This is a genomic window from Enterobacter cloacae (assembly GCF_011078175.1).
In the GTDB taxonomy this organism is placed as follows: domain Bacteria; phylum Pseudomonadota; class Gammaproteobacteria; order Enterobacterales; family Enterobacteriaceae; genus Enterobacter; species Enterobacter cloacae_Q.
This window is the reverse complement of record NZ_JAALCJ010000001.1, coordinates 456926-572268: the sequence shown is the minus strand read 5'-3', so window position 1 is coordinate 572268 and position 115343 is coordinate 456926. Positions and strand designations below refer to the sequence as shown.

At 55.3% G+C, this 115343-nt stretch carries 105 protein-coding genes, 3 pseudogenes and 1 riboswitch (2 of these 109 running past the window's edge); of the genes and pseudogenes, 72 read left to right on the top strand and 36 right to left on the bottom strand.

Annotation, left to right across the window (positions count from 1 at the left end; genetic code table 11):
- Together pyk and G6Q29_RS02705 are read right to left on the bottom strand one after the other, a co-directional pair.
- Nucleotides 1-1313, bottom strand: partial view of a pyruvate kinase gene (gene pyk / locus G6Q29_RS02710; protein ID WP_003859767.1) — the 5' portion only. The gene continues 130 nt to the left of window position 1, outside the view; only the first 1313 of its 1443 coding nucleotides appear in the window; the start codon lies at nt 1311-1313; the stop codon falls past the left edge of the window.
- Between the two features lie 114 nt (nt 1314-1427).
- Nucleotides 1428-2297, bottom strand: coding sequence for a MurR/RpiR family transcriptional regulator (locus G6Q29_RS02705; protein ID WP_165464639.1), 870 nt, complete (start codon nt 2295-2297; stop codon nt 1428-1430).
- A gap of 356 nt (nt 2298-2653) precedes the next feature.
- Here G6Q29_RS02705 and zwf point away from each other — a divergent pair, with 356 nt between their 5' ends.
- From zwf to kdgA, 3 genes are all read left to right on the top strand, one after another.
- Entirely contained in the window at nt 2654-4129 is a 1476-nt protein-coding gene (gene zwf / locus G6Q29_RS02700; protein WP_003859771.1) for a glucose-6-phosphate dehydrogenase, read from the top strand.
- Nucleotides 4130-4363: 234 nt separating this feature from the next.
- On the top strand, nt 4364-6175 hold the full coding sequence (gene edd, locus G6Q29_RS02695; protein ID WP_165464422.1) for a phosphogluconate dehydratase: 1812 nt from the start codon (nt 4364-4366) through the stop codon (nt 6173-6175).
- A gap of 39 nt (nt 6176-6214) precedes the next feature.
- A complete protein-coding gene (gene kdgA / locus G6Q29_RS02690) occupies nt 6215-6856 on the top strand; it encodes a bifunctional 4-hydroxy-2-oxoglutarate aldolase/2-dehydro-3-deoxy-phosphogluconate aldolase (RefSeq protein ID WP_112792795.1) in 642 nt (213 codons plus the stop codon).
- A gap of 74 nt (nt 6857-6930) precedes the next feature.
- On the opposite strand, the gene purT is transcribed toward kdgA, so the two are convergent.
- A complete protein-coding gene (gene purT, locus G6Q29_RS02685; protein WP_165464421.1) occupies nt 6931-8109 on the bottom strand; it encodes a formate-dependent phosphoribosylglycinamide formyltransferase in 1179 nt (392 codons plus the stop codon).
- Between the two features lie 172 nt (nt 8110-8281).
- On the opposite strand from purT, the gene G6Q29_RS02680 reads away from it, so the two are divergent.
- Together G6Q29_RS02680 and ptrB are read left to right on the top strand one after the other, a co-directional pair.
- The gene (locus G6Q29_RS02680) at nt 8282-8932 is read left to right on the top strand and encodes a tellurite resistance TerB family protein (RefSeq protein ID WP_165464420.1); all 651 of its coding nucleotides are present in this window, start codon (nt 8282-8284) and stop codon (nt 8930-8932) included.
- Between the two features lie 75 nt (nt 8933-9007).
- Complete coding sequence (gene ptrB / locus G6Q29_RS02675; protein WP_165464419.1) at nt 9008-11083, top strand: oligopeptidase B; 2076 nt, start codon at nt 9008-9010, stop codon at nt 11081-11083.
- Here the strand turns inward: ptrB and exoX are convergent.
- The 3 genes from exoX to G6Q29_RS02660 form a co-directional block, all read right to left on the bottom strand.
- The gene (exoX, locus tag G6Q29_RS02670; RefSeq protein WP_165464418.1) at nt 11065-11727 is read right to left on the bottom strand and encodes an exodeoxyribonuclease X; all 663 of its coding nucleotides are present in this window, start codon (nt 11725-11727) and stop codon (nt 11065-11067) included. The genes ptrB and exoX overlap by 19 nt on opposite strands.
- Nucleotides 11728-11751: 24 nt before the next feature.
- Nucleotides 11752-12402, bottom strand: a complete 651-nt coding sequence (locus G6Q29_RS02665; protein ID WP_165464417.1) for a carbon-nitrogen hydrolase family protein — start codon at nt 12400-12402, stop codon at nt 11752-11754.
- A gap of 111 nt (nt 12403-12513) precedes the next feature.
- Nucleotides 12514-12744 carry a DNA polymerase III subunit theta gene (locus G6Q29_RS02660; protein ID WP_003859784.1) on the bottom strand — a complete coding sequence of 77 codons (231 nt, stop codon included), beginning with the start codon at nt 12742-12744 and terminating at the stop codon, nt 12514-12516.
- Between the two features lie 137 nt (nt 12745-12881).
- Between G6Q29_RS02660 and yobA the strand changes: the two genes are divergently transcribed.
- The 3 genes from yobA to G6Q29_RS02645 are packed head-to-tail and all read left to right on the top strand — an operon-like array spanning nt 12882 to nt 14479.
- A complete protein-coding gene (gene yobA / locus G6Q29_RS02655) occupies nt 12882-13253 on the top strand; it encodes a CopC domain-containing protein YobA (protein WP_165464638.1) in 372 nt (123 codons plus the stop codon).
- A 1-nt stretch (nt 13254) separates the two neighbouring features.
- Nucleotides 13255-14124, top strand: a complete 870-nt coding sequence (copD, locus tag G6Q29_RS02650) for a copper homeostasis membrane protein CopD (protein WP_165464416.1) — start codon at nt 13255-13257, stop codon at nt 14122-14124.
- 16 nt (nt 14125-14140) lie between these two features.
- Complete coding sequence (locus G6Q29_RS02645; protein WP_022648464.1) at nt 14141-14479, top strand: YebY family protein; 339 nt, start codon at nt 14141-14143, stop codon at nt 14477-14479.
- 125 nt (nt 14480-14604) lie between these two features.
- On the opposite strand, the gene G6Q29_RS02640 is transcribed toward G6Q29_RS02645, so the two are convergent.
- Nucleotides 14605-14802 carry a hypothetical protein gene (locus G6Q29_RS02640; protein ID WP_165464415.1) on the bottom strand — a complete coding sequence of 66 codons (198 nt, stop codon included), beginning with the start codon at nt 14800-14802 and terminating at the stop codon, nt 14605-14607.
- 45 nt (nt 14803-14847) lie between these two features.
- A complete protein-coding gene (locus G6Q29_RS02635) occupies nt 14848-15828 on the bottom strand; it encodes a VirK/YbjX family protein (RefSeq protein ID WP_165464414.1) in 981 nt (326 codons plus the stop codon).
- A gap of 167 nt (nt 15829-15995) precedes the next feature.
- On the opposite strand from G6Q29_RS02635, the gene pphA reads away from it, so the two are divergent.
- Nucleotides 15996-16640: a protein-serine/threonine phosphatase gene (gene pphA, locus G6Q29_RS02630; RefSeq protein ID WP_165464413.1), complete on the top strand. Its 645-nt coding sequence runs from the start codon at nt 15996-15998 to the stop codon at nt 16638-16640.
- A gap of 34 nt (nt 16641-16674) precedes the next feature.
- On the opposite strand, the gene G6Q29_RS02625 is transcribed toward pphA, so the two are convergent.
- The 4 genes from G6Q29_RS02625 to yebS form a co-directional block, all read right to left on the bottom strand.
- Entirely contained in the window at nt 16675-16914 is a 240-nt protein-coding gene (locus G6Q29_RS02625; RefSeq protein WP_165464412.1) for a YebV family protein, read from the bottom strand.
- Nucleotides 16915-17019: 105 nt separating this feature from the next.
- Nucleotides 17020-18483, bottom strand: a complete 1464-nt coding sequence (gene rsmF, locus G6Q29_RS02620; RefSeq protein WP_165464411.1) for a 16S rRNA (cytosine(1407)-C(5))-methyltransferase RsmF — start codon at nt 18481-18483, stop codon at nt 17020-17022.
- Nucleotides 18484-18539: 56 nt separating this feature from the next.
- The gene (locus G6Q29_RS02615; RefSeq protein WP_165464410.1) at nt 18540-21173 is read right to left on the bottom strand and encodes a PqiB family protein; all 2634 of its coding nucleotides are present in this window, start codon (nt 21171-21173) and stop codon (nt 18540-18542) included.
- On the bottom strand, nt 21142-22425 hold the full coding sequence (gene yebS, locus G6Q29_RS02610; RefSeq protein WP_165464409.1) for a membrane integrity lipid transport subunit YebS: 1284 nt from the start codon (nt 22423-22425) through the stop codon (nt 21142-21144). The genes G6Q29_RS02615 and yebS overlap by 32 nt, the downstream gene beginning before the upstream one ends.
- 132 nt (nt 22426-22557) lie before the next feature.
- Between yebS and G6Q29_RS02605 the strand changes: the two genes are divergently transcribed.
- From G6Q29_RS02605 to htpX, 4 genes are all read left to right on the top strand, one after another.
- On the top strand, nt 22558-23055 hold the full coding sequence (locus G6Q29_RS02605) for a GAF domain-containing protein (RefSeq protein ID WP_165464408.1): 498 nt from the start codon (nt 22558-22560) through the stop codon (nt 23053-23055).
- A 96-nt stretch (nt 23056-23151) separates the two neighbouring features.
- On the top strand, nt 23152-23838 hold the full coding sequence (gene proQ, locus G6Q29_RS02600) for an RNA chaperone ProQ (protein ID WP_003859895.1): 687 nt from the start codon (nt 23152-23154) through the stop codon (nt 23836-23838).
- A 19-nt stretch (nt 23839-23857) separates the two neighbouring features.
- Nucleotides 23858-25906 carry a carboxy terminal-processing peptidase gene (gene prc / locus G6Q29_RS02595; protein WP_165464407.1) on the top strand — a complete coding sequence of 683 codons (2049 nt, stop codon included), beginning with the start codon at nt 23858-23860 and terminating at the stop codon, nt 25904-25906.
- Between the two features lie 192 nt (nt 25907-26098).
- Nucleotides 26099-26980 carry a protease HtpX gene (gene htpX, locus G6Q29_RS02590; RefSeq protein WP_003859899.1) on the top strand — a complete coding sequence of 294 codons (882 nt, stop codon included), beginning with the start codon at nt 26099-26101 and terminating at the stop codon, nt 26978-26980.
- Between the two features lie 51 nt (nt 26981-27031).
- Here htpX and G6Q29_RS02585 read toward each other — a convergent pair whose 3' ends face one another.
- Nucleotides 27032-28405, bottom strand: a complete 1374-nt coding sequence (locus G6Q29_RS02585) for an MFS transporter (RefSeq protein ID WP_165464406.1) — start codon at nt 28403-28405, stop codon at nt 27032-27034.
- 178 nt (nt 28406-28583) lie between these two features.
- On the opposite strand from G6Q29_RS02585, the gene kdgR reads away from it, so the two are divergent.
- The gene (gene kdgR, locus G6Q29_RS02580) at nt 28584-29375 is read left to right on the top strand and encodes a DNA-binding transcriptional regulator KdgR (RefSeq protein WP_148385363.1); all 792 of its coding nucleotides are present in this window, start codon (nt 28584-28586) and stop codon (nt 29373-29375) included.
- Nucleotides 29376-29438: 63 nt separating this feature from the next.
- Here kdgR and G6Q29_RS02575 read toward each other — a convergent pair whose 3' ends face one another.
- Nucleotides 29439-29678, bottom strand: coding sequence for a YobH family protein (locus G6Q29_RS02575; RefSeq protein WP_148385365.1), 240 nt, complete (start codon nt 29676-29678; stop codon nt 29439-29441).
- 160 nt (nt 29679-29838) lie between these two features.
- Here G6Q29_RS02575 and mgrB point away from each other — a divergent pair, with 160 nt between their 5' ends.
- From mgrB to rlmA, 6 genes and pseudogenes are all read left to right on the top strand, one after another.
- Nucleotides 29839-29982, top strand: coding sequence for a PhoP/PhoQ regulator MgrB (gene mgrB / locus G6Q29_RS02570; protein WP_165464405.1), 144 nt, complete (start codon nt 29839-29841; stop codon nt 29980-29982).
- 74 nt (nt 29983-30056) lie between these two features.
- A complete protein-coding gene (locus G6Q29_RS02565; RefSeq protein WP_017693259.1) occupies nt 30057-30344 on the top strand; it encodes a YebO family protein in 288 nt (95 codons plus the stop codon).
- Between the two features lie 667 nt (nt 30345-31011).
- Nucleotides 31012-31156: pseudogene (locus G6Q29_RS02560) on the top strand (DUF2627 domain-containing protein).
- Nucleotides 31157-31168: 12 nt separating this feature from the next.
- Nucleotides 31169-31378, top strand: a complete 210-nt coding sequence (cspE, locus tag G6Q29_RS02555) for a transcription antiterminator/RNA stability regulator CspE (protein WP_001062678.1) — start codon at nt 31169-31171, stop codon at nt 31376-31378.
- 216 nt (nt 31379-31594) lie between these two features.
- Entirely contained in the window at nt 31595-33340 is a 1746-nt protein-coding gene (gene ftsI, locus G6Q29_RS02550) for a peptidoglycan glycosyltransferase FtsI (protein WP_165464403.1), read from the top strand.
- A gap of 39 nt (nt 33341-33379) precedes the next feature.
- Nucleotides 33380-34195, top strand: coding sequence for a 23S rRNA (guanine(745)-N(1))-methyltransferase (rlmA, locus tag G6Q29_RS02545; RefSeq protein ID WP_165464402.1), 816 nt, complete (start codon nt 33380-33382; stop codon nt 34193-34195).
- Here the strand turns inward: rlmA and mntP are convergent.
- From mntP to manX, 5 genes are all read right to left on the bottom strand, one after another.
- Nucleotides 34192-34758: a manganese efflux pump MntP gene (gene mntP, locus G6Q29_RS02540; RefSeq protein WP_032622454.1), complete on the bottom strand. Its 567-nt coding sequence runs from the start codon at nt 34756-34758 to the stop codon at nt 34192-34194. The genes rlmA and mntP overlap by 4 nt on opposite strands.
- A gap of 1 nt (nt 34759) precedes the next feature.
- A riboswitch (yybP-ykoY riboswitch) is annotated at nt 34760-34960 on the bottom strand.
- Nucleotides 34961-35158: 198 nt separating this feature from the next.
- On the bottom strand, nt 35159-35617 hold the full coding sequence (locus G6Q29_RS02535) for a DUF986 family protein (RefSeq protein WP_165464401.1): 459 nt from the start codon (nt 35615-35617) through the stop codon (nt 35159-35161).
- A 54-nt stretch (nt 35618-35671) separates the two neighbouring features.
- Nucleotides 35672-36523 (bottom strand): PTS mannose transporter subunit IID, encoded by an 852-nt coding sequence (locus G6Q29_RS02530; protein WP_006810994.1) that lies wholly within the window; start codon nt 36521-36523, stop codon nt 35672-35674.
- Between the two features lie 12 nt (nt 36524-36535).
- Complete coding sequence (gene manY / locus G6Q29_RS02525; RefSeq protein WP_003859914.1) at nt 36536-37336, bottom strand: PTS mannose transporter subunit IIC; 801 nt, start codon at nt 37334-37336, stop codon at nt 36536-36538.
- A gap of 47 nt (nt 37337-37383) precedes the next feature.
- Entirely contained in the window at nt 37384-38346 is a 963-nt protein-coding gene (gene manX, locus G6Q29_RS02520; protein ID WP_165464400.1) for a PTS mannose transporter subunit IIAB, read from the bottom strand.
- Nucleotides 38347-38611: 265 nt separating this feature from the next.
- Between manX and G6Q29_RS21855 the strand changes: the two genes are divergently transcribed.
- Both G6Q29_RS21855 and yoaE read left to right on the top strand, forming a co-directional pair.
- The gene (locus tag G6Q29_RS21855; protein ID WP_431732529.1) at nt 38612-38821 is read left to right on the top strand and encodes a protein YoaL; all 210 of its coding nucleotides are present in this window, start codon (nt 38612-38614) and stop codon (nt 38819-38821) included.
- Nucleotides 38809-40368 (top strand): CNNM family cation transport protein YoaE, encoded by a 1560-nt coding sequence (gene yoaE, locus G6Q29_RS02515; RefSeq protein WP_165464399.1) that lies wholly within the window; start codon nt 38809-38811, stop codon nt 40366-40368. The genes G6Q29_RS21855 and yoaE overlap by 13 nt, the downstream gene beginning before the upstream one ends.
- 6 nt (nt 40369-40374) lie before the next feature.
- Here yoaE and G6Q29_RS02510 read toward each other — a convergent pair whose 3' ends face one another.
- The 4 genes from G6Q29_RS02510 to pabB form a co-directional block, all read right to left on the bottom strand.
- Nucleotides 40375-41973, bottom strand: coding sequence for an EAL domain-containing protein (locus G6Q29_RS02510; RefSeq protein ID WP_165464398.1), 1599 nt, complete (start codon nt 41971-41973; stop codon nt 40375-40377).
- Between the two features lie 129 nt (nt 41974-42102).
- Nucleotides 42103-43467 carry an L-serine ammonia-lyase gene (gene sdaA / locus G6Q29_RS02505; RefSeq protein WP_165464397.1) on the bottom strand — a complete coding sequence of 455 codons (1365 nt, stop codon included), beginning with the start codon at nt 43465-43467 and terminating at the stop codon, nt 42103-42105.
- 184 nt (nt 43468-43651) lie between these two features.
- Complete coding sequence (locus tag G6Q29_RS02500) at nt 43652-44230, bottom strand: CoA pyrophosphatase (RefSeq protein WP_032671651.1); 579 nt, start codon at nt 44228-44230, stop codon at nt 43652-43654.
- Complete coding sequence (pabB, locus tag G6Q29_RS02495) at nt 44227-45561, bottom strand: aminodeoxychorismate synthase component 1 (RefSeq protein WP_165464396.1); 1335 nt, start codon at nt 45559-45561, stop codon at nt 44227-44229. Before pabB ends, G6Q29_RS02500 begins: the two co-directional genes overlap by 4 nt.
- Before the next feature lie 61 nt (nt 45562-45622).
- Here pabB and G6Q29_RS02490 point away from each other — a divergent pair, with 61 nt between their 5' ends.
- Complete coding sequence (locus G6Q29_RS02490; protein WP_003859925.1) at nt 45623-45805, top strand: YoaH family protein; 183 nt, start codon at nt 45623-45625, stop codon at nt 45803-45805.
- Between the two features lie 5 nt (nt 45806-45810).
- On the opposite strand, the gene G6Q29_RS02485 is transcribed toward G6Q29_RS02490, so the two are convergent.
- Nucleotides 45811-46155 (bottom strand): RidA family protein, encoded by a 345-nt coding sequence (locus tag G6Q29_RS02485; RefSeq protein WP_003859927.1) that lies wholly within the window; start codon nt 46153-46155, stop codon nt 45811-45813.
- Nucleotides 46156-46288: 133 nt separating this feature from the next.
- Between G6Q29_RS02485 and G6Q29_RS02480 the strand changes: the two genes are divergently transcribed.
- From G6Q29_RS02480 to rnd, 5 genes are all read left to right on the top strand, one after another.
- A complete protein-coding gene (locus G6Q29_RS02480) occupies nt 46289-48199 on the top strand; it encodes an ATP-dependent DNA helicase (RefSeq protein ID WP_023303884.1) in 1911 nt (636 codons plus the stop codon).
- 66 nt (nt 48200-48265) lie between these two features.
- Complete coding sequence (gene tsaB, locus G6Q29_RS02475; protein ID WP_165464395.1) at nt 48266-48961, top strand: tRNA (adenosine(37)-N6)-threonylcarbamoyltransferase complex dimerization subunit type 1 TsaB; 696 nt, start codon at nt 48266-48268, stop codon at nt 48959-48961.
- Nucleotides 48962-48998: 37 nt separating this feature from the next.
- Nucleotides 48999-49580: a Slp family lipoprotein gene (locus G6Q29_RS02470; RefSeq protein WP_165464394.1), complete on the top strand. Its 582-nt coding sequence runs from the start codon at nt 48999-49001 to the stop codon at nt 49578-49580.
- A gap of 203 nt (nt 49581-49783) precedes the next feature.
- The gene (gene fadD / locus G6Q29_RS02465; protein ID WP_165464393.1) at nt 49784-51469 is read left to right on the top strand and encodes a long-chain-fatty-acid--CoA ligase FadD; all 1686 of its coding nucleotides are present in this window, start codon (nt 49784-49786) and stop codon (nt 51467-51469) included.
- A gap of 83 nt (nt 51470-51552) precedes the next feature.
- On the top strand, nt 51553-52668 hold the full coding sequence (rnd, locus tag G6Q29_RS02460) for a ribonuclease D (protein WP_165464637.1): 1116 nt from the start codon (nt 51553-51555) through the stop codon (nt 52666-52668).
- Between the two features lie 75 nt (nt 52669-52743).
- Here rnd and minE read toward each other — a convergent pair whose 3' ends face one another.
- From minE to minC, 3 genes are read right to left on the bottom strand one after another with little or no spacing between them, the layout of a single operon-like run.
- On the bottom strand, nt 52744-53010 hold the full coding sequence (gene minE, locus G6Q29_RS02455) for a cell division topological specificity factor MinE (protein ID WP_003859937.1): 267 nt from the start codon (nt 53008-53010) through the stop codon (nt 52744-52746).
- A gap of 3 nt (nt 53011-53013) precedes the next feature.
- The gene (gene minD, locus G6Q29_RS02450) at nt 53014-53826 is read right to left on the bottom strand and encodes a septum site-determining protein MinD (RefSeq protein WP_003859938.1); all 813 of its coding nucleotides are present in this window, start codon (nt 53824-53826) and stop codon (nt 53014-53016) included.
- A 22-nt stretch (nt 53827-53848) separates the two neighbouring features.
- Complete coding sequence (minC, locus tag G6Q29_RS02445; RefSeq protein ID WP_165464392.1) at nt 53849-54556, bottom strand: septum site-determining protein MinC; 708 nt, start codon at nt 54554-54556, stop codon at nt 53849-53851.
- Nucleotides 54557-54679: 123 nt separating this feature from the next.
- On the opposite strand from minC, the gene G6Q29_RS02440 reads away from it, so the two are divergent.
- From G6Q29_RS02440 to G6Q29_RS02430, 3 genes are all read left to right on the top strand, one after another.
- Nucleotides 54680-54955 (top strand): YcgL domain-containing protein, encoded by a 276-nt coding sequence (locus tag G6Q29_RS02440; RefSeq protein WP_165464391.1) that lies wholly within the window; start codon nt 54680-54682, stop codon nt 54953-54955.
- 47 nt (nt 54956-55002) lie between these two features.
- Nucleotides 55003-55662, top strand: coding sequence for a fumarylacetoacetate hydrolase family protein (locus tag G6Q29_RS02435; protein WP_165464390.1), 660 nt, complete (start codon nt 55003-55005; stop codon nt 55660-55662).
- A gap of 93 nt (nt 55663-55755) precedes the next feature.
- Nucleotides 55756-56196, top strand: coding sequence for a YcgN family cysteine cluster protein (locus tag G6Q29_RS02430; RefSeq protein WP_165464389.1), 441 nt, complete (start codon nt 55756-55758; stop codon nt 56194-56196).
- Nucleotides 56197-56351: 155 nt separating this feature from the next.
- Here the strand turns inward: G6Q29_RS02430 and dsbB are convergent, their stop codons facing one another.
- Nucleotides 56352-56882 (bottom strand): disulfide bond formation protein DsbB, encoded by a 531-nt coding sequence (dsbB, locus tag G6Q29_RS02425; protein ID WP_165464388.1) that lies wholly within the window; start codon nt 56880-56882, stop codon nt 56352-56354.
- 46 nt (nt 56883-56928) lie between these two features.
- Nucleotides 56929-58467 carry a Na(+)/H(+) antiporter NhaB gene (gene nhaB / locus G6Q29_RS02420; protein ID WP_165464387.1) on the bottom strand — a complete coding sequence of 513 codons (1539 nt, stop codon included), beginning with the start codon at nt 58465-58467 and terminating at the stop codon, nt 56929-56931.
- Nucleotides 58468-58669: 202 nt separating this feature from the next.
- Between nhaB and fadR the strand changes: the two genes are divergently transcribed.
- Nucleotides 58670-59389 carry a fatty acid metabolism transcriptional regulator FadR gene (fadR, locus tag G6Q29_RS02415; protein ID WP_015570315.1) on the top strand — a complete coding sequence of 240 codons (720 nt, stop codon included), beginning with the start codon at nt 58670-58672 and terminating at the stop codon, nt 59387-59389.
- 108 nt (nt 59390-59497) lie between these two features.
- Here the strand turns inward: fadR and G6Q29_RS02410 are convergent, their stop codons facing one another.
- Nucleotides 59498-61030, bottom strand: coding sequence for a SpoVR family protein (locus G6Q29_RS02410; RefSeq protein ID WP_032619532.1), 1533 nt, complete (start codon nt 61028-61030; stop codon nt 59498-59500).
- 321 nt (nt 61031-61351) lie between these two features.
- On the opposite strand from G6Q29_RS02410, the gene G6Q29_RS02405 reads away from it, so the two are divergent.
- The 3 genes and pseudogenes from G6Q29_RS02405 to G6Q29_RS21850 all read left to right on the top strand — a co-directional run.
- Nucleotides 61352-62650, top strand: coding sequence for a D-amino acid dehydrogenase (locus G6Q29_RS02405; protein ID WP_165464386.1), 1299 nt, complete (start codon nt 61352-61354; stop codon nt 62648-62650).
- A gap of 9 nt (nt 62651-62659) precedes the next feature.
- A complete protein-coding gene (dadX, locus tag G6Q29_RS02400; RefSeq protein WP_165464385.1) occupies nt 62660-63730 on the top strand; it encodes a catabolic alanine racemase DadX in 1071 nt (356 codons plus the stop codon).
- A pseudogene (locus G6Q29_RS21850) lies at nt 63691-63891 on the top strand (hypothetical protein); the annotation flags it as partial. The gene dadX and the pseudogene G6Q29_RS21850, both read left to right, overlap by 40 nt.
- Here the strand turns inward: G6Q29_RS21850 and G6Q29_RS02395 are convergent.
- Entirely contained in the window at nt 63829-65562 is a 1734-nt protein-coding gene (locus G6Q29_RS02395; RefSeq protein WP_165464384.1) for a potassium/proton antiporter, read from the bottom strand. The pseudogene G6Q29_RS21850 and the gene G6Q29_RS02395 overlap by 63 nt on opposite strands.
- 97 nt (nt 65563-65659) lie before the next feature.
- Nucleotides 65660-66574 carry a muramoyltetrapeptide carboxypeptidase gene (ldcA, locus tag G6Q29_RS02390; RefSeq protein WP_165464383.1) on the bottom strand — a complete coding sequence of 305 codons (915 nt, stop codon included), beginning with the start codon at nt 66572-66574 and terminating at the stop codon, nt 65660-65662.
- A gap of 107 nt (nt 66575-66681) precedes the next feature.
- On the opposite strand from ldcA, the gene emtA reads away from it, so the two are divergent.
- A complete protein-coding gene (emtA, locus tag G6Q29_RS02385; protein WP_017384310.1) occupies nt 66682-67293 on the top strand; it encodes a membrane-bound lytic murein transglycosylase EmtA in 612 nt (203 codons plus the stop codon).
- 37 nt (nt 67294-67330) lie between these two features.
- Here the strand turns inward: emtA and ycgR are convergent, their stop codons facing one another.
- The gene (gene ycgR, locus G6Q29_RS02380) at nt 67331-68062 is read right to left on the bottom strand and encodes a flagellar brake protein YcgR (RefSeq protein WP_165464382.1); all 732 of its coding nucleotides are present in this window, start codon (nt 68060-68062) and stop codon (nt 67331-67333) included.
- 160 nt (nt 68063-68222) lie between these two features.
- Here ycgR and G6Q29_RS02375 point away from each other — a divergent pair, with 160 nt between their 5' ends.
- The gene (locus tag G6Q29_RS02375; protein WP_165464381.1) at nt 68223-70325 is read left to right on the top strand and encodes a TonB-dependent siderophore receptor; all 2103 of its coding nucleotides are present in this window, start codon (nt 68223-68225) and stop codon (nt 70323-70325) included.
- A gap of 90 nt (nt 70326-70415) precedes the next feature.
- On the opposite strand, the gene G6Q29_RS02370 is transcribed toward G6Q29_RS02375, so the two are convergent.
- Nucleotides 70416-72098 (bottom strand): alpha,alpha-trehalase, encoded by a 1683-nt coding sequence (locus tag G6Q29_RS02370; protein WP_165464380.1) that lies wholly within the window; start codon nt 72096-72098, stop codon nt 70416-70418.
- 437 nt (nt 72099-72535) lie between these two features.
- Between G6Q29_RS02370 and G6Q29_RS02365 the strand changes: the two genes are divergently transcribed.
- Nucleotides 72536-73873, top strand: a complete 1338-nt coding sequence (locus G6Q29_RS02365; protein ID WP_165464379.1) for a carbohydrate porin — start codon at nt 72536-72538, stop codon at nt 73871-73873.
- Nucleotides 73874-73960: 87 nt separating this feature from the next.
- On the opposite strand, the gene gap is transcribed toward G6Q29_RS02365, so the two are convergent.
- Together gap and G6Q29_RS02355 are read right to left on the bottom strand one after the other, a co-directional pair.
- On the bottom strand, nt 73961-74971 hold the full coding sequence (gene gap / locus G6Q29_RS02360; RefSeq protein ID WP_165464378.1) for a type I glyceraldehyde-3-phosphate dehydrogenase: 1011 nt from the start codon (nt 74969-74971) through the stop codon (nt 73961-73963).
- Between the two features lie 78 nt (nt 74972-75049).
- Nucleotides 75050-76030, bottom strand: coding sequence for a GlxA family transcriptional regulator (locus G6Q29_RS02355; RefSeq protein WP_165464377.1), 981 nt, complete (start codon nt 76028-76030; stop codon nt 75050-75052).
- An 847-nt stretch (nt 76031-76877) separates the two neighbouring features.
- Here G6Q29_RS02355 and G6Q29_RS02350 point away from each other — a divergent pair.
- From G6Q29_RS02350 to G6Q29_RS02185, 34 genes and pseudogenes are all read left to right on the top strand, one after another.
- Entirely contained in the window at nt 76878-77372 is a 495-nt protein-coding gene (locus G6Q29_RS02350) for an SH3 domain-containing protein (protein ID WP_165464376.1), read from the top strand.
- Nucleotides 77373-77395: 23 nt separating this feature from the next.
- The gene (gene tssJ, locus G6Q29_RS02345) at nt 77396-77899 is read left to right on the top strand and encodes a type VI secretion system lipoprotein TssJ (RefSeq protein WP_165464375.1); all 504 of its coding nucleotides are present in this window, start codon (nt 77396-77398) and stop codon (nt 77897-77899) included.
- Between the two features lie 28 nt (nt 77900-77927).
- Nucleotides 77928-79271, top strand: coding sequence for a type VI secretion system baseplate subunit TssK (tssK, locus tag G6Q29_RS02340; protein ID WP_165464374.1), 1344 nt, complete (start codon nt 77928-77930; stop codon nt 79269-79271).
- 17 nt (nt 79272-79288) lie between these two features.
- Entirely contained in the window at nt 79289-80527 is a 1239-nt protein-coding gene (locus G6Q29_RS02335) for a DotU family type VI secretion system protein (RefSeq protein ID WP_003859963.1), read from the top strand.
- 2 nt (nt 80528-80529) lie between these two features.
- Entirely contained in the window at nt 80530-84150 is a 3621-nt protein-coding gene (gene tssM, locus G6Q29_RS02330; RefSeq protein ID WP_165464373.1) for a type VI secretion system membrane subunit TssM, read from the top strand.
- Between the two features lie 16 nt (nt 84151-84166).
- Nucleotides 84167-84883, top strand: coding sequence for a type VI secretion system-associated protein TagF (gene tagF / locus G6Q29_RS02325; RefSeq protein ID WP_165464372.1), 717 nt, complete (start codon nt 84167-84169; stop codon nt 84881-84883).
- An 11-nt stretch (nt 84884-84894) separates the two neighbouring features.
- Complete coding sequence (tssA, locus tag G6Q29_RS02320) at nt 84895-85911, top strand: type VI secretion system protein TssA (RefSeq protein ID WP_165464371.1); 1017 nt, start codon at nt 84895-84897, stop codon at nt 85909-85911.
- Nucleotides 85912-85986: 75 nt separating this feature from the next.
- Nucleotides 85987-86511, top strand: coding sequence for a type VI secretion system contractile sheath small subunit (gene tssB / locus G6Q29_RS02315; protein ID WP_008502644.1), 525 nt, complete (start codon nt 85987-85989; stop codon nt 86509-86511).
- Between the two features lie 3 nt (nt 86512-86514).
- Nucleotides 86515-88014, top strand: coding sequence for a type VI secretion system contractile sheath large subunit (gene tssC, locus G6Q29_RS02310; protein ID WP_006810956.1), 1500 nt, complete (start codon nt 86515-86517; stop codon nt 88012-88014).
- Nucleotides 88015-88388: 374 nt separating this feature from the next.
- Nucleotides 88389-88871: an Hcp family type VI secretion system effector gene (locus tag G6Q29_RS02305; RefSeq protein WP_014884229.1), complete on the top strand. Its 483-nt coding sequence runs from the start codon at nt 88389-88391 to the stop codon at nt 88869-88871.
- Between the two features lie 58 nt (nt 88872-88929).
- Nucleotides 88930-89412: a type VI secretion system amidase effector protein Tae4 gene (locus G6Q29_RS02300; RefSeq protein WP_047054901.1), complete on the top strand. Its 483-nt coding sequence runs from the start codon at nt 88930-88932 to the stop codon at nt 89410-89412.
- Nucleotides 89409-89762, top strand: a complete 354-nt coding sequence (locus tag G6Q29_RS02295) for a T6SS amidase immunity protein Tai4 family protein (protein WP_165464370.1) — start codon at nt 89409-89411, stop codon at nt 89760-89762. Before G6Q29_RS02300 ends, G6Q29_RS02295 begins: the two co-directional genes overlap by 4 nt.
- 42 nt (nt 89763-89804) lie before the next feature.
- Nucleotides 89805-90794: pseudogene (locus tag G6Q29_RS21845) on the top strand (hypothetical protein).
- Nucleotide 90795: 1 nt separating this feature from the next.
- Nucleotides 90796-91194 (top strand): hypothetical protein, encoded by a 399-nt coding sequence (locus tag G6Q29_RS02285; protein WP_165464369.1) that lies wholly within the window; start codon nt 90796-90798, stop codon nt 91192-91194.
- Between the two features lie 112 nt (nt 91195-91306).
- Entirely contained in the window at nt 91307-93082 is a 1776-nt protein-coding gene (tagH, locus tag G6Q29_RS02280) for a type VI secretion system-associated FHA domain protein TagH (RefSeq protein ID WP_165464368.1), read from the top strand.
- On the top strand, nt 93079-93876 hold the full coding sequence (locus G6Q29_RS02275; RefSeq protein ID WP_003859969.1) for a PP2C family protein-serine/threonine phosphatase: 798 nt from the start codon (nt 93079-93081) through the stop codon (nt 93874-93876). The genes tagH and G6Q29_RS02275 overlap by 4 nt, the downstream gene beginning before the upstream one ends.
- 16 nt (nt 93877-93892) lie before the next feature.
- On the top strand, nt 93893-94879 hold the full coding sequence (locus G6Q29_RS02270) for a hypothetical protein (RefSeq protein WP_165464367.1): 987 nt from the start codon (nt 93893-93895) through the stop codon (nt 94877-94879).
- 9 nt (nt 94880-94888) lie between these two features.
- On the top strand, nt 94889-95701 hold the full coding sequence (locus G6Q29_RS02265; RefSeq protein ID WP_165464366.1) for a type VI secretion system accessory protein TagJ: 813 nt from the start codon (nt 94889-94891) through the stop codon (nt 95699-95701).
- Nucleotides 95694-96257, top strand: a complete 564-nt coding sequence (gene tssE, locus G6Q29_RS02260; protein WP_165464365.1) for a type VI secretion system baseplate subunit TssE — start codon at nt 95694-95696, stop codon at nt 96255-96257. The genes G6Q29_RS02265 and tssE overlap by 8 nt, the downstream gene beginning before the upstream one ends.
- Nucleotides 96258-96259: 2 nt before the next feature.
- Nucleotides 96260-98131 (top strand): type VI secretion system baseplate subunit TssF, encoded by a 1872-nt coding sequence (gene tssF / locus G6Q29_RS02255; protein ID WP_040117760.1) that lies wholly within the window; start codon nt 96260-96262, stop codon nt 98129-98131.
- Nucleotides 98128-99171, top strand: coding sequence for a type VI secretion system baseplate subunit TssG (tssG, locus tag G6Q29_RS02250; RefSeq protein ID WP_165464364.1), 1044 nt, complete (start codon nt 98128-98130; stop codon nt 99169-99171). Before tssF ends, tssG begins: the two co-directional genes overlap by 4 nt.
- 38 nt (nt 99172-99209) lie before the next feature.
- The gene (tssH, locus tag G6Q29_RS02245; protein WP_165464363.1) at nt 99210-101825 is read left to right on the top strand and encodes a type VI secretion system ATPase TssH; all 2616 of its coding nucleotides are present in this window, start codon (nt 99210-99212) and stop codon (nt 101823-101825) included.
- A gap of 24 nt (nt 101826-101849) precedes the next feature.
- Entirely contained in the window at nt 101850-103283 is a 1434-nt protein-coding gene (locus G6Q29_RS02240) for a serine/threonine protein kinase (RefSeq protein ID WP_165464362.1), read from the top strand.
- Between the two features lie 25 nt (nt 103284-103308).
- Nucleotides 103309-104775: a phospholipase gene (locus G6Q29_RS02235; RefSeq protein WP_165464361.1), complete on the top strand. Its 1467-nt coding sequence runs from the start codon at nt 103309-103311 to the stop codon at nt 104773-104775.
- Between the two features lie 11 nt (nt 104776-104786).
- Nucleotides 104787-105533: an ankyrin repeat domain-containing protein gene (locus tag G6Q29_RS02230; protein ID WP_165464636.1), complete on the top strand. Its 747-nt coding sequence runs from the start codon at nt 104787-104789 to the stop codon at nt 105531-105533.
- A gap of 52 nt (nt 105534-105585) precedes the next feature.
- On the top strand, nt 105586-105996 hold the full coding sequence (locus tag G6Q29_RS02225; RefSeq protein ID WP_242637183.1) for a hypothetical protein: 411 nt from the start codon (nt 105586-105588) through the stop codon (nt 105994-105996).
- Between the two features lie 173 nt (nt 105997-106169).
- Entirely contained in the window at nt 106170-107240 is a 1071-nt protein-coding gene (tri1, locus tag G6Q29_RS02220) for an ADP-ribosylarginine hydrolase Tri1 (RefSeq protein ID WP_165464359.1), read from the top strand.
- A gap of 26 nt (nt 107241-107266) precedes the next feature.
- A complete protein-coding gene (locus G6Q29_RS21645) occupies nt 107267-107491 on the top strand; it encodes an immunity protein Tsi6 family protein (RefSeq protein ID WP_332972545.1) in 225 nt (74 codons plus the stop codon).
- Between the two features lie 209 nt (nt 107492-107700).
- A complete protein-coding gene (locus G6Q29_RS02210) occupies nt 107701-109659 on the top strand; it encodes a type VI secretion system Vgr family protein (RefSeq protein WP_165464358.1) in 1959 nt (652 codons plus the stop codon).
- A 22-nt stretch (nt 109660-109681) separates the two neighbouring features.
- Entirely contained in the window at nt 109682-110737 is a 1056-nt protein-coding gene (locus G6Q29_RS02205) for a PAAR domain-containing protein (RefSeq protein ID WP_165464357.1), read from the top strand.
- Nucleotides 110738-110761: 24 nt separating this feature from the next.
- A complete protein-coding gene (locus G6Q29_RS02200; RefSeq protein ID WP_242637182.1) occupies nt 110762-111196 on the top strand; it encodes a hypothetical protein in 435 nt (144 codons plus the stop codon).
- Nucleotides 111197-111218: 22 nt separating this feature from the next.
- Nucleotides 111219-112292 (top strand): hypothetical protein, encoded by a 1074-nt coding sequence (locus G6Q29_RS02195; RefSeq protein ID WP_165464355.1) that lies wholly within the window; start codon nt 111219-111221, stop codon nt 112290-112292.
- Between the two features lie 177 nt (nt 112293-112469).
- On the top strand, nt 112470-115175 hold the full coding sequence (gene tssI, locus G6Q29_RS02190; protein WP_165464354.1) for a type VI secretion system tip protein TssI/VgrG: 2706 nt from the start codon (nt 112470-112472) through the stop codon (nt 115173-115175).
- An 11-nt stretch (nt 115176-115186) separates the two neighbouring features.
- Nucleotides 115187-115343, top strand: partial view of a hypothetical protein gene (locus tag G6Q29_RS02185; RefSeq protein ID WP_242637181.1) — the start only. Its footprint extends 419 nt past the window's final position; the window shows 157 of its 576 coding nt (coding positions 1-157); it begins with the start codon at nt 115187-115189; its stop codon lies beyond the right edge, outside the window.

Genomic DNA, 115343 nt, shown 5'->3' with positions numbered 1-115343 from the left:
GCGGCGGCCACACCGTCATTGGTACTGTCGAAGTATACTGGCGTCACGCCGCGATACAGCGCCGTCAGGTTCAGCGTACGCTCGTGACGGGACATAGCGAAGATCGGCAGACCGGAGCTGATGCGGGACGTCATCAGCGCGGTACGGCCAGATTCGGTCATGGTGATGATTGCCGTGACCCCTTTCAGGTGGTTGGCTGCGTACATCGCAGACATCGCAATCGCTTCTTCCACATTGTCGAACTGGATATCCAGTCGGTGCTTGGAGACGTTAATGCTTGGGATCTTTTCCGCACCCAGGCAGACGCGCGCCATGGCGGCCACGGTTTCCGCAGGATACTGACCCGCAGCGGTTTCTGCTGACAGCATCACCGCATCGGTACCGTCAAGCACGGCGTTCGCCACGTCCATGACTTCCGCACGGGTTGGCATTGGATTGGTGATCATGGATTCCATCATCTGGGTGGCGGTGATCACCGCGCGGTTCAGCTGACGGGCGCGACGGATGAGCGCTTTCTGAATACCGACCAGTTCAGGGTCGCCAATTTCCACGCCCAGGTCACCACGGGCAACCATCACCACGTCAGATGCCAGGATCACATCGTCCATCGCATCCTGATCGCAGACTGCTTCAGCGCGTTCAACTTTCGCAACGATTTTCGCATCGCAGCCTGCATCGCGCGCCAGGCGGCGAGCATAGTTGAGATCTTCGCCGCAGCGCGGGAAGGAGACGGCCAGATAATCCACGCCGATCTGCGCAGCAGTCACGATATCTGCTTTGTCTTTATCGGTCAGCGCTTCGGCAGACAAGCCACCGCCGAGCTTGTTGATGCCTTTATTGTTGGAGAGCGGGCCGCCGACGGTCACTTCAGTGAACACCTTCATACCCTGCACTTCCAGCACTTTCAGCTGTACGCGTCCATCGTCCAGCAGCAGGATGTCGCCTGGCACAACGTCAGCAGGCAGACCTTTATAGTCGATACCCACTTTCTCTTTATCGCCTTCACCTTTGCTCAGGTTGGCATCCAGCAGGAATTTATCGCCGATGTTGAGGAAGACTTTACCTTCTTTAAAGGTCGATACGCGGATTTTTGGCCCTTGCAGGTCACCGAGGATAGCAACGTGACGGCCCAGCTTAGCTGCGATTTCACGTACTTTATCGGCACGTAATTTATGGTCTTCTGGCGTACCGTGAGAGAAGTTCATACGCACCACGTTGGCACCCGCGGCGATAATCTTTTCGAGGTTATTATCGCGGTCAGTGGCCGGGCCTAAGGTGGTGACGATCTTGGTTCTGCGAAGCCTTCTGGACATGTAATACTCCGTTGACTGAAACAACTTTGGTGTTGCGTGAACATAGAATCGGCCTTCATCTATCGCAAGGCAGTAGCGAGGGGACCGAATGCCGTAAATCGTACATCGTAGTTATTAGGGAACATCGCTCTTTATAAGCAATTCTTTATCAAAACGCGATTCTTTCAGGGCTTCCTTGACCCGCTTCAAGTTATCCCGGAATTTTGCGCCCCGGCGTAAGGTAAAACCGGTCGCCAGCACGTCGATGACCGTCAGCTGCGCCAGGCGGGAGACCATCGGCATATACATGTCGGTGTCCTCCGGTACGTCCAGAGTAATGGCGAGCGTCGCTTCCCGGGCCAGCGGCGTACCTGCTGTCGTCAGGGCGATGACCATCGCATCGTGGTCACGCGCGAGCTGTGCGAGCTCCACCTGGCTCTTGGTACGGCCCGTATGGGAGATGAGTACCACGACATCATCTTCACTACAATTCATACAGCTCATGCGTTGCAGCACAATGTCATCGGAGTAAATCACCGGCACGTTAAAGCGAAAGAACTTATTCATGGCGTCATGCGCCACGGCAGCGGACGAGCCAAGGCCAAAGAAGGCAATCCGTTTGGCCTGCGTGAGAAGGTCGACCGCGCGATTCACTGAATTCATGTCCAGAGACTGACGAACATGGTCCAGCGTAGCCATTGCCGATTCAAATATTTTTGCGGTGTAAGCATCAACGCTGTCGTCTTCATCTACATTGCGATTAACATACGGGGTGCCGTTTGCCAGACTTTGTGCAAGATGCAGTTTAAAATCAGGAAAGCCGCGGGTGTCCAGACTACGACAGAATCGATTGACCGTCGGTTCGCTGACGCCCGATTCCTGTGCCAGAGCGGCGATGCTTGAATGAATCGCCTGAGCGGGCGCGGCGAGAATAACTTCAGCCACTTTACGCTCGGATTTGCTAAGGTGTTCCAGTTGAAACTGGATTTTTTCCAGCATGTTCATTGTTAACAAGACGCTCATGAGGGCATAAACGATTTCATAAAGAGATGAAACCTTGATTCGATTTAGCCGATATTACTCCCGGGACTCCCGAAAGGGTAACCGTCGACAAGAAATGTTGTTGTTTTTTTTCATTACTTGATCGACGTCGGGTTTTGCTTTGCCCCTGTTGCGCAAAGAATCGACGTTTGTTGCGTCATCAGACGGGCGTAATGGCCCGGGCGACGAAAAATCACCGTATCGCACGCGACGTTAAGCGCTAATGGTTTCAGGAAATGCGTAAAAGCAGTACAGTGCATTGTAATAAAATTACAACGATACCTGGCAGAGTACCAGGAGATCTAACTGAGGAGAATGACATGGCGGTAACGCAAACAGCCCAGGCATGTGACCTGGTCATTTTCGGCGCGAAAGGCGACCTTGCACGCCGAAAATTGCTGCCTTCCCTGTATCAGCTCGAAAAAGCGGGCCAGATCCATCCCGATACCCGGATCCTGGGGGTAGGGCGCGCCGACTGGGATAAGGAAGCTTATACCAAAGTCGTGCGCGAGGCGCTCGAAACGTTCATGAAAGAGAAAATCGATGAAAGCCTTTGGGATAAGCTGAGCGGGCGTCTCGATTTCTGCAACCTGGACGTCAACGATGTTGGCGCCTTTACCCGTCTGGGTGAAATGCTTGACCAGGAAAATCGTGTCACCATCAACTATTTCGCCATGCCGCCAAGCACCTTTGGCGCCATCTGCAAAGGTCTGGGTGAAGCGAAGCTGAACGCCAAACCTGCGCGCGTGGTGATGGAAAAACCGCTGGGTACGTCGCTGGCAACCTCGCGTGAAATCAACGACCAGGTGGGCGAGTTCTTTGAGGAGTGTCAGGTTTACCGTATTGACCACTATCTGGGCAAAGAGACGGTGCTGAACCTGCTGGCGCTGCGTTTTGCCAACTCCCTGTTTGTGAACAACTGGGACAACCGTACTATCGACCACGTGGAAATTACCGTGGCGGAAGAGGTGGGTATCGAAGGCCGCTGGGGCTACTTCGACCAGGCCGGCCAGATGCGTGACATGATCCAGAACCACCTGCTGCAAATTCTGTGCATGATTGCCATGTCTCCCCCGTCAGATCTGACGGCCGACAGCATTCGTGATGCCAAAGTGAAAGTGCTGAAATCACTGCGCCGTATCGACCGCTCCAACGTGCGTGAGAAAACCGTGCGCGGCCAGTACACCGCAGGTTTTGCTCAGGGGAAAAAAGTTCCAGGCTATCTGGAAGAAGAGGGCGCAAACAAGTCCAGCAACACCGAGACGTTTGTGGCGATCCGCGTGGATATCGATGACTGGCGCTGGGCCGGTGTGCCGTTCTACCTGCGTACCGGTAAACGTCTGCCAGCAAAATGCTCCGAAGTGGTGGTCTACTTCAAAAATCCGGAACTGAACTTGTTCAAAGAATCCTGGCAGGAACTGCCGCAGAACAAACTGACCATCCGTCTGCAACCGGACGAGGGCGTGGATATTCAGATCCTGAACAAAGTGCCGGGTCTCGATCACAAACACAACCTGCAAACCACCAAGCTCGACCTGAGCTACTCTGAAACCTTCAACCAGACGCACCTGGCCGATGCTTACGAGCGTCTGCTGCTGGAAACCATGCGCGGTATCCAGGCCCTGTTTGTCCGCCGCGATGAAGTGGAAGAGGCGTGGAAGTGGGTCGACTCAATCACCGAAGCGTGGGCAGCCGATCAGGACGCACCAAAACCGTATCAGGCGGGAACATGGGGACCTGTCGCCTCCGTTGCGATGATTACCCGTGATGGCCGCTCCTGGAATGAGTTTGAATAATCCCCGCTCTCTAGCCCAAAGGTGTTATTTTACCGGTAACATGATCTAACACAGCAAGTGGCATAATTTTTATCTTTTAAGCTCCGCGTGGATTCACCCGCGGAGCTTTTTTTATTACACTCCCCTCAGATATTTTGCCCCTGCGCTCCGGATACCAGGCGTTTCAGCGTTGTTAACAACCGTCAGAAACTGTGTAAACTCCCGAGCCTGGACAGATAAATTAGAGGAGCTTTTATGAATCCGACATTGTTACGCGTAACACAACGCATCGTTGAACGCTCGAAAGAGACCCGTGCTGCCTACCTTGCCCGCATCGAACAGGCGAAGAGTGAAACGGTCCATCGCTCACAGCTGGCCTGCGGGAATCTGGCCCACGGCTTTGCGGCCTGCCAGCCTGGTGATAAAGACGCGCTGAAAAGCATGTTGCGTAACAATATCGCCATCATTACCTCCTATAACGATATGCTTTCAGCCCACCAGCCGTATGAGGTCTACCCGTCTGTCATCCGCAATGCGCTGCACAGCGTGAACGCGGTGGGCCAGGTTGCAGGCGGCGTGCCGGCCATGTGTGATGGCGTAACCCAGGGTCAGGACGGTATGGAGCTGTCGCTGTTGAGCCGCGAAGTGATCGCCATGTCGGCGGCAGTAGGCCTCTCTCACAATATGTTTGATGGCGCGCTCTATCTGGGCGTGTGCGACAAAATCGTCCCGGGGCTGGTGATGGCCGCGCTGTCCTTTGGCCATCTGCCAGCGATTTTTGTGCCGTCAGGCCCGATGGCAAGCGGTCTGCCGAATAAAGAAAAAGTCCGTATCCGCCAGCTGTATGCCGAAGGAAAAGCGGACCGTCAGGCACTGCTGGAAGCGGAAGCCGCGTCTTATCACGCGCCGGGCACCTGTACGTTCTACGGTACGGCCAACACCAACCAGATGGTGGTAGAATTTATGGGGATGCAGCTCCCGGGATCGTCGTTCATCCAGCCGGATGCGCCACTGCGTAAAGCGCTGACCGAAGCCGCAGCCCGTCAGGTGACGCGCCTGACCGGTAACGGCAACGAGTGGATGCCTATGGGCAAAATGGTGGATGAAAAAGTCATCGTCAACGGGATCGTCGCCCTGCTGGCGACCGGCGGTTCAACTAACCACACCATGCACCTGGTCGCAATGGCGCGCGCGGCGGGCATTCTGATTAACTGGGATGACTTCTCCGATATCTCCTCCGTGGTACCGCTGATGGCGCGTCTGTATCCGAACGGTCCGGCGGACATCAACCACTTCCAGGCCGCGGGCGGCGTGCCGGTGCTGATGCGCGAGCTGCTGAAAGGCGGCCTGCTGCATGAGGATGTCAACACGGTGGCGGGCTTTGGCCTGCATCGCTATACCCTTGAACCCTGGCTGAACAACGGTGAGCTGGACTGGCGCGAAGGGGCGAGCGACTCGCTCGACCCGCAGGTTATCGCCACCTTCGAACAGCCGTTCTCTCCTCACGGCGGCACCAAAGTGCTGAGCGGTAACCTTGGACGTGCCGTGATGAAAACCTCTGCCGTGCCGGAAGAGAATCAGATTATCGAAGCCCCGGCGGTGGTGTTTGAAAGCCAGCACGACGTTTTACCTGCCTTTGACGCGGGTCTGCTTGATAAAGACTGCGTGGTCGTAGTGCGTCATCAGGGACCAAAAGCGAACGGGATGCCAGAATTACATAAACTTATGCCGCCGCTTGGTGTATTATTGGACCGCCGTTTCAAAATTGCGCTGGTGACCGATGGACGCCTCTCGGGGGCATCCGGTAAAGTGCCTTCAGCGATTCATGTCACCCCGGAAGCCTACGACGGCGGCCTGCTGGCGAAAGTCCGTGATGGAGACATGATCCGCGTGAACGGTCAGACAGGCGAGTTAACCCTGCTGGTGGACGAAGCAGAGCTGGCGGCGCGTCAGCCACATATTCCTGACCTGAGCGCATCGCGCGTGGGTACCGGACGCGAAATGTTTGGTGCGTTGCGTGAGAAACTCTCCGGTGCGGAGCAGGGCGCAACCTGTATTACGTTTTAAGACGACTTGATTTTAACGATCTGGCGAGAGAAAACTCTGATGAAAAACTGGAAAACAAGTGCAGAAGCAATCCTGACCACTGGCCCTGTCGTGCCGGTTATTGTGGTAAACAAACTGGAGCACGCTGTCCCAATGGCGAAGGCGCTGGTTGCGGGTGGCGTTCGTGTTCTGGAAGTGACCCTGCGTACGGCCTGTGCGATGGATGCGATCCGCGCTATCGCCAAAGAAGTGCCGGACGCGATCGTCGGTGCCGGTACGGTTCTGAATGCGCAGCAGCTGGCAGAAGTGACCGAAGCGGGCGCACAGTTTGCCATCAGCCCTGGACTGACAGAGCCGCTGCTGAAAGCCGCAACCGAAGGTTCTATTCCGCTGATTCCCGGTATCAGCACCGTTTCTGAACTGATGCTGGGCATGGACTACGGCCTGAAAGAGTTCAAATTCTTCCCGGCTGAAGCGAACGGCGGCACCAAAGCGTTGCAGGCGATTGCGGGCCCATTCTCCCAGGTGCGTTTCTGCCCAACGGGCGGCATCTCTCCGGCCAACTACCGTGACTATCTGGCGCTGAAAAGCGTGCTGTGCATTGGTGGCTCCTGGCTGGTTCCGGCGGATGCGCTGGAAGCAGGCGACTGGGATCGCATCACTAAACTGGCTCGCGAAGCGGTAGAAGGCGCGAAACAGTAAGTTTGTTTGCCGGGTGGCGGCTGCGCCTTACCCGGCCAGCCAGGCAGTTAAAACGGGCCTTTCGGCCCGTTTTTTTATCCTGCTACGCTGACGTTCGCAGCCGCTTTTTTCGCTCTTGCGACGGCTTCGTCAACGCTGTCCCCGGTCGCTAATGCCACGCCCAGACGACGGCTTCCGTCGATCTCCGGTTTGCCGAACAGCCGGACCTGTAATCCTGCGCCTACCGCATCTTCGACGTTATCAAAGGTGACATTCTGGCTGGTCAGCTGCGGCAGGATCACCGCCGAGGCTGCCGGGCCGTACTGACGAATGCCGCCAACCGGCAGGCCGAGGAATGCGCGCACGTGCAGCGCGAACTCGGAGAGATCCTGTGAAATCAGCGTTACCATCCCGGTATCGTGCGGGCGAGGGGAGACTTCGCTGAAGATCACCTCGTCGCCGCAAACAAACAATTCCACCCCGAACAGGCCGTAGCCGCCCAGCGCCAGCACCGTCTTGCGGGCGATCTCCTGTGCGCGTGCCAGCGCCAGCGCGCTCATCTGCTGCGGCTGCCAGGATTCGCGATAATCGCCGTCTTCCTGGCGATGACCAATCGGGTCGCAGAAATAAACGCCGTCCACGGCGCTGACGGTGAGCAGGGTAATTTCAAAATCAAATTTCACCACGCCTTCCACGATGACGCGCCCGGCACCGGCACGCCCGCCCTGCTGGGCATAGTCCCAGGCCTTGTCCAGCGTGCTGCTGTCGCGGATAAAGCTCTGCCCTTTGCCGGAGGAGCTCATTACCGGCTTAATGATGCACGGGTAGCCAATCTCCTCTACGGCCTGGAGAAACGCAGCCTTATCCCCGGCAAAACGGTAGCTGGAGGTCGGGAGCTGTAATTCTTCTGCCGCCAGGCGACGAATGCCTTCCCGGTTCATGGTCAGTTTTGCCGCTGTGGCGCAGGGCACCACGCGCTGGCCTTCCTGTTCAAGGGCAACCAGCATCTCAGTGGCAATGGCCTCAATTTCAGGTACCACAAAATCCGGTTTTTCGTCGGCAATTAACGCCCGCAGGGCATTACCGTCAAGCATATCGATGACGTGCGAGCGATGCGCGACGTGCATGGCGGGCGCATCCTTGTAACGATCCACCGCAATCACTTCCACACCCAAACGCTGGCATTCAATGGCCACTTCTTTACCCAGTTCACCCGATCCCAACAGCATGACGCGCGTCGCGGCAGGACGCAGCGCGGTTCCTAAACGAGTCATAAAAATCCCCCTGAAAAAGATGCGGGCAGTATAAACGAAAACGTTTGCGTCTGTCTTGTATGGGGATAACCGGACAGCGGGGAAATTTGCGCTTCTTTAGCACTGACAGACATTTCCTGACACCTGCTCGCTTAGGCTGTGAAGAGTTACGCACTGTTACGTGAGGAAAAATATGTCAGGCTGGATGAATCAACTGCAATCCCTGTTGGGACAAAAAGGCTCGTCGTCCGGCGAGCAGGGACTGAGCAAGCTGCTGGTGCCGGGTGCGCTCGGCGGGCTGGCCGGTTTGCTGGTTGCCAATAAATCATCGCGGAAACTGCTTACCAAATACGGTACCGGCGCGCTGCTGGCGGGCGGAGGGGCTATTGCAGGCTCCGTCTTATGGAACAAATACAAAGACAAGGTGCGCAACGCGCATCAGGATGAACCGCAGTACGGGAAGCAGGTATCGCCATTAGATTTACGCACCGAGCGGCTGATCCTCGCCCTGGTCTTTGCGGCCAAGAGCGACGGGCATATTGATGCCAGTGAACGTGCCGCAATTGAGCAGCAGATGCGGGAAGCGGGCGTTGAGGAGCAGGGCAGGGCGCTGGTGGCGCAGGCCATCGAACAGCCCCTCGATCCGCAGCGTCTGGCGCAAAGCGTGAAAAACGAAGAAGAGGCGCTGGAACTCTATTTTTTGAGCTGTGCCGCCATCGATATCGATCACTTTATGGAGCGCAGCTACCTGAACGCCCTTGGCGATGCGCTGAAGATCCCTCAGGACGTTCGTGATGGAATTGAGCAGGATATTCAGCAGCAGAAGCAGACCATCGCGGGCTAGAAGGCCATGTTTCGCTTGCATCATACGCGTGTTTTGCCAACCTTATAGGATGTAAAACGAAAAAGTAAGAATGCCATGCCTCCAAAAGCCCGACGTACTCCTTATGCGATCACCACGCATGGCGATACGCGTATCGATAACTACTACTGGCTGCGGGACGATTCTCGTTCCCGGCCAGAGGTGCTGGACTATCTGCACGAGGAAAACGACTATGGCCGCCAGGTCATGGCCACCCAGCAGGCGCTTCAGGATCAGCTCCTGAACGAAATGGTGCAGCGTATCCCCCAGCGTGATGTCTCTGCCCCGTGGTGCAAAAACGGTTATCGCTATCGCCATATTTATGAGCCGGGAAACGAATATCCCATCTACCAGCGCCAGTCTGTGCTGAGCGCCGAGTGGGACGAATGGGAGATCCTGCTGGATGCCAACAAACGTGCTGCCCACAGTGAGTTTTATACGCTGGGCGGCATGTCCATTTCCCCCGATAACGCCATTATGGCGCTGGCTGAGGATTACCTCTCCCGCCGCCAGTACGGTTTGCGTTTCCGCAATCTTGAAACGGGAAACTGGTATCCTGAAATGCTGGATAACGTCTCCCCCGATTTCGTCTGGGGTAACGATTCAGAAACGGTCTACTACGTTAAAAAGCATGCCTCAACGCTGCTGCCTTATCAGGTCTGGCGTCATACGGTGGGGACCGATTCCGCCGATGATGAACTGGTATATGAGGAAAAAGACGAGACGTTCTATGTCAGCCTGCATAAAACGTCATCTCGCCACTACGTGATCATTTTCCTCTCCAGCGCCACCACCTCAGAAGTGCTGCTGCTGGATGCAGAGCTGTCGGATGCGCAGCCGCTGTGCTTCCTGCCGCGCCGTAAAGATCATGAGTACAGCCTGGATCACTTCCAGCACAGCTTTTACCTGCGTTCGAACCGCGAGGGCAAAAACTTTGGCCTTTATAAAACCAAAGTGCGCGATGAGCGCAAATGGGAAGTGTTAATTCCCGCGCGCGATCAGGTGATGCTGGAGGGGTTCACCCTGTTTACCGACTGGCTGGTGGTGGAAGAGCGTCAGCGCGGACTGACCAGTATCCGCCAAATCAACCGCAAAACCCGCGAAGTGGTGGGCATTGCGTTCGATGACCCGGCTTACGTGACGTGGATCGGCTTTAACCCAGAGCCGGAATCGTCCCGCCTGCGGTACGGCTATTCGTCGATGACCACCCCGGATACGTTGTTTGAACTGGATATGGACACGGGGCAGCGTCAGGTGATTAAACAGGCTGAGGTCCGGGGTTTTGAGTCGGAAAATTATCGCAGTGAGCACCTGTGGGTGACCGCACGCGACGGCGTCGAAGTCCCAGTCTCCCTCGTCTATCACAAGGCACACTTCAACAAAGGTAAAAACCCCATTCTTGTCTATGGCTATGGCTCTTACGGATCCAGCATGGACGCCGATTTCAGCAGCAGCAGGCTAAGCCTGCTCGACCGCGGTTTTGTTTATGCGATTGCCCATATTCGCGGCGGCGGCGAGCTGGGTCAGCACTGGTATGAAGACGGAAAATTCCTCAAAAAGAAAAATACCTTTAATGACTACCTTGATGTCTGCGATGCGCTGATCGCGCAGGGTTATGGCGATCCGCAGCTCTGCTTTGGCATGGGGGGCAGTGCCGGGGGAATGCTAATGGGCGCCGTGATCAACCAGCGTCCTGAACTGTTTAAAGGCGTTATCGCCCAGGTGCCGTTTGTGGACGTAGTGACGACCATGCTGGATGAGTCCATTCCGCTGACCACCGGGGAGTTTGAAGAGTGGGGGAACCCGCAGGATGAAACCTATTATCGCTACATGAAAGAGTACAGCCCGTACGATAACGTCGAGGCGAAAGCCTATCCGCATATGCTGGTGACTACCGGCCTGCACGATTCCCAGGTACAGTACTGGGAGCCCGCGAAATGGGTGGCGAAGCTGCGTGAGCTGAAAACTGACGATAATCTGCTGCTGCTGTGTACCGATATGGACTCAGGGCACGGGGGGAAATCAGGGCGATTTAAATCCTATGAAGGGGTGGCGCTTGAGTACGCCTTTTTGATTGGCCTGGCGCAGGATACGCTGCCAGGCCGGGCGGGGACTCAGGCTTCGCCTAAATAATGCTTCAGCGTCAGGCGCAGTTCCGGGCTCATTCTGTCGAGGTTGTTGTACAGCCAGCGCAGATAGCCCGGATCTTTATCCGCCACTTCCGACACTGGCTTCCCGCGATATTTACCGAACGTGAAGGTGGTCAGTAGCGCGGGACGCCCGGTAATGGTCGCCATATCCTCTGGCGTCCAGCCGGAAGTATTCATGATATCAATCAGGAGCGCCGCGGTGATGTAGCAGTCGTAGAGGGCGCGGTGATGATGCAGCCCTTCCGGCGTCCGTACGCTGAGTTTGCGCGACTTATACAGCGCCATATTGCTGTATTTGATCCCCGGCCACAGACGGCGCGCCAGCTTCATGGTGCAAATCCATTCGCCGGGCATTTCCGGCAGCACGCGGCGGTCAAAGCTGGCATTATGGGCCACATACCACTGACTGCCCTGGTAAAGAGGAATAATCTCTTCAATCCACGGCTTGTCCGCCACCATCGATTCCGTAATGCGATGTATAGCCATCGCCTGCGCACTGATGGGACGATCCGGGCGCACCAGATGGCTCATTGGGTTGACTATCTTTCCGTCAATCACGTCGACAGAAGCGACTTCCACAATTCCACCCTGCAAATCACAGGTTTCGGTATCGATAACGCGCAGCATTGATCGCTCCTGATCCTAAAATGCCTAGCCTAATGGAATGATATCGCCTTGCCAACCCTGTTGGCCTAAAGAACCGGTTAGCAGCAGTTCTCCCTTATCGGCACGTACGATCAGCTGACCTTTTTCATCCCATAACGCGCTACCGCCGCGCGCGTTTGCCATTAATACCGCAATGGCGTACTTGTGCGCGAAGCGTTGTAACGAACCGATGGATTGCCGCCAGCGGTGCTCGCCCACGGCCAGGCTGCTGGTGAACAGCGTTGCCTCCGGGTCCAGTTCCGGGGCGTCAGCCTGGTCATCCACGATGGTTAACCGTTTATCGCCAGGAATAACACCCGCACCGTTGCCCTGCGGATAACGCCGGATGGTCGACAGGTTAGGCGTGAAAAGCGCGAGTCCTTTCTGACGCTGGCCGTGTTGCTGGAGCGTAATACCGGCTATCACCGTGATGAAACGTGACTGCGCGGCGTGAAGGAGGGGGGCAAGCTGCAAATCGTCAGGGGGTGGGGGTAAGGTTGGTCCGCCTGGGCCGGTAAGCGAAAGCTCCGGAAAGACGATTAAATCGCACCCGTGCCAGGCAGCCTCGGCAATAAAGTGCAGGTGATGTTTTACGTGCTCATCAACACAGTTGTGCCGCGGGGCATACTGTGCCGCGGCAATATTCCATCGTGACATCGTGACTTCCTTATACACTGAGTCGCTGGGATCTTAAGATTACACCTAAATTTATCAGGGTTTTCTTATCCTGCCACATAACGCGTAAGGAAGTGTAACGAGACGTTAAGCTTATTTAACTTTAGGTTCGTACGGCAGGCGCGAGAGATTGACGGAGGCGAGGCGATGCGCAATGAGACGTTCGCGGAACCAGTCGCGCAGATGCGCGGGTTGTTCACGCTCTACCACTTCAGCCACGACGGGCATGTTGTAACGCTCTTTGAATGCGACCCCCGCGGCGGCGAGATCGACATTCACTTTGTCCATCTCGTCCTGAGGAAGGGCGGCCAGGTTAACGTTCATTTCCTTCTCCTTTTTCTGCGGCGGCAACGTTACCGCGAATGTTCAACGATGACAAGGGAGCAAAGGATGTTCCTCGACTCGTTAATTATACAGAGTTATTCTTTAGCATTCAGGCATAACGAAAAGGAATGATTGTGATGCATTTTACCCCTTCCCGTATCGCGTGCGCGCTGGTCTTTCTGCTCTCTTCAGCCATCACGCCCTCAGTTCTGGCCCATGCGCATCTTAAGCAGCAATCCCCGCAGGAAAATACCGTTGCGGTGGCGCCAGAGGTCATTACCCTGAACTTCTCGGAAGGTATTGAGTCTGCCTTCAGCGGCGTGGTGGTGACGGACGCGCAGCAGCACAAGATCCAGACGGGCGCGGTGAAGCGTGACGAGAAGGATAACGCAAAGCTGATTGTTCCTCTTGAGAAACCGTTGACGACCGGCACTTACACGGTGGACTGGCATGTGGTTTCCGTGGATGGCCACAAAACCAAGGGCAGCTATCACTTTAGCGTGAAATAGCATGCTGGCCCTGAGCTACGTCGCGTTGCGCTTTATCCATTTTGCTGCGCTGATGCTGCTTTTCGGCAACGCGCTTTACAGCGTCTGGTTTGCGCCGTCTTCGTTGCAGCGTCTCATGACCCGGCGGTTCCAGCGGCAGCAGAAACTCACGGCCTTAATCAGCCTGATAGCGGCTCTGCTGATGTTTGGCCTGCAAAGTGGGTTGATGGGCAACGGCTGGAGCGATGTCATTCGTCCGGCGGTCTGGCGCAGCGTGCTGGGAACGCAATTTGGCGGCGTCTGGTTGTGGCAAATGGTGCTGGCCGCTGTGACGGCGGGCGCTGCATGGCTTACCCCGCAAAAAGGCTCACGGCTGTTACTGCTCGCGATGGGGCAGCTGGTGCTGATGGCGGGCGTGGGACATGCCGCGATGAACGGTGGCGCGCCGGGAGCGTTGCATCGTCTGAATCATGCGCTTCACCTGCTCTGCGCCGCGACCTGGGTGGGTGGTTTACTGCCGCTGCTGTTTTGCATGCGTCTGGCGAAAGGCCGCTGGCAGCCAGCCGCTATCTTTACCATGATGCGCTTCTCCCGCATGGGGCATTACGCCGTGGCGGGCGTGCTGCTGACCGGGATAATCAATACGCTCTTTATTGTTGGCACAAACGTGCCGTGGCAGGCGCCTTATGTCCAGCTGTTGTTGTTCAAATGTGCGCTGGTCATGATGATGGTGGCAATTGCGCTGGCGAATCGGTATTTTCTTGTGCCACGCTTTCGCCCGGAGGCCGGGCGAGAACAACAGATTTTTATCAGGATGACACAGGCAGAAGTGGTGCTGGGCGCGCTGGTACTGGCGGCCGTCAGCCTGTTCGCGACCTGGGAACCCTTCTGACAAGGTTAAAAAACATATGAAAAAGACACTGCTTTCTCTTTTACTTCTCACCTGTGCCAGCAGCGCGCTGGCCGCGCCGCAGGTCATCACCGTCAGCCGGTTTGAAGTGGGTAAGGACAACTGGGCATTTAATCGTGAAGAGGTCATGCTCACCTGCCGTCCCGGTAATGCGCTGTATGTCATCAATCCCAGTACGCTCGTGCAGTATCCGTTAAATGACGTAGCGGAGCAGCAGGTCGCCAGCGGGAAAAGTAACGGACAGCCTGTCAGCGTGATCCAGGTGGATGACCCGGCAAACCCCGGGCAGAAGAAGAGTCTGGCACCGTTTATTGAGCGCGCTAAAAAGCTCTGCTAGCCGTCAGGTTTCCAGTAAAAAAAAACCGCAGGTGCTTGTAAAAGCTCTGCGGTTTTTCACATTTGATGATGTTCTGACGCTTTTTTTCAGACCACTTTTACTGTGGACTGGAAAACCTGACGTCGTCATCTATTCTTAAAGGGCAAGGCGATTGAGCCTGCATTAATGCCAACTTTTAGCGCACGGCTCTCTCCCAAGAGCCATTTCCCTGGACCGAATACAGGAATCGTATTCGGTCTCTTTTTATCTGCATGAAAATAAACGATAAAATCTGTTTTTCGTCTCAGCAGAAGGTTCACTTCCTGTGCGCCTGCTTCAAACATACCACAACCCGGCAGGCGTAAGTCCAGTCCTTTTTGGCTGTTTTGTTAAATTTTTGTTTGTATTTTGCCTGAGACGACCGCGGGATCAATGCGCGCATGTACGGAAGCCGCAATATCATCGAGTAACGCAAAGCGGCGACGGTATTCGGCGCGTTTTTTGCTGGCAATCTCCTCCAGCGCTTTACGCTCCATCTGAATCGGCAACTGCCAGCAGAAGGGGGAGAGTTTCTTTCCGTTAAGGCCTTCCCAGAACTCGTCATAGCTGGCGTGAAAATGACGGCCTTTGCTCAGACGGTAGCGCAGCGCGCGGAAAACATGGCCTTCATCGCTGACGGCAAAAATCGCGCTGATGTTCGAGCGTGAGGCAAGCTGGAAGATCACCTCCATCAGCACGCGTTTTGGGAAAAGCCCATGGCAGGCACGGGTAGCCTGCTTAATCACCTCCCGAGAAACATGACGACGTGGACCCTGGAGGCCGCCGATCACCAGCACCGTACGACCGTTACTGCGTGCGACACAGAACGTCAGGCTGGCAAGCAGCGTATTGTCATTGTCGTGCAGCCAAAGCGTGCTTTCGCCTTCGCGTTCGGCCTTACCTGCGGACGAGGCGTGGACGGTATAGATTTCGCCATTTTTTGCCTCAAACCGGATAACCGGCACTTCATGCGGGCTGGTCAGCGCGTGGGAGAGGGCGATGTTTGTCAAACTATCAATCCACTGATAGTGGCTGACAATAGCATCGGCCCGATCGTTAGATGTCAGGCCGCGCATCAGATATTGGCGGTGAGTTTTGCTCGGCAAGGTAATTTGAGAGGTGAGCAGCTTGTCGAAATCATCGCGCCCGGATAGCGCCTCCAGCATACGATGGGTAGAGGACCAGAATAAAAGCGAGCGCAGAAGGAACTTTAACCGGTAATCGCGTTTGTGCCAGATTGGGCCGGGAACGCGTTTCCCTCTGATCAGTTCAGAAATAATATTTGTGCGATGCGGATAAAAAACATCGTTTTGCAGGTGCATGTTTGACACGTGTAATTCCCTCTTTTTAATGCGCTCTATTTTAAAGGCCAGGGAATAAGGGATTAATAGCGCAGCGATCTTTATTTCCGGCTGGTTTATGGTTTGTTTGGATTCACGATATCCAACGCCGGCTCATGACATTTTCTGTGGCAGCTATACTTCTTACAGGAGGCGTTATGTATCAGAAAATAGAGGGAGAACGCTGGCGTCATGTCTGGGTTGTCAGCGATATTCATGGTTGCTATCAGTGGCTTATGGATGAGCTGAAACGACGGCATTTTAATCCTGATGCGGACCTGCTGATCTCAGTGGGGGATATTATCGACCGCGGGCCTGACAGCGTAAAATGTTTACAGCTGATGCAGGAAAACTGGTTTTATGCGGTACGCGGTAATCACGAGCAAATGGCGTTAGATGCGCTTGAAAATAATGAGTTTAGTCATTGGTCGATAAATGGCGGTAACTGGTTTACCGGGCTTGAGGACGCGCAACAAAAACAGGCGAAGGATTTACTCGACGCGTGTCGGGACTTACCGCACATTATTGAAATAACCTGCAAAAACGGTCTCAACGTGATTGCTCATGCGGATTATCCCTCCGCCGACTATGGCTGGCATAAGCCGGTGGATGCCCAGCGCGTGCTGTGGGATCGCGACCGGTTAATGGGCTTTATGGTGGGTAAAGGGCAGGGCATTAGCGGCGCGGATCACTTCTGGTTTGGACATACGCCCGTGGACAAGCGCTACGATTTTAACAATCTGCACTACATTGATACGGGGGCGGTGTTCGGGGGCTTTCTGACGCTGGCGCAGCTTCAGTAATAAATAACCCGCCTTCGGGCGGGTTCTCTTTGGGTCAGGCAAGACGCAAGACCCAGGCATCGGTTTGACTGTCGTAATGCTCACGGTACAGAACGGAATGTTCCCCATCAAGGATCGCCGGGACGCTGGTATCTGCATCCCAGGCGTCCAGCTGCATGCACAAATCCGGATCGGATTTGCAGGGAATACTTAACGTTCGTTCGCCTTGTGCTTCGCCGCGCAATTCAGCGTCGTCGATTTCAAAAGCGCCAATGCGTACGCTGGTTTTCGTCATAATGCTCTCCGGTTTGTTGCCCATAATCTGGTATGACCAGTGCAGTCACCCATTTTTGATCCTAGACAAGGAGAGCGAAATCGCCAGTAAAAAAATGCGCTTTTTTCAGGCGCTGCGGTTGTTACCGGTAAAGAGGCGACCATCGCGTACCAGTTCGCGCGGATAGCTGTTTTTTAGCCGCGAGCCGACTTTTTTCGCCAGCCCCAGCGGATAGCCCTGATACGTCACGATGACTTCATCCTGTGACGGCCCGTCTTCCGGGTAAACGTCACGACCGCGATACCACTCTTCCGCTTCCTGATGCGTCAGGGCAAAGGCGTTTTCACTGCCGGCCAGCGCAATGACCGCTTCGTGCTGCCAGCGATAGCCTTTGTTGTGGATCTCCGCCAGGCGAATACCGAGGCGGGAGAAACGCACCTTACCCATCAGCGGTTCGATGTTGACCGGGAACAGCCACAGCTCTTTGTCCCGCACCCAGAGGCGCAGGCTCTCATCCCAGTACAGACCCACTTTACTCGCAGCCGCTTGCGCCTGTGCCGCCTCACGGCCTTTGACCGGCGCGAACGGGAAGTTGCCGACCTTAAACGTAGGAGCAGGCAGCGGATCCACGGCGCGGGTTTTCCGCAGTCGCGCAACAAAGAACCCCTCGCAATCGTAAATCTGCGGGAAGACGTGCAGGAAGCCTTCCGGCGTGGCCGCATGACTGGCCGAATCGAAGAGGGTATCCAGCGGCATAAACTCGACGGCATCCGCATAGCGTTGCTTCAGCCACAGGCAGATGTCCTCGTTTTCATCGCGATTCAGCGTGCAGGTGGAGTAAACCAGCGTCCCGCCTGGGCGCAGGGCATGAAACGCGCTGTCGATCAGTTCACGCTGCGTGGCGGCGATTTCAAGGTTACTTTCAACGGACCAGTTTTTTAACGCATCAGGATCTTTACGCACTACGCCTTCGCCGGAGCAGGGCGCATCGAGCAGGATGGCATCAAAGGCTTCCGGCAGGGCCGCGCCAAACACGCGACCGTCGAAGTGCGTTAACGCGACGTTGTGGATCCCGCAACGGCTGATATTAGCGTGCAGGACTTTGACGCGGCTGGCGGAAAATTCATTAGCGAGGATCGCGCCGCGGTTGTTCATCCGGGCAGCAATCTGCGTGGTTTTGGAGCCCGGTGCCGCCGCGACATCCATCACCCGCTCAGGCGTGTTCCCGTCGGCAAACAGCGCGGCAACCGGCAGCATGGAGCTGGCTTCCTGGATATAAAACAGCCCGCTCAGGTGCTCGGCGGTGCTGCCGAGCGGAAGAGTTTCTTCGTCATCCCGCTCGATCCAGAACCCTTCTTTACACCACGGCACCGGCGTCATCTGCCAGCCGTAGGGGGAGACGAGCTCAAGAAACGCCTCGACGCCGATTTTCAGCGTATTGACGCGAATACTGCGGCGCAAAGGGCGCTGGCAGGCGGCGACAAAATCGTCGAAAGAGAGATGAGCAGGAAGCGCCTCACGCATCTGTGCGAGGAATTGTTCGGGAAGAAATACGGAGTTTTGAGCCACGGGCACACCACAGGGAAACATTCAGGTGCGCAGTGTAACATAAAGGCTCCGGCGCGTTGACACCGGAGCCTGCGAGATTAACGTGGCAGCGCCGTTCCCCATTCGCGCCACTCTTTCGGTTCACTTTCCAGCAACAGGAAATGTTTCCCTGCCTGCGCCTTAGGTGCCAGAGGCGTACCCGGCGGCGTCGCAAAGGCAATGCCGCCGCGAATGAACTGGTTAAAGGTCCCCGTTTTGACCACGCCACCGGTCAGGCCGAAGTCCAGCGAGTAGCCTGAAGCCAGCCAGAACACCGAGTTGTTACGGACCAGATGCTGATAACGCTGGCTGATACGCAGGCCGACCATCACGCGATCGGACAGATTCCCCAGCGTCAGGCTTGTTACTGTCCCTACTTCAATGCCGCGGAACAGCACCGGGGTGCCAATGCCCAGCGAACCGGCTTCTGGTACTTCAACCACAATGCTCAGACCGTCCAGATAACGTGAATCGGTGATGGTCGCCTCCTGCAACTCAAATTCACGGCGTGCGTTGCCGCGACCCGGTTCGACGTTAATATATGGCTGAAGAATGGTATCGAGATGCTCAACCCCTGCGGCAGAAATTTGTGGCGTAACCACCGAGAAGCGCGAGCCTGCCCGGGCAAAAGTCTGCACATATTCCGGATAAAGCACGGCGGTGGCCTGGACTTCATTGCGCGCGGTGATCAGCGTCAGCTTCTGAACCTGCCCGATGTCAATGCCGAGATAGCGGATGGGCATGCCTTCCGCCAGTTTACCGGCATCAAAGGTGTGCAGGGTAATCTGCCCCCCGACCGCGCGCGCCGCAGTTTCGGACGGGAAGAGGATCCGCTTGTCACCTTTACGCATGTTGCCGCCCGCACCGCTCAGGTTATCAAAGCTGATCGCACCGCGCAGGGCACGTGAGAGGGGAGACGCCTGTACGGTCAGCCCGTTGCCGTTGAGCTGCACTTTCGCGCCGCCTTCAGCCCAGAACACGCTGTTTGGCGTCAGCAGCTTACGGTACTCCGGCTTGATATGCAGTTCGATATCAAACGCGTCCGCACGGGGACGAACGGTGATCACTTCCCCGACTTCAAACTTACGGTAAAGCACGACGGAGCCTGCCTGAACATCCGGTAGCGTTTCAGCGCTTAAGGTCAGGGTGGTGGTCGGCAGATCGCCCAGGCTGTTTTCAATGGCTTTGTCCAGATTGGCGAACAGTGGATAGCTCTCGCGCAGCGCACCTTTGCTTCCCGGCAGAATGCGGATCCCGCCGTTAACCCACTCGCTGGCGCTGGCGCCGAGGAACTCAACCCCGTCCAGACCCACCTTCACGTCGACCCGGCTGTTAACCACAAATTTACTGTCGCCGTGAACCAGGTTGCTGTACTGCGGATCGATGGCGGCGGAGAAGGAGACTCCTTTTTCCGACAGCTTACGTTCGAGGACCTGGCCCACCTGCACACCGTGCAGGATCAGCGGTTGCCCGGCCTCAATACCATAGCTTTCCGGCGCATTCAGCGTAACCGTCAACACGCCCGGTTTTTGCAGCAGGGCTTTATCCGCTGGTGCAATAACAAAGTTTTTGTTCGGCGTACCTTCCCCGGGGATCAGTTCAAAGGTACTGCCTGTCAGAAGGGAGCTGATACTGGCGTCGCTGAGGGAGAGTTTCGGATTACGCAGCTCGATACGCGTTTTTTCCCGCAGGAGGTCCACCACGCTCGGATCCACCGTCATTTCGCCGGTAACGGAGCCGCCGGCATTGAGGGTTAATTTTGTCAGCTGACCGACCTCTAATCCCTGATACATCAGCGGGGTCGAACCGGCTTTCAGACCTTTGGCATCCGGCAGGGTCAATTTCACGATGACACCGCGCTGGCTGTGTGCAAGGTCAGCGTAAAGGCCAAAAGTATCTTCTGCCGCGGCAGGACTGGAGTCAGCAGGGGAGTCAAAAGCGATAGCGCCATTCACCAGCGCCGCCAGGCTTTCAAGCTTCACTTTCGCACCGCTTAAGCTCAGGTCGGCATCGACGCCGGAGACGTTCCAGAAGCGGCTGCCTTTTTTCACCAGGCTGGTAAAACGCCGTTCGATGAGTACATCAATGGTCACGCCATCTTTGTTCGGGTTTATGGCGTAATCATAAACGCGGCCAACCGGAATTTTGCGGAAATAAACCAGAGAACCACTGTTCAGCGAGCCGAGATCCGGCGCGCGAAGATGGATCATCAAATCACCATTATTCAGACGGTATTTCGGCTGGGTATCCAGCGCAACAAAGTGATCCTGTGGCTCACCTTTACCGGGCATCATGCCGATATAGTTACCGCCGACAAGCGCATCCAGCCCGGAAACGCCAGCCAGGGAGGCTTTAGGCGTGACCAGCCAGAATTGCGTTTCGGCGCGCAGGGCATCCTGCATGTCAGACTTAATGCTCGCCCGGACCTGGATTTTGTTCAGCCCTTTGCCGAGGGAAATATCCTGCACGGTTCCCACTTCCACCCCCTGGAAGCGAACGGGGGTACGTCCGGCGACAATGCCGTCCGCAGACTGGAAATCAATCGTGATAGTACTTCCGCGGTCCTCATAGCTCGTCCAGATCAGCCAACCTGCAATCATCAGCGCGATGACAGGCAGCAACCAGAATGGCGAAATGCGGCGTTTTGTTTTAATTCTCGCTTCAGTCGGCGAAGCGGGCGTTTCCTGACTCATGTGCGTCCCAAAGTAAGCGGCTGTCCAGCCATTCCACTGCAAGAATAGTCAATATCACCGCAGAGCCGAAATAAAAAGCTGCGGGTCCCATGGTAAAAGCAAGTAACTGATCGCGATTGATGAGCGACATCATCAGCGAAATCACGAACAGATCCAACATCGACCAGCGACCAATCCAGGTCACGAATCGCAGAAGCAGGATGCGGGTGCGTAGTCCTTGTTCGCATTTAAAGTGAATGCTGATAAGCAGCGTAAACATCACCACCACTTTGGTAAAGGGCACCAGAATACTGGCGATGAAAACAATGGCGGCGACGCCTACGTTACTGTGCGCCAGAGAGATAATCCCCGAGAGGATAGTATCTTCCTGACGGGCGCCGTTCACATAAATTACGGAGATCGGCAGCATGTTGGCCGGGAACAAAAATACCAGAGAGGCAATAAGCGCCGCCCAGCATTTTTGCAGGCTGTTATTGCGCCGCAATCTTAACGGAATGTGGCAGCGCGGGCACCTCCCACGTTTATCCGGTAAACCGGTGTAATGGCACCCCAGGCAGACGCGCAGGTTTTCATCAGGTCGGGTCGCGGGGCGCTGAGGGTAAAATCGCTCCCAAAGCTGTTCAACATTCAGATGAATCAGGGTCACAATACTTAGCAGAACCAGCGAAATAAACGCGAAAAGACCAATGCCGGGCTGTAAAAAAGCATAGTCCTGCACCTTGATGGAGGCCACACCCACACCGACCAGATAGATGTCCAGCATGACCCACTCCTTGAGCTTTTCCAGCATGAGCAGGACAGGGCGCAGATTCATCCCCAGGATGTTGCCAAACCACAGGTAGGCAATTGCCGCGACCAGTACCAGTGGCGCGCCGATGACGCAGAACAGCACCATGGAGGCCGTAAGTGGATCGCCCTGGCGCGTCATCTGCCAGATCCCCTGCAACACGTTAGCGTCAATACGCACGCCAAGCAGGTAGAGCTTTAACAGCGGCTCGGTCCAGGCGAAGGGCATCAGCAGCAGCATGGTGACGGCCATTGCCGCCAGCCGCGTCAATGACCAGTCCCTGCCATCGCGAATTTTGGCATCGCAGCAGGGACAAAAAGCGCTTTGGTGCGATTTCATCTTCGGCAACATAAAAAGCGTATCGCACTGCGGACAACGCTGATAATGTGCACGAGGCAGAGCCTGGCTTACCGTACGGACAACGATCTTTCTTGTCGGCGTAATTTGGGGTGTTTTTAGGGCCATCAGTCGCACACAGATAAGTATTGTTGAAAGTTATAATAACTCATGAACGGATTCATCTTGAGCATGAGCGCATTTAATGCTTATTTTAATAGGCTATGCGATAAATATGTAAGTTAACTAAGTGATTGAATAATGAACAAAACAGAATTCTACGCGGATCTGAATCGCGATTTTAAGGCATTAATGGCGGGGGAAACCAGTTTCTTAGCCACTCTGGCAAACACCAGCGCGCTACTGTTCGAGCGCCTTTCTGACGTGAACTGGGCGGGCTTTTATCTGCTGGAAGGTAATACGCTGGTGCTGGGGCCTTTCCAGGGGAAACTCGCCTGCGTGCGTATCCCGGTAGGTCGCGGCGTGTGCGGTACCGCAGTGGCGACCCGGCAGGTTCAGCGTGTCGAGGACGTTCATGCGTTTGATGGCCACATTGCCTGCGATGCCAGCAGCAATTCTGAAATCGTACTGCCGCTGGTGGTTAAAAATCAGATTATTGGCGTTCTGGATATCGACAGCACGGTCTTCAGTCGCTTTACTGCCGAGGATGAGCAGGGGCTGCGCGCGCTGGCAGTAAACCTGGAAAATGTTCTGGCAGAGACCGATTATCATAAATTCTTTGCGAGCGTCGCAGGATAATCAACGGATAACGTAGCATTTACTGATAGCGTCATTATAATGTCGCCTGTTCATGCCTGCGCTTGTTGGCAACGTCCGTTGTAATCAGGAAATTTCATGGAAAATCAACCTAAGTTGAATAGCAGTAAAGAAGTTATCGCATTTCTGGCCGAGCGTTTCCCGCAGTGCTTCAGCGCTGAAGGTGAAGCGCGTCCTCTGAAAGTCGGTATCTTTCAGGATCTGGTCGCGCGCGTTGAGGGGGAGATGAACCTCAGCAAAACGCAGCTTCGTTCTGCCTTGCGCCTTTATACCTCAAGCTGGCGTTACCTGTACGGTATCAAGCCGGGTGCGACCCGTGTCGACCTTGACGGCAACCCGTGCGGTGAGCTGGACGAGCAGCACGTAGAACATGCGCGTAAGCAGCTTGAAGAAGCCAAAGCTCGCGTGCAGGCACAGCGTGCTGAACAGCAGGCGAAAAAACGCGAAGCCGCAGCGGCAAACGGTCAGGAAGACGCCCCTCGTCGCGAGCGCAAACCGCGCCCGGCTCCGCGTCGTACTGAAAATAACGATCGCAAACCGCGTGCTGACAAACCAGCAGCTAAAGCCCCACGTGCGCCGCGCGAAGAGCCGCGCCACACCCCGGTTTCTGACATCAACGCGCTCAGCGTAGGTCAGTCTCTGAAGGTGAAAGCGGGTAACAACGCGATGGACGCCACCGTACTGGAAATCACCAAAGATGGCGTTCGTGTACAGCTGACTTCTGGTATGTCAATGATTGTACGCGCAGAACACTTGTTGTTCTGAAACGGAGGCCGAGCCTGGCATGAACACTTTTTTTAAGCTCACCGCGCTGGCTGGCCTGTTTGCTATAACAGGCCACGCTTTCGCTGTGGACGATATTACGCGTGTTGATCAAATTCCGGTTCTCAAGGAAGAGACGCAGCACGCGACGGTGAGTGAGCGCGTGACGTCGCGCTTTACTCGTTCGCACTATCGTCAGTTCGATCTCGATCAGGCCTTCTCGGCCAAAATCTTTGACCGTTATCTGAACTTGCTGGATTACAGCCATAACGTACTGCTGGCCAGCGATGTCGAACAGTTCGCTAAACGCAAATCCGAAGTGGGTGATGAGCTGCGCTCCGGAAAACTCGATCTGTTCTACGATCTGTACAACTTATCGCAAAAGCGCCGTTTTGAACGTTATCAATACGCGCTGAAGGTGCTGGAGCGTCCGATGGACTTCACCGGCAACGACACCTTCAATCTGGACCGCAGCAAAGCGCCATGGCCGAAAGACGAGGCTGAACTGAATGCGCTGTGGGACGGAAAAGTCAAATATGACGAACTGAGCCTCAAGCTCACAGGCAAAGACGAAAAAGAGATTCGTGAGACGTTAAATCGTCGCTACAAATTCGCTATTCGTCGTCTGGCGCAGACCAACAGTGAAGATGTTTTCTCACTGGCGATGACAGCGTTCGCGCATGAAATTGATCCGCACACCAATTATCTCTCTCCACGTAACACCGAACAATTCAATACCGAAATGAGTCTTTCTCTGGAAGGTATTGGTGCGGTGCTTCAGATGGACGATGACTACACCGTTATCAACTCCATGGTGGCCGGTGGCCCTGCATCGAAAAGCAAAGCGATCAGCGTAGGCGATCGTATTGTCGGTGTAGGCCAAACCGGAAAGAGCATGGTGGACGTGATTGGCTGGCGTCTTGATGACGTTGTTGCGCTGATCAAAGGACCGAAAGGCAGCAAAGTTCGCCTGGAGATCCTGCCGGCCGGTAAGGGGACCAAAACCCGTATCGTTACTCTGACCCGTGAGCGTATCCGTCTGGAAGATCGCGCGGTGAAAATGTCGGTGAAAACCGAGGGTAAAGAGAAGGTTGGCGTCCTGGATATTCCTGGCTTCTACGTTGGTCTGACCGACGATGTGAAAGTGCAGCTCCAGAAGCTTGAAAAGCAGAATGTCAGCAGCGTGATCATTGACCTGCGCAGCAACGGCGGCGGGGCATTGACCGAGGCCGTCTCGCTTTCCGGGCTGTTTATCCCGTCTGGGCCGGTGGTACAGGTGCGCGATAATAACGGTAAAGTGCGTGAAGATGCCGATACCGATGGTGTGGTCTACTATAAGGGTCCGCTGGTGGTGTTGGTCGATCGCTTCAGTGCCTCTGCATCGGAAATCTTCGCTGCTGCTATGCAGGATTATGGCCGGGCGTTAATCGTCGGTGAACCGACGTTTGGCAAGGGCACCGTTCAGCAGTACCGCTCTCTGAACCGTATTTACGACCAGATGCTGCGCCCTGAATGGCCGGCGCTGGGCTCAGTACAGTACACCATTCAGAAGTTTTACCGCGTCAACGGCGGCAGTACGCAGCGCAAAGGCGTTACGCCGGATATCCTGATGCCGACAGGTACCGAAGAGACGGAAACGGGCGAGAAATTTGAAGATAACGCGCTGCCATGGGATAGCATTGATGCCGCGACATTCGTGAAATCGGGTGATATGAAACAGTTCGGACCAGAACTGCTGAAAAATCACAACGATCGCATTGGGAAGGATCCGGAATTCCAGTACATCATGAAGGACATCGCGCGTTTTAACGCTCTGAAAGCGAAACGGAACATTGTATCTCTGAATTACGCCCAGCGTGAAAAAGAGAACAATGAAGATGACGCGACGCGTCTGGCGCGTATCAACGATCGCTTCAAACGTGAAGGCAAGCCTCCGATCAAAAAACTGGACGATCTACCGAAGGATTACCAGGAGCCCGATCCGTATCTTGATGAAACGGTGCATATCGCGCTTGATCTCGCGAAGCTGGAGAAAGATAAGCCAGCCGTGCAACCTGCACCGGCAAAATAATCCCCAACAGGCACAAGAAATTGTGCCTGTTTCTTTTTGTTTCTCTTCCTACCGTCAGGCAGATTTCCAATTGTGTAAAGTTGTGTCTTTCTGGTGACTTACGCCGTCTGGATGCTTGAAAATAGCCGGAATACCCATACGATGTGGGTAATCGCATAGTGCGTTTTGTTAAACTGAGGTTAAAAGAATATTATGATGCGAATCGCGCTCTTCCTGCTCACCAACCTGGCGGTTATGGTGGTATTTGGGCTAGTGCTAAGCCTGACGGGAATTCAGTCGAGCAGCGTTCAGGGTCTGTTGATTATGGCGTTGCTTTTTGGTTTTGGTGGCTCTTTCATTTCTCTGCTGATGTCGAAGTGGATGGCACTGAAATCCGTGGGCGGTGAAGTTATTGAGCAACCGCGTAACGATATGGAGCAGTGGCTGATGAGTACGGTTGCTCAGCAGTCAAAGCAGGCGGGCATTGCCATGCCGCAGGTAGCCATCTACCACGCGCCGGATATCAACGCGTTTGCTACCGGTGCGCGTCGTGACGCGTCCCTGGTGGCCGTCAGCACCGGTCTGCTGCAAAACATGAGCCGTGACGAAGCGGAAGCGGTTATTGCGCACGAGATCAGCCACATCGCCAACGGCGATATGGTCACCATGACCCTGATCCAGGGCGTGGTGAACACCTTCGTTATCTTTATTTCCCGTATTCTGGCGCAGATTGCTGCCGGGTTTATGGGTGGCAACCGCGATGAGGGCGAAGAGAGTAACGGCAACCCGCTGATCTATTTTGCTGTTTCGATGGTGCTGGAGCTGGTGTTCGGTATCCTGGCAAGCATCATTACCATGTGGTTCTCCCGTCACCGTGAGTTCCATGCGGATGCCGGCTCTGCGAAACTGGTGGGACGCGAGAAGATGATTGCTGCGCTGCAACGTCTGAAAACCAGCTACGAGCCGCAGGAAGCAAACAGCATGATGGCCTTCTGCATCAACGGTAAATCAAAGTCGCTGAGCGAGCTGTTTATGTCTCACCCGCCGCTGGATAAACGTATTGAAGCGCTGCGTAGCGGCGAATACCTGAAGTAACGCCCTCGCTATAAAAACAACCGGGCTGGAGGCCTTCTCCGCCCGGTTTTTTTATGCCTGCACCTTTGGCTGGGTGACGCGAAGGCCGCTGATGATAGCCGCGAGGGTCGCCAGCGTCCCTGCGGTAACCAGCGCAACGTGTGTCGCATTCTGCCCGGCAAGGTTAAACATCAACGCCACCATGGCGGCCCCGGTGCTTTGCCCTAACAGTCTTGCCGTGCCCAGCATCCCGCTGGCGCCACCGCTGCGATGACGTGGGGCAGAGGTGATGATCGTGTGGTTATTAGGGGACTGGAACAGTCCAAAACCGGCCCCGCACAGGATCATGCGCCAGATAATATCCAGATCCCCTGGCGAGGAGGGCAGGAGCGCCAGTGCAAACAGTCCCACCGCCATGACGACCAGCCCAATCGCCCCCAGAAGCCCGGCATGAACGCGCTCAATAAGGTAACCGGCCAGCGGGGCCATCACCATGGTTGCCAGAGGCCAGGGCGTGAGCAGCAAGCCTGTTTCTACTTCTGAACGACCCATTACGCTCTGCAAAAAGAACGGCAGCGCAACCAGCGCCAGCATTTGAGCGCAGAATGAGCAAATGGAGGTACAAATGGATAGCGAAAACAGCGGAATACGCAGCAAATCCACCGGCAGTAACGGCACGGGCAGCGCCAGCTGACGTCGTACGAAGAAAAAACCGATGATAAGCATGGCAACGATTTCTGCGGCAATAAGCGACAGAGACTGCCCCTGCGCAAATCCGCTCAGCGCGGTAATTAGCAGGCCAAAGGTCAGCGCATTCATCACGGCGCTGGGCAGGTCAAAACGTGGCATGGTGTTTTTCGGACCATTTTCCGGAAGATAGCGCAGGGCGAAGAAGATCGCCACAATGCCCAGCGGCACGTTAATGGCAAACAGCCACTGCCACGAGGCAACGGACAGAATGGCGGCGGCAATCGTCGGCCCGGCAGCGGACGACACGGCCACAATAAAGGAGTTAATGCCCATGCCGCGCCCCAGGTGGCGGTGAGGATAGATAAGCCGTATCAGCGCCGTGTTCACGCTCATTAGCGCCGCGCCGCCAAAGCCCTGCGCGATACGTGCCAGCGTAAGGGTGTGCAGTGAATCTGAAAGGGCACAGAACAGCGAGGTGAGGGTAAAGACGACCAGGCCGCACTGGTACACCCGGCGATAACCAAACATATCGCCCAGGAAAGAGAGTGACAGAAGGGAAATCACAATTGCTATCTGGTACGCGTTTACGATCCAGATGGAACTTGCCGGAGAAGCATTAAGGTCTTTGGCAATGGTAGGAAGAGCCACATTGGCAATCGCACCGTCAAGAACAGCCATCGAAATGCCGATGACAATAGTGGCAATTGCCCCGTACCGCTGCGGTACGGGCAGGCCATCAGAAACGTTTTTTTGCATGGAAAAAGAATGGCTCAGCGTGAAATTATTCTCAGGGTAACTATTTTAGCATCGTTATTTCGGTTTTATGTCGCAGATTTGTAACGAAGTAAACCCAGATAGATTGCAGCACGCATCACACGAATTTATAATAAAAACCGGTTCTGATTTTTATAAAACACTCTCCATGAGGTGATAAATGGCAATCGCAGATTTGGATAAGCAGCCAGATTCTGTTTCTTCCGTGCTGAAGGTGTTTGGCATCTTGCAGGCGCTCGGAGAAGAGCGTGAAATTGGTATTACAGAGTTGTCGCAGCGTGTGATGATGTCGAAAAGCACCGTTTATCGCTTTTTGCAGACGATGAAATCATTGGGTTATGTCGCGCAGGAAGGAGAATCAGAAAAATATTCTCTGACCCTGAAACTGTTTGAACTGGGCGCCCGCGCCTTGCAAAACGTGGATCTTATCCGCAGCGCAGACATTCAGATGCGCGAACTTTCGCGGCTGACGAAAGAGACAATTCACCTCGGCGCACTGGATGAAGACAGCATTGTTTACATCCACAAAATTGACTCCATGTACAACCTGCGCATGTATTCACGCATCGGTCGACGTAACCCGCTCTACAGCACCGCAATTGGTAAAGTACTGCTGGCCTGGCGCGATCGCGAAGAGGTGAAGCAAATCCTTGACGGTGTGGAATACAAACGCAGCACCGACCGCACGATTACAAGTACGGATGAACTGCTGAGCGTGCTGGACAAAGTGCGTGAGCAGGGTTATGGGGAAGACAACGAGGAGCAGGAAGAGGGGCTGCGTTGCATTGGTGTGCCAGTATTTGACCGCTTCGGCGTTGTCATTGCGGGCCTGAGCATTTCATTCCCAACGCTGCGTTTCTCAGAAGAACGTCTTCATGAGTATGTGGCGATTCTGCATACCGCCGCGCGCAAAATTTCAGAGCAGATGGGCTATAACGATTATCCGTTCTGATCGATCTCTTCAATAAAAACGCCGCATTTCTGCGGCGTTTTTGTAAGTAAAATTCAGCGCGGATTAGCCGTTATCAACCACAACAGATGATTTACGCAGTACAGGACAGTTCGTTAACCCGATGATCCCGCTGTCGGAATGAATGTACTGAGCCGTGCTTACCCCTTGAGCGGTAAGATATTTACACTGGATACCCAGACCCGCAGCATTTTCTTTGCTCCCCATCAATACGCCGTACCCACTTAATAACAGGCCGATCCACACAATGGCCAGTACAATTACTGTACGAATAAGTAAACGCATCGTTGCCTCTTTTTTCTTTGTTGTCATGGAGTAAGCGTAACGGGTTTGCGCAATGAAACAAGTGCACGATTCCGAAAAGCGTCTGTTGAAGGTACAGTTAGCCCCTGTTTAAGATAACCGTGATAACCTGGCTGCATCAGGTCATAAGACGGAGTGTGGAGTGAAAAAAATACGCTGGGTAATTCTGATTATTGTGTTGATAGCATGCGCGGTGCTGTGGACGCAGACTATCAATGTGATGTGCGATCAGGATGTACAGTTCTTTAGCGGCATTTGTTCAATCAATAAGTTTATCCCCTGGTAAAGGCCATTTTTACGCTGAGTGCTGTCCTTGCGTGGCGGCAGTGGTAAAATGACTGTTTTTACTGAGGTGGTGAAATGGGTGAGTTACTGAATTCGGGGCTGCTGAGCATTGCATCCCTGGTAATGTCTTTGGTGGTGCTGGTCGTTGGGCTGGTGCTGTGGTTCTTCGTTAACCGCGCCAGCTCCCGCACAAACGAGCAGATTGAACTGCTGGAAGCATTGCTCGATCAGCAGAAACGGCAGACTGCGTTGCTGCGTCGTCTCTGCGAAGCCAACGAGCCGGAGGAGAAAGCGGTACCGAAGGACGCTGTTGCTCAACAACAAGACGAGGAAGACTTCATTCGCCTGGTAGCCGAACGATAGTCTGCCCGGAAAGGGAGGTGGCCTGACGTACGGCGTAAACCCCCTCCCTTATCAAATTATTCTCGCAACATCTCTTTTTATAATTAAGCAGCACTTAACTATTGTTTCATTGCACTGAAACTGGCGAATATTTATCCTTATTTAACAATTACCTTTTTGTCGAATAAATAGTGACCTTTTTCTTTCCTGAAGTGTTTTATTTTTATCGAAACGTTTTGCTTGCCTTCTTTTGATGCAGAGTCATAAAAATTTCATTATTTTGGTGCAGAATAACGCTTATTAAACGGTGGATTTTAATACAGTTAGCAAAATGTAATTAACATCGTCTATTCCCTGACACATGTCGGTGCGTTGCAATGTTTTCAGCATAACTTTTCACAAAATGTTCTAACTCAGTCATTCCTTTAAAGAAAATCAGGGATTGGGATGGACGCACTGAAATGATTGAGCTATGTTTAAAAAGTCTTTGATTACAGGGCGCGTCAACGCACCCTGCGGGCAGTGAGGTCAGGTGGCGCTTCATTTGACAATTCGCATAACTGTGCAGATTGTCATAAAGCGATGTCTGAATTTGTGCGGCGGATCGAGACACGTTTAAAAATGGCTTGCCATATTAAACGTTGTGTGTGATAACACGTTTTGGGTCAAACGAGGTACAGTTCTGTTTATGTGTGGCATTTTCAGTATAGAAGTCCTGAGTAAACACGTTGTCGTTGAATACCGCTTCTCTGCCGAACCTTATATTAGTGCCTCAAGCAGTAATGTCTCAGTTTTATCTATGTCAAAGCCTGCGGGCTAAGAAAACACTCTAAGGAATTTTGCAAATGGCAAAGATTAAAGGTCAAGTTAAGTGGTTCAACGAGTCTAAAGGTTTTGGTTTCATTACTCCTGCTGACGGCAGCAAAGACGTGTTCGTACACTTCTCTGCAATCCAGGGTAACGGCTTCAAAACTCTGGCTGAAGGCCAGAACGTTGAGTTCGAAATTCAGGATGGCCAGAAAGGCCCAGCTGCGGTTAACGTAACTGCTATCTGATCGAATCACTGCTGACTGAAGCGCTCAGCGCTTCGATCTCAGATATAAGCCTCGCCGAAGCGGGGCTTTTTTATTCGCTTATTTTTCAAAATATTACGTAATCCTCCTCTGTTATTATCTTGTTGCAAACCCGCGAGATTATTAGCATTGTTTTCCCGCCTTATTATCCACTTTTCCCGTTAAATCAGGGCGTTGATTAACAGTCCTGGGGTTAAGGTGAAAAAAAAGACAATAACGACCACCGGAAATTTTACTCCGGCACGTTTTGCACTTCTGTGTCTCGCCATCTTTTGTAGCCTTGCGTTTCTGCTGGGCCGCGTGGCGTGGCTACAAATTATCAAACCGGATAATCTGGTGAAGCAGGAGGATATGCGCTCCCTGCGCGAAGTGGCCATAGATGCCCCGCGTGGGATGATTGTTGACCGTGAAGGGCGACCCCTTGCGGTGAGCGTACCCGTCCAGGCCGTCTGGGCCGATCCCAAAACAGTGCTGGAAAAAGGGGGGATCGGTTTTGACTCGCGCTGGCAGGCCCTGGCAAATGCCTTACACCTTTCTCTGAGCACGCTCGCATCGCGAATCAACAGTAACCCGCGCGGGCGATTTATCTATCTTGCCCGTCAGGTTGATCCCTCTCAGGCAAAGTGGATCGATAAACTGCGTCTTCCCGGTATCAATCTTCGCGATGAGTCCCGCCGCTTTTATCCTGCCGGACACGTGGCGGCGAACCTGATTGGCTTCACCAATATTGATGGTCAGGGCATTGAGGGCGTCGAGAAAAGCTTCAACACGCAGCTTACCGGGAAGGCAGGCGTGCGGCTGGTAAGGAAAGATCGCTACGGGCATGTGGTGGAGAACCTCACGGAGGTGCCTCCCGTACCTGCACATAATATTCAGCTTAGTATCGATGAACGCCTGCAAACCATTACCGAAGACGCGCTGGATAATGCCGTGGCGTGGAACAAAGCCGAGTCAGGCGCGTCGGTGCTGATTAATATCCAGACGGGCGAAATTCTGGCGATGGCGAGCTTCCCCGACTTCAACCCCAACAACCGGGAAGGGGCAACGCTGGATGATTTTCGTAATCGCGCGATCAGCGACACCTTTGAACCTGGCTCTACCGTTAAGCCTCTGGTGCTGATGACGGCGCTACAGCAGGGGCTGGTTCAGCCTGACAGCGTCATAGATACGCATCCTTACACTATTGATGGCCATCGTATCCGCGATGTGGGCTACTACCCCGAGCTGACGATGACCGGGATCCTGCAAAAATCCAGTGACACAGGCGTATCCCGTCTTTCTCTGGCGATGCCCGTGCAACGGTTATTGGATACCTATAAAAACTTTGGTTTTGGCGAGAGTACCGGGCTTGGCTTAACAGGCGAAAGCGCAGGTTTACTACCCCAGCGAAAATTCTGGAGTCAGTTAGACCGGGCGACCTTTGCTTTTGGTTATGGCCTGATGGTAACCCCTCTCCAGCTGGCGCATGTGTATGCCACCATCGGCAGCTATGGCATTGAACGACCTCTTTCCATCACCCGCATCGACCCGCCTGTAATTGGCAAGCGGGTGATGCCCGAGGAAATTGTTCACGAGGTGGAACACATGATGGAAAGCGTCGCGTTACCCGGTGGTGGCGGGATCAAAGCGGCGGTGCGTAACTATCGCGTGGCGATAAAAACCGGGACGGCGAAAAAAATTGATGAACATGGGCAGTATGTGGATAAATACGTCGCTTATACCGCAGGCGTTGCGCCTGCCAGCGATCCCCGTTTTGCGCTGGTGGTAGTCATCAACGATCCGCAAAACGGCGCCTATTACGGCGGGGCCGTTTCTGCGCCCGTGTTCAGCGAAATTATGGGTAACGTCCTGCGCCTGGAAAACGTGAAGCCAGACGGGCTGCCGGCAGATTCTGACCATCTGATCGTGATGCGCCACCCAGCCGTTTATAACCCTGGCGAATAGCGGTACACTTCGCCTTTTGGTTTACGCCCTGGAGCTGTCATGTCTTTCAGTTGTCCCCTTTGCCACGCGCCGCTGACGCGCGCGGAGAAAACGTTTATCTGTCCACAGGGACATCAGTTTGACCGGGCGAAAGAGGGGTATGTCAATCTTCTGCCTGTACAGCACAAGCGCTCCCGGGATCCGGGTGACAGCGCGGAGATGATGCAGGCGCGCCGGGCGTTTCTCGATGCCGGGCACTATCAACCGCTCAGGAATGCCGTTGTCGCCTTACTCCGTGAATATCTGACAGAAGGCGCATCCGCCATGCTGGATATCGGTTGCGGCGAAGGCTACTACACCGCCACGTTTGCTGACGTGGCGGCTGAGAAGGGTGCCGAAACTTACGGGCTGGACGTATCTAAAGTGGCTATCCGTGCGGCAGCAAAACGCTATTCAGCGGTAACGTTCTGCGTGGCCTCCAGCCACCGCCTGCCGTTTGAGGAAGCGAGCATGGACGCCGTGGTGCGTATCTATGCACCATGCAAGGCTGAGGAGCTGGTGCGCGTCGTTAAGCCCGGTGGCTGGGTTATCACCGTCACGCCAGGGCCGCGTCATCTGCTGGAGCTAAAAGGGCTGATCTATGATGAAGTTCACCTGCATGCACCTCACTCTGAGCAGCTGGCGGGCTTTGCGTTAAAGCAGGCGCAGTCGGTAGCGTATGAAATGACGTTGCAGGGAAGTGAAGCGGTGGCGTTACTGCAAATGACGCCGTTTGCGTGGCGGGCAAAACCGGAAGTGTGGGAAACCCTGGCAGCACGGACAGAATTTCGCTGCCAGACGGATTTCAGCATCCATTGCTGGCAGCGCGAAGGTTAACCCGCGAAGTGTGCCCAAAGTATTTGGGCACCAATACCGATCAATACGATACCGCCCAGGATTTCGGCACGTTTACCCAACAGCGGGCCAATGAAGCGACCCACCATCATCCCCAGCGTTGACATGATCAGCGTGGCGCAGCCAATCGCCAGCGCGGTGGCGATAATATTCACCTGCAAAAATGCCAGACCGACACCCACTGCCATTGCATCCAGGCTGGTTGCGATGGCGGTTGTCACCAGAAGCCAGAAGCCGTGGCGTTGCAGCGGCGCATCATCTTCATCGCTGTTGCCACGAAAACCTTCAATCACCATACGTCCGCCAAGGAACACCAGCAGCACGAAGGCAATCCAGTGATTCCACTCCAGCACAAACTGGCTGGCAAGCATCCCCAGTCCCCAGCCGATAAGCGGCGTTAGCGTTTCGATAGCGCCAAAAATGAGACCGGTACGCAGGGCTTCGGAAAATTTCGGTTTATGGAGAGTGGCACCTTTACCGATAGAGGCGGCAAACGCGTCCATGGACATGCCAAAAGCCAGAAGGATCGTAGCGGAGATATTCATAAGAGCGTCCAGACCGGGGATATCCATATGACACATCACTGCCCCCAGTAAACAGCAGTTGATGTATCTATGGTCTCGCCTGATCGCTTTTGGCACATTAAGTGTGCTGAAAACGATCCGTACGCGCCACGTTTTTCAACGAGTATGTTGACACGTACATTTCCCGCAGGCAGGAAATCGGCTACTCCCCAACGACGGGCGCAACCTTAACATATTTTGAGAATATAAAACAACAACGAAGGTGGCTTTATATAGCCACTATGTTGATAACGATTTTCATTTAGATTTATGCGTGAAAATATCGTTAATAAATATAAGTTAATTAACAGAGAAGATATAGCACCGGCTATATTGCTGGTTGAAGAATAATGCAATACATAGCCGATGCTATAATATTAACTCATTGAGTTTTAACGAGTAATTTGTAGATCGTTTCCAGGTCATCAATATTTTTGACCCGGATGAGGAGGCGGCGTTGTTCTAATTGCATCACCAGAACCCCGTCTTCGGATAAATTCATCTCTTTAATACGGCTATATTCTATCCAGACATTGGCGAAGAAGAAACCGTGTTTTTTAAAAATGAGTTTTGGCGAGCGGATCCAGAACAGATAAATCGCCATTAATGCCAGCGCACATAATAACCATGTGGTTAATATTGCACCATGGCTGGTCACGTTATTGTAAATCAGGATGACTACCAGACCAGCAAAGATAAACGCATCAATGCGTCCACGGCGTAAGAGGGGAAGGGTCAACAGCGTCTCGCCGTGTCGGCGAGGCATAATGAACTCGTCATAGATCGCGTAAGCCAGAAGGGCAACAATAAATAAAACCAGTACGGTGTCCGTGACAGTCATTCATCCTCCAGATAAAAAGACCGGGGGCAAGCCCCCGGTCGGTAACGCAATGTCTTACAGACCCAGCAGGCCGACGGCGTAGCCCGCGATACCGATGACGAAGAAGCCAACGATGATCCACAGCGGGTTTACTTTCTTACGCAGCAGCCACATACAGGCGAAGGTCAACAGCAGCGGGACCAGGCCCGGCATCAGCTGGTCCAGAATGGTCTGCACGGTGGTAACGCGCGTCTGACCATCCTGACCGGTGATCGTTGATACCACCAGCGGGATGTTTACGTGCGTCCACTTGTTAACCAGCGCCCCCATTACAAACAGGCCGAGGATTGACGCCCCCTCAGTCAGTTTTTGCAGGAAGCCGCCGCCCATATCCTTAACGATATCCACCCCTTTACGGTAACCGTAAGCCACACCGTAGTAACGAGTCAGCAGACGCACCGCGTTGAACAGGATGAAGAACAGCAGAGGACCGAGCAGGCTGCCGCTCATGGCGATCCCGGCGCCCAGTGCCGCAAAGACCGGACGAACCGTACCCCAGAAGATCGGGTCGCCCACGCCTGCCAGCGGCCCCATCAGACCGACTTTGATACCGTTGATCGCACCATCGTCAATCTCTGCGCCGTTCGCACGCTGCTCTTCCATCGCCAGCGTCACGCCCAGAACGGGGGCTGCGACGTAAGGATGGGTGTTGAAGAATTCCAGGTGACGCTTAATTGCCTGGCGACGCGCTTCGTTGTTTTCCGGATACAGGCGTTTGATAGCCGGCACCATAGAGAAGCAGAAGCCGAGCGCCTGCATACGTTCGAAGTTCCATGAACCCTGAAACAGGTTAGAACGGATGAACACGCCACGAATATCACCCGGAGTGAGTTTTTTCTCAGTGGTAGTTTTTGTCATATCAACCATTTCGCTCACCTGTTAGTCCAGTTCGTTATCGAGATCGTTGTTACCAGCAGCCTGCGCAGGAGCACCCGCGACGCGGTTGTATTTCGGGCTGAGCTGGATATAAAGAATCGCCATCACCGCACCAATCACACCCAGCGCGACCAGGTTGAAGTTGGTGAACGCAGCGGTCACGAAGCCGAGGTAGAAGAATGGCATCAGGTAGCCTGCGCGCATCATGTTGATAACCATCGCATAACCAACCACCACGATCATACCGCCTGCAATGTTCAGACCGCTGGTGACCACTTCAGGAATCGCATTCAGCATGCCCTGAACTTCGCTGGTGCCGACAGAGATCGCCACGATAACCGCAGGGATCGCGATACGCATCGCTTGCAGGAACAGGGAAGACACGTGGATCCAGGAGAGCGCGGTGAGGTTGCCGTTTTCGGCCGCCTTATCCGCCGCATGCTGGAAGGCAACGGTGATCGTACGAACGATGATAGTCAGCACCTGACCCGCTGCGGCCAGTGGGATAGCCAGCGCGATACCGGCACCAATACTCTGGTGACCCGCGATAACCAGAACGGTTGAAATAATGGACGCCAGCGCGGCATCTGGCGCAACTGCCGCACCGATGTTCATCCAGCCAAGGGCGATCATTTCCAGGGTACCACCGATGATGATACCGGTTTTCATGTCACCGAGAACGGCGCCAATCAACGTACAGGCCACCAGAGGGCGGTGGAACTGAAATTCATCAAGTACGGACTCCATACCCGCAATACATGCGACGATGAACACCAGCACAATCTGAAGAGTAGTAATCTCCATTGCACTTCTCCTATTACATAAGCTCTATATGAAAAACCGGCCCGGGCTTATTTCCCCACTTTGCCGATCAAATCCATCATTTTCAGTTTCTGATCCGTGGAAACCTTACGGGCTTCCAGTTCGATACCGCGTGCATTCAGTTTATTGAAGGCCTCGATATCTTTCGCATCCACTGAAATCGCGTTGTTGACCTGCGTTTTGCCCTGACGGAATGCCATACCGCCAATGTTAACGGAGGTGATTTTCACGCCGCCTTCAACAATGCGTTCGACGTCTGTCGGGTTGGTGAAGAGAAGCATCACGCGCTCGCCCGCATATTTCGGGTTGTTGTAAACGCGGATCATTTTGGCGACATCCACAACGTGCGCGGTGACGCCCGGCGGTGCAACCTGGGTAAGAAGGGTTTTACGAACAGTGTCGGCGGCCACTTCGTCACTGACCACGATGATGCGTTGTACGTTGGTCTCTTTGGTCCAGCGTGTCGCCACCTGGCCGTGGATCAGACGGTCATCAATACGAGCCAGGCCGATAACCATGTAATCGTTCGGACCCATCGGTTTTGCGGGTGCCGCCGCTTTTGGCGCTGATGCAACAGGCGCTGGCTTTTCAACCGGCTGCGCTTTCAGGGCTTTCACACCTTCGCGACCGGTTTCCACGGCCAACGCCACCAGTTCATCAAAACTCGGGTTATCGTCGCGCGCCATAAGGGTTTCCACCAGCATAGGGATATTCACCCCGGCGACGACTTCATGATGCTCTTTATCGACGACAATGCGGCTGGCAGCGTTGAACGGGCTGCCGCCCCATGTATCTACGAGAAATAGCACGCCCTTGCTGGTATCCAGCTTCTCAAGCTGAGCAGTGTATTTTTCAATCAGCGTCTCGGCATTTTCACCGGGAACGAAATCGATCCAGCCGACGTTTTCCTGCTCGCCCAACAGCATTTCTGCCGTTTTGAGTAACTGCTCCGCAGCCCAACCATGTGTGCCTATGACAATAGCAATGGTCACTTGCTACCTCCTTTTATTATCATTTATACGTCTGCCAGGCAGGCGTACTGAGAATCGTATTGGCGAACCGAATCGATTCAGATAAGGGTTAGAGTTCAAAAAACTAAGACTTCCGCGAATTATTTTAGATAGTGAAAAAATAATTTATGTGATGAAGATCCGTAATTTAGCTACGCCTTACAGATTTTTCTCTAAGATAATCCGCGTGTGTTACAGAAGTTTGCAAAGGAACGTAAATCTTTGCTAAAAACCAATTGTCTCTGTTATGTTTAGCGTCCGTTTAATTATTCAGGAGTATAGGGCTACAGCCCACTATATGGACCGTCACCGACGTCAGTCATCTTCCAGGCCATTCCGCGCCTTAACCACCGGCGATCTTCGCCACGCATCGACTCTCATTCCCTTTAAAATGCCCGAAATTAACGGGGCACCGTTTTGTCATTCCTTTAGCAGGAGCGTGTCATGGAATTCTTAATGGACCCGTCAATCTGGGTAGGCTTGCTTACGCTTGTCGTGCTGGAGATCGTTCTCGGTATTGATAACCTGGTGTTTATCGCCATCCTCGCGGATAAGCTGCCGCCTAAACAGCGTGATAAAGCCCGTCTGATCGGCCTCTCGCTGGCGCTGATCATGCGACTGGGCTTACTGTCTGTGATCTCGTGGATGGTCACCCTGACGAAGCCCCTGTTCACCGTCATGGATTTCACCTTCTCCGGCCGCGATTTAATCATGCTGGTGGGGGGACTGTTCCTGCTGTTCAAAGCCACAACAGAGCTGCATGAACGGCTGGAGAACCGGCAGCATGATGATGGCCACGGTAAGGGGTACGCCAGCTTCTGGGTGGTTGTTCTCCAGATTGTGGTGCTTGATGCGGTCTTCTCACTGGATGCGGTGATTACGGCGGTCGGCATGGTGAACCATCTGCCGGTGATGATGGCGGCGGTTGTGATTGCGATGGCGGTAATGCTGCTGGCGTCGAAACCGCTGACGCGTTTCGTCAACCAGCATCCGACGGTCGTTGTGCTGTGTCTGAGCTTCCTGCTGATGATTGGTCTGAGCCTGGTGGCAGAAGGTTTTGGCTTCCATATTCCGAAAGGCTACCTGTACGCCGCGATTGGCTTCTCGATTCTGATCGAGCTGTTTAACCAGATTGCACGCCGTAACTTTATTAAGCAGCAGTCAAATCAGCCGCTGCGAGCCCGTACCGCAGATGCGATTCTGCGACTGATGGGCGGGCGTCGCCAGGTGAACGTGCAGGCTGATAACGAGAACCACAACCCGGTTCCGGTGCCGGAAGGCGCGTTTGTGGAAGAAGAACGCTACATGATCAACGGCGTGCTTTCGCTTGCTTCCCGCTCACTGCGCGGCATTATGACGCCGCGCGGCGAAATCAGCTGGGTGGACGCCAACCTGAGCGTTGACGAAATTCGTCAGCAGCTGCTCTCTTCGCCGCACAGCCTGTTCCCGGTCTGCCGGGGTGAGCTGGATGAGATCATCGGTGTGGTACGCGCGAAAGAGATGCTGGTGGCGCTGGAAGAGGGCGTTAACGTCGAGGCCATAGCGGCCGCGTCGCCCGCTATCGTGGTGCCTGAAACGCTGGACCCGATCAACCTGCTGGGCGTATTGCGTCGTGCACGCGGGAGCTTTGTTATTGTCACCAACGAATTTGGCGTGGTACAGGGTTTGGTGACGCCGCTGGACGTGCTGGAAGCCATTGCCGGTGAATTCCCTGATGCGGATGAAACCCCGGAAATTGTTGCCGACGGTGACGGCTGGCTGGTGAAAGGCACCACCGATCTGCATGCGCTCTCGCACACGCTGGGCGTCGAAAACGTGGTCAATGACGATGAAGACATCGCCACGGTGGCAGGGCTGGTTATTGCCGTTAACGGACAGATCCCGCGCATCGGTGATGTGCTCGAACTGCCGCCGTTGCAAATAACCATCGTTGAGGCTAACGATTATCGCGTGGATATGGTGCGTATTGTTAAAGAGCAGTCAGCCCACGACGAAGAAGAGTAACGCCATCTAGCGTAACGGCAATAAGGGCACAATGTGTCCGTTGTGTCGGGCTGGCGGAGAGTGACTTTCCGCCAGCCATTTCGGAAACTCCCGCAGCGGCATCGGCCGCGCATACAAGTACCCCTGCAAAATATGTACGCTGTGACGGCGCAGGTAGCGTGACTGCTCCTCGGTTTCCACCCCTTCCGCAACCAGTTCAATGTTCAGCCGCTGGCCCAGAGCAATAATGATATCCGTTACCGTTGAGTTTACGGCGTCGGTGCCGATCGCGGTGGTGAAGGATTTATCTATTTTCAGCACGTCCGGATGAAGTTTTTCCAGCCAGGAAAGGGAACTGTTGCCGGTACCAAAATCATCAATCGCAAGTTTCACCCCTTTGCGGTGCAGCTCCCGCACGATGCGGTAATCCACATCCAGTAATGCATCGCGCTCGGTTAACTCCACAATTAACTGTTGAACAGGGTTCGCGTTAAACCAGATGCGGTTGAGGTCCCGGATCAGCACCGCGCGGCGAAAATGGCTGGCGGCCACGTTGATGCCAATATGAAAGTCCCGCGAGGCCGGGAAATACCCTATCTGCCGCACCGTTTCGCTCAGGACGTAGCGGGTAAGCGGAACAATCAGGTTATGTTCTTCGGCCAGAGGGATAAACACATCGGGTGAAATCCATCCCTGACGCGGGTTGTTCCAGCGCAGGAGGATTTCGACGCCGACGCATCCCCGGGTGCGGGCATTCACCAGCGGCTGGCAGAAGAGTTCAAACTCCCGGGCCGCAATTCCCATATTGATCTCCCAGGTAAAACTCATGCGCCGCGCCGTGGCGAGCCAGGCGATATAGCCCATCAGTAAACTGAGCATCAACGCCAGCGGTAGCTGAGCGGGCAGCGTTTTCAACGCCATTTCGCCTGGCCCCGGGCCGCTTACCATAACGCTGAAAGGGTAATGCTGGGACGACTGTTCCATCAGGGAGGCGTTTTCAGCGACGGTGGGGATATTCGTTACCTGTTGCCCGTCGCGGAGGAATTTATCGCCCACGCGCAGGACAACGTCGGTGATCTGCGGCCGCTGCGGCTCAAGAATCATTTTCGTGATGAGATCGATGTTCACCACCTCCATCACCCCGTCGTTGCCGTCGCCCGGCAGGGGAGACCACTGAACCAATACCGGGCTACCTTTTACCAGCCAGCGATCGGTCAATAGCAGTAGCCTGGATTCACTGACTGGAAGCAGGGGCACAAACTCACTGACGGGCACATTACGGCTGCCAAAGACGCTTGAGCAATACAATATTCCGTCTTTAATGAGGGCGATGGAGCGTACGGTCTGAAGGATTGCCGCCTGTTTTCGCAAGATCAGATTCGCCTCAGAACAGGGTATGCCAACCAGAGAAAGCAGCGTTTCACGCTGGGCCTCTAATGAGATAAGCACCTTATCAAGCGCACGTACGGTATGGTGGGTAAAATCGTGGATCCGATCCTGATTTATGTTGCGCTGTGAAATAAAGCGAATGCCCAGCGTCAGGAAGAGCGTAACGAGCGCAACCGTGACACAGACCATAACGCGTTTTCGGCGATAGTTTTTAATGATCGTTTGTGCAGTTTGCATGAACGGTCGCCTGATAGGCATCGGCCAGAAAAGCCAGACGCAACAGTGACAGTGTAGTGGGGAATACGTAAAGCGACGAGACGAGAGAGGGAAATTCGCCCATCCGTTGCAGATGGGCGAAAGGAAGGTTTAGTCGCACTGCACCTTAATAGCCAGACCACCACGCGACGTCTCACGGTACTTCGCGTTCATGTCTTTGCCGGTTTCGTACATGGTTTCGATGACCTTATCCAGCGACACGCGCGGTTCGCTGGTACGGCGCATCGCCATGCGTGAAGCGTTGATCGCTTTGACGGAGGCGATGGCGTTACGCTCAATGCACGGCACCTGCACCTGGCCCGCGACCGGGTCACAGGTCAGGCCGAGGTTGTGCTCCATGCCGATTTCCGCCGCCACGCACACCTGTTCAGGGCTTGCGCCCAGCAGTTCCGCCAGACCTGCTGCCGCCATGGAGCAGGCCACGCCTACTTCACCCTGACAGCCCACTTCTGCGCCGGAGATGGAGGCATTCATTTTGTACAGCGCGCCGATGGCACCTGCCGCGAGGAAATAGCGGATATAGATATCGGACGTGACAGGCTCAATAAAGTGATCGTAGTAGGCCAGCACCGCCGGGACGATACCGCACGCACCGTTGGTTGGCGCTGTCACAACGCGACCACCCGCCGCGTTCTCTTCGTTAACCGCGAGGGCAAACATGTTGACCCAGTCAACCACGTTCATCGGGTCGTTGGAGAATTTGTCGGTGGTGACCAGCATGCGGCGCAGCGCAGAGGCGCGACGCGGCACGCGCAGTGGCCCCGGCAATACGCCTTCGGTGTTCATCCCGCGGTCGATACAGGCGCGCATGGTTTGCCACACGTTAGCAAAATAGTCTTCAATCTCTTTTTTGCTGTGCAGCGCCAGTTCGTTCTGCATCACCATCCCGGAGAGAGAAAGACCGGTCTCTTTGCAGTAGCCCAGCATCTCGGTGGCCGATTTAAACGGATAGGGCACAGTGACGTCGCCCGCGCTCTCTTTGCCAAAGTGTTCTTCGTCAACGATAAAGCCGCCGCCGATGGAGTAGTACGTTTTGCTGTAAATCTCTTTTTCGCCGCTCCAGGCGTGAATGGTCATGCCGTTTTCATGCAGCGGCAGGTTGTCGCTGCGAAAACGCATGCCGTCATCCTGCGGGAAGTCCACTTCGTGCTGACCGTTAGCCAGCAGCAAACGACCGCGCGTTTCCACGTCGCGGATAAATGCCGGAATGGCATCAATATCAACAGTGTCCGGCATATTGCCCGCCAGACCCATAATAATGGCGATATCGGTGTGGTGGCCTTTACCCGTTAATGACAGTGAACCGTAAACGTCTACGGCGACACGGGTAACGCTTTCCAGTAATCCTTTTTCGACCAGATCATCGACGAACTGTTTACCGGCCTTCATCGGCCCTACAGTGTGGGAAGAGGAAGGACCAATCCCCACTTTGAACATGTCGAATATACTAATCACTTTCACACTCCTGACAGGGTTACTGGGGTTCCAGTAACGATGTTATAACTGCGCATAGTGTAAGAGGGAACATCCACCTCGGCTTAACTATTCACATGAATTAAACTAATGGTTAACGATGGTTTTGCTAATAGCGCGACGCCGATCGCAAACCTGCCAGAAAAGGGTGGAGTGTAAAGTATAGTCAAGGCTTCAGGCCGATTTGCAGGGCCAGCTCACGAATGATGCCTGCCGTCATGCCCCAGACAAAATAATGCTGATACCACGACAGCCAGACCCGATGATCGTGTCCGCGGCGGTGAATATCCAGCGGGTGATAGCGGCCCAGACGAAGGGCCTCTTCCAGCGGCATTTCGAACACCGCTGAAACTTCATCGACGCTGGCGTGATACTGAAGATCGGGCGGAATAATGCCAACGACCGGCGTGACCTGAAAACCGGTTACGCTGTCCACTGGCGGCAGCACGCCGATCACCTCGACCGTCTCCGGGGGGATCGCCACTTCCTCATGCGCCTCGCGCAGCGCGGCGGCAATCAGGGATGCATCGGTGCTGTCCACCGCGCCGCCCGGGAACGCAACCTGACCGGCGTGTTTTCGCATATGCGGTGAGCGCTGGGTGAGCAACAGACCCGGCTGTTCACGACGCACGACCGGGATCAGCACCGCCGCCTGACGTTGATTCAGCGTGGCGCGGTTAACCTGGGGCCGCAGAAGCTGAAAGCGCGACAGAAAATCATCCAGCGTCAGGTTGTCTTTCTTCACCGTGATTTCTCCAGTTGTTTCAGGATTCGATTCACTTTATCAAAGGTTTCCTGATATTCCGCCTCGGCCTGACTGTCTGCCACAATGCCACCGCCCGCGGAACAGTAAAGGTTGCCGTCGCAGGCCGTCAGGGTGCGAATAGTGATGCTGGTATCCATGGTGCCGCACAGGCTCACATAGCCGATGCTGCCGCACCAGGCGTTGCGCCGATGCGGTTCCAGTTCGTCGATGATCTCCATCGCGCGGACCTTTGGCGCGCCGGTGATGGAGCCGCCCGGAAACGCGGCGCGGAGCAGGTCGCAGGCGGTTCGCGAGGCTGGCAGACGTGCGGTGATGGTGCTGACCAGATGATGCACCGCCGGGAATGGCTCCACGACGAACAGCTCCGGCACGCGCACGCTGCCCGGCTCGGCGACGCGGCCAATATCATTGCGCATCAGGTCGACAATCATCAGGTTTTCAGCGCGATCTTTCGGCGAGGCCGCCAGCTTCTCCGCCTGCTGGCGGTCGGCGTCGGCATCGGCAAGGCGCGGAAGGGTGCCCTTTATCGGACGGGTCTGCACAATACCGTCAGCCAGGTGAATAAAACGCTCAGGTGAAAGGCTGAGGATGACGCCGCGTTCGAGGCGTACAAATGCGCTGAACGGGGCTTTATTGCTGGCATTAAGGCGGGTAAACGCCTGCCACTCATCCCCCTGATACGTTGCCTGAAAACGCTGGGCAAGATTGACCTGATAACAGTCGCCGCTGTGCAGATATGCCTGCACGCGGGAGAATTTGTCCTCATACTCCGGCGCGGTCATATTCGAGCGCCAGCCGGAGGTCAGCATAAAGCGTTCCGAAACGGCGGGCCGTTGCGCCTCAAGCCAGGCCAGACGTGCCTGCACGTCACGGTGGCTCAGCAGAGAAACCGCTTTTTTCTGGTGATCCACAATCAATGCCCAGTCATACAGCCCTACCGCCATATCCGGCAGCGGTATATCCGCCTGCGCATGCTCAGGCAGCGTTTCGAAACGGCGACCCAGATCATAACCAAACAGGCCCAGCGCGCCTCCCTGGAAAGGCAGGTCCGGATCCGGTGTGGCAGATAAGCCCAGGGCATGGATTTCCTTTTGAAGCTGCATCAGCGGATCGTCCGTTGACGACAGGCCATCGGTTGTCAGCGTTTTTACCGGATCGGCCACCAGAATATCAAAGCGGCTGTAGGGGTGATCCGCATGACCAGAATGCAGCAGCATAGCGAAAGGAAGATGGCTCAGACGGGCAAACCAGAATTCGGCGGCGTCTGCACGCCAGGGTAAGGTTATAACAGTGGGGAAGCGCATGTTCATGTGTGGCATACTACCGGGCAGCGTGAAATAATTAGCGCGAATAATTTAGCAGGAGTTAACGATGTTTGCAGGTTTACCTTCTCTCAGCCATGACCAACAGCAGAAAGCCGTTGAACGTATTCAGGAGCTGATGTCCCAGGGGATGAGCAGCGGACAGGCAATTTCCCAGGTCGCGGAAGAACTTCGCGCCACCCATACCGGCGAGCGGATCGTGGCGCGCTTTGAGGATGAAGATGAAGAATAACGGGCTTACACAGCCGCGATAATCTTGATCTCGACCTTATATTCCGGTTTCATCAGCGTGGCCTGTACGGTGCAGCGTACAGGCGCGTGGCCCGCCACGACCCATGCATCCCAGGCTTTATTCATCGCCGCAAAATCGTCTTTATTCGCCAGAAAAATCGTCGCATCCAGAATGCGGGATTTATCGCTGCCCTGTTTTTCCAGTACGGCGTCGATCTGCGCCAGGGTGTTCGCCGTCTGCTCGAAGGCATCGGCGTCCAGATTGGCAGGGACGCCGGTGTAGTACAGCGTCTGGTTGTGGATCACCACATCAGACCAGCGGGCTTCGGCATCAATGCGCGTAATTGTCATAAACGTATCCTCGTTATCTTTCGTCGTCAGGCGGCAAGACTGCCATAATGTTCCGCCGTCGTCACTATTTGGGGTGGCACCGGAGAGAAGGGGCTGACATAATCCCTGTGCAAAAATACAGTGAGAGAACACCGTGGCAGACGATTTTTCCCCAGAAGGCCAATTAGCACAGGCTATTCCCGGCTTTAAACCGCGCGAACCCCAGCGTCAGATGGCGCATGCCGTTGCGCACGCGATCGACAAGGCTCAGCCGCTGGTGGTCGAGGCCGGCACCGGCACGGGGAAAACCTATGCATACCTTGCTCCGGCGCTGCGGGCGAAAAAGAAGGTCATTATCTCCACCGGTTCAAAAGCGCTACAGGATCAGCTCTACAGCCGCGATTTGCCCACCGTGGCGAAAGCGCTGAAATACAAGGGCCGACTGGCGCTGCTGAAAGGCCGCTCTAACTATCTCTGCCTGGAGCGACTCGAACAGCAGGCACTGGCGGGTGGCGATCTGCCGGTACAAACCCTGAGCGATGTGATCGTTCTGCGCGCCTGGGCCAACCAGACGGAGGAGGGGGACATCAGCACCTGCGCGAGCGTGCCGGAAGACTCCCCGGCCTGGCCGCTGGTGACCAGCACAAACGACAACTGCCTCGGCAGCGACTGCCCGCTGTATAAAGACTGTTTTGTGGTGAAAGCGCGTAAAACCGCGATGGACGCCGACGTGGTGGTGGTGAACCATCACCTGTTCCTTGCGGATATGGTGGTCAAGGACAGCGGATTCGGCGAGCTGATCCCGGAGGCGGAAGTGATGATCTTCGATGAAGCCCATCAGCTACCGGACATCGCCAGCCAGTATTTTGGCCAGTCGCTCTCCAGCCGCCAGCTTCAGGATCTGGCGAAAGATATTACCATTGCCTATCGCACTGAGCTTAAAGATACCCAGCAGTTGCAGAAGTGCGCGGATCGCCTGGCACAATGCGCACAGGATTTCCGCTTACAGCTTGGCGAACCAGGCTATCGCGGCAACCTGCGCGAACTGCTCGCAGACAAAAATATTCAGCGCGCGCTGCTGCTGCTCGATGATGCCCTTGAACTCTGTTACGACGTGGCGAAGCTTTCGCTCGGACGATCAGCGCTGCTGGACGCCGCCTTTGAGCGTGCCACGCTCTATCGTGGACGGCTGAAACGGCTTAAAGAGATCAACCAGCCGGGTTACAGCTACTGGTACGAATGTACCTCGCGCCACTTCACCCTGGCGCTCACGCCGCTGACCGTTGCCGATAAATTCAAAGAGGTGATGGCGCAAAAGCCCGGCACCTGGGTCTTTACCTCGGCCACGCTGTCGGTCAATGACGATCTGCATCATTTTACCGAACGTCTTGGCATTGAGCAGGCTGAATCACTGCTTCTGCCCAGCCCGTTCGATTATGAGAAACAGGCTCTGCTCTGCGTGCCGCGCAATCTGCCGTTGCCCAATCAGCCGGGGGCGGCGCGCCATCTGGCGGCCATGCTGAAGCCGATGATCGAGGCCAACAACGGACGCTGCTTTATGCTCTGTACTTCTCACGCCATGATGCGCGATCTGGCCGAACAGTTCCGCGCCACCATGACGCTGCCAGTCCTGTTACAGGGGGAAACGAGTAAAGGGCAACTGCTCCAGCAGTTTGTCAGCGCCGGTAATGCCCTGCTTGTGGCGACCAGTAGCTTCTGGGAAGGGGTGGACGTTCGCGGCGATACGCTCTCGCTGGTGATTATCGATAAGCTGCCGTTCACATCGCCGGACGATCCGCTGCTGAAAGCGCGTATGGAGGATTGCCGCCTGCGCGGAGGCGATCCGTTTGACGACGTTCAGCTACCGGACGCGGTCATTACCCTTAAACAGGGAGTAGGGCGTCTGATCCGCGACGTCACCGACCGCGGTGTGCTGGTCATTTGCGACAATCGTCTGGTGATGCGCCCTTATGGCGCCACGTTCCTCGCCAGCCTGCCCCCCGCGCCGCGCACGCGGGATATTAAACGTGCTGTCCGTTTCCTGGCGAACCCAACGGCGGAGTAATTCTCCCCGGAGTATGTTAAGATGCGCGCCATTTTGTGACTGACCATTGCGAGAGCGCGACGACTGATGCGAATTCTGGCTATTGATACCGCGACAGAGGCCTGTTCCGTTGCCCTGTGGAACGACGGTACTATTTTTGCTCATTTCGAAGAGTGCCCACGGGAACACACCCAACGTATTCTGCCCCTGGTAAAAACCATTTTAACCGAGGGCAACACCGCCCTGACTGACCTCGACGCGCTGGCCTACGGCCGTGGCCCGGGCAGCTTTACGGGCGTACGTATCGGGATTGGCATTGCGCAGGGGCTGGCGCTGGGCGCTGGCCTGCCGATGATCGGCGTCTCAACGCTTGCGACCATGGCTCAGGGCGCCTGGCGCATGACCGGCGCCACCCGCGTGCTGGCAGCGATTGATGCCCGCATGGGGGAAGTCTACTGGGCGGAGTACACCCGTGACGAAAACGGCGTCTGGCACGGCGAAGAGACGGAAGCAGTGCTTAAACCTGAAGCCGTCACCGAGCGCCTGAAACAGCTCTCCGGTGAGTGGGCGACGGTCGGAACCGGCTGGCCGGCATGGCCTGAGATGGCGAAGGACACCGGCCTGACGCTGGTGGACGGTAACATGCTCCTGCCTGCCGCTGAAGATATGCTGCCGATTGCCTGTCAGCTGCTTACCGCAGGAAAAACCGTGGCGGTTGAACACGCTGAACCGGTTTATTTACGAAACACCGTCGCGTGGAAGAAACTTCCTGGCCGCGAGTGAATCTCAGTAACAGGAACTGAGAATAAGGAGTCGCATCATGGCGGTTCAGACTAAAGTTGTACGCTTTATTATGGCAGGCGCGGTTGCCATAGCACTGAGCGGGTGCGTCACCGTTCCTGATGCGATCAAGGGCACCAGCCCGACGCCACAGCAGGATCTGGTACGCGTGATGAATGCCCCGGAGCTGTATGTCGGGCAGGAAGCGCGGTTTGGCGGCAAGGTGGTTGAAGTGATAAACCAGCAGGGTAAAACCCGGCTGGAGATTGCCACTGTCCCGCTGGACGCCGGCGCGCGGCCTGTTCTGGGTGAAGCCTCGCGCGGACGGATATACGCTGACGTCAGCGGCTTCCTCGATCCGGTAGATTTCCGCGGGCAGCTGGTGACCGTCGTTGGGCCGATTACCGGTTCGGTAGCGGGCAAAATAGGCAATACGCCATACAAATTTATGACCATGCAGGCGAACGGCTACAAACGCTGGCGTATCGCCCAGCAGGTGGTGATGCCGCCACAGCCTATCGATCCGTGGATGTGGGGTCCGCATCCGTATCGTTACGGCTACGGTGGCTGGGGTTGGTACAATCCAGGCCCTGCACAGGTTCAAACAATCGTAACTGAGTAAGTTACTGTTATTGTTAGGAAAGAGACAGCGGCTCAGCCGCTGTCTCTGTTTTTTTACGGATAAAACGAAAAAAAAGAGTGACGCGCTTCGCAACCTGCAATCTGAACAATTAATAAACTGGTACGCTGAGTTAATATAATGTTAACAAACTGTTTATTATCGGGGCTGTGATGACGACGAACACTCATTTCAGAGGTGATGCATTGAAAAAGGTTTGGCTTAACCGTTATCCCGCGGATGTGCCTGCGGAGATCAATCCTGACCGTTATCAATCCCTGATTGAATTATTTGAACACTCGGTACGGCGCTACGCTGATCGGCCCGCATTTGTGAATATGGGCGAAGTGATGACCTTCCGTAAGCTGGAAGAGCGCAGCCGGGCGTTTGCGGCCTACTTACAGGAAGGGTTGGGCTTGCAGAAAGGTGATCGCGTCGCGCTGATGATGCCAAACCTGCTGCAATACCCGGTGGCGCTGTTCGGGATCCTCAGGGCAGGGATGATCGTGGTTAATGTCAACCCGCTCTATACCCCGCGCGAGCTGGAACATCAGTTGAATGACAGCGGGGCGGCGGCGATTGTGATCGTCTCCAACTTTGCCCACACGCTGGAAAAGGTTGTTGAAAGAACCCAGGTTAAACACGTCATCCTGACGCGCATGGGCGATCAGCTCTCTACCGCAAAAGGTACGCTGGTCAACTTTGTCGTTAAATACGTTAAGCGACTGGTGCCGAAATACCACCTGCCGGATGCTATCTCATTCCGCCGCGCGCTTCATGCGGGCTACCGGATGCAGTACGTGAAGCCGGAGATCGTGTCCGAAGATCTGGCGTTCCTGCAATACACCGGCGGCACAACCGGCGTGGCAAAAGGGGCGATGCTGACCCATCGAAATATGCTGGCGAACCTCGAACAGGTCAATGCAACTTACGGGCCGCTGCTGCACCCGGGCAAAGAGCTGGTGATCACCGCGCTTCCGCTGTATCACATTTTTGCGCTGACCATGAACTGCTTGTTGTTTATTGAGCTTGGCGGTCAGAACGTACTGATTACTAACCCGCGTGATATCCCGGGGCTGGTCAAAGAGCTGGCGAAATATCCGTTTACCGCCATGACCGGCGTGAACACCCTGTTTAACGCCCTGCTCAATAATAAAGAGTTTCAACAGCTCGATTTCTCCACGTTGCACCTCTCGGCGGGCGGCGGGATGCCGGTTCAGCAGGCGGTTGCCGAGCGCTGGGTGAAGCTCACCGGGCAGTATCTGCTGGAGGGCTATGGTCTGACGGAGTGCGCCCCGCTGGTCAGCGTCAACCCGCATGACATCGACTACCACAGCGGCAGTATCGGGCTGCCGGTCCCGTCGACGGAAGCCAAACTGGTGGATGACGAGGATAACGAAGTGCCTCACGGTGAGCCAGGGGAGCTATGCGTCAGAGGACCGCAGGTGATGCTGGGCTACTGGCAGCGCCCGGATGCCACGGATGAGATCATCAAAGACGGCTGGCTGCACACGGGCGATATCGCGGTGATGGACGATGAAGGCTTCCTGCGCATCGTGGATCGTAAGAAAGATATGATCCTGGTGTCAGGGTTCAACGTCTACCCGAACGAAATCGAAGACGTAGTGATGCAGCACAGCGGCGTACTGGAAGTGGCGGCGGTGGGCGTTCCTTCCGGCAGCAGCGGGGAAGCGGTGAAGATATTTGTGGTCAAAAAAGATCCTTCTCTTACCGAGGATACGCTGATAACGTTTTGTCGCCGTCAGCTGACGGGCTATAAAGTACCAAAGCTGGTGGAATTCCGCGATGAGCTGCCGAAATCCAACGTCGGGAAGATATTACGACGAGAATTACGTGACGAAGCCCGTGCCAAAGTGGACAATAAGGCCTGAGCTTCACGTTAATCGCCCAGACGCCGGTTAAGCCGGCGTTTTTTATGGGCGCAAACAAAAGAGAGTCCGATTTGAATTACCAGATGATCACTACCAACGACGAGCTGGCTTCGCTGTGCGAGGTGACGCGTGAATTTCCCGCTATCGCTCTGGATACGGAATTTGTCCGCACCCGAACGTACTATCCGCAGCTGGGTCTGATTCAGATGTATGACGGCAAACACGTGTCGTTGATTGACCCTCTGGGCATTACCGACTGGGCACCAATGCGCGAGCTGTTGCTTGATACCGCCGTGACCAAATATCTGCACGCGGGAAGTGAAGATCTGGAAGTATTTCTCAATACTTTTGGCATCATGCCGCAACCCCTCATTGATACTCAGATCCTCGCGGCGTTCAGTGGTCGTCCGCTCTCCTGGGGCTTTGCGGCGATGGTGGAAGAGTACACCGGTCTGACGTTGGATAAGAGCGAATCGCGTACCGACTGGCTCGCGCGCCCGCTAACTGCGCGTCAGCTTGACTATGCCGCGGCAGACGTCTTCTACCTGCTGCCGATTGCCGGACAGCTCATGAAAGAAGCAGAGGCTTCAGGCTGGCTGTCTGCGGCACTGGACGAGTGCCGCATGACGCAACAGCGTCGTCAGGAAGTGGTTGATCCGAGAGAGGCCTGGCGTGACATCACTAACGCCTGGCAGCTGCGCACTCGCCAACTGGCCTGTCTGCAATTGCTGGCTGACTGGCGTCTGCGTAAAGCGCGTGAGCGCGATCTCGCGGTTAACTTCGTAGTGCGTGAAGAACACCTGTGGGCGGTGGCACGCTATATGCCGGGTAGCCTTGGTGAACTGGACAGCATTGGCCTTTCCGGAAGTGAAATCCGCTTCCACGGCAAAACGCTGCTCGCGCTGGTGGAGAAAGCCCAACAGCTTCCGGAAGAGGCTCTGCCAGAGCCGCTGCTTAACCTGATGGACATGCCGGGCTACCGTAAAGCGTTTAAAGACATCAAAGCGCTGGTGCAGACGGTGGCGAGTGAAAGCAACCTGAGTGCCGAACTGCTGGCTTCACGTCGTCAGATTAACCAGCTGCTGAACTGGCACTGGAAGTTGAAACCGCAAAATGGTTTACCGGAACTGGTCGCCGGATGGCGGGGGGAACTGATGGCCGAACGCCTGAATACCCTGCTGGAAGGGTATCCACGATAACAAATATGCCGGGCACTTACCCGGCATATTCCCCCGGCGGCGCTGCGCTTACCGGGGCTACGAACCGTAAACGGATTAACGCGATTCTTCCGCTTCCGGAAGCGTCACGTTCAGCTCCAGAATCGAAATATCTCCGTCTTTTTGCTCCAGTTGAACGGTGACCATTTCCGGGTCAATCTGCACGTATTTGCAGATCACTTCGAGAATGTCTTTGCGCAACTGCGGCAGGTAGTGCGGTTCTGCGTCGCTACGGCGACGTTCCGCCACGATGATTTGCAGACGTTCTTTTGCGATGTTGGCGGTGCTTTTTTTCCGCGAGAGAAAAAAGTCCAGTAATGCCATAACTTATCCTCCGAACAGGCGTTTGAGGAAACCTTTCTTCTCTTCTTCAATGAAGCGGAAAGGACGTTCTTCTCCCAGCAGACGGTCAACGGTATCCGCATACGCTTTCCCCGCGTCTGCCTGTGTATCCAGGATCACGGGCTCGCCCTGGTTAGATGCGCGCAATACGGACTGATCTTCCGGGATGACGCCAACCAGTTTGATGCGCAGGATCTCAAGCACGTCTTCCATGCTCAGCATGTCACCTTTATTCACGCGGCCCGGGTTATAGCGGGTCAGCAGAAGGTGCTCTTTGATTGGCTCCTGGCCATTTTCCGCGCGACGGGATTTCGAGGCCAAAATACCAAGAATACGGTCGGAGTCACGTACAGACGAGACTTCCGGGTTCGTGGTGATGATGGCTTCATCCGCGAAGTAGAGCGCCATCAGCGCGCCGGTTTCGATACCGGCCGGAGAGTCGCAGACCACGAAGTCGAACTCCATCTTTTTCAGATCGTCGAGCACCTTTTCGACGCCTTCACGGGTCAGTGCATCTTTATCACGGGTCTGGGACGCCGGAAGAATGTAGAGGTTCTCGGTACGTTTATCTTTAATCAGCGCCTGGTTAAGGGTGGCATCGCCCTGAATGACGTTCACGAAGTCATACACCACGCGACGCTCACATCCCATGATCAGGTCCAGGTTACGCAGACCAATATCGAAGTCAATTACGACGGTTTTCTTTCCCTTCTGGGCCAAACCAGTAGCGATGGCCGCGCTGGAGGTGGTCTTGCCAACGCCTCCTTTACCCGAAGTCACAACAATAATGCGTGCCATAGAAATTCCTTGTTAAAAGGGATCAATTTAACGGTTGAACGGTCAAAGCGTTATCTGCCAGTTGCAGACGAGCCGCTTTGCCATAAAATTCGGCTGGGATTTTATCGCTCAGCCAATATTCACCTGCGATAGACACCAGTTCTGCCGTCAGATGAGTACAAAAAATTTGTGCTTCTCGATCGCCGCTGGCGCCCGCAAGCGCGCGCCCACGCATCATACCGTAAACGTGAATATTGCCATCTGCAATCAGTTCCGCGCCCGCACTGACGTGGCTTGTAACAATCAGATCACAGTTTGGCGCATAAATGCGCTGACCGGAACGAACCGGCAGATCAATCAATCGCGTTTTTGTGACTGGGGTTACATTTTGCGCCGGAGGCGGGGGAACGGGAACGGTTGCAGGCGTTGCACGTGGGGCTTTTTCTTTGCCCTCGTTTAACAAGGGTAAACCCGCACGTTCAATTTCGTCTTTTAACTCTGCGTCTTTGCACCCGCTAATGCCCACGATGCGCAACCCCGTGGAGACGACGGCCTGCTGGAGCCGTTTCCAGTTAACCGGCCCTTCAAGGTCGCTCACATTGACGACGACAGGAGCATGCTTAAGAAAAGCGGGAGCCTGCGCGATTTTGTCTTCTAACGCCTGACGAATAACCTCGGGTTTTGCATCATGCAAATGAACCACTGATAAGGTGAAGCTACTGCCTTTAAGCTCGATGGGCGTATTTGACATCCTGGCCTTACTCAATTTGCTATTAACCGCAACATATCGCCGCGATATTCCGAAGAGTATCAGGCATGTTATAGTCAGGAGTATATTGAGGCAAGCAACCACCCATTAATTCAGAGTAAAAACATGTTTTGTGTGATCTACAGAAGTACCCACCGCGACCAGACTTACCTTTATGTCGAAAAGAAAGACGATTTTTCCCGCGTGCCTGAAGAATTAATGAAAAGCTTTGGCCGGCCGCAGCTGGCGATGCTGCTGCCGCTGGACGGTCGTAAAAAGCTGGTGAACGCCGATCTGGAGAAAGTCAAAAAGGCGTTAAGCGAGCAGGGCTATTATTTACAGCTTCCGCCGCCACCGGAGAATTTATTAAAACAGCATCTTGAGGTGAGCGGAAAGAAATAAGTCCGGGTCCATCCGGGAACAACTCATCAACCGATTAGGGGTCTACCATGTATCAACATCATAACTGGCAAGGTGCATTACTGGATTATCCCGTCAGCAAAGTGGTCTGCGTGGGCAGCAACTATGCAAAACATATTCAGGAGATGGGCAGCGCCGTGCCGGAAGAGCCGGTTCTGTTTATTAAGCCAGAAACCGCACTGTGCGATATTCGCCAGCCGCTGGTTCTGCCGCAGGGACTGGGCTCGGTGCATCATGAAGTGGAGCTGGCGGTGCTGATCGGCGCGACGCTGCGCCAGGCGACCGAGGAGCATGTAGAGAAAGCGATTGCGGGTTACGGTGTCGCGCTTGACCTGACGCTGCGCGATGTACAGGGCAAAATGAAGAAAGCGGGGCAGCCGTGGGAAAAAGCGAAGGGCTTTGATAATTCGTGCCCGATTTCCGGTTTCGTTCCGGTGAGTGACTTTAACGACGATCCGCAGAACACGCCGCTCAGCCTGAAGGTCAACGGCGAGATCCGTCAGCAGGGGACTACCGCTGACATGATCCATAAGATCGTTCCGCTGATTGCCTACATGAGCCGCTTCTTCACCCTGAAACCCGGTGACGTGATCCTTACCGGCACCCCGGAAGGTGTGGGGCCGCTGCACAGTGGCGACGAGCTGGACGTCAGTTTTAACGGCCTGTCGCTGAAAACCCGCGTGCTGTAAAAGTACCTTGCCGCCTCAAAAGGGCGGCAAAACTTGCATCAACGTGCCAGACTCGTTATAAGGTGCGCTCTATTTTGACGTGTGGACATCCCGATGAACGACATTCCTTTCTGGCAAAGCAAAACGCTCGACGACATGACCGACGCGGAGTGGGAATCGTTGTGTGACGGCTGCGGGCAGTGCTGCCTGCATAAGCTGATGGATGAAGATTCGGACGAGATCTATTTCACCAACGTTGCCTGCAAGCAGTTAAACATCAAAACCTGCCAGTGCCGCAACTATGAGCGCCGTTTCGAATATGAGCCGGACTGCATCAAGTTAACCCGTGAAAATCTGCCGACCTTTGAGTGGCTGCCGCATACCTGCGCGTATCGCCTGCTGGCGGAAGGGAAAGATCTGCCCACATGGCATCCGCTGTTGACGGGGTCGAAAGCGGCGATGCACGGCGAACGTATTTCCGTGCGCCACATTGCGGTGAAAGAGTCCGAGGTGCTGGACTGGGAAGACCATATTATGAATCACCCAAATCGGTGATAATAAAAAACCCGCCTCATGAACTACACACCCATCGGTTGGTTTAGTGTCCAACTTTAAGGGGTCAGTTCACTCGGCGGGTTTTTATTGTGCGCAATTTAGTCGGGTGGCGCTGCGCTTACCCGACCTACAAAACTGACGTTGCCGTTTTGCTTTTATCTTCCAAAAAGATCGCGTTTCTTTGGTTTGAACGGCTGGGCAATCAGCACCAGCAGTGCCACCACAAAGTAGGCGACAAAAATGCCCACCAGCCACTGCGGCATCTCTAGCGACAGGAATTCCCACTGGCGTACAGAGCAGTCACCGGAGGCCACAAACACCTGCGGCAGCCATTTATCCAGCGGCAGCCAGCTCGGGAAGCGGGCGGCAAAATCGCAGGTCATAAACGGCGATGGGTGAAGCTGCATCTGGGTGTGCTCCCAGGCAAGCGCAATTCCTTTTCCGGCGCTGTACAGCCAGATGGCAATTGCCGCATAGCGTAACGGTGATTTGGGTGCAATTGCACCTACCAGACCCGCGCCCATAATGCCGAACAGCGCACAACGCTCATAAATACACAGTACGCAAGGTTTCAACCCCATCACATGCTGAAACCACAGCGCGACCATTTCCAGCGCAAAGGCGGTCAGGGCCATCAACAACCACGCTCCGCGACCGCGTGAGCACTGGTTCAAAAATCGCAACATAATCATTTCCCTGGAACATGCTTAGACAGCGCAGTGTAAACGAATTTTAATGCGCCGCAAGTATACCTGCTTGCAACAACCATTGCGTACAGGGAACGAGAGTAATTTTGATGCACAGCAAACCCACCAGGGTAAGCATCAGCGTATACGGCAGCGCCATCCAGACCATTCTTCCATAAGAAAGTCGTATGAGTGGCGCCAGCGCCGAGGTCAGCAGGAAGAGGAATGCCGCCTGACCGTTCGGGGTTGCCACGGAGGGGAGGTTGGTTCCGGTGTTGATCGCCACCGCCAGCAGCTCGAACTGTTCACTGCTGACAATCCCTTGCTCCATCGCGGCTTTGGCCTCATTGATGTATACCGTCCCGACAAAGACGTTATCGGATATAGAGGACAACAGACCGTTAAACAAATAGAACAGCGTAAGCTGCGAATCGGGCGTAGCCTGAAGCACAAAGGCGATGATCGGCGCGAACAGATGTTGGTCAATAATCACTGCCACGACGGCGAAAAACACCGCCAGCAGGGCGGTAAAGGGCAGCGCTTCGGTAAAGGCCTTACCGATAGCATGTTCGTCCGTAACGCCGCTCAGGCTGGTTGCCAGAATAATTACCGACAGGCCAATCAGCCCCACCTCGGCAAGGTGGAGAGCCAGCGCAGCGATAAGCCACACGCCGATCAACCCCTGTGCTATCAGGCGGAGGGTCTCCTGGCGCGTGCGTTGTTTGCGGCTCTGCTCGTCAAACTTATGCAGCTCCTGGCGGACCGGATCGGGCAACTTAGCACCATAGCCAAAGAGGTTGAATTTTTCGAGCAGCACACAGGTTGCTAACCCGCAGAGCAGCACGGGCACGCTGACCGGCGCCATGCGCAGGAAAAATTCGCCAAAATGCCACTCAGCCGCTTTGGCGATAATCAGGTTTTGCGGCTCACCGACCATGGTCATCACGCCGCCCAGCGCCGTCCCCACGCCCGCATGCATCATCAGGCTACGCAGAAACGCGCGGAACTGCTCGAGCACATCGCGGTTGTGCGCCTCAACGTGGCTGTCGTCCTGCAAGTTATCGCCAGGACGAGACGAGGCCACCCGGTGATAAATCCCGTAAAAGCCGACGGCGACGCTGATCACCACCGCCACGACCGTCAGCGCATCCAGGAAAGCTGACAGGAAGGCTGCGGCGAGACAAAACGCCAGCGAGAGCAGCGTTTTCGATGGAATGCTCAGCAGCAAACGGGTGAAGATAAACAGCAGAAGTTGCTTCATGAAGTAGATCCCTGCCACCATGAAGATCAGCAGCAGCAGGACTTCGAGATTCGACGCAATCTCGTTTTTAACATGCTCCGCGCTGGTCATTCCCACGATCACGGCTTCCAGCGCCAGTAGCCCGCCGGGCAATAGCGGATAGCACTTCAGCGCCATCGCCAGGGTAAAGATAAACTCGGCGACCAGCAGCCACCCGGCACTGAAGGGATCCAGCAAAAAGATAACGGGATTAACGATCAGGAATACCAGTAGAGTGAGTTTGTACCAGTCCGGTGACTGGCCTAAAAAGTTGCGCCAAAGTGCGCGCCCAAATGAAATTTCCACGACAGACGTCCTTTCCCCGTCAAATAAGACAAGACATCAGTATACGCAAAAATGGCGACGGAGAGGGGGATAAAGCCCTTTTGTAAATTTCATAAAAATGAAACGGCGATCCCTCTTTTCTGTCTCTGCTGCGCTATCTGCCTCTGCGCGCCTCTGGTATGATGAGTGCAATTTGCTAAAGCTGTGTAATGGAAATCTCACTATGGTCATTAAGGCGCAGAGCCCGGCGGGTTTCGCGGAAGAGTACATCATTGAAAGCATCTGGAATAATCGTTTCCCTGCGGGATCAATTCTACCTGCTGAACGCGAACTCTCTGAACTGATTGGCGTCACCCGTACCACGCTGCGAGAAGTGCTCCAGCGTCTGGCGCGCGATGGCTGGTTGACGATACAGCATGGCAAACCCACTAAAGTGAACAACTTCTGGGAAACATCCGGGCTGAATATTCTTGAAACGCTGGCGCGTCTCGATCACGAAAGCGTACCGCAGTTGATTGATAATCTGCTTTCCGTGCGCACCAACATTGCCACCATTTTCATCCGCACCGCGTTTCGTCAGCACCCTGAAGATGCGCTGAAAGTGCTCGCCACCGCCAATGAGGTGGAAGACCACGCGGATGCCTTTGCGACCCTGGATTACAACGTCTTCCGCGGTCTGGCGTTTGCTTCCGGCAATCCGGTTTACGGTCTGATCCTGAATGGGATGAAAGGGTTATATACGCGCATTGGTCGTCACTACTTTGCTAACCCTGAAGCCCGCAGCCTGGCGCTCGGCTTCTACCATAAGCTGAGCAAACTCTGCACTGAAGGGCTGCACGATCAGGTCTATGAAACGGTGCGTCGTTACGGCCACGACTCCGGTGAAATCTGGCACCGGATGCAGAAAACCCTGCCGGGTGATTTAGCGATTCAGAGTCGCTGAAATAAAAAACCTCTCGTACGAGAGGTTTTTTTTCGTCCGGTGGCGCTTCGCTTACAGGCCCTGCAAAACCCGTAGGCCGGGTACGGCGTAGCCGCAACCCGGCAAAAACTACAGCGTATTCAACCGCGCCGGACACCGCTCCAGCAGTTCCACGCTGCCATCTTCGTTTTGCTGCTCCAGCAATACGTCGAATCCCCACAGGCGATGCACATGCTTTAGCACTTCCTTACGCCCCTTATCCAGCGGCGCGCGGTTGTGCGGGATATAGCGCAGCGTCAGAGAGCGATCGCCGCGCAGATCCACGTTCCAGACCTGTATGTTCGGTTCAAGATTGCTGAGGTTGTACTGGGATGACAGACGCGAACGGATCTCGCGATAACCCTCCTCGTTGTGGATCGCGGAGATTTCCAGGTAGTTGTTGCGATCATCATCCAGTACGGTGAAGAAGCGGAAATCACGCATGATTTTCGGCGACATGAACTGGCTGATAAAGCTCTCATCCTTAAAATCACGCATTGCGAAGTGCAGCGTTTCCAGCCAGTCGGAACCGGCAATATCCGGGAACCAGTATTTGTCCTCTTCGGTGGGCGACTGACAAATACGCTTGATATCCTGGAACATGGCAAAACCAAGCGCGTACGGGTTAATGCCGCTGTACCACGGGCTGTTATATGCTGGCTGGAAAACCACGTTGGTGTGGCTGTGCAGAAACTCCATCATAAACCGTTCGGTGACTTTTCCTTCGTCGTACAGATGGTTAAGAATGGTGTAGTGCCAGAAGGTCGCCCAGCCTTCGTTCATCACCTGCGTCTGCTTCTGTGGATAGAAATACTGGCTTACTTTGCGCACGATTCGCAGGATCTCACGCTGCCACGGCTCCAGCAGCGGGGCGTTTTTCTCCATAAAGTACAGCAGGTTTTCCTGCGGCTCGGAAGGGTAGCGACGCGCCTCGGCGACGGTTTTCTCCTCTTCACGTTTTGGCAGGGTGCGCCACAGCATATTCACCTGGCTTTGCAGATACTCCTCGCGGCTTTTCTGCCGGGCTTTTTCTTCCTGCAATGAGATCTTCTGCGGACGCTTATAGCGGTCAACGCCGTAGTTCATTAGCGCGTGGCAGGAGTCCAGCAGCTTCTCCACCTCGTCCACGCCGTAGCGCTCTTCGCAGTCGGTAATGTATTTGCGGGCGAAGATCAGATAATCGACGATGGAGCTGGCGTCCGTCCAGCTGCGGAACAGATAGTTATTTTTGAAGAATGAGTTATGTCCGTAGCAGGCGTGCGCCATCACCAGCGCCTGCATGGTAATGGTGTTCTCCTCCATCAGATAGGCGATACATGGGTTAGAGTTAATGACAATTTCATACGCCAGCCCCTGCTGCCCGTGTTTATAAAGCCGCTCTGTTTCAATAAATTTTTTGCCGAACGACCAGTGCGGATAGTTAATTGGCATCCCGACGCTGGAATATGCGTCCATCATCTGTTCCGAGGTGATGACTTCAATCTGGTGGGGGTAGGTATCCAGACGATAGAGTTTAGCCACCCGGTCGATCTCCGCCAGGTAGACATCCAGCAACTCGAAGGTCCAGTCGGGTCCATCGCTCAGACGGGTGCTGTCCCTGGACATGGAATCTAGTGTAGCCATTAGCGCGCCCTCGTTGTCGGTCGCTCTCTCTGACTGGAGAGCCTCCTTTCAAGCATAGATCACCCCATTCAAATACGCGGGGTGCAGAAATTTTTTCTTTGCGATTTCGCGTTTTCGATACGGCAAAAAAAGCGGTACCCACAGAATTTTCTACTGGTTAAAAATAACGCGCAGCAGGAGATCCCAAATAAGCGCTATCCCCTGATACAGCGGGGTATGTGAGTTGTGTCACCATAAAAAAGTCATATGTTGAATAATATTTTCAACTAGGTTATCAATCTGTAATTAGATGATTGTTCTTTTGCTCATAATGGAGTGGCTATGCGTGTTGTCATACTGGGAAGTGGTGTCGTTGGCGTAACCAGCGCCTGGTATTTAAGTCAGGCGGGACATGAGGTTACCGTTATCGATCGCGAATCCGGTCCGGCGCTGGAAACCAGTGCGGCGAATGCGGGGCAAATCTCCCCGGGCTACGCTGCACCGTGGGCGGCCCCGGGCGTTCCGCTGAAGGCAATTAAATGGATGTTTCAGCGGCATGCGCCCCTGGCGATAAGTCTCGACGGCACGCCGTTCCAGCTTAAGTGGATGTGGCAGATGCTGCGCAACTGCGACACCCGCCACTATATGGAAAACAAAGGGCGCATGGTACGCCTGGCGGAATACAGCCGCGATTGCCTGAAGGCGCTGCGAGCCTCAACGGGCATCGAATATGAAGGGCGCCAGGGCGGCACGCTTCAGCTGTTCCGTACCGCGCAACAATACGAAAATGCGACACGCGATATCGCCGTGCTTGAAGATGCGGGCGTACCGTATCAGCTGCTGGAGGCCAGCCAGCTGGCGCAGGTGGAACCCGCGCTTGCCGAGGTTGCGCATAAGCTGACGGGCGGTCTGCGTTTACCGAACGACGAAACCGGCGACTGCCAGCTTTTCACCCAACGTCTGGCGCGCATGTGTGAGCAGGCCGGGGTAAAATTCCGCTTCAACACCTCCGTCGACAAGCTGCTGTCGGAAGGCGAGAAGATTTACGGGGTGAAGTGTGGAGAAGAGGTGATTAAAGCCGATGCCTACGTGATGGCGTTCGGCTCCTACTCAACAGCGATGCTGAAGGGGATCCTGGATATCCCGGTCTATCCGCTGAAAGGCTACTCTCTGACCATTCCGGTGAAAGAAGACAACGGCGCGCCGGTCTCGACCATTCTTGATGAAACCTACAAAATCGCCATCACCCGCTTCGATAACCGGATCCGCGTTGGCGGCATGGCGGAGATCGTTGGCTTTAATACCGAGCTGCTCAAGCCGCGCCGTGAAACGCTGGAGATGGTCGTCGGCGATCTCTTCCCGCGCGGCGGCTTCATTGAGCAGGCAACGTTCTGGACCGGCCTGCGTCCAATGACCCCGGACGGCACGCCTATAGTAGGCCGTACGCCGTACAAAAATTTATGGACGAACACCGGTCACGGCACGCTCGGCTGGACCATGGCCTGCGGTTCGGGCCAGCTGCTGAGCGACCTGATTTCCGGGCGTACGCCGGCCATTCCGTTTGACGATTTGAGCGCCGCACGCTATCAATCAGGGTATACCCCATCGCGTCCACAGCATCTGCACGGCGCGCACAATTAAGGAGTTGTCATGTCCCGTCCTATTCTGGCCCAGCTGGATTTGCAGGCGCTGAAGGATAACCTGCAAATTGTTCGCCGTGCTGCGCCGGGTTCTCGTGTCTGGTCGGTGGTGAAAGCTAACGCCTACGGTCATGGTATCGACCGTATCTGGAGTGCGCTCGGCGCCACCGATGGTTTTGCCTTACTCAATCTGGAAGAGGCCATCCTGCTGCGCGAGCGCGGCTGGAAGGGCCCCATCCTGCTGCTGGAAGGATTCTTCCATGCGCAAGATTTGCCTCTGCTGGATAAGTATCGTCTGACGACCAGCGTGCACAGTAACTGGCAGATCAAGGCCATTCAGGACGCGAAGCTGCATGCCCCGCTGGATATCTATCTCAAAGTGAACAGCGGTATGAACCGTCTGGGCTTCCAGCCTGAGCGCGTGCATACGGTCTGGCAGCAGCTTCGTGCGCTGAAAAATGTTGGCGAGATGACGCTGATGGCACACTTCGCCGATGCGGAAAAGCCGGACGGCATTGCCGATGCCATGGTTCGCATTGAGCAGGCGGCAGAAGGACTGGAGTGTTCGCGCTCACTGTCGAACTCCGCGGCCACGCTCTGGCATCCTGAGGCGCACTACGACTGGGTGCGTCCGGGGATCGTTCTGTACGGCGCGTCACCCTCCGGGCAGTGGCAGGATATTGCTAACAGCGGTCTGAAGCCGGTGATGACCCTGCGCAGTGAGATCATTGGCGTACAGACGCTGAAAGCGGGCGATACGGTGGGCTATGGCAGCCGCTATCGGGCAGCGGGCGAGCAGCGTATCGGTATTGTGGCCGGGGGGTATGCAGACGGTTATCCGCGTATCGCCCCGAGCGGCACGCCGGTGTGGGTTGATGGCGTGCGCACGGGGACGGTAGGCACTGTTTCAATGGACATGTTGGCCATTGATTTAACGCCGTGTCCCCAGGCGGGGATCGGCTCACCGGTTGAGCTGTGGGGCAACGAGGTGAAAATTGATGACGTGGCGGCCGCAGCGGGTACCGTGGGGTATGAACTGATGTGCGCGCTGGCGCCAAGAGTGCCTGTTGTGACGGTGTAACACGTTTTGTGTCGGGTGATGCTAACGCTTACCCGACCTATAGTCTCGAAGGTTGTGTAGGCCGGGTAAGGCGAAGCCGCCACCCGGCAAAAAAGCAACTATTCCGCGTCCTCTTCCATCGGCCTTACGCCGACTTTGCGCACCGCGTTATCTTCTTTCTCCGCGACCGTCCAGATCATCCCGGCAAACTCCACCTGGTCACCAACCACCGGCGCAGCGCCTAATAATCTCTGAATAATCTCACCCAGTGTTTGCTGATTATCGCGATTCTCCAGCCCTCCTTCCAGCCCATAAATCAGCGCCACATCGGCAAAGCGGGCGCTGGCTTCAAGGATAAAATCGCCGAAGAAACGCTGATCGAGCGCTACCGGCGGCGACTGGCTGAACAGTTTGCCGAGGGCAGGCAGGTCGCGTTCGCGGCCAATCACGCAGAGGATATCATTCTCACGCAGCCGCGTGCTGCCGGTCGGGTGCAGCAGGGCGTTATCCCGGAACAGGGCGGCAATGCGCGTTTCAGCGGGCATATGCAGATCGCGAAGGGAAGCGCCCACGCACCACTTATCGGCGCTCAGCTGATAAACAAACTGCTCCCATGGATTCTCTGGGTGAATGTCCAGCCCCACGCGTGAGACGGGCCAGCCAACGGGCGGTACTACCACTTTGGCTTTTTTCGCCGCCCAGCCCAGCGACGTTCCCTGGAACAGCAGCGACACCAGCACCACGAAGAAGGCAACGTTAAAGAACAGGCGGGCGTTGTCCAGCCCGGCCATCATCGGGAACACTGCCAGAATAATCGGCACCGCGCCGCGCAGCCCCACCCAGCTGATAAATACCCGCTCGCGCAGGTTAAACCCGCGAAACGGCAGCAAACCGGCAAATACCGACAGCGGACGGGCGAAGAAGATCATCCACGCCGATAACAGCAGCGCAGGCACGGCGATGGGCAGCAGATCTGACGGCGTCACCAGCAGGCCCAGCACCAGGAACATAGCGATTTGCGCCAGCCAGGCCAGCCCGTCAAAGTTTTGCAGAATCGCGTAACGGTTACGGATCGGCCGGTTGCCCAGCAGGAAACCACAAAGGTAAACCGCCAGAATGCCGCTTCCGTCCAGCGCGGTGGTGACGGCGAAGATAAGAATGCCGCCGCTCAGGGCCAGCAGCGGGTAAAGGCCGGAGGGCAGTGTAATTCGGTTGATCGTATGCTGTAACAGGTAACCGCCGCCCAGACCAATGATAATCCCGAGGCCAAACTGCTGGAGAATGTGCCAGACAAACATCAGGCTCAGGCCGGTTTCATGCTGCTGGATCATCTCAATCAGGGTAATGGTCAGAAACACCGCCATCGGATCGTTACTGCCGGATTCAATCTCAAGCGTTGAGCCAACGCGTTCGTTCAGCCCCTTACCGCCGAGCAGCGAGAAAACCGCCGCCGCATCGGTAGAGCCGACAATTGCGCCAATCAGCAGGCCTTCCATAATATCGAGGTTAAACAGCCAGGCTGCCATCATACCGGTCAGGCCGGAGGTGATCAGCACGCCGACGGTCGCCAGAGACAGCGCCGGGCCTAAGGCAACCCGAAACGAACTTGCCTGGGTGCGCATACCACCGTCCAGCAAAATCACCGCCAGCGCGAGGTTACTTACCATATAGGCGAAAGGGTAGTTATCGAAGGGGATACCGCCGATACCGTCGATCCCGGCAAGCATGCCGATAGCCAGGAAAATGACAAGAATAGGTATGCCAAGACGCGATGAAAATGAACTTAATAAAATGCTGAAGGTTACCAGGATGGAACCCAAAATGAAAAGACTGATTATCGCTGTGGCACCCAATGTCGTCTTACTCCCACCTCAATGTAAACGCTGTTATTAAAACCCTAACATATTAACAACGCTCACTGCGTTTTATTGAGGGGGAATAACGGCTTTTTTATGCCTTTAAGACCGGATGACCGCTAATTATTAAACGGCTGCCTGACTTATCGTGTACAAGTTGCGCCCGGGCACCCAGCGGCAGCGTGACGGTTTGCTGTTCATGACCGAAATCGAGACCGGCGATCACCGGGATATCCAGCCGGGAACGAATGAAATCGACCATGGTTTCCAGCGTGTAGCCCGCATCGTAATCGTTAGGAGCTGAACCGCTAAAACTGCCCAGCACAATAGCCGACTGCCGATCCAGGATCCCGGCATGATACAGCTGTAATAGCATGCGTTCCACGCGGAACGGGTGTTCGTTGATATCTTCCAGCACCAGTATGCCGTCCTTTATCTGCGGCAGCCACGGCGTACCAATCAACGACACCAGCATTGCGAGGTTTCCGCCCCACAGCTGTCCTTCACATTCCCAGTGCGGTCCGTTGCCTTGCCACTCTATGGTGAACGTCGGGTTTCGCAGGGCGCGCCAGAAATGGTCCTGCGTAAAAGCATCCAGCTCGGGCGCACCAAAGTTACCGGCCAGCATCGGGCCGCTAAAGGTAATGACGTTATGCAACGCCAGCAGGCCGAGCTGGATCGCCGTGAAATCGCTGTGTCCGCAGATTAACAGCGGATCCTGCTGCTGGCGTGCGGCCAGCCCGGCCCAATCGATGCTCTCCAGCAGCCTGCTCGCGCCATAGCCGCCGCGCACGGCCAGCACAATGGTGTTTTCACCTTCCAGCGTCGCCAGGCTGTTGATATCGCTCAGTCTCTGCGCCTCCGTACCGGCAAAACGCTGCGTGCGGCGGGGGATAATTGTCTGATTTTCTACCTGATGGCCCATTTCCAGCAGGCGCTGAACGCCCCGCTGTGCCGCCTCCTGGTTGAGGCAGTAGCCCGACGGTGCGATGAGATGAAACTGAGGCATGGCAATTCCTTGCTGAATGAGAATCTAATTGCCTATATCATGCCGCTTATACGCCGCCTGCTTCAAGGGGCGACGTACCGCGATGACCGGCTATAAGGATAGATGACGTGAAATTGAGATGGTTTGCTTTTTTGATTGTGCTGCTCGCTGGCTGTAGTTCAAAACATGATTATCAAAATCCCCCCTGGAACCCTGAAGTGCCGGTGAAGCGGGCCATGCAGTGGATGCCGATCAGCGAACAAGCCGGGAAGGCCTGGGGCGTGAGCCCGCGCCTGATCACGGCGATCATCGCCGTGGAATCTGGCGGCAACCCGACGCTGGTGAGTAAATCGAATGCGGTGGGGCTGATGCAGTTAAAAGCCTCGACGGCGGGGAGAGAGGTCTATCGCTACATGGGCTGGAAGGGACAGCCTTCCACCAGCGAGCTGAAAAACCCGGAACGTAATATCTCTATGGGAACCGCTTATCTGAGCATTCTGGAGCATGGCATTCTGAAGGGGATTGACGATCCGGAAGTGATGCAATATGCGCTGGTGGTGTCGTACGTTAACGGGGCCGGCGCGCTGCTCCGAACGTTCTCATCCGATCGCAAAGAGGCGATAGAAGAGATTAACGATATGGATAAAGATGAATTCTTTGAGCACGTTGTAAAGAATCATCCGTCAGCACAGGCTCCACGTTATATCTGGAAAGTACAGAAAGCGATGGACGCTATGTAACGCTTTTGTCGGGCGGCAACACGCTGCCCGACGCCTTTCAGCGCACTTTATTCGCGCGTTCCCGCGCGTCACGCTCCAGTGAAAAGATGATGCGCTGTAGCTCACGCTCGGCGCCTGGCCCGACGTTCAGGAAGCGAAAGCTCAGCCGTGGCGTGGTAATTGTTTCGTTTTTGCTGTCCACCACCTTGCGCTCGCTGATGGCAATCAGCTGGGCATCAAACCAGAAGCGTCCCCATCCGCCCATATCCAGCTCTATCTGACTAAAACGCATACCTTCCACCAGGCCTTCCGGCTTCGGCGTATCCATCAGCGCGCCCATACCGCCCAGCGACAGGTCGAAGAGACGAAAGCGGATCTCTTTTTTGTCCGGCATTTTTGCCTTACAGAAATAGGCCGGGTGAAGCGGGGCGCTGATGCGGAAGTATTCCCGGCGCTGCACGAACCAGAGGTTAGCAGGTAAGGGGGCGATGAATGCAGGTAAACCCTGGTACTCGATCGTGGTCAGGCGAGGCAGCACAAACTCGACTTTTGCTCCTTGCGTTTCGGCCATCACCGAGAGATTTTCTGCCCGGAGCGCGGCACGGTTTTCATCGTTCTGGCTACCCAAATCCACGATCAGGTGTTCTGCCGTTACGTCCAGGATCTTACTGATAAATTGATTGGTTGACCAGTTGATGCGCAGCGGCACCTCACCTTTTTTCAGGTCGCGTAACACCCCTAATACAGCCAGCGGATTTTGTTTCAGGAACTGCTCACTGTAGCTACTCACGCCAGATGGCTCCTCGATAGATGACAGACTGTCTCTGCGTTATCGGCAGGCGGGCACGAAACTTAATACAAACGAACTGATTTTCTCTGCGGATATTGATTTGCTAATGGAAATGATAATAATTGCCGTTCCCAATATCATCTTATAACAAGACGACACTATGAGTACTTCACGTTTTGCGTTATGCGCATTGGCAGGCGCCGTCACGCTGGGATGGCAGACACAGGCTTTCGCAGAAGAATCCACCATCGTGGTGACCGGTACAGAGCAGGGTAGCGCACTCCCCGCCTGGACCAACAGCGCCACGAAATCAGCCGTCGCGGAAAGTAAAACGCCGCAGGTGATCAACACCCTCGCCGCTAAAGAGATTGAGCAGCGGCACGCCAGTTCGGTAAACGAGATCCTGCGCTATGCGCCGGGCGTTTCCACGGAGGTACGCGGGAGCACCTCTTACATGAGCGAGTACAAAATCCGCGGGTTCAACGTCGAGCAGGAGTTCTACAACGGCCTGCAACTTCCCTATAACGTCACCGGGAACACCAAAGCGCGAATCGATCCGCTGCTGATTGAGAGCGTCGATATCCTGAAGGGGCCGTCATCCGTGCTGTATGGCGGCGGCTCACCGGGCGGGCTGGTCAATATCCAGAGTAAAAAGCCGCAGAAAGAGGCGAAAACGGCGCTGGGCTTTAATACCGGAAACCGCAATCTGAAAGAGGGCTACCTGGATTCCACGGGGCAGATCGCGAACAGCGACTGGAACTATCGCCTGCTGGGCAAAGCGACAGAGAGTGACGAACAGGCGCACACCACGCGCTATGAAAACTATCTGGTGGCCCCCTCCGTGACCTGGCAGCCGGATGACAAAACGCGCTTGACCATTGACGCGCTGGCGCAAAATACGCCGAGCCTGACGCCGTCCGATCCGATGCCGCTAAGCTATCTACGGTCTAAATACGCCGACCGTCGTGACTATGCCGGAGATGAGTGGAGCGGCTTTAAGCAGCGCCAGTGGATGTTGGGCTACAGCTTTGAACACGAGTTTGACAGTGGCTGGGGCTTTAACCAGAAAGCGCGCTACTTTGACGTAGACACCCACCAGCGCAGCGCCTATTCCACCGGGACGGGCAGCGAGGTCTACCAGCTTAACCGCTTCGCCTATACCACGGATGAAGATTTGCAGAGCTTCAACATTGATAACCAGGTCACCCGAACCGTCGCGCTGGGGGACTGGAAACATCATCTGCTGGCGGGCTTTGACTACCAGAAGCTTAACTCTCACTTTCATTATCGTTACGCCTCGTCCACACCGGGTATCGATATGCGTAATCCGGATCGCTCGCAGATCGATAACGATGCGCTGGGGCTTGAAACCGCGCAGAAAAACCGTCTCAGCTATCAGCAGAATGGCTATTACCTCCAGGATCAGATTGCGTTTGGCGGGCTGAACGTGCTGGCCAGCCTGCGCTATGACGACTACCGTTCCGTCACCACTAACTATCTGCAAAACGGTGACAAAGCCTGGGTATCGCAGGATCGCCTCACCAAACGACTGGGCGCGCTTTATGCCTTCGACAATGGTCTCTCGCCGTTTATCAGCTATTCGGAAGGGTTCGCCCCGGTATCGCCGCAGGGCACGCTGATCGCGAAAGACGTAAAGCCCACCACCAGCAGGCAGGTGGAGGGTGGGGTGAAATACCTGCTGGCGGAATACGCAACCACCTTCACCGCCTCGGTGTTTAACATTCATCAGAAAAATGTGGTGACCAGCGATCCGGGCTTCCTGAACTATCGCCAGACCGGGGAAGTGGAATCGAAAGGTGCAGAGCTTTCTGCCGTCAGTCGTCCAACGGATAACCTGACGCTGATTGCTAACTACGCCTACACCCACGCCATCAACACCGAAGATGACAAGTACCAGGGCAAACGACCGACGCAGGTCCCTGAGAACGCCTTTAATCTGTGGGGGGATTACACCTTTGACAACACGCCGCTGAGAGGGTTAACGCTGGGAGCTGGCGCACGCTACACCGGACCGATGGAAATCTCGCCAGCCAACGACGCAGGCAAGCTGGGCGGTACGACGCAGTACGATCTGTCGGCATCCTACCGCATGGGCGAACTGGCGCCATCGCTGGAGGGGCTGACGCTGAAAGCGAGCGCGCAGAACGTCACGAACAAAGAGACGCTCACCTGCTATGACGCGACCAACTGCTGGATAGGCCGCGACCGCACGGTCCAGGTCGGGGCGAGCTACAGCTTCTGAAAAAAGCCCGGTGGCGCTTCGCTACCGGGCCACTCTATTGCACGGAACCATCCCCTCGCCCCACCGGGGAGAGGGTCAGGGTGAGGGGCGCTACTGCGCCGCCTGTTTCGCTGGTGCAACATCATCGTTTGCCGCAGGCTGATTCTCCGGTACGCTGTCGCATGGCTTCTCTTTCGGGCAGACCATGTCCAGCATCCTGAGCGTCACGCCGTTACTCCAGCCAAAACCGTCCTGCAACGGATACTCACCGCCACCACCGCCGGTACCGGTCGAAGAGACGTCGTATTTCTCAACCAGTTTCTTCTCGCGATCGTAGGTATGCTGAACGTTTTTCAGGAAACGCCAGGTCACGTCCATCGCCACTTTCTGTTGACCGTAGTTCTGTAAACCTTCCACCGCAACCCACTGCAACGGCGCCCAGCCGTTTGGTGCATCCCACTGCTGTCCGCTGTTGATGGTGGTGGTAGAAATACCGCCCGGTTTAAGCAGGCGTGACGAAGCGGCTGCGGCCACTTTGTCGGCGCGATCCTGTGACGCGGCCTTCACATACAGCGGGAAGAGGGCCGCTGCTGTCAGCTGATTACGCACCTTCTTGTTTTTCAGATCGTAATCCGCATACCAGCCCTCTTTATCGTTCCACAGATGGCCTTCAATCGCTTTCTGACGTGCAGAGGCCAGCGCGTCGTATTTGCTTGCGCTGGCGGTATCGCCATCTTCCTGGCTGGCGCGGGCCAGCAGTTTTTCCATCTTAAACATCAGCGCATTCAGATCCACCGGCACAATGCTGGTGGTGCGGATGGTGCCCAGCTTCTGTGGATTGTCCATCCATCGGGAGCTGAAATCCCAGCCTGAGGCGGCAGCAGAGCGCAGATCGCGGTATATCTCCGTAGCCGGACGGTCAGGGGTATTTTTGGCGGTGGTAACATCATCCAGCCAGGACTCAGGGCGTGGCGTGTCCCTGTCATCCCAGTAGCGGTTGAGGAGGGCGCCGTCATCCAGCTTCACCACACGTTTATTCGCCTGACCAGGCTGAAGCCTGTCCGCCCCCTCCATCCAGTAGGCATATTCTTTCTCCATCTGCGGACGGTATTTCTTTAAGGCATCGCTGTCATGCGTGGCCAGCAGTTCTACCATTAGCGAGAAAAACGGCGGCTGAGAGCGGCTCAGGTAATAGCTGCGGTTGCCGTTAGGAATATGGCCCCAGGTATCAAGCTCGTAAGCGAAGTTGTGCACCATGTCGTCGATCTTATCCCAGTGGCCGCTCTCTGCCAGCCCCAGCATGGTGAAATAGCTGTCCCAGTAGTAGACTTCGCGAAAGCGTCCTCCCGGCACGACATAGGGTTTTGGCAGGGGCAGAAGGGAGTCCCATTTGTTCTCTTTGTCGGTGGTGCGCGTCAGAACTGGCCACAGATCGTCTATGTGTTCGCGCAGACTCTGACCCTCCGGTGGAACATATTTCTCACCTTCCTTCGGCAGGATAAAGTTCATCTCCACGAAATGGCGCAGGTCAAAACCGGACTGGGTATGCTGCATCCGGTAATCCGCCAGGATCGTTAGCGGGTCGCTTTTAGGGACGGCATCCGCGAAGGTTTTCTGATCCGGGAACAGTTTGGCACTCTGGACTTCATTAAAGAGGGGGCCAAGGAGAATATCAGGTGAGCTTTGCTGGCTCGTTGGCTGGTCTTCAGCGTAACCCAATGCGGTAACACCGAGTAGGGCGCCTGCCAACGCAAGGTGTAACAGGCCGGGGCGTAGCATTCGCGTTTTTATCATCGGTTCATCTCCATTCGTCGCTGGGCAGCGTCACCGCTGTCGTCAATCACCTGAAAACCTTAGACGAATATTGCCCGCTTCGCGTGTTGGATATCCCATTTTGCGCATTTCCAGACAATTTATCGCCGTGCCCGGACGTGAGAGGCGGGCCGCAAAGTATTTGTCCAAGAAATGTTTTTTAAGGAATAATTATTATTAAATATTCTATCATGGCAAGCTATGAATATCGGTCGGGTTAAGGGGTTGCACCCTTTTTTAATTCTGTGAGCGAGATTGTGTTTCTTTATTTCATTCCGCGAATAAGTTTTCGTGAAGATCACACAAAGTAAAAATCATAACCGACATAACAAAAAACATAATAGCCGGTTAAAAAGCATTTAGACGAAATAGGATGACCCATCACCTTGGGTATTCACTTTTATTTCAGGATGGATTCTATGCAATTAAAAAAAATGGTTTTCCTCGTGGGGGCGCTCTGTTCTGGCTCTCTTTTTGCTTCACAAAACGCGACGAACGTAGATGAAAAACTGGCGCAACTGGAGGCACAAATCGAGGCGCTAAAAGAACAGCAAGCGTCCAGTCAGCAGGCCGGAACCGTGGTCGTACAGTCTGAGGAGCCCATCAGTAAAGACGCACCACCGAAGCTGACGCTTTCGGGCTTTGGCGACATAAAATTTTATGGCGATGTGGAATTTAATATGGATGCTGCCAGCAAAACCGGCAGCCTGACCTCTGTTAAGCAGAGTGCTAATAGCGACTGGGCACCGGGCGATAAAGAACGGTGGGATATTAATGGGCGTATTTTGCTGGGGTTTGATGGTTACCGAAAAATGGATAACGGGCATTTTGCCGGATTTTCTGTGCAGCCGCTGGGAGATTTAGCCGGGCAAATGTACCTCGATGATGCGGTATTCTTCTTTGGCACAGAAAACGACTGGGAAATTAAAGTTGGACGTTTTGAAGCCTACGATATGTTCCCGCTCAACCAGGATACCTTTGTTGAATACTCGGGTAATACCGCGGACGACCTTTATAGCGACGGCTACGGTTACATTTATATGCTGAAAGAGGGGCGTGGACGTGCCGACAGCGGCGGAAACTTCCTGATGAGCAAGACGCTGGATAACTGGTATTTCGAGCTGAATACACTGTTTAAAGACGGCAGCGATCTGTATGTCGACCAGCGCTACCATGGTGCGGAACTGGAAAATGATAAGAACGTCGCCTATGTCCGGCCGGTTATTTCGTGGCAGGACGGCCCGTTCTCAACGGCCATCGCCATGGAAACCAATCTGGTCAACAATGCTTACGGCTATCGGGATGACGCGGGTCGTTGGGTCGATCAGTCTGACCGCACCGGTTACGGATTCACCATGACCTGGGATGGTCTGAAAGCCGATCCGGAGGATGGCGTAGTCGTGAATCTCAACACCGCGTATCTTGATGCCGCAGATGAAACGGACTTCACCTCCGGGGTCAATGCTCTATGGCGTAACTTTGAACTGGGCTATATTTATGCGCATAACGAAATCGAAGAGTTTAACACCTCCACCTTTGACGCAGAGTGTGAGAATGACTGCTGGATCACCGATCCGGGTGAGTATGATATTCAGACTGTCCATGCGTCATACCTCATTCCCAACGTAATGAAGATGAAGAACTTTAATATTTACCTGGGTGCCTACGCCTCGTGGGTGAACGCATCGCCAAAAGAGGGAAGCGATAAGAGCGACGATCGTTATGGCGGCCGCGTGCGGTTTAAATATTATTTCTGAGCAGCGTCATAATGCCCCCCTGCTCGCATACAGAGGGGCCATTTTGCAGGCCGGGTAAGCACAAGTGCTACCCGGCATTGTGGTTGGCTACAACCCTTTCTTACCCATTAGCATCGCCAGATCCACCAGACGGTTCGAGAAGCCCCATTCGTTGTCATACCACGACAGGATCTTCACCATATTCCCGCCAATCACCAGCGTTGACAGCCCGTCGATGATGGATGAGCGCGGGTCGCCCTGATAATCACTGGAGACCAGCGGTTCATCACTGTAGCCCAGGATGCCTTTCAGTGGCCCGCTGGCCGCAGCCTGACGGAACGCGTCATTCACCTCTTCGGCGGTCACGTTGCGGCCGAGCGTTACCGTCAGATCGACAATTGACACCACCGGAACCGGCACGCGCAGAGAATACCCGGTAAGTTTTCCGTCCAGCTCGGGGATCACTTTCCCAAGTGCTTTTGCCGCGCCGCTGGAGTAAGGCACAATCGATAATGCTGCCGCGCGTGCGCCGCGCAGATCTTTTTCCGGCTGGTCATGCAGCGCCTGGCTGTTGGTGTAGGCATGCGTGGTATTCATCAGCCCGCGCTCAATGCCGAACTGCTGATGCAGCACCTGCGCCGCCGGCGCCAGCCCATTAGTGGTGCAACTCCCGTTGCTGACCACAAAATGCTGGGCCGGATCGTACAGCGTGTGGTTCACGCCCATAACCACCGTCAGATCGTCGTTTTTAGCCGGGGCGGAAATAATGACGCGTTTTGCGCCGCCGCGGGTGATATGCACGGCAGCTTTTTCACGTTCCGTGAAGAAGCCGGTGGCTTCGATCACCACCTCGACACCGGCGTCTTTCCAGGGAATGTTTGCCGGATCACGTTCGCTAAAGACGGTGATGCGCTGCCCGTCAACCTGTAGCGCGCCGTCCGCCGCTTCAACGGGTACCGGCAGCGTGCCGAGCAGAGAGTCATATTTCAGCAGATGGGCAAGCGTTTTACTGTCCGTCAGATCGTTAATGGCCACAACCTGGAGATCCGGGTTGCCCAGCGCCGCGCGCAGGACATTACGTCCGATACGGCCGAAACCGTTAATACCGACCTTAACCATGATGCACTCCTTATCTGTGTTGTCTGGAGTTACTGTAGGTGTCAGGTCAGATGGCGTAAATGACAAAAAAGGATCAGATTACGCCATTCTGCGACAGTGGAAGCGCTGGCGATATTCGCCCGGCGTGAGATGAAGCTGCTTTTCAAAAACGCGGCGCAGGTTGATGCTGGTACCAAACCCGCTTTTTTCAGCAATGACCTCAAGCGGATCCTGGGTCTGCTCCAGAAGCTGTCGGGCGGCGGCCAGGCGCGCTTCGGTGACATAACGGGCCGGAGGCACGCCCACGTCACGCGTGAACACGCGGGTGAAATTGCGCGGGCTCATGGCGACCCGTTCGGCCAGCCTTTCGACGCACAAATCTGCGGTGAGGTTTTGCAGGATCCATCTTTGCAGTTCGCGGACCGGTCCGCTCGCACCGGACTGCTCCAGATTATAGCGACTGAACTGTAGCTGGCCGCCAGGCCGACGCAGGTACATCACCATATCCTGCGCCACGTTGCGGGCGAGGGTAAAGCCGTAATCGTCCTCCACCAGCGCCAGCGTCAGATCAAACCCGGAGCTGACGCCGCCGGACGTCCAGACGGGGCCATCCTGAACATAGAGCGGGCCGCCCTCAACGCTGACCGCAGGATAGCGGGTTTTCAGGGTGTCCAGAAGCCGCCAGTGGGTCGTTGCCCGTCGCCCATCGAGCAGCCCGGCCTGTGCCAGCAGCAGGGCCCCGCCGCAGACAGAGGCGACGCGGCGCGCATGGGGCGCGGCCAGGTGCAGCCAGTCCACCACGGCGGTGCTCTCCTGCTCATTCATGCCGCGACCGGTAATGATGATCGTGTCCAGCGGCTCGCGCGGATCCAGCTCCGGCAGGCGATAGTCCGCCAGCAGGTTTAAGCCGGACTGGCCGTGGATCACCAGGTGAGGCTGGGTAGTGGCGATAATGATGCGGTAGCGGGGCTGCGCCAGGCCGTCCGGGTGCAGCCGGTTGGCCTGCATCAGAATGTCGGCGATACCGGCGGCCTCAAACAACATGCCACCGTCAGGTACGATAATCAGGATCTTCTTCATGTCCTGAAAAGTACCTTTATCACAAAATAAGTCAAGCGGCAGGCGAACATCCTGGAGGAGACAAATGAGGCGTGCCGGGAGAAAGAGTGGAACGGCAGATGTTGGAAAGAAGTAAAAGAAATATGTAGTAACGGTAAAGCTTTTTACGTGAGGTTTACTGTCACCGCCGCTGAAATCCCCAGTTTACGGGCTGCAATGAAGCGTTTTGAACAATAAGAGAACAAAAAGATGTAGCCGGGCTTAATTATTAAGGCTCAAAAAATAACCCCGGAGGGTTATTTCGAGTAGGTTATTTCGGATCGCGAAATTAAATCCCTGCCATTTTTTTCACCGCCATGTCTTAATGCGGGACGCTCGTGCACAATAAAAGTTATCTTCTGAATGCAACAATGAAAATATCCTGGATATATCCCACAGCGCACAGAAAAAATGAAATTCTACTAATTATGGTAGTGGCAGTAATAAGGGGTTGCGTTAATGATAGTGGTTCTCTTTTGTCTGTTTAGCCATTAATTTTCATAGAGTTATGATTAATATCTTTCCAGAAAAAAGACGATTTTAGCTAAGTGCGCATTTTTTATGGGATTAATCCTATAATGCATTCGGCGTATCATTAAACGCCATTAAGCGGGCGGGAAATATTGAATTGATGACAAGCTCATGTAAACTTGTCTACCGTTTGTCAAAATATGTCAGGAGCATGCTGGGCCCATTTCTGTCGGGCTCGTGCGGTAGCTATGCCTTAAAATAGTTACCGGCTGAAAATATCCCGACTATTTTAACAATAGCACCTAAGTCAAATTTTATCCCCTCTCTTCATCCTCTAAATATCGCTACGGAAAAGCATATGAAACTGCGCGTATTGTTATCACTTCTGTTTGTTATGGCGGTGGCGGGCTGTAAGGCGCCGCAGAAACCAGCGATCACCGATGATACGATTGTCACCAGCCAGGTGAATGGCGTCACGCTGACGCACCGTCACGCTGTTACCCCTCCGGTGGAGTTCACCCAGGTGAATGAACCGTACCGTGCCATGTACCCGGCATCCCTGATGAGCCGTCCAGACTACGGCGGAAAAGTGATCCGTACGCTGGAGACCGGCAAAACTTACGTCGTGCTGGGGCAGGTTGAACATTTCTGGATGGCGTTGGCCGATGAAGGGAGTGAACAGCTGATTGGTTATGTGCCGATGCGTGCCGTGATCAAGGCTGACCAGTACGAAGCCACCGTGCGTAAACAGGCACTGCGCCCGAAAGCGCGCAAGAAAACTACCTGTGTTGATGTCGATGGCAACAGCAAAGCCTGCAAAGACAGCGCGAACGGTACCTGGATCCTGAACTAAACGGGTTTCACGAGCATATTTTTATGAATAATAAAAATTTTTATCGGATGTGGTTCCCTTTTTTTGCGTTGATTTTCGCGCTGATCGGTGGTTGTACGTCGTCTTCACACAGCGACCCCTCCCGCTACAATCTTCAGTTTCAGGCTCATCCTCAAATCAATGATTCTGCGCCGCTTAAGGTCAGAGTGTTGCTGCTGAAATCCGATGCGGATTTCATGTCCAGTGACTTCTACTCCTTACAGAACAACGCGTCAGCCACGCTTGGCGCGAATCTGCTGAACAGCGATGTGTTCTTCCTGATGCCGGGCCAGCTTTCGAAAACCCTGAGCGGTCAAAGCTCACCGGAAGCGCGCTATATCGGCGTGATGGCGGAATACCAGGCGCTTGACGGCAAAAAATGGCGCGTCTCACTTCCTTTGCCTGTTCCCGGCGAAAACACGATTTACCAGTTCTGGAAATGGTCCGCCGATGAACTCCAGGCCAGCGTCTTTCTTGACGTAAATGGTATCCGCGTCATCAGCCAGTAACGCCCTTCATAACAGGAAAGAGATCATCATGACGAAAGCAGAAAAGGTCGTCTGGACCGAGGGCATGTTCCTGCGTCCCCACCATTTTCAGCGGACAGAAAGTTACCTCCTCAACCACGTTCGTGAGTGGGGGGCATTGCAGCGATCGTATCTCTGGGGCTTTCTCGATCTTGAGCTGGATGAAACGATGCTTCGCCAGGGCTGTATTGCCCTGAGCTACTGTAGCGGTTTACTGCCTGACGGCACCTTTTTCCAGGTTCGCAGCGACCGCAACGGTCCGGCTCCGCTTAAAATCCCCGATAATCTCACCAATGAAAAGGTGGTGCTTGCGCTGCCGGTTCGTCGCGGTGGCCGTGAAGAGGTGATTTTCAGCGAGGAGCAGTCTTCTCTGGCGCGGTTCATAACGTTTGAACAAGAGGTGGAAGACGACAACGCCATGTCGGTCGGGGAGGCGACGGTTCAGTTTGGTCGCCTGCGTCTGACCCTGATGCTGGAGAAAGATCTGACGGCAGAATGGACCGCCATCGGCGTGGTGTACGTTACCGAAAAGCGCAACGACAACCACGTGCGGCTGGATAACAGCTACATCCCGCCAATGCTTAACGCCAATAACAGCCCGCAGCTGTACGGCATGATCAACGACCTGCACGGCTTGCTGGTGCAGCGTAGCCAGCAGATCGGCGGTCGACTGCGCCAGCCGGGGCGTTTCAATACGTCTGAGATGGTTGAGTTCACGCTTCTGTCGCTCATCAACCGTCACCTTGGCGACGTCTCACATTTGAAAACGCTGCCGCTGCTTCACCCTGAAGCGCTGTGGCGCAGCTGGCTGCCGTTCGCCACGGAGCTCGCCACCTGGACGCCGCAGCGTACCGCAGAGAGCATACTGCCGGTCTACGACCATGACGATCTCGCCGTTTGCTTCAGCAAACTGATGCTGATGCTGCGTCAGGGGCTGTCGCTGGTCATGGAAGATCATGCCATCCAGCTGCCGCTGCATGAACGCTCCCACGGTCTGAACATCGCCACCGTGCCGGAAACCAGCATGGTCCGCGAATTTGGCTTCGTGCTGGCGGTAAAAGCCAATGTCCCCGGCGAACACCTGCAAACCCATTTCCCTGCCCAGATGAAGGTTGCGCCAGTCTCGAAAATTCGCGATCTGGTTCAGCTTCAGCTGCCGGGCATCATGCTGCGGGCCATGCCCGTCGCGCCGCCGCAGATCCCGTGGCATGCAGGCTACAGCTATTTCGAACTCGAGAGGGGCAGCGAACTGTGGCACGAGATGGACAAGTCCGGGGCATTCGCCCTGCATCTTGCAGGGGAATTCCCGGGTCTCGATATGGAATTCTGGGCCATCCGTAGCCCGACAGAATAATAAAGCGAGCGCTTAATATGCAGGAACGACAGGATACCGGCAGTGATGCCGTGTTTACCGGAGCCAGTGGGAACAATCAGCTGGTGGCGGCCGCCAATCCGCTGCTCAATGCGATTCCGCAAATCCGTCATTCGGTTTCCCACGACGATCAGGTCGGGTTGCGCCAGCGTCTGATTGACGAAATTCGCCGTTTCGAGGTGCGATGCCAGCAGGCGGGCTTACCGTATGAAGTGATTGTCGGCGCGCGCTACTGCCTCTGCACGGCGCTGGACGAAGCCGCCGCTCTGACCCCGTGGGGAAGCAGCGGCGTCTGGTCAAGCAATGGTCTGCTGGTGACGTTTCATAACGAAACCTGGGGCGGCGAGAAGTTTTTCCAGCTGCTGGCGCGTCTGTCCCAGAATCCGCGCGAACACATTCTGCTGCTGGAGATGATCAACTACTGTCTGCTGCTCGGCTTTGAAGGCCGCTACCGCGTGCTGGACAATGGCCGGACCCAGCTTGAAACCATCAAACAGCGCCTGTGGCAGATGATCCGCGGCGTGCGCGGCAGCTACCCGCCGCCGCTCTCGCCGCACCCGGAAGATCGCCCCGTTCTGCGCAAGCTCTGGCGGCCGATGATCCCACTCTGGGCGTGCGTGGCGCTGGTCGGCTTTATCGCCTGCCTGTTCTATATCGTGCTGAACTGGCGTCTGGGTGATAACACCAGCCCGGTGCTGGCGAAAATTTACCAGTCCCAACTGCCGGAAACCACGATCCAGCAGCCTGCGCGTCAGCTGCCGGCGGTGCTGAACCTGCGCGGCTTCCTGAAGCCGGAAATTGATGCTGGTCTGGTGGCCGTTAAGGATGAGGCGGATCGCAGCGTGGTGATCCTGAAAGGGGACGGACTCTTTGCCTCGGCCTCAACGGTGGTGCGCGATCGCTATGAGCCGGTCATCGACCGCATCGCACAGGCGATGAATAACGTCAGCGGCAAAATTCTGGTGGTGGGGTACAGCGACAACGTGCCGATCCGCAGCGCACGCTTCGCCTCCAACTATGAACTCTCGCTTGAGCGCGCCCGTTCGGTGCAAAAACAGCTCCAGGGTAGTCTCTCGCAGCCTGAGCGCGTCAAAGCCGAAGGGCGGGGCGAGATCAACCCGGTAGCGCCTAACACAACGCCTGAAAATCGCGCCCGTAACCGCCGCGTTGAGATTACGCTGCTGGTGTCGCCTGACAATACCCAGGCCGAGCTGAACGGATTGCCGCAAGGAAACTAAGGATGCTGACTACTCTACTTTCTATACTGACCAATCGCATTCTGTGGAGCTTCCTGGGCGTAACGGCGCTCGCGGCGGTCATCTGGATGATTGGCCCGCTGTTGTCCATCGTAGATACCCGCCCGCTTGAATCTGAACAGAACCGCGTTATCAGTATCGCGGTGGTATATCTGATCTGGGCCCAGAGCCACATTCTGCCGCGGCTGTATAACGCCTGGCTGAACCGCAAGCTGATGGACAAGCTCAATGAAAATACCACCAGCCCGGAGGCGGCCGATCCGCAGAAACGGCTGAACAGCGAGGAGCAGATCCTTGCCGGGCGTTTCGATGAAGCCGCCCAGATGCTGAAAAAAGCGCACTTCAGCAAAGCGGGACACGGCGCGCAGTGGACGCAGCGCTTCAGCACGCAGTATCTCTATCAGCTGCCGTGGTACGTCATTATTGGCGCGCCGGGTTCCGGAAAAACCACCGCGCTGGCCAACTCCGGACTGCAATTCCCGCTGGCGGACCGCTTCGGTAAAACCGCGCTGCGCGGCATTGGCGGCACGCGCAACTGTGACTGGTGGTTCACCAACGAGGCGGTTCTGCTGGATACCGCGGGGCGCTACACCACTCAGGAGAGCGAGCAGGTTCAGGACGCCGGGGAGTGGCTGGAATTTATCAACCTGCTGCGTAAATACCGCCGTCGTCAGCCCATCAACGGCGTGATTATCACCATCAGCATTTCCGACCTGCTTTCGCAGTCCGCTGAGGCCTCCCGCCAGCAGGCGGTCAACCTGCGCCAGCGGCTCTCCGAACTGCATGAGCAGCTGGGGATTCGCTTCCCGGTGTATGTGATGGTGACCAAAGCGGACCTGCTTAAAGGCTTCCGCGCCTGGTTTGCGGATTACGACAAAGCCCAGCGCGATCAGATCTGGGGCTTTACGCTGCCGTGGGAGCAGACAAAACACGCCGATTACGACCTGATGGGCAACTTCCAGCAGGAATTTTCCCTGCTGCAACAGCGTCTGGATGCCGGCCTGCCGGAAACCATGCTGAAAGAGCATGACGCCAAAACCCGTGCGGAAGCGTATCTCTTCCCGCAGGAGTTCGCCGCGCTGCGTCCGCTGCTGGCAGACTACCTGAGCACGGTCTTTGCCCGCTCAAACTTCGAAACCGAATTTTCGCCGCGCGGCATCTACTTCGCCAGCGGCACCCAGGAAGGGATGCCGTTTGACCGCGTGATGGGCGAGCTGAACCGCGCGCTCTCCTTACCTGAAGGGGAGGAAAGCACCCGCTGGGATTCGGTAAGCAAAGAGGCGCCGATCCCGGGCGCGAAGGGCCAAAGCTTCTTCATTAAAAACCTGCTGCAAAACGTGATTTTCCAGGAAGCGGGCATCGCCGGGGAAAACCGCTGGTGGGAGCTGCGCAACCGCGCCGTGATGTGGTCCGGCTATGCGGCGCTGCTCGCCCTGCTGGCGATCCTGGGTGGCCTGTGGCTGACCAGCTACGCCAAAAATAAAGCCTATCTGGAAGAAGTGGATGCAAAAGTGCCGATGCTGGAGCAGCAGAGTAAGGCGCTGCAAAACCAGCCCCAGCGCGATTTGTTTGCGCTTCTGCCGTTGCTTAACAGTCTGGTGGATCTGCCGAAAAGCGATGCTTTTGACGTTAATGACCCGCCGGTTTCCCGCCGCATGGGGCTTTATCGCGGGGATGACGTCAGCGATGCCTCGCAGTCGCTGTATCAGAAGGCGCTGGATCAGATGCTGCTGCCCGCCGTGGCGATGCACATTACCACCTGGCTGCGCAACGACAACGGCAGCGACGTGGAGTACAGCTACGAGGCGCTGAAAGCCTATCAGATGCTCTACCAGCCGAAGCATTATGACGGCAAATTCCTGCACTCGTGGGTGATGCTCAACCTGCAACGCAACCTGCCGCAGAACGTGACGCAGGCGCAGCTTCAGGAGCTGGAATGGCACCTGACGCAGCTGCTGGAGCCAAAAATTCAGGCTTCACCGTATGCGCAGGATGAGGATCTGGTGGCACGTGAAAGGGCGCTCATCAACCAGCAGCCGCTCTCAACGCGCGTATATGGCCGCCTGAAACGTCTGCTGGAGCATGATGAGAACCTGAAGCCGGTTTCGCTTTCAGATCTCGGCGGTCCGCAGAGCGAGCTGGTGTTTTCCCGTAAAAGCGGCAAGCCGGTGAGTGAGGGCGTACCGGGCCTCTATACGCCGGACGGCTACTGGAAGAGCTTCAACGACCAGATCGACAGCGTGACCACCGCCCTGCACGAAGACGATGCCTGGGTACTGCGAGCGACCACTACCCAGGAAGATAAACAGCAGATCGACAACGCCGTGCGCCAGCTCTACATGCGCGACTTTATCGTCAACTGGGATCGCTTTCTCGCTGACATTCAGCTCAACAACAGCGCCGATCTTTCCCAGCGCATCAACACCGCGCGCCTGCTTTCAGGCACCAATTCGCCGCTGCGCCGTCTGGTGCTTAACCTGAGCAAGGTGCTGACGTTGTCGCGCACAGCGCCTGCGCCGGAAGATGCACAGAAAGCGGAAGCCCAAAGCAACCGCGCCACCCGCACGCTGGAAGCGCTGTTCAGCAACGGTGACAATACCCCGACGCAGGGCGCGGTCGTGACGCAGGCGCCTGAGCAACTGGTGACCGACCACTATGCGCCGATGATTGAGCTGGCGCAGCCGCTGGAGAAGGGCGGCAAGACCATCGTCTTTGATGATTTTCTTAAGCAGGTTGACGAGCTTTATCGCTACCTGACCGCCGTTCAGGATGCGGCAAACAGCGGTATGCCCGCGCCGGGCGGCGATGCAATCAGCCGCCTGCAAGCCAGCGCGGGACGTCTGCCGGGCGGGCTGCAAACCATGTTCAGCAATATGGCCGTCGGCGCAAGCAGCGACACCCAGCGTCGCGATCTGGAGAACGTGCGTAAGCGCATTAACGTGGAAGTGGGGGGGTTCTGCCGTCAGGCGATTGCCGGGCGTTATCCGCTGGTGCGCAGTGCCAGCACCGAGGTGACGCCGGACGATCTCGCCCGCATGTTCGCGCCGGGTACCGGGCTGATGGACACCTTTTTCCGCGACAACCTGACCAACAAGGTGGACACCACCCAGGCGAGCTGGCGCTTTATGCCGGGCATTGACGGTAAAACGCTGCCGGGCAGCGAAGGGCTGTTACGTCCGTTCCAGCAGGCGCAGTCTGTCCGTGATGCCTTCTTCGCCAACGGCGCGACCACGCCATCCTTCAAGGTAACGGTGCGCACCGTGCGGATGGACAACACCATTCTGAACCTGACGCTGGACGTGGACGGCCAGCTGCTGCGCTACAGCCACGGTCCGCAGGCGGTGCAGATCATGACCTGGCCGGGGCCGGGCGGGACGAACCAGGTGCGCATGCAGCTCGGTCTGGCCAATGGCAGCACCGCAACGCTGGTAACCAATGGCTCCTGGGCGCTCAACCGCTTTTTCGACAAGGCGCGCACCAGCCCTGGCGCGGGTAGCCTGAGCCGTCAGGCGACCTTCAACGTCGACGGACATCAGGTCACGCTGGAGTTTGCCCCGAACAGCATCCGCAACCCGTTCCAGCTTCCCCGTTTCTCATGCCCATAACCGCAAGGACAGCCGTATGACGAATACCCCTGCGATGAACCGTTATAGCTGGTATGGCAAATTACCCAGCGCCGGAGATTTTTTGCAGCGTCGCTTTCCGGATACCCTGCAACGCCAGTGGTCGCACTGGTTCCAGGTCGGCCTGCTGGCCTGGCAACAGGAAGAGCAGCGCAGCGGCGAGCGCCCGTTTTCAAAAGCCCCGGTGTGGAATTTTGTCGTTCCACCGATGCTCGGTAGCCAGATGATTCAGATGGGCTGCCTGCTGCCGGGCCGTGACAGCGTAGGCCGCTACTATCCGGTATGCCTGCAACTGAGCTTTACCCCGGCCGAGTGGTCATCCCGCCTGCTCGGGCAGGCTGAAAGCTGGTACCAGCAGCTTGGCCGTCTGGGGCTGCACGCGGTGCGTAACAGCTATTCTGCCTCCCGGCTGGATGAAATGCTGATGACTATCCCGGCGCCCCAGCCCGTTGAGCCGCAAAAGCGTTCCGACATTCTCGACGTGATTGGCTATGACGACGATGGTCAGAGCTCGCTGGGCTGGCCGCAGGCGGCGGAGTGTTTTGATCCGCTGCGCCAGACCAGCTACTGGTGGACCAACCGCTGCGACGGTTATCCGCTGTACACCCACGTCCACAGCGGAAATTTCACCGGGCAGCTCTTTACGCTGCTGTTCGATCCGGCAGGCGGTGCCCGTCCGGGTCGCCACGGTCTTTACCCGCCTATGTTTGAATAAGCAGGGATCTTATGAATATCGATGAATTTCTCGCGCCGATAAGCCCCGATAACCCCTGCGGTGAAAACCTGGAGTACGACGCTGAATTCCAGGCCATGGGGCAGGCCAGTCAGGGGAAAGCCGAGCAGCAGTTTGGCGACACCATCATTCCGGCAGAGCCTGCCGACTGGAACACGGTGGAAAAACTCGCCACCAGCCTGCTGGGACGCACCAAAGATCTTCGCGTCATGCTGGCGTTAACCCATGCCTGGACGCGTCGTCGCGGGTTGGCAGGTTACGCCGAAGGGCTACTGCTGGTGCAGGAAGCTCTGTCCCGTTACTGGGAGCAACTGTACCCGCTTCTGGAAGAGTATGGCGAAACCGATCCGTTCTACCGCATTAACGCCCTCGCCGGGCTGAGCGATAAATCTGACCTGACGGTCGCGGTGCGTAACGCCTCACTGATCCGCTCAAACGGCGATGAGATTTCGCTCCGTGACGCGCAGGCACTGCTCGACGGTAGCAAAACCGAATGTCCGGATTATCCTGGCGGTCGACCACGACTGATCGACGAGCTGGCGCGCGGCGACCAGCCCGGCACCGAAGCGGTTATCGTGATCAACGAACGTCTGCTGGCGATCCGCGAACTGCTTACCGGCTATCTCGGGGAAAGTGGCGTACCGGAGATGGAACAGCTGCTGAAAACCGTCGGGCTGGTTTCCAGCGCCTGTCAGGTGACCGATATCAGCAAGCTGCTGCCGAACCGTGACGCGCAGGCAGAACAGCATACCGAGCCGCAGCCGGTGGCCGCGTCGCCCGTTCAACAGGTAACGGACTGGCGCAGCGTGCAGGTGACCAGCCGCGCCGACGCCCAGCTGATGCTGGAAAAAGCGAAGCAGTATTTTGCGCAGTACGAACCCAGCCATCCCGCACCGCTGATGATTGAACGCGTGCAGCGGCTGTCTGAACTCAACTTTATGGACATTATTCGCGACCTGGCGCCGGACGGCGTTAACCAGCTGGAAAACATCTTTGGACGCCGCGAATGACGCGTCCTGGCATTATGACGACAGGCATGGAGTCTGCCGTTTCACCTTCACCGCGCATCTTTGATGGAGAACATCATGGCAATGAGTAACAGTGGACAGAAATTCATCGCACGCAACCGTGCTCCCCGCGTGCAGATCGAGTACGACGTAGAGATCTACGGCGCAGAACGCAAAATTCAGCTGCCGTTTGTGATGGGCGTGATGGCCGATCTGGTTGGCAAGCCGGTGGAAAACCTGCCAGCCGTCGACGAGCGTAAGTTCCTTGAAATCGACATCGACAACTTCGACGAACGCATGAAGGCGCTGAAGCCGCGCGTGGCGTTCCAGGTGGATAATACCCTGACCGGCGAAGGTAAGCTCAACGTCGATCTGACCTTCGACAGCATGGACGACTTCCTGCCGGACGCGGTGGCCCGCAAAGTCGAGCCGCTGAACAAGCTGCTGGAAGCCCGCACCCAACTCTCCAACCTGCTGACCTACATGGACGGTAAAAACGGTGCGGAAGAGCTGATTGCGAAAATTCTCCAGGATCCGACGCTGCTCAAATCCCTGAGCCAGTTGCCAAAAAATGACGAAAGTGCGAAAGGTAGCGAGGAATAATCAATGAGCAACCAGACTCAACAACACGATCAGCAGGCGGGCCAGGCGTTCAGCCAGGACGAGTTCAGCGCGCTGCTGAATAAAGAGTTCCGCCCGAAAACCGATCAGGCACGCTCTGCCGTAGAAAGCGCGGTTAAAACCCTGGCGCAGCAGGCGCTGGAAAACACCGTGACCTTCTCAAACGATACCTACCGCACCATTCAGAACCTGATTGCCGGTATTGACGAGCAGCTTTCACAGCAGGTGAACCAGATCATTCACCACGAAGAGTTCCAGAAGCTGGAGAGCGCCTGGCGCGGTCTGAGCTACCTGGTGAACAATACCGAAACCGACGAGATGCTGAAGATCCGCTTTATGAGCATCTCCAAGCAGGAGCTGGGCCGCACCCTGAAGCGCTATAAGGGCGTGGGCTGGGACCAGAGCCCGATCTTCAAAAAAATCTACGAGCAGGAGTACGGCCAGTTCGGTGGCGAGCCGTTTGGCTGCATCGTCGGCGACTACTACTTTGACCACAGCCCGCAGGACGTTGAACTGCTGGGCGAAATGGCGCGCATCGGCTCTGCGGCCCACTGTCCGTTCATCACCGGTACCGCACCGGGCGTGATGCAGATGGAGTCCTGGCAGGAGCTGGCTAACCCGCGCGATCTGACCAAAATCTTCCAGAACACCGAATACGCTGCCTGGCGTTCACTGCGTGAATCAGAAGATGCCCGCTACCTGGGCCTGGTGATGCCGCGCTTCCTGTCGCGCCTGCCTTACGGCATTCGCACCAACCCGGTCGACAGCTTTGATTTTGAAGAGCAGACCGACGGCGCGAACCACAACAGCTACTCCTGGGCGAACGCCGCCTATGCGATGGCGGCCAACATCAACCGCTCCTTTAAAGAGTACGGCTGGTGCACCTCGATTCGCGGCGTGGAGTCCGGCGGGGCGGTGGAAAACCTGCCGTGCCATACCTTCCCGAGCGATGACGGCGGCGTGGACATGAAGTGCCCGACCGAGATCGCCATCAGCGACCGTCGTGAAGCGGAACTGGCGAAAAACGGCTTTATGCCGCTGGTGCACCGCAAAAACTCCGACTTCGCCGCCTTCATCGGCGCGCAGTCCCTGCAAAAACCGGCCGAGTATCATGACCCGGACGCCACCGCGAACGCGCGTCTGGCCTCCCGTCTGCCGTACCTGTTTGCCTGCTGCCGCTTTGCCCACTACCTGAAGTGCATCGTGCGCGACAAAATCGGCTCCTTCCGCGAGCGCGAAGAGATGGAGCGCTGGCTGAACGACTGGGTGATGAACTACGTCGACGGTGACCCGGCGAACTCCTCCCAGGAAACCAAGTCCCGTAAACCGCTGGCGGCGGCGGAAGTGCAGGTGCAGGAGATCGAAGACAACCCGGGCTACTACGCCGCGAAGTTCTTCCTGCGTCCACACTACCAGCTGGAAGGTCTGACCGTTTCCCTGCGTCTGGTATCTAAACTGCCGTCGCTGAAGACGAAGGACGCGTAAGAGCGTCAGACTGCTGACTACGTGCGTTTTGTGAGTTTCGCCCGGCGGCGCTACGCTTGCACGAGCCTACAATCAAACGTGCAATCAATTGATATCGTTGCTCAATGTAGGCCGGGTAAGCACAGCGCCACCCGGCAAGAAAGACGGCTAAATTGCTAATGCTGTCCTTAACTGGTTCCACAATAAAGCACAGTAATAAAGACTTCACATTCATTCCGTTATTTCGGGGGAATGTAAGACTGTCAAATGACACGGGTCGTTTGATATGAGGCAGAGGTAAAATATGGACGGTTTTATTCAGCCCCATGCTTTCCTGTTTGCCATATAAGGGCTTTTTCGAAAGCAATATTGTTCATCCACGAAGAGTAGATATTATGGCTATTGATATGTTTCTGAAGGTCGAGGGTGTTACGGGCGAATCTAAAGATTCTAACCACACCGGCTGGACTGATATTACCTCCTTCTCCTGGGGCGCGTCCCAGCCAGGTAATATGAGCGTTGGCGGTGGCGGCGGTGCCGGTAAAGTGAACTTTAACGATCTGCACGTAAACGCTCTGATCGACAAATCCACTACAGCAATCCTGAAACACTGCGCAAGCGGTAAACACCTGACCAAAGTTGAACTGTCCGTCTGCAAAGCGGGTGGTCAGCAGGTTGAATACACCCGCATTACCCTGGAAGACGTTCTCGTGACTTCCGTTCAGTACACCGGTGCAGACAACGGCGATACCGTTGGCGTGACCTATGCATTCCAGGCTGCGAAAGTGAAACAGCAGTACTGGGAGCAGACCACTGCCGGTGGTAAAGGTGCTGAAAGCAGCGCTGGCTGGAACATCAAAGAAAACAAAGAAGCGTAACAGGAGTGGGCCCGAAAGGGCTCACTTTAGCCTGTACTTTCAAAAAGGGAAAATACTTATGCGTCCTGCTTTTGGTGCCGCCTGGAACAGATTCAGAGAAGTTAATGTCAATGTCGAAACGGTGGGCAAATTATTGGGTGGAAAAGTCCAGCACAATATTGAAGCCGGAATTTTTCAAAATGCATGCCCCATTCGTATGAGCTACGTTTTAAATTATTGTGGCGTTCCAATTCCCTCCAACAGCAGATATGCGACGGTTACGGGGAGTGATAAAAAACGTTACATGTATCGCGTAAAGGATATGATTGCTTTTCTGCCAACTGTACTGGGTAATGCAGATATGACGGTGACGTCTCCAATACCAAGCCAGTTTGCAGGTAAACAAGGTATTATTATCTTTAGCGGTCACGGCTGGAGCGATGCCACTGGACATGTCACGCTCTGGAATGGGAATATTTGCTCCGATGATTGCCATTTCTTGGGTTCTCCCGGTAATGGTTCGTTTATTCCTGGCAGCGCTACGCTCTGGAGCCTGAAATGAGCCGTTTACTCGCTTTCGTACTCGCGTTAAATACCTCATATACCATCGCCCATACACTCCCGGACGTTAACACCTTTTCTCAACAACAGATTTTTGAAAACTGGGTGCAGAATCGCTGTATCGGCAAGATTGCGGACAGTGCGACGCTGAAAAATGATGCAAAGGCAAGCGCCGCAGCATGGCTGGAAGTCAGTAACCTGCCTGCCGAGAATTTCGAAAAAGCCGACGAGGTTATTAACTCCTTACTGAAACAAAAGCTAGGTGGTACGGCACCGGCAAACTATGAGGTATTAAAGTGCAGCTTAATTTCCCATAGCGATGCGATTCGCCAACTCAATGTCCAAAAATAAACTTTCTGCAAAGGCTACACATTAAAAATACAAGGAGTTTCCATGGCAAGTCCGTCAAACGTTGCTCCAGGTTACTGTGTCGTTCAGCAACCCGGCACTCTGGATTTTCAGGCAAGACAGCTATTTGGCACTGCGCGCAATGAAAAATCCGAGTATTTTATGCAATTGAATAAAGACACTGCGTGGCTCAAACCCGGACAAATATTAATTGTTGCTGACCCGCTCGGCGATAATCAAACTCAACAGATCAATAGCTTAGCCATTGCGAAAAAGAAGGTGACCAACGCGCTTGCGACTTTGGATGGAGCCACCGCTGAATTTTTGAAAAATAATTATGATAATATAAAAGCCATTACAGGCTGGGGCGATACAATCGTCGGGGGCGTGAGCGGTACAGGTGAGTCATATTTTAAGTAAATTGAAAATATTTTAATTAAAATTGAAGCCACCTATCAAAATCAGTACAGGACACAAGGTGCGCTTTTTGGCCAACAATTTTATGCTGAGCGTAATGCACTTTTCGCGCAATTGAAACCCTTGTTAAATAAAATAACTAAAAAACAGCTTAAGTTTAAAGATTATGCGGATCTTAAGAGAGCATTAGGACTGTCCACGAAATCAATAGTCCATGAATGGAGTACAGTTGGTATTGGCGCAATCCCCGGATACTCAACATATATTGACAGAGCTGCCAGAATTACCTCTTACCTGAAAGCAGGTGGATGGGTTGCTTTAGGTTTTTCTTTTATGAATACGTCTAACGAAGTTTATCATGCCTGCACTACTGGAAGAGAACATGAGTGCAGCAGAGTTGCAGTGACTGAATATAGCAAATTTGGAGGCGGTGTCGCTGGTGCTGCATTAGGCTCCTCCCTTGCGGCTCCTGTTTGTCTTGCATTAGGTGTGCCCACAGCGGGGACAGGTACACTCATCTGTGGTTTAGTGGTTGGTGCAGTCGGGGCAGCGGGCGGAACACAAATCGGTGGGTTTGCAGGAGAACAGCTAAACAATTTAATTTTTAGCGGAGAATAAAGTGATTTTTAATAATATTTACTCTGCTGTTATTATCTGTCTCTTTATTGCTTTTATAGGCATAGTCATTTCATTTTATATAGACTATCGGAAAAATTATCGCCATGTTAATCAAATATATGCGATATTAACAAAACAACAGCTGCTCAAAAAAGAAGATTATCAAACCTGGCAAAATCTTGGGTTCTGGGGATTTGGTTTCCTCACCACAATTTTATCACGGGTCTTACAGGGTAAGCGTGTGAGATTAACTGAGTGTCGTTGGCTTGAGCCACAGTCGTGCAATGAAATTTTTTCTGATTTTGATTTGTCATGGGTTAAGTCGTATAAAAGAAAAATACTTATTGCCACTGTTATATTTTTACTGCTGTTAATTCTTTCGAGCATTAATAGTGTCTGATTTTATTTTGAAAATTTTAATGATGCCTTTCTGAATTAACCCCCAAACCCCGCCGTTTTCACCCCCGAGAGCGGCAGCGTTTGAGCGCTAATCATACCAGCAGGAATACGCCATGCGATTCACGATTATTTCTACGAAACCCGGTCATCAGCCGCCGCAAAGCAGCTGTGATTTTTATGCCCCGGGCGGCACCATTGGGCGCGGTACGGATAACAATCTGGTGCTGCCGGACAACGATCGCACCATCTCGCGTTTGCAGGCCATCGTTCACGTCGACGCCAGCGGCGAATGTCGCGTCACGAACCGCGGCAGCGTTACCCGCGTGGTATTGAATGATATTCCGCTGGAGCGTGGGCGTCAGGTTGAGCTTCAGGATGGGGATATTCTCGGTATTGATGATTATCGCATTGAAGTCAGCGAACTCATTCATGACACCCAGCCCGTAAGCCGCATGGCGGCCAGCATGCAGCAGGCGCGCCCAGCGGCGACACCTGCGCCAGCGCCACAACCGAAACCGGCCAGCGTCGCGCCTCGCGGAAAAGCTGAACCTACGGCCGTGCCGTCGGAAATCTGGGACAGCCTGATGCAGGAGTTTTCCATCTCCGACAGCATCTCCAGCAACCGGGCAAAACCACAGCCCGCGGCGTCCCACGACCCGTTCTCCCAGCCTGCGGCTCCGGATCGGAATGCCGAAGATCCGCTGGCGATGTTCAACGACGCCGAACCGTCGCTTGAACGTAAAAACGTTGACCCGGACACGCTGTTCAGCGATGAAGCGTTGTTTAAAAAAGAGAGCATCTTTGACGATGTCACCCCTTCAACGCTGGTACAGCCGGACAAAAGCAAACCTGCCCAGCCAAAGGAAGAGGCGTCGGATGAACTCGATCCGTTAGCCCTGTTTGGCGGGTCGGCGAGCGCGCCTGCCGCGCGTCACGATGACCCCCTCGGCCTGATGGGCGGCGCACCGTTAACCCATCCGGATGAAATCGTGGCCGATAAGCCGGAGCCAAAGCCTGAACCGCAAGCCGCACAGGAAGAGGATGCGCTGGCCGGCTCACCGCTGTTCGATTCGGAACCGACTGAACCACAGGTTGCGCCGCGCGCGGAAGAAGAGCCCGCGCGTCCTGATTACGCTGGCATCACCATGCCAACGCCGCAGGCCGTGGCGCGCAACAACGCGCAGGCGCCTAAAGGCCGCCTGCGTATCGACCCGGTTAAAAACGCTGTATCGCCTGCTGCCTCCGCGCAGACCGGCGAGCGGGGCGAGGTGCTTCAGGGCGAACTGCTGGAGGCGCTGCTGGAGGGCATGGGCCTGAGCGAAATGCAGCCGGTGCCGCAGTTTGACCGCGAAAATATGCGTCAGCTGGGGCAGATCCTGGGCATGTTCTCGCAGGGGACCGTGGCGCTGCTCTCCTCGCGCTCCATCCTCAAGCGTGGGGTGAAAGCCGATATGACCATGGTGCTCGACGATGCGAACAACCCGTTCAAACTGCTGCCGACCGGCAAAACGGTGCTGATCCAGATGTTCGGCACGCCGATGCCGGGCTTTATGCCGCCGACCAAATCGGTGCGTGATGCGCTGATCGATCTTCAGGCGCACCAACTGGGGATGATCTCCGGTATCCGCGCCATTATCGCCGCCATGCTGCAATCCTTTAACCCGGAACAGCTTGAAGAGCAGGCGAAACAGAACGGGATGACGTCACGCCTGGCGCTGCCGGGCAGCCGTAAAGCCGCGCTGTGGGATTATTTCGTTCGCAGCTATGGCGAGACGGCGGGCGAGATCGAGGACGACTTCCATACCCTGTTTGGCGAAGCCTTCCTCCATGCCTATGACATGGAGGTCAATCAGTACAAAGACTCACAAAGCGGATCGGAAGAAAAATGAATATCGCAACGGCTTCTCTCTCCCGCCAGGGGACGCGCGCCAGCAACCAGGATCAGACGGGAGAAACCATCGGGGAACGTTCAGCCTGCTTTGTCGTCTGTGACGGCATCGCGGGCCTGCCGGGCGGCGAGGTGGCCGCTGAGCTGGCCCGCAACAGCATTATTTCCCGCTTTGACGGCGACAAGCACCTGAATGCACAGCATATTCGTGACTACGTACAAACGGCGAACCGCACCATCCTCAGCGAACAACAGGCCGTGCAGGACTATCGCCGGATGGGCACCACGCTGGTCAGCCTGTTTATCGACCGGGATTACCGTCTGGCTTACTGGGCGCACGCCGGTGACAGCCGCCTGTACCTGTTTCGCCGCGGCTGGCTGTGGCACGTCACCACCGATCACAGCCTCGTCCAGCAGATGAAAGATGCCGGGCATCAGACCGACGATCTCAACAGCAACCTGCTGTATCTGGCGCTGGGTATTGAGAATGGCGGACCGGAAGCGAGCTACAGCGATGTTGTGCAGGTTGAGGACGGTGATGCGTTTTTACTCTGCACCGACGGTTTCTGGCACGGCGTCAGCGAAGAGCAGATGAAGCAGTCGCTGCACATGGTCAATACGCCACAGGAGTGGCTGACCTTAATGAACCAAATCATTCAAAAGAATGCCGAACAGGAGGGTAATGCTCAGGATAACTATACCGCCGTGGCGGTGTGGATGGGCAACCCCCAGGACACCACTTTGCTGCATACGCTCTCTGACGCAGCACAATTTCTTCCCTGCGGAACTGATTAGACACACAAGGATTGATATGAAACTTTGGCTATCGGGTTTGGCTCTTCTGACGGTGGCGACCACCGCACAGGCTGAAAACTTCCGCATCGTGCAGTCTCCTGCGCAGAAGCTGGATATCTGGATCGACAACATTAAAGACAATACGCCGCAAAGCTGGTGTAAGTCGGACGTTGCGCTGCGTATCGTGGCGAACGGCAAGAAAGAGGTGTCGGTGCTGGAAAACTTCGTGCCGCGCCTTGGCTCGCTGCTGGAGCACCAGTGCAGCAAGCTGAATACCCTGAACTGGACGCTTAACGATCCGGAAGGCACGACGCTTGCACGGGGCACAGCGGCTAAAGCGCAGGACTGGGCGCTGGTGGTGAAACAGCAGGAAACGGCGGCGGCAACGACCACCACCTCAGGCGCGCTGCTGCCGCCTGACCAGAATCCGGAGACGCACACCGTAGCGGCAGATCGTACGCCATGGCAGGAATTCACCCTTCAGGACGGTTGCCACCTGCGCACCTTCTGGGAGGGCGGTTCCTCCGCGCCGGCGCTGTTTATTCCGGACTCCGACACCACCCGCTGCGGCAACGGTAGCTGGCTTAGCGGCCACACCGTGGTGACGCAGAACCGTAACGGGACGCAGAAAGCGATTCCGGTCACCTACATTCACGGCTTCCCGGTGATGGGGTTGAACAACGCTGTCGATGCTGAAAGCGCGCTGATCACCTCCGTCAACAAAGAACGCATGGTCTTCAGCACCCAGAACAGCAACCAGAGCTGGATGATACTGCCGTACGACAGCACCCTTAACGGCTGGAAGAGCAACGGCACGGTGGCGGTGGAAATCACCCGTGAGATCGCCAGCGACGACGCCAGACTCCAGGCACGTATCGCAGAGGTGAAGAAGATCTGGACCCCATGGGTTGCACCGGGCGCGGAGCTGAACGTTGTACTGATTGACACGCTGCGTCCGCAACTGCGCGATCCGGCTGTGGGTGCCTGGCGCGCGGCGAATTAAGGAGGGGCTATGAATACGCTTTATCAACGTCTGGCGGGTGAGTCGATTAGCGACGCGCTGCTTCGCCTGGAAGCCGATATCAAGGCCCGTCCGGCGGATGCCGATCTGCGCGCCGCGTTTGTGCAGTTTCTGATCCTCAGCGGCAACTGGGCGCGTGCCCTGACCCAGCTGAAAAGCTGGCTGGCGCTGAAGCCGCAGGCTAAACCGACCGTAACGCTGTTGGAGCAGGCCATTCAGGGTGAACAGCAGCGGGCGCGCGCGTTCGCGGGAGAGGTACGACCGGCAATGCCCGAGGCGCAGTGGCCGTGGCTGACGACGTTAGCCCAGGCGCTGACCGAAAGCGCCGGGCAAGCGCAAACGCTGCGCCTGGCGGCGCTCGAACAGGCACCGGCAAGCCGCGGGCAGGTCACGCTGGAGAATGAAGAGAGCCACACCTTTGAATGGCTGATGGACGGCGATGCCCGTCTGGGGCCGGTGTGTGAAACCCTGGTCAATGGCCGCTATTTCTGGGTGCCGTTCTGCGCCATCGACGCGATCCGTTTTCAGGCTCCGGCCAGCGTGACCGATCTGGTGTGGCGTCATGCGCTGGTCCGCCTCAGGGACGGCACCGAGCAGGTGTGTCAGCTCCCGGCGCGTTATCCGTTTGCTGACGGAGCGCCGGACAGCGTTAAGCTGGGGCGCACCACCGAGTGGCTCCCGCTCGACGATGACGGCGTCCTGTATGAAGGCATGGGGCAGAAAGCCTGGCTGAGCGAGCAGAGCGAAAGCCCGCTGCTTACCCTGAGCCTGGTGACGTTTGCTGCGGAAGGTGCGGATGAGTAATCCCGCTGGCGAAGGCGATCTGCTGCGCAGCGGCTGGCAGGCCCGCAGCAGGCATGAGAAAGTGGGGGCGCGCGACAAAATGCAGCCCTCGCTGCTGGATCGCCTGACGGATAACGATCCGCAAAAAAAACGCGAGTCCGCTAACAGCAATCTGATCACCCACGCCGCGCTGCGTCGCAATGTCCTGCGGGACTTACAGTGGTTGTTTAATACCATCAACCACGATGCCTCCAGCGATCTGAGCGGGCTGACGCAGGTGAGCCGTTCCGTCGTTAACTTTGGCGTTGCGCCGCTGGCGGGGAAAAGAATGTCCGATATTGAATGGCACGACATTCAGCGCAAGCTCACCGAAGCGATTATTAACTTTGAGCCGCGGATCCTGCCCCAGGGGCTCCAGGTTCGCTGCGTATCCGATACCTCCTCATTAGATCTGCACAACGTTCTGTCTATCGAAATCAAAGGCCGCCTGTGGTGCGTACCGTATCCGCTGGAGTTTCTCTTTCGCACGGACGTCGATCTGGAGAATGGCCATTTTGAACTGAAGGATGCGGGGTAATCATGGAAAGCAAACTGCTCGAATATTACAACCGTGAACTGGCCTATCTGCGCGAGATGGGCGCGGAGTTCGCCGAACGCTACCCGAAAGTGGCGGGGCGACTCGGCATGCGCGGCATCGAAGTGGCGGACCCGTACATTGAGCGCCTGATGGAAGGTTTCGCCTTCCTGACCTCCCGCGTGCAGATGAAAATGGACGCTGAATTCCCGCGTTTTTCACAGCGTATGCTGGAGATGATTGCGCCAAATTATCTGGCGCCTACGCCGTCGATGGCGATCGCTGAGATCCAGCCCGACAGCAGCCGCGGCGACCTGAGCAAAGGCTTTATTGTGCCGCGCGGCACCATGATGGACAGCCTGGCGCTGAAAAAAACCGGCGTTACGTGCAGCTATACCACGGCGCACGAGGTCAACCTGCTGCCGTTAAAAATTGAGCGGATCGAGCTGGGCGGCGTTCCCGCCGATCTGCCGCTGGCCCAGCTCGGCCTGAGCCAGCGGGGGATCAGCAGCGCCTTGCGGATCCGCATTGCCTGCGATGGCCCGCAGCACCTCGGACACCTGGATTTTGACCGCCTGGAGTTCTTCTTAAGCGGCCCGGACATCGAGGCGCTGAAGCTGCTGGAGCTGGTCATGGAGCACCACGCGGGCATCGTCTGCCAGACGGTCAGCAAGCAGCCCCAGCGCCAGCTGTTATCGTCTGACGCCCTGCGTCAGGAGGGCTTTGACGCGGACCAGGCGCTGCTCCCGGACGATCTGCGCAACTTTGACGGCTATCGCCTGTTGCAGGAGTACTTTGCGTTTCCGGCGCGTTTTCGCTTCATCAGCCTGAGCGGGCTGGGCAAATTGATCCAGCGCTGCGAAGACGAAAAAGCGTTTGATATCTTCATTCTGCTCGACAAGAGCGACGATCAGCTGGAGCGCGTGGTGGATGCCAGCCACCTCGCGCTGCATTGCACGCCGGTGATCAACCTGTTCCCGAAAGTGGCGGCCCGGCAGAAGCTGAGCGAAAGCCAGCATGAATACCACCTGGTGGTGGATAATATCCGACCGCTGGATTATGAAATTTATGCCGTGAAAAAAATCTATGCCAGCGCGGATGGTCAGCGGGACGACCAGACGTTTCGTCCGTTCTGGAGTACCTGGAGCGGAGACGCGGGCAACTACGGTGCCTATTTTTCCCTGCGCCGTGAGCAGCGCGTTCTCTCCGAACACGCGCTGCGTTATGGCACCCGGACGGGCTATATCGGCTCGGAGGTCTTCGTCTCCCTGGTGGATGCGCAGCACGCGCCGTGGCAGGAGAATTTGCGCTACATTTCCGCCGAGGTGCTGTGTACCAGCCGCGACCTGCCGCTGATGCTCCAGCAGGAGCTTGGGCAGTTTATTATGGCCGACTCCATGCCGGTGAAGGCCTTAACCCTGCGTAAAGGCCCGACGCCGCCGCGGCCGGCGCTGGCGGAAGGGTTCAGCACCTGGCGGCTCATCAGCCAGCTGCAAATGAACTACCTCAGCCTGATGGACAGCGAAAACGAAGAGGGCGCTGCCGCGCTGCGTCAGCTGTTAGGGCTGTACGCTAACCTCGCCGAGACGCCGGTTGCCCGTCAGGTGGATGGCGTTCGTCACTGCGTGCTGGAGCCGGTGCACCGCCGCGTGCCGGAGCCCGGCCCGGTGGTATTCGCCCGCGGGATAGGCATCACCCTGACGGTGGACGAACGCGCCTTTTCCGGTGCCAGCCCGTGGCTGTTCGGCAGCGTGCTGGAACGCCTTTTTGCCCGCCTGGTCTCTATCAACAGCTTTACGGAGTTCACGCTCAAGAGCCAGCAGCGCGGCGAAATCGGCTACTGGGCGCCGCGCATGGGTAAAAGGGCGCTGGTATGAGTGAAGTTGCCCCTGCTACGCTGCGCGTGCATCGCCTGACGCCGCTGCCCGATGCGTTCTGGCGCGGAGTGCGCGAGACGCCGTGGCGCTACGATCTGTTTCAGCTGTTAAGACGCATTGATGCCCAGGACGGTGTGCGTTACCCGCTGGGGCGCGCGCCGCTGCCGAAGTTTGAGCCGCTGCGTATTGGTCAGCAGCCTTCAATGGGGTTTGCGCCGTCAACGGTTGCCGAGGTCCGGCAGAGGGAAGAGAACGGACTGCATGAAGTTTCCATTCTGAGCTTCGGCCTGTTTGGTCCTAACGGCCCGCTGCCGGTGCACATGACCGAGTATGTCCGCGAGCGTATTCATCATCATCAGGATCACAGCCTCAGCGCGTTTGCCGACCTCTTCCACCACCGCCTGACGCTGCTGTTCTACCGCGCCTGGGCGGACGCGCAGCCCGCCGTTTCACTGGATCGCGACGACAACAGGCGCTTCGAAGGGTATCTGGCATCGCTGATTGGCATGGGGCAGCCTGCCCAGATGTCGAAAGGCAGCCTGAGCGCGCATGCCCGATTTACTCACGCCGGGCACCTGACCCGCCACGGGCGGGATCCGGAAGGGCTGGAGAAGATCCTGCGCAACTATTTCAACGTGCCGGTCAGGCTGGTGGCCAACGTCCCGCAGTGGATGCCGCTCTCTACGCGGGAGCAGGCACAGCTGGGTGAGGGGCGTCGCCTGCCCCGCATGGGAGAGTCCGCTTTTCTCGGCATTGCGGTACGCGACGTGCAGCATAAATTTCGGCTTGAGATTGGCCCGTTGAGCGCAGACGACTACAACCGTTTTCTGCCGGGCGAAGGGTGGGTCACCGAACTGCGCGACTGGGTGCGACAGTACGCCGGGGTGGAATTTGAATGGGAAACACGGGTGATCCTGCGTGCCGATGCGGTACAGGGCGCCACGCTCGGTGGCACCGGGCGATTAGGGTACAACACCTGGCTGGGCCTTCAGCCTCAGCCTGTTCCGCGTGGCGATCTGGTGTATCGCACAGAGCGATAATCCTTCCGTATACCGAATCATTGTTAATGGAAACTAACATGTCAGAAATTAGCCGTGCCGTGCTTTTCGGCAAACTGGATACGCTGTTATTTACCTCTCTGGAAAGCGCGACTGCCTTCTGTAAGCTGCGCGGCAACCCGTACGTCGAGCTGGTGCACTGGCTGCATCAGCTGATGCAGCAGCAGGACGGCGATCTGCAACAGGTCATCCGTCACTTCGCCCTTGATGAACAGCAGCTGACGCGCGATATCGTGGCGGCGCTGGATGCCCTGCCGCGTGGCGCGAGCTCCGTTTCCGATCTTTCCGAGCATATCGACAGCGCCGTCGAGCGCGCCTGGGTCTACGGCTCGCTGAAGTTTGGCGTCAGCCGCATCCGCGGCGGCCATTTGCTGATCGGCTTACTGAAAACGTGGAATCTGGCCAACGTGCTGAAAAGCATTTCGGCGCAGTTCACCCGTCTTAACGTCGAAGTGCTGATCGAGCAGTTCGACGCCATTTGCGCCGGCAGCAAAGAGAGCCAGCAGGCCGCCGCCGCTGCGGACGCGCCTGCCGGGGCAGTGCCGGCTGCGCAGGGCACGCTGGCGCAGTATGGTCAGGATCTGACGGCGCGCGCCCGGGAAGGGAAAATTGACCCGGTGGTGGGGCGCGATGAAGAGATCCGCCAGATGGTCGATATTCTGATGCGTCGTCGCCAGAACAACCCCCTGCTGACCGGGGAAGCCGGCGTCGGGAAAACGGCCGTGGTGGAAGGGCTGGCGCTGCGTATCGCTGACGGCGACGTGCCCGAGCCGCTGCAAAACGTTCAGCTTTGGCTGCTGGATATCGGCATGCTTCAGGCCGGGGCGGGGATGAAAGGGGAGTTTGAGGCGCGTCTTCAGGCGCTGATTAACGAGGTACAGTCCAGCGCCACGCCGATTATTCTGTTTATCGATGAGATCCACACCCTGATTGGCGCTGGCGGCCAGCAGGGTACCGGCGATGCCGCTAACCTGCTCAAGCCTGCCCTGGCGCGCGGGCAATTGCGCACCATCGGCGCGACCACCTGGGCGGAATACAAAAAATACATTGAGAAAGATCCGGCGCTGACCCGCCGTTTCCAGACCGTGCAGGTTCACGAGCCGGACGAAGCCAAAGCCGTGCTGATGCTGCGCAGCACCGTATCGCCGCTGGAAACCCATCATCAGGTTTTACTCCTCGACGAAGCGGTCAGCGCGGCGGTGAAACTGTCGCATCGCTATATCCCTGCGCGTCAGCTGCCGGATAAAGCGGTGGCGCTGCTGGATACCGCCTGCGCGCGCGTGGCCGTCAGCCAGAGCGCGCCGCCTGCCCAGCTGGAAGACTGTTTGCGTCACCTGGCGGCCCTGGACGTGGAGCTGGAGATTGCTGAACGCGAAGCGCGCGTGGGGGCGGGCGATCCGGCGCGCGTGGCGACCTTAACCGCCGAACGTGACGCGTTCGAAACCCAACGCGAAACCCTTTCCCGACGCTGGGAAGAAGAGCGCACGCGTGTGCAGGAGATTATCCGTCTGCGTGCCGCGCTGTTTGCGGCGGGTGACGAGGAGACGGCTGAACTGCGCGGCCAGCTGGCAGAACAGCAGCAGGCGCTGAAGACCTTACAGGGCGACGAACCTCTGCTGTTTGCCGCGGTGGATGAGAACGTGGTGGCTGCGGTGGTCTCAGACTGGACCGGGATCCCGCTGGGCCGAATGGTGAAAAATGAGATCGACGCGGTGCTGAATCTGGCCGACACGCTGAACCAACGGGTTATTGGGCAGCGTCACGGTCTGGATCTGATTGCCCGTCGGGTGAAAACCTCGAGGGCGAAGCTTGACGATCCGAACAAACCGGTCGGCGTATTTATGCTCTGCGGGCCGTCCGGCGTGGGCAAAACCGAAACCGCGCTGGCGCTGGCGGAGTCGCTTTACGGCGGCGAGCAGAACGTCATTACCATCAACATGAGTGAATTCCAGGAAGCGCACACCGTGTCGACGTTAAAAGGTGCGCCTCCGGGCTATGTGGGCTATGGTGAAGGCGGCGTCTTAACCGAGGCCGTGCGCCGCCGTCCCTACAGCGTGGTGCTGCTGGACGAAATTGAAAAAGCGCACCCGGACGTGCACGAGATCTTCTTCCAGGTCTTTGATAAGGGCTGGATGGAGGACGGCGAAGGGCGTCACATTGATTTCCGCAACACCATTATTATTCTGACCTCTAACGTCGGCACCGACCTGATTGCCGCGATGTGCGCCGATCCGGAGCTGATGCCGGAGCCTGAGGCGTTGAGCGGCGCCCTGCGCCAGCCGCTGCTGGAGGTGTTCCCGCCTGCGCTGCTGGGCCGTCTGCTGGTGGTGCCGTATTACCCGCTGAGCGACGAGATGCTGGGGCAGATTGTGCGTCTCCAGCTCAGGCGCATTCAGCGTCGTCTGGAAGATAATCACAACATTATTTCTCAATTTGACGACAGCGTGGTTGAACAGATTGTTCAGCGCTGTACTGAGGTTGAGTCGGGCGGGCGGATGGTAGATGCAATTCTGACCAACACGTTGCTGCCTCAGATGAGCCAGATTTTACTTACCGCCAGCCGCAGCGACGAGCAGTACCGACGTCTGCATGTCACCTGCGAGCAGGGCGAGTTCCACTGTCAGTTTGCCGCGTAATAATCATCAAGAGAACTGTAAAAGATGACGGATAATGATAACAATCGGACTGTCCCAAACGCGCTCCCGGTCGGGTACCGTTTCAATGAGTTTGAAATAAAAGAGGTAATTGGCGGCGGCGGATTCGGCATCGTCTATCGCGCCTGGGATCACCAGCTCGAACGCACTATCGCTATCAAAGAGTTTATGCCTTCCTCCCTCGCCGTGCGCGGCGAGGATATGACGCTGGTGCTGCGCAGCGAGCGCTTCGGCAAAGCGTTTTCTGCCGGTCTGAACAGCTTCATCCAGGAAGCCCGCCTGCTGGCGCGCTTTAACCACCCGAACCTGCTGCACGTGCTGCGTTTCTGGGTGCAAAACGATACGGCCTATATGGGGACGCTGTTTTACAGCGGCACCACGCTGTCGCGTCTGCGGGAAGAAAAACCGGAACTGATTAACGAGGCGTGGATCCGCCGCATGCTGCCAATGCTCTTCGGCGCCATCAAAACGATCCACGACGAGGGTTATCTCCACCGCGACATCTCGCTGGATAACATTCAGATTCAGGATAATGGCCTGCCGGTGCTGCTCGATTTCGGATCGGCGCGCCGGACCATCGGTAATCTCTCGGATGAGACGGAAACCATGCTGCGTCCGGGCTTCGCGCCTATCGAGCAGTATACCGACGACAATGAAAGCGAGCAGGGGCCGTGGACAGATATCTACGCGCTCGGCGCCGTATTGCGCACCCTTATCGTCGGCTCTCCACCACCGGTCAGCGTGGTGCGTTCCATTCAGGACACCTGCAAACCGCTGGTGGAGCTGATGCCGCAGGGCTATTCCATTCCGCTGCTTCAGGCCATCGATAAGGCGCTGGCGCTGCATATGGAAGACCGTCCGCAATCCATTGAGGAGTTTGCGGCGCTGATCGAGATGCCCGTCGCCGGTATCGACGAGGTGCTGACCGCGAAGAAGACCGGCACGATGCTGGTGCCGGTGGATGAGGAGGCGTCTGCTTCCGCGCTGGACTGGCGACGTTACAAGCTTCCGGGGCTGGTGGCCGCGGGCGTACTGGTTGGGGTAGTTGCTGGTGCGATGCTTTTCGGCGGCGACAGTCAGGAAACGCCAGCGCAGACGGTGCAAACGCCTGCCGTGAACCCTCCGGCTGAGACCTCCGCCCAGGCGGAAACCAGACCGGCAACGGCAGACGTGAGCGAGCCGGTTGCGCCACCTGCTACGGCGCAGCAGAGTGCGCCGCCTGTCGACGCCAGCCCGGTCGCGCTGGTCTACATCCGCATGCTTGATGGCGAGACGCTGAAGGTGAATGGCGAGTCTAAAGCGCTGCGTCCGGGCAATAACGGTTACGCGTCGCTGAAATTGCCTGCGGGCGAGACCCGCATTGAACTGGAAGGCAATGGAAGAACGCGTACCCAGACGCTGGATATTGCGAAGCCAGGCACCTGGCTGGTGAATCCGTAAGCCTGCGGGTAACAGGACGGAGCGAATGTATAACATCAAGTTTGTCTATCTGTTCCACGAGAACGTCTCGCCAGCGCTGTTTGCGAAAATAATCCGCCCGTCCGTTGCCGGACAGTGGATTATGTCGGTTCCCGACCATTCGCTGCGCTCGCTCTTCACGCGCTACGATCTGCTGCGCACGATCACCGGTGCGAATCCTTATCAGTCCGGGCGCGATACCCGCAGGCTGATCGCGCAGGATTTAGAGATGGGCAGAGTGGTTGCCATTGACGAAAGTTTTCGTGACTGGTCATCAGTAACGGAAATTTTTTACATCAATGCCAAAGGGCAACTCCAGGCTGCCTCGCTGATCGGCCTGGGCTGGTATCCGGTGAGTACGATTGTCGACCGCTACGAAACCATGGTGAGAACGTACGGATCTCGCCCTGCGCCAACGGTACTGCCAAAACAGGTGGTGAAATCTAAAACGGCACAGGTGCCGGATGAACCTACTCCGGGCAAGGACGGTAAAACCTATGCCGGGCAGCTTCAGAAGATGACCAAAGCAGAGCGCTGGCAGGCGCGTAAAGATCTGATTGCGAAGGGGAGCAATAGCCTTTATCCGGATGCCCAGATCGCCGCTAAGCGTCTGGCGGCGAATAATATCGCGGTGGAAAAAGCGAAGCTTGCGGAAAATATTTATAAGACCGTGAACCCGCTGGAAACCACACCGGGCGTGCCGGAGGGGTGGACGGATATCAGTAATGACGATGCGCTGTTAGGAAAGTTCGGGCTGAACAAATCAATGCTCTTTGACGATGATACGTCCCCCAATTTTCTGGCGCGCGTCTATCAACCGAAGCCGGAAGTGTTTGGTACAGATATGAACCCCACACTGGTATTCAGGGGATCGCGCGAGCCTGGTTTCGCCTCTCTGTCTGAGAATGTCTCCTCTTTACTGACCAAAGGGGAGCTGGCGCCGGTGGTAAACGGGGCTGACTGGTCGAATAACTTCTCACAGGGCATGGGTATGGCTTCAGATTATTATAAAAAGGCCGTGAGTATCGGTAAGGAGCTGGCAAGGTCAGGCCAGAATATTGATATTGCCGGTCATTCCCTTGGCGGTGGCCTCGCCTCTGCAACCTCTATGGGCAGCGGGAAAGCGGGGTGGACGTTCAACGCCGCCGGCCTGAATGCCGGAACCGTAGAAAAATACGGCGGTAAGATATTAGGCAGTACGGATAATATCCAGGCGTATCGGGTTGAAGGTGAACTGCTGACAAAGATTCAGGAAGTTAACCCCTGGGAAGATCTGAAAACGATGAAAGGGCATGTCCCTTCGTGGATCCTCAAAGAGGAAATCTCTGCGCTGAGCCCTAATGCTGCCGGAATACCCCACGATCTTCCCGGTGGAACCGGAAGCGCGCTGGACCGCCACGGGATTAATCAGGCGATTGATTGCATAGAGCAACAGAAGGACGAGGATATTTCGATAATCGGGAGTCGATTGTGAAAAAACGGTTGATGGCTTTTGTCGCGTTATGTTTTTTATTCATGATTCAGGGGTGTAAGCAGGATATGGACCTTAATCCACAGGACTACTTCAGCGGTCAGCAGCTTGAACTGGCGAAAGCGATTGAAGAAGGTGATGTCGACGCGGTGAAGACGCTTGCACCAGAAAGCGATCTTAATAAACCGGGAAAGCAGGATATGACCCTGCTTTTTTGGGCCCTTGGCAATGCAATTAATGATAAAAAAACGTCGAACCATTTAGAGGTCATTACGTTGCTTGTTCAGGCCGGCGCAGATCCGCTCCAGCCTCGACCGCAGGGAAAAAGCAGTCCTGCTGAATTTGCCCTGAAGGGAGACAGCGCGGACTGGATCGATGCGATGCTGGACGGTGGCCTCTCACCCAACGTGAAAGATAAGGTCTTCCACGAACCCATCGTCTTCCAGTCGCTTAAAGCGAAAAACACAGAGACGCTGGAAGCCATGCTCGATCGCGGTGCTGACGTCAACTCAACCAACTCACTGGGTAAAACGCTGGTGTTCGATGCGCTGGATAACCAGTCATACGATCATGTCTTGATACTGCTCGATCGTGGAGCGGATCCGTCAATTAAGGCCAAAAATGGCTGGTCGATGAGCAATGCGCTCGCGGACGCGCTGCAAGGTCTTGAGCGAGGCAGTGAGAAATACGAGAAGTTAAACGAAATAAAAGAGAAACTTATTCAGAAAGGGAGCGTGTGGCCACCTGCGCCCGTTAAGTGATTGCTTAACGGCCATGAAAGTCAGAGATAAGATTTTCGTTTTCTGGGGATGCATGGATGCGCTGGCCATTGTGCTCTATTGTGCCCAGTCCGTGCGTCATGACAGGATCCCTTTTATTTCCGATATACACGCCTTCAGTACTGTTGTGAACACGCTGTCTGCTGGCGGGTATAGCGATCTGGTTACTCTTTTTTTTATTCTCGATTACGTATTATTGGTATCGCTTTTTGCTTCAGCATGGCTCTTTTGCCTAAGCAAGCCCTTTGCGAGGAGATTGGCGCTCTGTCAGGAATTTTTGCGACTGGTCTCCTTTCGATGCTCTGTTTCGCTTTTTCCACTGGCGTTGGATCTGGCGGGTGAGTCGAACGTCTGGCTAAATGGCATTTTATTCATCTTTTCAGAGTTTTTAAAAATTTACACCTTGTGGATTTTTAATTATGAAAGGACTGCATCTCTCAAATAATTAATGATCTTTTTGCTTGGGGGGGGGGTAGAAAGCAGTGTTCCGAAGTGCTATGCCGTTAATATGTTACTGGCAAGAGAATGATTTAAGTAATTATGTGGAAAAAAATCCGAATGATTATTGAAGTTTCATGTGTAAATTCATCGATTTTTATTTTCGCATAAGGAGGCGTAATGCTCGATCTTCACAGCGAAGATGCTGTTATTAATCATTATGCCGATCGTTACCGTAACCTGATGCCGGTAAATAGCCGTAAGTCCATAAAGAGAATGGATACAGCAGAAGCGCATGCATTTGAAATATGGGATAAATCATTACCTCTCGTCGTATCGGAAACGAACTCACTCGATAAAGCAGTAGGCGCTTTAGTGGGGCTGGCTGTGGGAGATGCTGTCGGGACGGCGCAGGAATGTAAACGACGTGATAGCGAACTCATCAGTGATATGCAAGGAGGAGGGCCTTACCGGTTAAACCCCGGTGAATGGACAGCTGATACCTCAATGGCTCTCTGTGTGGCACAGACCTACCTTTGCAAAGAAATAATGCATACTGACGTTTTGCGCCAGTGGCTGCTCAAGTGGTATCAAACAGGTGAAAACAGTAGCACCGGGCGTTGTTTAGGTATTGGCAATACCACCCGTTTTGCGTTGGAACAATATAAACTTCTCGGCCCATCGTGGTACGGTAACACCGAGAAACATACCACAGGCAACGCCGCATTGGTTCGTCAGGCACCCGTTTCGATCTTTCGTCGAAAATCGCTGCGGGCAATATATTTTGAATCCCAGTCGCAAAGTAGAGCGACACACGGTGCGGTGGAATCTATCAATGCGTGCCAGTATTTGGGCTTAATTCTTCACTATTTAATTAGTGGATATCAAAAAGAAGAGGCGTTCGAACCTCATCTGTTCCCCTTGTGCGCTCGGGTGATGATCATTAACGCAGGTGAGTATAAGCAGAAAGTTCGTCATCAGATTCGCTCAAGCGGTTATGTTATCGATACACTTGAGGCCGCAATGTGGTCCGTATGGAATACGGATAATTTTCGCGATGCTGTCCTGATGGCCGCCAACCTGGCGGATGATGCCAGCAGCGTAGCGGCGACAACGGGACAATTGGCTGGCGCGTTATATGGTTACTCAGGTATACCGCAGCAGTGGAAAAATAAACTGATCCAGCATGAACGTATCGTCAGTATTGCAGATGAGTTATTTCACAACGCACCTGAGGATGATTTTCTTTGATTTTTCCTGACGCTAAAGGGTGAATTATGCATAAACAGTGCGTTACTGCGATGGATTATATCGAAAGTGCCTTGAGTGTCGTTCATCAACGGTTGTCTAAAAACCCTCATTTTTCCTTATACATCATGAGTATAAATCAGTTGATGTACATCAGGTCTGTTTTGGCAGGAGAGGAAAAGGATAAACGCCCCCTGCATTCATTAACTTTGGGGACACTAGCCTCAAAAGAATTCTCAACTACGGATGAATAACTGGCGAAGCATTTATCGAATGCAAATTATATAGCTTCCCAAATGGCCCAGGGTTTAAAAATAATTCTTCCACATGAACAAGACAGTGAATTTCTGCACAGAAAAAAAAGATATCGAATATAAAAAGCTTGCGCATATCTACAGACAGCTTGTCGAAACAATTCATCATTAAAATTTTTTTCAGCATAAACCATTACGGAATAAAGATTATGCTCAACCGAATTACCGTCCAGCTCCCGGTTGAGGGGCTGCTTTTCTGGAAACTCTCCGGCCGCGAGGCGATGTCCGAGTCATTCGCGCTGACGCTGACCCTGCTCGGCACGGACGCGCGCATTGACCGCAGCAAGCTGCTGGGCCAGCCGGTCACGGTGACCATCCCCACGCATAACCTGCTCACCCCCCGCTATACCAACGGCAAGGTGACGCGCGTGGCGGTGAGCGCCGTGGAGCTGACGGGCACCCGCTATGCGGTGTACCAGCTGACGGTGGAGCCGGACCTGTGGCCGATGAAGCGCGACCGTAACCTGCGTATTTTCCAGGGCCAGACGGTACCACAGATTGTCAAAACCCTGCTGGGTGAGCATCAGGTTAACCTCGAAGACAAACTCACCGGCAGCTACCGCGTGTGGGATTACTGCGTGCAGTATCAGGAATCGAGCCTGGACTTCATCAGCCGCCTGATGGAGCTTGAAGGGATTGCGTACTATTTCAGCCACGAGGCGGACAAGCACACGCTGGTGCTGACCGACGCCGCGACCCAGCATCAGCCGTTCAGCGGCTATGAGGTCATTCCTTACCATCAGACGCCGTCGGGCGGCAGCACGGACGAAGAGGGTATCAGCCAGTGGGCGCTGGAGGACAGCGTCACGCCGGGGATTTACAGCCTCGACGACTATGACTTCCGCAAGCCGAACGCGTGGCTTTTCCAGGCGCAGCAGAACCCGGCGTCTCCGAAACCGGGCAGCATCGACGTGTACGACTGGCCGGGCCGCTTTGTGGAGACAGGCCATGCGGAGTTCTACGCCCGCATCCGTCAGGAGCGCTGGCAGGTGGAGCATCAGCAGATTCAGGCGACGGCCACGGCGGCGGGCATCGCGCCGGGCCACACCTTCACCCTGACCAACGCGCCGTTCTTCAGCGATAACGGCGAGTATCTGGTGACGGCGGCGGGGTATCACTTCGAGGAGAACCGCTACGCCAGCGGCGAAGGTGAAACCATTCACCGCACCGATTTCACCGTTATCCCGGCGTCGGTGGTGTACCGTCCGGCGCAGAGCACGGCGTGGCCGCGCACCTACGGTCCGCAGACGGCGAAAGTGGTGGGGCCGAAGGGGGAAAGTATCTGGACGGACAAATATGGCCGGGTGAAGGTGAAATTTCACTGGGACCGGCTGGCGAAGGGGGATGACACCAGCTCCTGCTGGGTGCGCGTGTCGAGCGCCTGGGCGGGCCAGGGGTACGGCGGGGTGCAAATCCCGCGCGTCGGCGATGAGGTGGTGGTGGACTTTATCAACGGCGACCCGGACCGTCCGATTATCACCGGGCGCGTGTATAACGAGGCGAGCATGCCGCCGTGGGCGCTGCCGGCGGCCGCGACGCAGATGGGCTTTTATAGCCGCAGCAAAGATGGCCATAAAGACAATGCCAATATTCTCCGTTTCGAAGATAAAGCCGGGCACGAGCAGATCTGGATCCATGCAGAGAAAAATATGGATACGGATATTGAAAATTCTGAAACCCATGATGTCGGTGTCGATCGTAAAAAAACCATCGGACAGGATGAAAATATTACGATCAAGCGGAACCTGAAATCAGATGTAGGTAATAATGAAACGCATAATATTGGTAACAAGCACGTTATTAACGTTGGGAAAGATCAAACCGTCTTGACCATGGATAAAGAAGGTAACGCGCTGCTGGAATCTGTGACCACGATTAAACTTAAAGTTAAAGACAACTATATTCTGATTGCACCGGATACCATTGAGATTCACGTAGGCGAAGGCAACCTCAAAGCAGAGGCTGTGGAAGAAGCCGTCTTCAAAGGTGACGAACTTACAAAACTGGGTGATGGTATTAATACCGAGCTCAGGGCAAATGATACGGTGAGTATAACGGGAACTAACCTTACCGATATTAAGGGCGCGATTGTAAAAGTTAACAGTTAATCTGCGTACAGAGAACGCTATTATGGGAAAACCAGCCGCCAGAGCGCGCATTGATTCCAGCGCACATACTGGCCCAATTCAAAGCGGAAGTCCCAACGTAATTATTGGCGGATTTCCGGCGGCACGAAAAGGCGACCCGCTTTCATGCTCTCAACATGGTCAGGGAAGTATTCTCAGCGGTTCAACAACGGTATTTGTGAACGGTTTACCTCTCGCCAGGGAAGGCGACAAGACGGGTTGCAATACCTCAGCGACCCCTGCGGTCGCAACCACTCAACCTGCACCTCCGCAATATTGGGGAGGAACGGCGGCGAAGGATGCGGGTAAAGATGGTGCTATACATGGTGATGTTTACGACGCCCGGGTGCTCGGCGCCTATGCAAGTCTGGAAGATAAATCCGGCTTTGGAAAACCCGATACGGCTTCAGCAGGATTCGCGCTTGCCGATATCACGGTCGGGAATACAAAAAGCCAGGATATTTACAAAGGCGAGGTGCGTACAAAAGTAGGGGTGGCGAATGCCAGCGGCACGTTAGTGACCGATCGGGCCGATTACGGGGCTATTAACCTCAATGCTACCGCTACCGCGATACAATATGGCGCCTCGGGAAGCATTGGAAAAGAAGGGGAGCAATACGGCGGAGTGGGTGGGGACGTTTATCTGGCCACCGCTGAAGCGAAGGCCGTCAGTGAAATGTACGACGGTAATAAAGGACGTTATGGTTTTAATGTGGAACTTGGCGCAGAAGCAGCGGCGGTCAAAGGAGAAGCGACGGCTAAAGCCGATTTTTATGGCGTAGTCGTTGCCGATGGCAAACTTTCAGGGAGTGCAGGGAGCGCTGGCGCTTCTGCTGGCGTGGGAACCTGGATTGATAGTACGGATTATTCGTTTAACCTCAAGGTGTCAGGTGAGCTTGCAGTGGTGCTTGGTCTGGGAGGGGATGCCAGTATCAAATTTGCTCTCAAACCGATCCTTGACTGGATTTATGACGATGATGAGAGTAAGCCTTCTTCAGCGGCGGGCAGTGGCGATGGTGTGATTAAGACGGGCTGTGTTACAGTCCTGATAGGAGATTAAAATGTGTAAATGGGGAACGTTGTGATGAATTGGTTTTTCTTTATTCTCTTTATGATTTGGACGCTAGCGCTCATCTGGAATGGAAAAGATTTATTTAACAAAAAACAATGGCTCCTGGCGGGGTTGATGTTCGTTCTGGTGCTCGTGGCTACAGTCGTCATTGGCTTTACGTTGAAATGGCTTGCTCAGTCAATGTCATTATTTTCCGTCGCAACGGCCAAACATTATTCGATCATCTTATCCATGTCTTTCCTGTGCGTCTGGGGATTAAAGGTCACAGTAGTCCTGCTGTGCACGTTATTTTCCGGGATTATGGGGGGGCACAAAAGATACAACGCAGAAAATTATGAAAAATTATCGTCTATGACAAGTGCCGTGGCGCCTGGCTTACTTATCTTTGCTAAAAGCTTAATTACCTTCGGAAGCTTTCTTATGTTTTCGGGTTTATGGCTTAAGTAAGCGCGACGAGTGAGGTTGCATTATGGTTACTGAAAAAAAATATCTTTTTCCTCTCGAGATGATGGACCAGGAAAAAGAGATTCGGGAAAAATTCTGGAAATGTCTCTATACCTCCACAGAAAAAGAGATGCTTCATTACTGGCTACTGTTACCACAGAATGTTAAACCAGCAGAGTTAAAACCGGTCACGTTTCAGGAGGTTGGGCTGACGAATATCGGACGATACATCGCCGATGACACCGGCCCCTATATTGAAGTATGGGCTGCATATGAACACTGCCAGTGGGAGATGAATGCGTCAGACTGGCTTCTCAATAAGCTTGACTTAATGGGCGAGAAAGTACTGAGCCAGAGAATAATTACGCATCCTTCAGGAAGTGGGAAATTTGCGGATATCCTGTCCATTAAGAAGATGCCATCGGGTGATGAGGTCGTTTCACGGTATACGGTGCAAAAGGATTATAATCCTGTAAATGGTGGAGGGAATTACTTCCTTTTGAAAACGGCTTGTGATTCGAAGGATTACAACTCGATTGCAGATACTATTTTCCTGATTGCTATAAACTGGGATTTAATGCATCGCAGCAATATGATGCTTTCAGAACTGTTGAAAACAGTTAGCCTTAGCAACAAAAATGACAGTGGATTTAAAATTCCGGATTCATGGCAGGTGAGTACACTGGGTGATAATCGTCTGGTAATTGAACACACGGTAGATAATGTCAACCATGGCGTGATTAATTTCTGTCTTTTCCGTCAGGCTGATTATCCTTCTGCGCAGGCTATTTTCGAAGAAGCAACTGCGCGCTTTAACCGTCACGATAGTGCGGTCTCTCTTACGACGTCGGACCTTGCCATTATCCCAAATGATATCAACCTCACGTTCACAGGCGATCTTTACAGCTGTACCGGAGAGATTGTCAGTGCTGCTGAGAATATCAGGGCTTATTACGACATGCGTATCTTCAAAATTAATGATTTGTGGTGTTACGTAGAGGTGGTTGGGCCCCATCGTAATCATCAGGATTATTATTACGAAGCGAATAAACGATGTATGGAAATCATCCTTTCTACGTTTCATGTGAAAGAATTATGACTTCACAATATTAATTTTATATCCTCCATATAAAACCACAGAATATGTGGTTTTATTTTTGTTACATGGGAATAATGCCTTACCGCTACGCATTGTCATATCTACAGCATAGCCGCCAGCGAACTGAAAATTAGTTTACTTCTGGCACTGAGATTAGCCCATAGTGGAATAAAGATTATGCTCAACCGAATTACCGTCCAGCTCCCGGCTGAGGGGCTGCTCTTCTGGAAACTCTCCGGCCGCGAGGCGATGTCCGAGTCATTCGCGCTGACGCTGACCCTGCTCGGCACGGACGCGCGCATTGACCGCAGCAAGCTGCTGGGCCAGCCGGTCACGGTGACCATCCCCACGCATAACCTGCTCACCCCCCGCTATATCAACGGCAAGGTGACGCGCGTGGCGGTGAGCGCCGTGGAGCTGACGGGCACCCGCTATGCGGTGTACCAGCTGACGGTGGAGCCGGACCTGTGGCCGATGAAGCGCGACCGTAACCTGCGTATTTTCCAGGGCCAGACGGTACCGCAGATTGTCAAAACCCTGCTGGGTGAGCATCAGGTTAACCTCGAAGACAAACTCACCGGCAGCTACCGCGTGTGGGATTACTGCGTGCAGTATCAGGAATCGAGCCTGGACTTCATCAGCCGCCTGATGGAGCTTGAAGGGATTGCGTACTACTTCAGCCACGAGGCGGACAAGCACACGCTGGTGCTGACCGACGCCGCGACCCAGCATCAGCCGTTCAGCGGCTATGAGGTCATTCCTTACCATCAGACGCCGTCGGGCGGCAGCACGGACGAAGAGGGTATCAGCCAGTGGGCGCTGGAGGACAGCGTCACGCCGGGGATTTACAGCCTCGACGACTATGACTTCCGCAAGCCGAACGCGTGGCTTTTCCAGGCGCAGCAGAACCCGGCGTCTCCGAAACCGGGCAGCATCGACGTGTACGACTGGCCGGGCCGCTTTGTGGAGACAGGCCATGCGGAGTTCTACGCCCGCATCCGTCAGGAGCGCTGGCAGGTGGAGCATCAGCAGATACAGGCGACGGCCACGGCGGCAGGCATCGCGCCGGGCCACACCTTCACCCTGACCAACGCGCCGTTTTTCAGCGATAACGGCGAGTATCTGGTGACGGCGGCGGGGTATCACTTCGAGGAGAACCGCTACGCCAGCGGCGAAGGTGAAACCATTCACCGCACCGATTTCACCGTTATCCCGGCGTCGGTGGTGTACCGTCCGGCGCAGAGCACGGCGTGGCCGCGCACCTACGGTCCGCAGACGGCGAAAGTGGTGGGGCCGAAGGGGGAGAGTATCTGGACGGACAAATACGGCCGCGTGAAGGTGAAATTTCACTGGGACCGGCTGGCGAAGGGGGATGACACCAGCTCCTGCTGGGTGCGCGTGTCGAGCGCCTGGGCGGGCCAGGGGTACGGCGGGGTGCAAATCCCGCGCGTCGGCGATGAGGTGGTGGTGGACTTTATCAACGGCGACCCGGACCGTCCGATTATCACCGGCCGCGTGTATAACGAGGCGAGCATGCCGCCGTGGGCGCTGCCGGCGGCCGCGACGCAGATGGGCTTTATGAGCCGCACGAAAGACGGTTCAGTCGACAATGCCAACGCCCTGCGCTTTGAGGATAAAGCGGGCGCAGAGCAGGTGTGGATCCAGGCCGAGCGCAATCTGGACACCAGCGTTAAAAACGATGAAACGCACAGCGTCGGCGGGGCGCGCAGCCATTACGTGAAGAAAAATGAACTGCATCGCGTGGAAGCGAACCAGACTCAGGCTGTGAAAGGCGGGACTGAGATCCTGACCGGCAAAGGCAAGCTGGATGCGGCGGTGGAGCAGTATGTTATTGCTTCCGGGACGAAGCTGCGGCTGGTCTCAGGTGAAAGTGCCATTGAACTCAACGCTAACGGCAAGATTAACCTGATCGGCAAAGAGTTTAACGTCTTTGTGGAGGGGGATGGCTATATCACCACGGGCGGTAAGCTGCACCTGAATACCTCGGGAACCAAGCCGGGCACCACTGCGCCGGGATCGGGGCATAAAGGGGATATTGATGCGGCTGTGCAGGCGTATTTCTCTCCGGACAAGGCTAAAAAATCTGCCGGTGCGGGTGCTGCTGGAGGGGCAGGTAAAGCGGCTCCGGCGCAAAATAATTCAGCTGCATCAGCTGGCACAGACAAAACCAGTGAATACGATTATTCGTTGCAGGACATGGTGGATAAGCAAAAGAATTTAAAAGCAAAACCTCAAAAATGGACGCGACGCGGCTTTGTTGATGCCTCTGAAGATGATATTAAGAAATATGCCAATCCGGATAACTACAATACTGGGACTGATAAATATCAGTTCCTTGACCTTTCATCTTCGTCAGGTGTTTCTGAAACTGATATGGCTTCCTTCCTGAAAGGAAAAGGCGTGCTTGAAGGGCAAGAAAAAACATATCTGGATGCAGCCAGGAAATACAATGTGAGTGAAGTTTACCTGGCCTCGCACTCTGCTCTCGAAACAGGTAACGGGGCGAGTGAACTGGCAAAAGGTGTCGAGGTTAACGGCGTAAAAGTTTATAATATGTACGGTATTGGTGCGTTAGATGGCAATGCCGTTAAAACAGGCTCGAATTACGCATATAAAATGGGATGGACGTCGCCAGAAAAAGCGATAGAGGGTGGTGCGAAATGGATTTCCGAAAAATACATTAATAACGCGGATTATGCTCAAAACAATCTTTACAAGATGCGATGGAACCCGGCTTCACCAGGAACGCATCAGTATGCAACAGATGTCAACTGGGCTGTAGCGCAAACATCAAGCATGAAGAAAATGTTTGATAATTTCCCGGCGGCAAACCTATCATATGATATTCCAAAATTTAAGTAATGGATCAGCTTATGAGTAAGAAAATTCTGAGTATTTTCTGTTCGGTTCTGGTGTTTTACAGTTTAGACAGTTATGCAGCGACGGCTCAAATTAATAAAGAAGCTGGAAATTCATCACATAAACTTTTAGCTAATCCCGATTTTTCTGTACAAATAAATAAACAGTCTG

Bases quoted from the DNA above. Each gene is read 5' to 3' on its own strand.
- G6Q29_RS02350 (WP_165464376.1), top strand. From the start codon at position 76,878: ATGAAACTGCGCGTATTGTTATCACTTCTGTTTGTTATGGCGGTGGCG.
- G6Q29_RS02470 (WP_165464394.1), top strand. From the start codon at position 48,999: ATGGCGGTTCAGACTAAAGTTGTACGCTTTATTATGGCAGGCGCGGTT.
- dsbB (WP_165464388.1), bottom strand. From the start codon at position 56,882: ATGTTGCGATTTTTGAACCAGTGCTCACGCGGTCGCGGAGCGTGGTTG.
- zwf (WP_003859771.1), top strand. From the start codon at position 2,654: ATGGCGGTAACGCAAACAGCCCAGGCATGTGACCTGGTCATTTTCGGC.
- kdgA (WP_112792795.1), top strand. From the start codon at position 6,215: ATGAAAAACTGGAAAACAAGTGCAGAAGCAATCCTGACCACTGGCCCT.
- tagH (WP_165464368.1), top strand. From the start codon at position 91,307: ATGCGATTCACGATTATTTCTACGAAACCCGGTCATCAGCCGCCGCAA.
- G6Q29_RS02510 (WP_165464398.1), bottom strand. From the start codon at position 41,973: ATGCAAACTGCACAAACGATCATTAAAAACTATCGCCGAAAACGCGTT.
- G6Q29_RS02405 (WP_165464386.1), top strand. From the start codon at position 61,352: ATGCGTGTTGTCATACTGGGAAGTGGTGTCGTTGGCGTAACCAGCGCC.
- G6Q29_RS02575 (WP_148385365.1), bottom strand. From the start codon at position 29,678: ATGCGTTTACTTATTCGTACAGTAATTGTACTGGCCATTGTGTGGATC.
- purT (WP_165464421.1), bottom strand. From the start codon at position 8,109: ATGACTCGTTTAGGAACCGCGCTGCGTCCTGCCGCGACGCGCGTCATG.
- G6Q29_RS02235 (WP_165464361.1), top strand. From the start codon at position 103,309: ATGTATAACATCAAGTTTGTCTATCTGTTCCACGAGAACGTCTCGCCA.
- G6Q29_RS02640 (WP_165464415.1), bottom strand. From the start codon at position 14,802: ATGTTTGAAGCAGGCGCACAGGAAGTGAACCTTCTGCTGAGACGAAAA.
- copD (WP_165464416.1), top strand. From the start codon at position 13,255: ATGCTGGCCCTGAGCTACGTCGCGTTGCGCTTTATCCATTTTGCTGCG.
- G6Q29_RS02660 (WP_003859784.1), bottom strand. From the start codon at position 12,744: ATGAACGTTAACCTGGCCGCCCTTCCTCAGGACGAGATGGACAAAGTG.
- G6Q29_RS02585 (WP_165464406.1), bottom strand. From the start codon at position 28,405: ATGCAAAAAAACGTTTCTGATGGCCTGCCCGTACCGCAGCGGTACGGG.
- tssJ (WP_165464375.1), top strand. From the start codon at position 77,396: ATGAATAATAAAAATTTTTATCGGATGTGGTTCCCTTTTTTTGCGTTG.
- tsaB (WP_165464395.1), top strand. From the start codon at position 48,266: ATGCGAATTCTGGCTATTGATACCGCGACAGAGGCCTGTTCCGTTGCC.
- G6Q29_RS02230 (WP_165464636.1), top strand. From the start codon at position 104,787: ATGGCTTTTGTCGCGTTATGTTTTTTATTCATGATTCAGGGGTGTAAG.
- mntP (WP_032622454.1), bottom strand. From the start codon at position 34,758: ATGAATATCTCCGCTACGATCCTTCTGGCTTTTGGCATGTCCATGGAC.
- G6Q29_RS02295 (WP_165464370.1), top strand. From the start codon at position 89,409: ATGAGCCGTTTACTCGCTTTCGTACTCGCGTTAAATACCTCATATACC.
- G6Q29_RS02210 (WP_165464358.1), top strand. From the start codon at position 107,701: ATGCTCAACCGAATTACCGTCCAGCTCCCGGTTGAGGGGCTGCTTTTC.
- G6Q29_RS02205 (WP_165464357.1), top strand. From the start codon at position 109,682: ATGGGAAAACCAGCCGCCAGAGCGCGCATTGATTCCAGCGCACATACT.
- G6Q29_RS02485 (WP_003859927.1), bottom strand. From the start codon at position 46,155: ATGACAATTACGCGCATTGATGCCGAAGCCCGCTGGTCTGATGTGGTG.
- G6Q29_RS02240 (WP_165464362.1), top strand. From the start codon at position 101,850: ATGACGGATAATGATAACAATCGGACTGTCCCAAACGCGCTCCCGGTC.
- G6Q29_RS02410 (WP_032619532.1), bottom strand. From the start codon at position 61,030: ATGGCTACACTAGATTCCATGTCCAGGGACAGCACCCGTCTGAGCGAT.
- ptrB (WP_165464419.1), top strand. From the start codon at position 9,008: ATGCCTCCAAAAGCCCGACGTACTCCTTATGCGATCACCACGCATGGC.
- minC (WP_165464392.1), bottom strand. From the start codon at position 54,556: ATGTCAAATACGCCCATCGAGCTTAAAGGCAGTAGCTTCACCTTATCA.
- tagF (WP_165464372.1), top strand. From the start codon at position 84,167: ATGACGAATACCCCTGCGATGAACCGTTATAGCTGGTATGGCAAATTA.
- proQ (WP_003859895.1), top strand. From the start codon at position 23,152: ATGGAAAATCAACCTAAGTTGAATAGCAGTAAAGAAGTTATCGCATTT.
- G6Q29_RS02645 (WP_022648464.1), top strand. From the start codon at position 14,141: ATGAAAAAGACACTGCTTTCTCTTTTACTTCTCACCTGTGCCAGCAGC.
- minE (WP_003859937.1), bottom strand. From the start codon at position 53,010: ATGGCATTACTGGACTTTTTTCTCTCGCGGAAAAAAAGCACCGCCAAC.
- G6Q29_RS02430 (WP_165464389.1), top strand. From the start codon at position 55,756: ATGAACGACATTCCTTTCTGGCAAAGCAAAACGCTCGACGACATGACC.
- G6Q29_RS02440 (WP_165464391.1), top strand. From the start codon at position 54,680: ATGTTTTGTGTGATCTACAGAAGTACCCACCGCGACCAGACTTACCTT.
- G6Q29_RS02200 (WP_242637182.1), top strand. From the start codon at position 110,762: ATGAATTGGTTTTTCTTTATTCTCTTTATGATTTGGACGCTAGCGCTC.
- tssH (WP_165464363.1), top strand. From the start codon at position 99,210: ATGTCAGAAATTAGCCGTGCCGTGCTTTTCGGCAAACTGGATACGCTG.
- minD (WP_003859938.1), bottom strand. From the start codon at position 53,826: ATGGCACGCATTATTGTTGTGACTTCGGGTAAAGGAGGCGTTGGCAAG.
- tssG (WP_165464364.1), top strand. From the start codon at position 98,128: ATGAGTGAAGTTGCCCCTGCTACGCTGCGCGTGCATCGCCTGACGCCG.
- G6Q29_RS02335 (WP_003859963.1), top strand. From the start codon at position 79,289: ATGCAGGAACGACAGGATACCGGCAGTGATGCCGTGTTTACCGGAGCC.
- G6Q29_RS02225 (WP_242637183.1), top strand. From the start codon at position 105,586: ATGGATGCGCTGGCCATTGTGCTCTATTGTGCCCAGTCCGTGCGTCAT.
- tssA (WP_165464371.1), top strand. From the start codon at position 84,895: ATGAATATCGATGAATTTCTCGCGCCGATAAGCCCCGATAACCCCTGC.
- G6Q29_RS02355 (WP_165464377.1), bottom strand. From the start codon at position 76,030: ATGAAGAAGATCCTGATTATCGTACCTGACGGTGGCATGTTGTTTGAG.
- rnd (WP_165464637.1), top strand. From the start codon at position 51,553: ATGATCACTACCAACGACGAGCTGGCTTCGCTGTGCGAGGTGACGCGT.
- htpX (WP_003859899.1), top strand. From the start codon at position 26,099: ATGATGCGAATCGCGCTCTTCCTGCTCACCAACCTGGCGGTTATGGTG.
- G6Q29_RS02625 (WP_165464412.1), bottom strand. From the start codon at position 16,914: ATGACGAAAACCAGCGTACGCATTGGCGCTTTTGAAATCGACGACGCT.
- tssB (WP_008502644.1), top strand. From the start codon at position 85,987: ATGGCAATGAGTAACAGTGGACAGAAATTCATCGCACGCAACCGTGCT.
- tssF (WP_040117760.1), top strand. From the start codon at position 96,260: ATGGAAAGCAAACTGCTCGAATATTACAACCGTGAACTGGCCTATCTG.
- gap (WP_165464378.1), bottom strand. From the start codon at position 74,971: ATGGTTAAGGTCGGTATTAACGGTTTCGGCCGTATCGGACGTAATGTC.
- G6Q29_RS02270 (WP_165464367.1), top strand. From the start codon at position 93,893: ATGAAACTTTGGCTATCGGGTTTGGCTCTTCTGACGGTGGCGACCACC.
- G6Q29_RS02665 (WP_165464417.1), bottom strand. From the start codon at position 12,402: ATGTCACGATGGAATATTGCCGCGGCACAGTATGCCCCGCGGCACAAC.
- pphA (WP_165464413.1), top strand. From the start codon at position 15,996: ATGTATCAGAAAATAGAGGGAGAACGCTGGCGTCATGTCTGGGTTGTC.
- tri1 (WP_165464359.1), top strand. From the start codon at position 106,170: ATGCTCGATCTTCACAGCGAAGATGCTGTTATTAATCATTATGCCGAT.
- tssE (WP_165464365.1), top strand. From the start codon at position 95,694: ATGAGTAATCCCGCTGGCGAAGGCGATCTGCTGCGCAGCGGCTGGCAG.
- kdgR (WP_148385363.1), top strand. From the start codon at position 28,584: ATGGCAATCGCAGATTTGGATAAGCAGCCAGATTCTGTTTCTTCCGTG.
- G6Q29_RS02490 (WP_003859925.1), top strand. From the start codon at position 45,623: ATGTTTGCAGGTTTACCTTCTCTCAGCCATGACCAACAGCAGAAAGCC.
- cspE (WP_001062678.1), top strand. From the start codon at position 31,169: ATGGCAAAGATTAAAGGTCAAGTTAAGTGGTTCAACGAGTCTAAAGGT.
- rlmA (WP_165464402.1), top strand. From the start codon at position 33,380: ATGTCTTTCAGTTGTCCCCTTTGCCACGCGCCGCTGACGCGCGCGGAG.
- rsmF (WP_165464411.1), bottom strand. From the start codon at position 18,483: ATGTTTCCCTGTGGTGTGCCCGTGGCTCAAAACTCCGTATTTCTTCCC.
- G6Q29_RS02365 (WP_165464379.1), top strand. From the start codon at position 72,536: ATGCAATTAAAAAAAATGGTTTTCCTCGTGGGGGCGCTCTGTTCTGGC.
- G6Q29_RS02300 (WP_047054901.1), top strand. From the start codon at position 88,930: ATGCGTCCTGCTTTTGGTGCCGCCTGGAACAGATTCAGAGAAGTTAAT.
- ldcA (WP_165464383.1), bottom strand. From the start codon at position 66,574: ATGCCTCAGTTTCATCTCATCGCACCGTCGGGCTACTGCCTCAACCAG.
- G6Q29_RS02605 (WP_165464408.1), top strand. From the start codon at position 22,558: ATGAACAAAACAGAATTCTACGCGGATCTGAATCGCGATTTTAAGGCA.
- G6Q29_RS02275 (WP_003859969.1), top strand. From the start codon at position 93,079: ATGAATATCGCAACGGCTTCTCTCTCCCGCCAGGGGACGCGCGCCAGC.
- dadX (WP_165464385.1), top strand. From the start codon at position 62,660: ATGTCCCGTCCTATTCTGGCCCAGCTGGATTTGCAGGCGCTGAAGGAT.
- yoaE (WP_165464399.1), top strand. From the start codon at position 38,809: ATGGAATTCTTAATGGACCCGTCAATCTGGGTAGGCTTGCTTACGCTT.
- G6Q29_RS02435 (WP_165464390.1), top strand. From the start codon at position 55,003: ATGTATCAACATCATAACTGGCAAGGTGCATTACTGGATTATCCCGTC.
- tssM (WP_165464373.1), top strand. From the start codon at position 80,530: ATGCTGACTACTCTACTTTCTATACTGACCAATCGCATTCTGTGGAGC.
- prc (WP_165464407.1), top strand. From the start codon at position 23,858: ATGAACACTTTTTTTAAGCTCACCGCGCTGGCTGGCCTGTTTGCTATA.
- G6Q29_RS02705 (WP_165464639.1), bottom strand. From the start codon at position 2,297: ATGAACATGCTGGAAAAAATCCAGTTTCAACTGGAACACCTTAGCAAA.
- G6Q29_RS21855 (WP_431732529.1), top strand. From the start codon at position 38,612: ATGTTTAGCGTCCGTTTAATTATTCAGGAGTATAGGGCTACAGCCCAC.
- G6Q29_RS21645 (WP_332972545.1), top strand. From the start codon at position 107,267: ATGCATAAACAGTGCGTTACTGCGATGGATTATATCGAAAGTGCCTTG.
- G6Q29_RS02535 (WP_165464401.1), bottom strand. From the start codon at position 35,617: ATGACTGTCACGGACACCGTACTGGTTTTATTTATTGTTGCCCTTCTG.
- G6Q29_RS02370 (WP_165464380.1), bottom strand. From the start codon at position 72,098: ATGATAAAAACGCGAATGCTACGCCCCGGCCTGTTACACCTTGCGTTG.
- G6Q29_RS02375 (WP_165464381.1), top strand. From the start codon at position 68,223: ATGAGTACTTCACGTTTTGCGTTATGCGCATTGGCAGGCGCCGTCACG.
- yebS (WP_165464409.1), bottom strand. From the start codon at position 22,425: ATGGCCCTAAAAACACCCCAAATTACGCCGACAAGAAAGATCGTTGTC.
- G6Q29_RS02680 (WP_165464420.1), top strand. From the start codon at position 8,282: ATGTCAGGCTGGATGAATCAACTGCAATCCCTGTTGGGACAAAAAGGC.
- G6Q29_RS02265 (WP_165464366.1), top strand. From the start codon at position 94,889: ATGAATACGCTTTATCAACGTCTGGCGGGTGAGTCGATTAGCGACGCG.
- tssI (WP_165464354.1), top strand. From the start codon at position 112,470: ATGCTCAACCGAATTACCGTCCAGCTCCCGGCTGAGGGGCTGCTCTTC.
- G6Q29_RS02565 (WP_017693259.1), top strand. From the start codon at position 30,057: ATGGGTGAGTTACTGAATTCGGGGCTGCTGAGCATTGCATCCCTGGTA.
- fadR (WP_015570315.1), top strand. From the start codon at position 58,670: ATGGTCATTAAGGCGCAGAGCCCGGCGGGTTTCGCGGAAGAGTACATC.
- exoX (WP_165464418.1), bottom strand. From the start codon at position 11,727: ATGCTGCGCGTTATCGATACCGAAACCTGTGATTTGCAGGGTGGAATT.
- G6Q29_RS02195 (WP_165464355.1), top strand. From the start codon at position 111,219: ATGGTTACTGAAAAAAAATATCTTTTTCCTCTCGAGATGATGGACCAG.
- pabB (WP_165464396.1), bottom strand. From the start codon at position 45,561: ATGAACATGCGCTTCCCCACTGTTATAACCTTACCCTGGCGTGCAGAC.
- tssC (WP_006810956.1), top strand. From the start codon at position 86,515: ATGAGCAACCAGACTCAACAACACGATCAGCAGGCGGGCCAGGCGTTC.
- G6Q29_RS02615 (WP_165464410.1), bottom strand. From the start codon at position 21,173: ATGAGTCAGGAAACGCCCGCTTCGCCGACTGAAGCGAGAATTAAAACA.
- G6Q29_RS02530 (WP_006810994.1), bottom strand. From the start codon at position 36,523: ATGGTTGATATGACAAAAACTACCACTGAGAAAAAACTCACTCCGGGT.
- tssK (WP_165464374.1), top strand. From the start codon at position 77,928: ATGACGAAAGCAGAAAAGGTCGTCTGGACCGAGGGCATGTTCCTGCGT.
- manY (WP_003859914.1), bottom strand. From the start codon at position 37,336: ATGGAGATTACTACTCTTCAGATTGTGCTGGTGTTCATCGTCGCATGT.
- yobA (WP_165464638.1), top strand. From the start codon at position 12,882: ATGCATTTTACCCCTTCCCGTATCGCGTGCGCGCTGGTCTTTCTGCTC.
- edd (WP_165464422.1), top strand. From the start codon at position 4,364: ATGAATCCGACATTGTTACGCGTAACACAACGCATCGTTGAACGCTCG.
- G6Q29_RS02305 (WP_014884229.1), top strand. From the start codon at position 88,389: ATGGCTATTGATATGTTTCTGAAGGTCGAGGGTGTTACGGGCGAATCT.